Below are 95,402 nucleotides of genomic sequence, written 5' to 3'. Positions count from 1 at the left end.
TTTCCTTATTTAAGTTACGTATATTAGCTTGAACATCTATATCGTAACGGAAAGGTGTTTTTCTTGGTATAACCCTTGAACTCCACCCGCATAGCGGGTGGTTTTATGTTTAAGAAGCTAACGCATCTTAAACTGGCTAAAGCCATAATAAAAGCGCAAACCTCGTTATTTTTAACGAGGTTTGTCAGTATCCTGAAAGATCACAATAAAATATTTTTCGATAGATCTTTAATTTAACCTACCTTCATAACGAGCATAGTAAGCGTTACTTTTTCCTTTATATAAACAAGCGTTATCACGTGATTTAAATTTTAAATACCATGTAATCTTTTTACCATTATATTTTTGCTCAAATACATTGGAAAAATTATTTTTAGGATTAACAACATATCTTTCCCACTTCTGGTTAGATCCGGAAGGAGGTTGGGGTGTTTCAGAAGGACAACTTGCCGCTAATGCACTCCCAATTCCTCCGAACAATACTGTTGTTAACGCCCCAGCTGTTAATAAATTCTTGAACATAAACATTCTCCTGTAATATTTTTAGAAATTACTATACTTATCAAATTTTATTTGATGACGCATGCTAAATCTAAATCATCACCTGACAAAGTTGCAATTTCAAAATTTAAAAACTAATTATATTTTTATATTCTGGATTAGAAATATGATCTCTATTATCATTATTTGTAATCAACAATTATTTTACTACTATTTTCATAAGGGAAATAAATTATTGGTAATTGCAATGTCATGCACAATAACAATATTGATTTAATGCAATCTAATTATCCGCTTATTAATTAAGTTGAAAATTGGATCTATTTTATAAAGATAGATATTAAAGCAAGGGGATATTATAAAAATAATGGATACTATAAATTCGATTTATCCCACAATACCAATATCACCGGTTATCAGCATGCAACGGTTAACCCGTGTTTATCAACAGGGTGAAGTCCCGATTCTAAAAAATATAACGGCACAAATTTATGCTGGTCAAAGCTGTGCTATTGTCGGAACATCAGGTTCAGGTAAAAGCACCTTATTGAATATCCTTGGCTTACTGGATAAGCCCACCTCAGGTGAGTATTTTCTTTGTGGTGTTGATATGTCAACAGCAGATACTGACCTCAGAGCCAGAATGCGCAATAAAGAAATTGGTTTTGTTTTTCAAAGTTTTCATTTGTTAGCCGGAATGACAGCCACAGAAAACGTTGCTCTGCCACTTCTTTACCGCGGTATTTCTGCTTCACAAGCACATAAAATTGCCAGAGAAAAACTACATTTGGTTGGCCTATCACATCGTGCAGCTCATTATCCGGCAGATCTATCCGGCGGGCAGCGACAACGAGTGGCTCTTGCCAGAGCGTTGGCTGGAGAACCTTCGTTACTGCTGGCTGATGAACCTACCGGTAATCTGGATCGCCAAACCGCAGAAGAAATTTTATTGCTACTTTCTTCCCTTCATACAGACAAGGCGATGACGCTGGTCGTAATAACCCATGATGCTATGGTTGCGAACCATATGCAGCGCGAATTACGCATTATTGACGGTCAGTTGCATGAAACCAGAGGGATGACAATACATGCATGATCATCGTCAGTCTGACAACTATGGCATGTCGATACTAATGATATGGAGAGAAGCCTGGCGTAACTTAATGGCAACGGGAAGAAGTACTCTGCTTGCTTTATCGGGTATTGCTATTGGTTGCGCTTCGGTTGTGGCATTTGTTAATACCGGACATAACGCTACACTTGCTGCGTTGAAAATGTTCAGCGGGCTTGATATCAATGTCATTACAGCAAATCTAAACACTTATAATCATGGTATTGATAACCAGTCAATTAAAATGGCCGACCTGACAACAGCTATTCCGGGTCTATCTTCCGCAGCCCCTTGGATCTATTACCCTTCGCCTGGACGCTATAATGGGAAAACAGAAACATTTACCATAATAGGCTCTTCTGCGGAACTTGAGGAAGTCATGCAATTACGACTTCGCTATGGCCGATTTATCACTGCTTATGATCAGCTCTCTCCCTATGTAGTCATTGGTAATGAAGTTGCCGTTACCCTTGGTGATGGAGACCCATCCCGTATACTTGGCAAACAGATTCAGTTTGGTAACTATTTATATACCGTCATTGGTATTTTCGCTATAAAAGGGCAAAACCCTATCTTTCCTTTTTCGCTGGATTCGGTGGTGATTGCGCCTATCAATGCCATGCGAAAAATCTCACCTAATACCGATCTGAATGGCATCATTGCTCGCACTATAACAACCGCAACCACAGAAACTGATGCGAAGGATTTATTGGCATTGCTCAAGCACAGGTTTCCGGCGGTTGATATTGATGTTCGGGTAGCCCAGCAACTACTGAAAGGGCAGACAGAACAAAGCAAAACCTTTTCTTTTATGTTGATCGGATTGGCGGGTATTTCGCTGCTCACCGGTGGTATCGCAATTTCCAATGTGATGCTGATGAACGTTTCGGCTCGACGAAAAGAGATCGGGTTACGTATGGCTTTAGGCGCAAGAACTCAGGATATCCGACGCCTTTTTTTGTATGAAGCTGCTGCATTGACTTTAGCCGGCGCAATCCTTGGAACACTGGCAGGTGTTATCGTCTCTTTTCTTTTTGTCCTCTATTCTGGTTGGTCATTTTCTTTAGCCCCTTTATCTATTCCTTTAGGAATAGGTAGTTCAATCATGGCGGGACTTATCTCCGGTTTTTATCCCGCACATAAAGCCTCTCAAATGGAACCCGTACAGGCATTACGTGATGATTAAAAAATATTTTCTTTATGGATCTCTGACCTTGTTTTTCCTTTTTCCTCAAACAGGGTTGCCTGCATCTGAACAGGAACGAAAACCTGATTACAGTTTGCGACGGCAAGACTCTGGAGAGGCTATAGGCTTGTCGTTGAGTGATGCAATATCACTTGGTTTAAGAAATAACTACGCTATACGTAGTGTTTATCTGGATCGTATCGCCCAGAAATTTGATTTACGGGTGGCAGAAGATCGATTTACACCAAAGCTACAACTAAGTGGGCGTTACATTGCGGGTAAAAATCAGGATGCAACTTTCAGGAAAACTAACCTTTCTCCGAATGCCACACTGCTTACGCCTTTGGGAACGCGTTTTACTCTTTCCTGGACGCGTGAAAGCACGAGATCAGGGGTAAACAATTTTCACAATGATGGCGCAAGCATTACTGTGGTACAGCCTCTTTTACGGGGAGCAGGAACCGATGTCAATAATGCTCCGATCTTATTGGCTAAACTCCAGGAACAAACCAATAGGTTGAATTTAAAAGCGACTATTTCTGATTCAATCACACAAATTATTTTCGCATACCATGCATTACTTCGTGCTCAGGAGCAACAATCATTATCAGTCGCTTCTCTTAAGCGTATGCAGAAATTAGTCGAGATTAACAAAGAGTTGATTGATGCAGGCAGGATGGCCCAGACAGATATCATACAAACGCAGGCTGATCTGGCCATGCAGGAACTTTCGGCAAAGGAGGCGGAAAACAATGTGCATTCCACGAAGCTGGCGTTGCTTAAGTTACTTGCTCTAAACCACAAAACTCCCATCTATGCTACAGATACGCTAAAAGGAACGCATGTAAGTCTGCATATTGAACAATCAATTGCAAAGGCACAAGCACAGCAGCCTGATTACCTTATTCAATTACTTTCTGCAAAAATAGCAGATATTCAATTATTACAGGCCAGAAATAACCGGCTGTGGGATTTATCGCTGGTTGGTGGTGCATCCCAGCATCGTTCATCATCTTCTGAAGCCCGAAACTGGGAAAGTTTTGTGGGTATACAACTGGATGTTCCAATTGGAGATCTAACTCAGAAACAAGCAGAAGTTCAAGCTAAAGTAAATGTCCAGAAGCAAGCTTTACACCTGGAAGAAGTAAAAACAAATCTGGAACAAAAAACAATCAATGCTATCCGTGATACAGAGTCACGCTGGCAAGAATATCAATTAGCGATAAAAGCCAGTTCACTTTCTCAGAAAAAACTCGAAATTGAACAGGAAAAATTACAGGCTGGTCTATCCAGTAACTTTCAGGTTTTGAGTTTTGAAACTGACCTAAGAAATGCTGAAAATGCCCGCCTGAACACACTTATTCAGTATCTCAATGCTCAGGCTGAACTCGATCAAATTCTTGGTACTACACTGGAAAGCTGGGAGATAACACTCAATGATTAAACGTTATCGATGGGCCATCGCTGGCATACTTGTTGTGGCGGCTTGTTTTTTTACCTTTTTATCCTTAAAACAACCACCAACTCAGGAGTCAGTACAATGGATTGAGGTAAAACAAGCTGTTATAGAAAAACGACTTGGATTGGTCGGCCATCTACAATCTGCACGTCTTGAGACTATACCCGCTCCATTTGATGCAATTATCAAACAAGTTTTGGTTAAAGAAGGACAGTGGGTAAAATCTGGTCAGACATTAGTGACGCTTGATACCCGAAAGATTGATATTGATCTTCGGCAAGCGCAAGTTGAAATGATCAAAGCCTCATCAGTCGTTGACCAATTACATGACTGGGAGAACAGCCAGGAGGTCATCCGAGCCAGAAGAAATGTCGAAAATGCAAACCACATGGTTATAGAACTAAAAAATAATCTCGCCAAAACACAAGCTCTGTTTTCACGGGGTATCGTGCCAAAAATGGAAGTGGAAAACCTCCAGCAGCAACTTCGTAGACAACTAACGGAATTCGCTTCAATACAGGATGATCTTGCATCCATTCGACAAAAGGGAAGCATTAATAACGTACGCGTTGCAGAGATGGAGCTTCAAAATGCAACAAGCCGTTATCAGGCGCTACAAGAACAATACTTACATAAAGAAATCAAAGCGCCATTTTCGGGTGTCATGCTTAGGGCTACACAGGGAGAAAGTAAGAAACTCTTAACGATGCAGACAGGGGTTAGAGTGAGTGAAGGGATGCCCTTACTGGAAATTATGGACACAACCCAATATCAGGTACTGGCACAAGTAGAAGAAACCGATCTTGCCAAACTCAAAGAAGGGCAGGCAGTAAAAATCAGTGGCGAAGGGTTTTCTGAGCACTCTTTGGATGGAGAAATTGAAACCATTGCGATGCAAAGCGTGAGTACAGATAAACCAGGAGCTGCAATTTATTATGATGTTGTGATTAAAGTGATTTCATCTATGAATCAAAATCATCCCATCAGACCCGGAATGAGTGCCAAAGTCAATATTGTTATTTATCGCAATGAACAAGGAATTGTTGTACCAGAAGCAGCGTTAACTCGCTCTATCAATGGACAATTAACAATAAATTGGCGCCCAGATTTAAAACGTCAGGCTATACCCCGCCAGATAATTGTCGGGGAAGCAATGCCGGAAGGTATAGAGATCCATGGGCTAGAAGAGGGATTTATTGCACTGCCGCGATAGTAAAGATGCCAATTCATAAATATAGAGAAAATACAAACACATACCAGAATAAAATTCTAGTAATAGATAGAGTATTTTTTGTCAAAACCTTTCTACTTATTAAAAGATACATTTGAAAAAGTAAGATTTATTTAATAAGATGATATGGGTGATTGATTAGCCGTAATTTTTACAGAGCTCAACTATTAAAGCGCAGCTAATTTGCACAAAAAAAACCATCTATCAAGTCAAGAATAGGAAAATGGAAATGTCTGTTCCGTTCAACCATGGAAATAGCAGTGATGAAAAATCACTGATTGTGCCGATCAATTCTCAACAAGAACAGGATATGCCGATCTCAGTATCAGGAAGACAGATATATGACAATCCCGCAATTGCATATCTTGTCAGCCTTGGTTCAAGACGCAGTCGCCAAACCATGAAATCCTTTCTGGATATCGTGGCAAAAATGTTGGGATACCAAAATGTACAAGACTGTACTTGGCATGCACTTCGTCGTCACCATGTTCAAGCAATTATGGAAATGCTTTCAGATTCGGGTAGAGCTCCTGCAACAATTAATACTTATCTTTCTGCCTTGAAAGGAGTTGCATTGGAAGCATGGACAATGAAACAACTCGACACTGACAATTTTCAACATATAAAACAAGTACGATCTGTCAGGGGTAATCGGTTGCCAAAAGGCAGGGCACTTGAGCGTTATGAAATAAAAACTTTATTTTTTACCTGCGAAAATGATATCAGCACAAAAGGATTACGTGATGCAGCTATCATTGGGGTGCTTGTGGGGTGTGGACTTCGTCGTTCAGAAATTGTTTCACTCGATATAAAGCACATTATTCGTCGCGAACAAGCATTAAGAGTGATGGGGAAAGGAAACAAAGAACGGTTATCCTATATGCCGGAAGGAACATGGGAACGTTTAAACAGTTGGATAGATGAAGTGCGTGGGGATCATCCTGGTCCACTTTTTACCCGGATTCGCCGTCATGATGATGTAACCGATAGCCGTTTATCAGATCAAGCCATCTATCACATCCTTGAAACCCGTAGAATAGAAAGCGGATTAGAAAAATTTGCTCCACATGATCTGCGCAGGACTTTTGCATCAGTTATGCTGGACAATGGCGAAGATATTGTAACTATCAAAGATGCAATGGGGCATTCAAGCATCACTACAACCCAAAAATATGATCGACGTGGAGATGAACGTCTAAGAAACGCAGCCAGAAATCTGAATTTTTGACAGGAAAGATGGCCGTTATCCTGCCCTATTTTTGCGTTCAAATATTGTTCGACAAATTGCTTCATTCAGTGTTAATTATTAACCTTTCATTAATACTATGACAGGTGTATTTATATGACCTCAAAAACAACACTTTGGAGTGCTTACGGTTCAACTTCCCTTTTCGTTTTATTATGGAGTAGTGGTGCAATTTTTTCTCGATGGGGACTAGATCACAGTTCTTCTTTTGCCATTTTGACAGTGCGGTTTACGATTGCATTTCTATTTTTGTTAACACTCTGCATTTTCAAAAAACGTTTCCTTCCAGCTTCTGGAAGTAGGAATAAAGTTGCTGCGGTGGGATTATTGATCATCGGAGGATATTCGATTTTTTATTTTATGGCATTAGAAAATGGAATAACCCCTGGTATCTTGGCTACAGTAATGGGAATTCAGCCAATTATTACACTGTGGGTGATAGAAAGAAATTTCACTGCTCGCCGTTTAATAGGATTGTTTCTATCCTTCATTGGATTAGTGCTCGTTGTATTCCAAGGGTTGGTTTTGACGAAATTTTCCTTTTCAGGAACTTTTTTCGCTTTAGCTGCACTGGCCTGTATAAGCATCGGAGCCATCTTTCAGAAACAAATCCAGCAAGCTCCCTCCGAAGTGTTACCATTACAATATGGTGTAAGTTTATTGCTTTGCCTGTTATTTATACCTTTCAAACCCTTCCATATTGAACCAGCTATAGGTTTTATCTTGCCTGCATTATGGCTTGGCTTAGTGATCTCTGTAGCAGCTCAATTATTACTTTATAGACTTATCAGAGCAGGTAATTTAGTTAATGTCACTAGTTTGTTTTACCTTGTCCCAGGGGTAACAGCAATAATGGATTACTTATTTCTAGGTAATGCATTATCTATTTTAAGTATCATTGGGATGTTCGCAATAATAATCGGTCTAGCTCTGGTTTTTCGTGAAAAAAAGACAAAGGAAATTAAGAGATTAAAATAAATTCAAATAATTAACGTCATTATAATTTATATATATTATTATATTGTGGATTATGGATAAAGCGGTTGCAGCTTCAATCTCGGCAGGCGATTTCAACGGTTGAACGAGAGACTGCCCGAAATAAAGTTCGGGCAATCTATCAACGAGTAAGTATGTTATTCTACATCTATCTTGATTGGGCAAACAAATCCATCAGGCTTTATAGCCAACAAATCACATCTGAGTCGATCGACAACATGTTCTGCAGTATTGCCAAGAAACGCAGCTGATAACCCAGTTCGGCCAAGGATGCCTAAAACAACCACACCAGCATTTAGTTCATCACATATTTCAGGGATGACTTTTTCCGGTATACCTTCATGGACGTGAGTTTGCTGCTCATCAATATAGAATTTCTGTCTCAATTCTTTCATTGCAATCAAATGCTGGCCACGCAATGCCTGGTTATACACATTAGGGTCAAAGTCAGGCAATTCAGTTGCAATATTTAAAGGTGCTACTGGATAAGCACTAATGAGATGGATCAGAGGGTCTTTTACAATTCGATTAGCAAGTTCTTGTGTCTCACGCACCAATTTCAAATTCAATTCATTATGGTAAGGTTCTTCATTAGATAAATTGACAGCCACAACGGCAGAACCATTTTCTGGCCATACTTGATTTTTTACCATCCAAACTGGGCAAGGGCACTTACGTAGCAGATGCCAGTCAAGTGGAGTAAAAATCATTGATTCCAATCGGGAATGTTGATGAGCCATTTTCAATAATAAATCGTGATTTCCAGTAACAACTTCTTGAATGATGGCTTCATAAGGACGATTATGCCAAACCACTTTGATCTCAATATTAATGCCTGATTCAAGGTAGTAATGGGCTTGTTGTTTTATCCAAGCGACTCGTTGGCCTATGACACCTTTTCGCATAGCATTTCTTTCTTCTGGAGAAAGTAAGGTGGTCATTTCATATGAAAGATCATAAATAGGTAAAAACGCTTTAATCTGCCCACCGTTGCGTTGCACGATATAAACTGCACGCCTTAATGCGGGCTGATCATCCTGATTAGGGTCAATTGCAACCAAAAGGTTTTGGTAATTTGCCATATTGAGTTCCTCGTAGAGTCTGAATAGCTCTTTCATGCAGAAGATAAACCAATATAGACAACTATAACAGGGTAAGAATAAGCCAAATCAGCAAAATATAGTGATCTGGCCTAAAATTTAACTAATGTCAGGACACATTAGCTGGAGACTTGCCAACCAATTCTGATAATTTATTCATATCTTCGATCGCAATATACTTACCTTTGACAGCTAAGATGCCATTTTTCTGGAAGCGGCCAAGTAGGCGACTAATTGTCTCAACAGTCAGGCCTAAGTAATTACCAATGTCACCACGTGTCATGGTAAGGCGAAATTCACGGGGTGAAAAACCTCGCTGTGAAAAGCGACGTGACAGGTTGTAAACAAAAGCCGCCAATCTCTCTTCTGCGTTCTTTTTGGAAAGCAACAGGATCATTTCTTGGTCACCTTTGATTTCTCCACTCATCAAACGCATCATTTGCTGGCGGAGATTAGGCATTTTTCCAGAAAGATCATCCAGTGTTTCAAATGGGATTTCACATACCATTGAAGTTTCCAAAGCCTGAGCAAAACTTGGATGTTCAGTATTAATGATGGCATCAAATCCAACTAAATCACCAGCAAGGTGGAAACCTGTGATTTGTTCATCACCTTCTTCGGTAATAGTATAGCTTTTGATGGTTCCAGAGCGGATGGCATAGAGTGATTTTAGTGTATCACCGGCCTTAAATAATGTTTGCCCTTTTTGGATAGGTTTCTTACGTTCGATGATGTTATCAAGCTGATCAAGTTCATGTTCATTTAAAGTGAAAGGAATGCAAAGCTGGCTAATGCTACAATCCTGACAGTGGATTGCACAACCACCAGATTGAATCCGATGAATAATACGTTTTTCCGGGATCATAGGGGATGCTCATTAGAAGTGATTGATATGTGTAAACTTAACATATTTAAGTTGCTCTGATAAGAGTAAGATACTGTCATTAATCGCAGTATTTATCATCACTAGTGGAAAAAATAAAATTTTTTTGTATTAACGTCAGGCTTGCGTAAAATTTTATCTATTCAATATAATATATCAATCGAACTGAAATTGAATTAATAATATATGGATATAATACGCGTCGATGATGTTATTCGGTTACAAATAGATGGAATAGGGTTGTGACATGAGTGAATGGTCATTAATTGCATTTACAATGATAGTACAGAGCTCGGTTGGGCTTGTATTGATGAGCGGGATTTATACTTACTGGATTAAGCATGAGTTAAACACATGGCAACATTCAGTGACCATTTTCGTGCAAAAAATATTACTAAGAACATTATTAGTTAGTAGCGTATTGGCAGGAATAGGATTGGTTTCTTCTTTGAACATTATAGAATACCCATTTAGTGTTTATCGCATATTGCAGAACGTAATACAGGAATGGGTAAACATAGAAAAAATTTTTGCTGTCACTTACTTTGTTTTGCTGGTCTTATATACATTTTTATTTGTGATTACAAAGCGCACATATATTTATATTATGCTGGTAATTGGAGTTATTGGTTTAATTGACCTCTACTATATGGCAATGATTTACGTTAATAGCGCCATGATCACTTGGGCAAACATTAACACCTATTTTTTATTTTATAGTGCAGTATTTACATTAGGGCCTGCATTGGCACTGTCATTTATTTTCTATCCGTTAGGAAAATATCTTCGAGGAAGATTACCTATCAAATTAGTGATGGCGGCTTTGCTGGTTGTTTTCATAAGTGTCACCATGCGACTGATTGAGCAACCTGCTTATATGGAGTGGTTATCGGAAATTACAATAGTTAATGATAATGTTATTTTTCCACATCGAGCTGAATTTAATATCAAAAGTGCCTTTGTATTAAGAATGTTTTCATGGTGTTTGTATATTATTGCAATGGCAATCTGGACTTTTTCCCTATGGAAGGAAAAATGTAATCCATTGATTAATAACAATTATTATATTATTGTCGGGGCAGCTATCATGTTTGTTGCTGAAGCAGTCAATCAATATACATTTTTTATTATGTGAAACATATGATAGATAATTCATACTATCTCAATTGATTATCTTATTCTTTTCAATCTTCTTTCGACATAGCGGAAACAGTGACAACATCACGGTTTCTGTTATGCAAGAAATTCATTATGTTTATAATTTCAGTAGAAACATTTTCATTGAAATATCACTGGTGGTATTTTCATTTATTTATAATAGTGAACAAAATAAAAGTTAATTATTAATTTATCATTAATCACCCATAAATTATGTTTTATATCTATCTAAAATAAATTTATTTGGCATAATCATAATATTGCAGAATTTTTTTTATGCAATACTGAGATTGAAAATCAAACAAATTATTTTCAACTAGTTACTATGTGGTTTTATTCTCAACAAGATGTTTTCCATTAAAAAAGAAAATAAAAAATCTATTAATAATTTTATAACTATTTAATTTAAAACAAGATAAAAAACAATCAATTAAAAGGTTACTTAATCATGACTAAACCATTTCAACCTAATTTAAATATAGATGCATTGTTTTTGGGGCCAAAATCAGAAAATGCTGTTTTTTTTAGAGAGATGATGGATTATGCAGTGAGCGAACATTTGCATTGGCGTTCAGGTTTTCACCCCGAAGATTCGACCTTGATCACATCCGTTGATCGCTATGAACATAACTATAGAGAAACTCTTTATCGTACAGAAGGGATCTTAAATCAGCTGTCTGCAAAACTGAAAAACACGTCTATTCCGTTCTTTTCTCCTCGTTACCTTGGTCATATCAATAGTGATACCTTAATGGTTTCTAATCTTGCCTACGTTATGGCCATGATGTACAACCCGAATAACTGTAGTTATGAAGCATCCCCGACAACAACAGAATTAGAACTTGAATCAGGATTAGATCTTTGCCGCATGTTTGGTTATGACCCGCAGAAATCCTGGGGACATATTACTTCTGGTGGCACAGTAGCTAATTATGAAGGTCTATGGGTAGCCAGGAATTTAAAAACATTGTCTTTTGCCATATCTCAACATCCTAAAGCAAAAGATCTAACCGAACATAAAACGTCCCGGCAGTTGAAAAATATGCCAACCGCTGAACTTTTGGATCTTATTACTCAACTGCAAGAACGTGGGTTGTTTGAAGAAATTCGTGATATAACATGTCGTGGCACGGGAGTTAAAGCAGAAATCCTAGGCAAATTACTGGTTCCACAATCCAAGCACTATTCTTGGATGAAAGCCGCAGATATTTTTGGTATTGGTCAAGAAAACATTATTCCATTACCTGTAAATGAGAGCTATCAAACTGACATTGCCCAAATGCGGAAAATCACCTTTGAATTAATTGAACAAGGTGAACCAATCCTGGCAATGATTGCCGTGGTGGGAACGACTGAAGTTGGAGCTATTGATCGGATTGATGAAATCATTGCGTTAAGGAAAGAATGTGAGGAACGTTATGGCGAGTCATTCTATATTCACGTTGATGCTGCCTATGCAGGATATGCCTGTTCCATGCTCCTGAATGAACAAGGAGAATTTATAGAGTATGATAAGCTGACCAAGTATCACCGTTCGGTGGAGATTATGCCAGAAAATATCAGTTGGCCAAAGCCAGAAGTTTACCAAAGCTTCAAAGCATTGAAAGAAGTTGACTCGATTACCGTAGATCCGCATAAAGTTGGCTTCATTCAATATGCAGCGGGTGCTATCTGCATGAAAGACAAGCGCATTCTCAAATTGATCTCTTCGCATGCAGCATATGTATTTGAAGACCGTGATGATAAAGCAAATACCATCAATCGGGGAATTCTTGGTTCATCCATCATGGAAGGTTCAAAATCGGGAGCAACAGCAGCGGCACTTTGGGCTGCTCATCGTTTATTACCTTTGAATATTAATGGATATGGAAAAATAATTGCTGCGGGCATCGTCACAGCACAAAGGTTGTTGAATAAATTGGCAAGCTTACCGTCAATAGAAATCGGTAAACATCGATTTGAAGTGCATACCTTTCCATCCCCTGATTTCCATATGATCAACTTTACTTTCAAAGAAATCGGTAGCGAAAGCCTGAGCAATCATAATTCACTTAACAAACGCTTATACGAGCTTTGCTCATACTCCACAGGGCGTGCTTATACTAACGATTTTCTCACATCATCAACCATATTAGATTATAAAGAATACGGTGATACACCATGGCGCTATGCGGAGAAATGTGGTTTTAGCCGTAGTGAATGGGAGAAAGTTCGCAATATCTATGTACTGCGAGCAGCGGTAATGACTTATTGCTTACGCAATGAAGAGCATTTTGAAGAGTTTTGGCAGCAGCTTAAAGCTATCTTTGTTAAGAAACTGAACCAAATTGTTGATGAAGAAGAGAAAAAGTCTCGTTCTAAATTAGAACTAGAAGTACCATTTATTGGTTAACAAATACAAGCTTGAATATTAAGCGATATTGTTTAACTAATTGAAAATTAATTTCTTAACTCAAAAAAGAGCTTACATTTACCTAAGCTCTTTTTTATTTCAAATATTTTTATTTTATTCTCTATAAGATATCAGATTGGTTATTTATTTTTCTAATAAAATCAAATGATAAGAAATAATTACCTTGTAATTATATGAAAACTCAACAACCACCTACTAAAGTAGGTGGGTTAGTAATTAACGGACTGAAAGTCCGGATACGCATCGGCTGAACGATGTGTCAATTATCTATCCTGAAGTTATCATCTGGGTTTGGTTCAAAATGATGCTCCAGATAAGCCTTAATCATCTCTTCTGTTAACTGACCCACTGTGGCACAAAAATAGCCTCTGCCCCAAAAATGCTGCCCCCAGTAGCGCTTCTTCAGATGAGCAAACTCTTCAAACAACTTGCTCGCTGTCCTTCCCTTCAGTCGCCTCATGATCTCTGAAGGCGCTAATGTCGGGGGGCAACTCACCAGTATGTGAACATGATCTTGGCTCACTACACCACTGACTATCCTAATCTCAAACGCTTCACATGTTTGACGGACTAATTCACGCACCCGCATACCGACTTCACCTGTCAGCACTTTGTACCTGTATTTTGTTACCCACACAAAATGATATTCAATCTGGAATACCGTGGGGCTGCCATATCTGTAATCCATATTGCACCTCTCGTGCAACACAGTATCGCAGCTAAAGCTGACCGACTAAAGTCGGTGGTTTTAACCTTTCATATGGAAAAATAAATGACTCACAAGAGGATTTGGCACGGTTAAAAGATCTGGTAGATAAAGACATATTTATTATCAAGTTAAAGTACTTAAATGAAGTTAGTGATATCAATGGAATAACTTTGAGTCCCTCAGACAAGATGCCATATTTTGCCAAGGCACTTACCGAAGCAGGTTTTCAGTGCATATCAGATAAAAGTGATGGCACAGAAATTTTCGGGGGTTGCGGGCAACTAAAATCTCAGGTTAGAGATATTCGCAATAAATATCGAATCATGTAATGTGTCACTATTACGTCATAAATCTGTATTAATTTGAGTTCATAAGATGGACGCTCCACATCAAGTATCAATTTTGCCTAAAATGGCGATATTTGTTAATGAAAAGAGCGTCCGTCGCAGATCTTTTCTATTATCTATCTATCTATCTGTTTGTTTATTTTATATATTCCGTCTTTGCTTTATTTTATCCCTGTCCATATCGTCCAAAAATCTTTCTCAACAATATCCGTCTCAGCACCCAGCGATTTTTCAATATGCCTGATTAGATGAGCTATTTCTTCATCACTTAATTCATGTAAAATAGATCGACCCTTGCGCGCCTGAAAATCTGCGGCTAACTGTAAAAAATTTTTATAAGTAGTGCGTTTTTCCAAAAGAGAAAATACCTTCACTTGTTTAAAACCAACGGATTGTAATCCATCGATCACTTCAATATTGTCGTCTGGCCTGCGTTGATTTTCAAAATATTGCAGGTGAGGATAAATATCAAAGATATAACCACGAATATGTTCAGGTGATCCCGGGCGTTGGATATCTTGCAACGTTCTGTCTTGCAAAATATATACTCCGCCAGAACGCAATAAGCGATGGGCTTCAGCAAAACAAGAGTTCCTATTTTCTTGACTGATATGGTGGATAAGCGCTCTTTCAAAGACAATATCCTGGCAGCTATCAGGTAAACCAGTGCAAAGAGCATTACCTTGTTTGATAATGATATTTGGCAAACTTTGGGTATTTTCCGCTGCATCAGCCAGCATCTGCTGAGAAAAATCAACGCAAGTGACTTTTTTAGCTCCCATTTTTTGCCATGCCAGAGAATAAATACCTCCACCACAACCAATATCTGCGATCTCCTTATCGTGTGGATCCACCAGCTTCTGCATTAAATCGAACCATTCTTGTTGAACTTCACGACCAAGGTAAGTATGCCTATTTTCTGGCGCATTAAAGTTGATTGGCATAACAGTTTACTCCTTATGGTTGTTTTTATTGCATTTTATAACTTATTAATTGGTAATAGGGATTACACCTAAAGAAACGCCTAATCCCATTAAAATGATGCCAATGATACGATTGAATATGGCTTGCTTTTCTAACATTATGGTTCTAAGTTTATGGTGAGAAAAGAAGGTTGCTACTCCAATAAACCAGATAAGATGCATAAGAGACATAAAGAGCCCATAACCAATTTGTAATTCAATATCAGTGAATGGTGAAACAATTTGAGTAAATATACTGACAACAAAAAGTGTGGTTTTTGGATTTAATACATTAGTTAGGAAACCCGTTCTAAAAGAAGCTATTGAGGTAGCTTTGCTCGAATTAATATCAACATCAACTTCAGTTTTTGATGTGAGCGTTTTGTAGCCAATATAGATCAAGTAAGCCGCTCCTGCAAAAAGCATTCCATGAAACCCAAACTCGACTTGTGGACGGAAAAAGCCGAAGAGCCCGTACTTGAAATTATACAGGCACGCCGCTGGATAGAAGCACGTATGCGAGAAGGGGAGATATTAGATTCACCTACACAGTGTATTTAGCTAAGTCTTTAGGGGTTATTTTCTCAGATACATGGTCTTTATTAATAGATAGAACTATCTTTCCGTGTAATCCATCTAATGAATTATCACTTATTTTTTCTATTGTCAAAATCGCAGCTCTATTTTTAACACCAGAAAAGATGGAATCATCTTCATTTTTAAGTCTATTAACATCCCTTGGAGAATACATATCATTACTCATTATTTCTTTGGATATATCCTCAGGAAAATATAGTTGGCCTACAAAATAGAATTTATCTTCCTGTCTTTTTTGTACGTTCGAATTCCTTGCTGATAAATGAATATGTATGGCTCTTCCAGCATAAAAACCGGGGAAAATTGTGGTGAATCTGACTATGCCTTCTTTGTCTGTCCTTTGTGCCCCACGAAGAAATGTGCTTTCATCAGTTCTTGAAATCGTCCCTATATTATCAGATGGAGCTTCAAGATCTGGGTTTATGTATTTCCAGCCTGAATACTTTCCCATTGCATTACAATGCCATATATCAATAAAAATATCATGTAAAGGTTGACAGGTGACAGAATCAATTACTTTCATTGTCAATAAAAGAGGTATTCCTGGTTCATCCTCTGTTATATTCCTTCTCAGTAATTTGTTATTTATAAAATATGGACCTGACATTTCCTCTGGAGTCATCTCACAAACTCCTATATCAATACCATCTCCTTCCTTTGGTTGGCTATGTGAAGAGGCGAAAACTCCTGTTTGCATCAGAGGTAATAATGAAAATACTGCACCAGTAACACTTGCCTGTTTCAGAAAAAGTCTTCTTTCATTTTTCATACAGTGGTTCCTTATATGTCATTTAATTATTATATAGTGAATTGATAAACTATAATTTAATCTGTGGATTAAGATGGTGTCTAAATATATATAATTCCATCTTATTTAAATAGAATTAAATTATGTATCACATTAATATTAAATGAAATACATTTAATTGAGCGTTATTTAATCACATGAGAAGGCGCCAACGTAATAAACCATTAGTTGCCATAAAAGAATGTAGTACAAGTATAGTTCAAAAGAATAGTTAGTAGCTTTAATTAGATGACAGCGTCACCAATAAATCTTTCAGCGTTAGCCCAATTGCTACGATAAAACAGCTTCCCAGTATCATCATCGTTACCACAGTGCCGTATTGTGACAACAACATAGTAACTATTGGAAGTAAACTCAGAATGGTTAGATTGTTCAAACTTTCTGAGATAGCTAATATTTGGCCTTTATACTGCTTTGCCCGATTTGCCAGAATTGAAGTGCTTATCGGAGCAGCAAGGCCGAGTGTATATCCCCATAACATCAGACAAGCCAAACTAAAAAGCAAAGACAAGGGCAATAGCATAAATGAAGAACAAGTAATGAAAAGTAAGACTATTGCCAACAAAAGTGCACATTCATCTCTGATATTCAGGTATTTCACAATACTTACGGATAGATTACCAAAACCAAGCCCGATACCAAATGCAGAAACAGAGATACCAACTGCCCCTGTTCCCAAATCGTAATGATGTCTTAAAACCTCTCCGGCTAATATAAAAGCAGATACTGCTGTACCATTCCAAAATCCTTTTGCCATAAGAGGGCGTATTAAGTTTCCTTGGTATCCAAATTGAAATATCGATTGAAATGTTACCGTTTGATGAACTGTTTTTCGGGTATTAATCTGGTTTGAAAAGTATTTTTTGCTTAAAATATAGAGCAAAAAACAACCTGATGCACTCACTAAAAATGGCACCTGCCAGTAAAATAATTCAGTCAAAACACCGGCAAAAATAGGTCCTCCTGCAATTCCGGCTGTCATACCAAGCATGATAATTCCCATCGCTGACGCCTGCTTATCGGGTGGAAAAAGTTCTGCAACCAGCGCAAAAATGGTCGGAATCAAAGCGGCAGAAGCAATACCACCAAAAATACGTAAGCTAATTGCAATCTCCAAGTTGGGGGCTACCGTTAATGCTAATCCATCAAGGGACAGAAACAGCAAGGATACCAGCAATAATTTGCGTCGATTGATCCGATCGGACAACCAACCAAAAATCGGTGCTGCAAGTGCATAGGCGAGGGCATAACCAGAGACCAGCCAAGTAGCCTTGTCTGTTGTCGTTCTAAATGCCTCAGCCAAAGGCTTGAGCATGGGTGATAACATAAATTCCGTCGCACCAATGAAAAATACAATAAGTGAAAATATAAGTAGCATCATAGATAGAACAATATGTGGTGGCATATTTAAGCCTCCTCAGACTCAGATATAAGAAATGAGATTGGTATTTGATAAAATTTTTGGGGTGATGCTTAATGTTAAAGGAGAGGCAATGGCATGAAGAAAGAACAATAAACAGGGGGGAGAAATCAGCATAATGATACTAAGGATTATTAGATATGGCAATTGATCGACTCTATCAGGACAGCAACTTAGCTCAGTTTTATGATTTCGATAACGAATGGGTACCAGATTACGACTATTATATCGGACTTGCCAAAAATGCACATGCTATTTTAGATTTAGGCTGTGGCACGGGAACACTCACTAATAAAATCGCTCTAACCTATCCCGATAAGGTGGTATTTGGCTGTGATATTGCCGACTCTATGCTGGATATTGCTAAAACCAAACCAGCAGGATCACAAGTCACTTGGGTACAATCCGATGCTAAGCAGTTGGCATTATTTCAGAAATTCGACTTAATCATTTTATCCGGCCACGTTTTTCAAGTGTTCCTAACTCATCAAGATCGAGTTGCAGTACTTAAACGGATTTATGAACACTTGGCTGAAGGGGGGCAGTGTATTTTTGACAGTCGTAACCCTTTAGCAAAAGAGTGGTTGAGTTGGACAAAAGCAGATTCTAAACGTGAGTTTATCCATCCAATATTAGGCCCTATCTTGGCATGGAATGATTTTCGAGTTCACAATAGGACTGTTACTTACGGCACTTACTATCAAGTTTTAAACAACAAGCAGGAATACCAGGCATTTTCAGCAATTGCATTTGCCAGTTTTACTGAGATCCAGCAAGCACTAGCTGACGCGAATTTAATTGCGACAAATGTATTCGGTAACTGGCAAGGAGAAACTTATCATGATCAGTCAGAAGAAATGATTTTTATCGTAAGCAAGAATAAATGAAAATATAAAGGAAAACTCACTGCCAGCATTTACTAACAGTGAGTTCATTTACTTTTTACTTAGTTGTGGTTGCTTCAATATCAAGTATGTTAATCGGGCCAGCATTTCCTGCCATATCTTCACCGTATGCGCAAACACGCCATGGTGCTTCAGATTTTGCCAACATTGTTAACCTCCAAGGATAGCTATAACCTGTTTTGTCATCACAATTCGTTGTTGCTTTAGGCCCATATTTAATTTGTATACTTGAGATCTCATATGGACGAACGTTGGCTGTTATACGCCAAACATCCCCATAATCATCCTTATTTAACATGGGTTTAATTGACGGTGGAGTATTATCAACTTCTCGCAACATAACAGAGGCATCTTTTGTTTTTTGCCATTGGCCATCATTATTCTGGTGAATAACACAGAGTTTATAGATGCCTTCTTTGTTAGGAACCAGCATGTTTTGCAGCGGACTTTGACTTGCAGGAATAGAAGCACTGTATCCTGCTTCAGCAGAACAATTGACATCACTGATTAATCCTGTTTTATATCGAATATTCTTAACGTTAGCATTTTCCTTGATAACGATGTCCCATTTTGCTTTCTCACCACCAACAGGATTAACACTCTGAGTTGTCCAGAGTGACCAAAGTGGACTTCTTTCCAGAATATTACCGCTGTTATTTTCCAGTTTAGATAGATCTAACTTGCTATCCTTTGTCAATGCATTGGCAATACTATCGACAGGGATAAAATAGCTAGCTCCTTCTGTCGGAACGCCTTTATTGTTTTCGATAGTACAAGGTCTGCCAAGTCCACAGCCAGTCATTCCTGATGTTACTGTTGTATTCAGTACACCAATCACGCCTGTTTTATCTTTCTCAAAAACAGGGGAACCTGACGTTCCACCAGCTACACCATCGCAATTCACAGAGAAAACCGGAGCCCAAATCCACGGAGAACCACCCTCATATAAAACGGGTGATTTTCCAGTGATATTACACTCAGATTTTCTGATATAAGCGTAATTGTAATCAACGTTATCGACAGGAATATGAGTCAACACAATAGGTTGATGTTTCATATCAAGGTCTTTCTTCAACTTCAAAGGATAATAGCCTTTTTTCGCTAAGTCACCATAAGTTTCATCCAATTGTAATACCGCAATATCTTCATATTTCATCGTTGAATATAAAATACGGTTGACTTTTATTGGTGATAACTCATCTTTCTTATCAATGAAATAATCCGGGGTATATCGCCAATATTCAGGTGCAGGCTGATCAACGATGACATCATTTGTGCCTACATTGCTATCTACACAATGCCCTGCGGTAAGTATTAATGCCGGTGTATCCTTATTCGGTACATTTTCACCAGAAATCAGGGTTGCTGTACAGTGTGAGGTTCCATTTAATTTACCAACGGTTCTAAATTTTTCAGCGTCAGGATCGGTTGATTTTATCAACGGAGCACCATTATTATTTGGAGCTAAAAAATTAGTTAAATCCAAGGCACTTGAACTTGCTGAAAAACCCAACAAACTAATTAATAAAGCTTTGCTATAAGTCACAATTTTCCTCCTTTGGATCTGTTTAATGACTTAAATTAATTATCTAATTTAATCATTATTCAATTCTACCAAGGTGATTTGTGCCAAAGTGAGTACAAAAACCTAAAAATCTCATGCCCTAAAAAAACTCACTGCCAGTCATTGCCAACAGTGAGTTTTTGTTATCAAAACATATGCAATTTTGATTAACTAGAATTTCCAATTGGCATTCAGGAATACACCATTATCCTTATGACTGCTTGATAAAACACCATTATACCCCAGTGACAGTTTAGTATTTTTATTAATTTCAAATTCCGTACCTGCCTTAACGACAGCAGAATCCCGTGCGGCTGAAACACTGTTGACAGTAAACGGGGTATCGCTATTGCTAAAACTTAATTTAGAGTCACGCTCTACATTGCCAAACTGATGTTGCCAACCCAATTCACCATATGCTCCTACAGTGATTTCGTTTTCGGTCTGCCATTTTTGATCGACACGTAAACCTAATGTGGAGAAGGTTACATTTTTCGATTGTTTATTACCGTTTAATGCAGCGGCACCACCATGTTCATTAATGCCTTCATTACGGAAATTAACATAAGACAGGTTAGCGAATGGTTCCAGATTTAGCCAAGAGGTATTTATTCCGTAAGCTGTCTCAGTAAATAATTGACCGGTCTGAGCACCATATTTCGCTTTCAGATTGTCGGATTGACGACCAAAAGCAACCGAACGTTTGGTATCAAAACGATGCCAACTGTAAGTAGCGCCGGCACGCAATGCCAAAGCATCAATCTGTTTGCTACCGTATAGAGCCAAATGAAAATTGTTACTATGTGCTGAAGTGTTATATCCACCATTCAAAGAAGAGCGGGTATATCCGGTAGCGACACCGAGCCGCCAATCATCGCCAAACTCTTTATCCGCTCCTAATAACACACCATAGTTGGATACACGATAACCATTGACTTCACTGTTACCATTAGCGCGTTGCCAATTACCTATTATTTGCCCCCAAGCACCGTTTTTATCAGTTTTAATATCCTGTTCGATGGTTCTACCATGAGCCTGACGCAAACGGGTATTCAGGGTATCGCGTATATAGCGGCTATTATTGATTTGTGCCGCAGCAATATCAGCATGGATCTGCCCAGAAGAAAGTTGCTGAAATGCTTGGCGGGCTTGCGCCGTTGTATCAAACATCAAGATACTCTCATAAACCGGATGACCCAAACTCAGTTTATCAGCAGCATTAGCTACAGCACGTTCATTAGCAGTCATTCCTAAACTGGCAAATGTGGTGGAATTACGTTTTATATCTAACATCACTCGGTTAGTTTGGTAACTAAGTTCAGTACCAACGAATAAATAATTTGGCACTACAGTTGCAAACTTGCCGTTGATACCAAGGTTTGCTTGCAGAATATTATATTGCTGTCCAAGCAAACTACGGACTTCTTGCTTCGATAACAAGTTACTACTATTTTCCAGAGTGACTTGCACTTCACCGCCTTTCAACGTTGCTAACCCATTGCTGATAATACGATCACTATGACCCAGGCTATTTGGTACAACTTCTACCAGATAATGTGAACCAGTTAGGAAAGTAACATCACGATCAACTTTCAGAGTACCACCAGAACTTAGGACAGAGTTAGTACTTAAGTTACCGGGTGCAATATTGGCGCCGGAATTGGCTAAGAGTGAACCGACTGTACCATCCCCTCCAAAAATAGCACCATTTTGCACAGTAACATCTGAAGTTATGGAGCCGCTAACCAGTAAACGACCTTGTTCTACTAAAGTTGGCCCTTTATAGATGTTATTTTTACCGGCAAGTTCGAGTGTACCGTTACCGATTTTCGTTAATCCACCGTGACCGGATATATCATTACCCCAACTGTCATATGCACACTCAATACTATTACAGACTCGTTCTACAGTAGTGTCTTTCTCAACTATGCCGCCAATACCTGGAATTTTTTGTACCTGGTGCGGACAAACAGTAACTGGCAGTATAATCACAACTCGTTGATGAAACGTTAATTGCGTTTTCCCTAGTCAGATTGGCAACGCTGAGGTAGTTTTTCAATGCGTCAGGGAAGAAATAGGGCATACCCGCATGTAACCAAGTGACGTTATAGTTATTTGCATTTCCCGCGGCAAAAACAACTAATTTCCCATGACGTGCTGCGCGCAATAGGCCCGCAGTTCTTGTTGTATAGTCATCGAGTTCTGGAATTGGAGTGCGGCTTAACCGATCCAAATCATCCTTAATTGGTGTGACATAATTAGTAAGATCTTGCAATGTGACTGGATAATACTTGATTGTCCCATTTTCCCATCGTTTAGGTTTACCGTGTTCATCAGTTTCATAGGAGGGGCGAACACCCCAACTGTTATTAATGACACGTGCGTTGCTTTGGATCATGGCTTCTGTACGGTTATAGGGGTTTTGCAAATATTTCCCTGTAATCAAACCCGCATCAAATGCTACACCATGCATTTCCTTGCCGTCCCTGTTTGCTGCAATAATCCCAGAAACATGGTTCCCATGAGCTCCAAAACTGATAATCCCAGTGTCGGGATTTTTATCGTAATTCCAGGTATCGTCTGGGCTTAAAATTTTTAGTTTGCCTGCAAATTCAAAATGGTTGGTAACGGCTTCATCCAATACACCAACATTAATGCCTTTTCCTGTGTAACCACGAGCATAGGCATAATGAGCACCAATAGCAGCTAATCCCCACTGATGATTAAATTCATCTGATAACCAACTATCTGGTGAGTTTTTTTTACCCTGTTCCTGATATTCAGAAGCAGCCATTGAGGTACTAATAGGTAATAATCCAAAAAATAATGTCATCCACAGAAAAATCGGTCGTGCCGAATTGTTTTTTTTCATAATAGAGGTTCCCTTTTTCAAAAAGTGGAAACTTTCAATTCGCTGTTTTGCAAATCGCTCCTTGAAAAGTTCTTATTAATAAAATCGATGACGATAATTGAGATGTAACAAGTAGGCTATGGTGAGATTCACCTATATTTGGATTAGCTACAGAACAATGCAGACCATAGATATTCTCTGCCTACAAGTTGCTATAGCATAATAATTGAACTCAAAGTGCAAGGAAAATATTTAACTTTATTATAACCATTTTATAACAATGCAAGAATAATATACATAACATCACCCTTTTTAAAGTTCCTTTTAAATGGCATGATTTTGGCGTTTCGTGAATTAACTGAACGCCAATTGTTATTAATTTGTGATTTTTTGTAGTTGGTTACTATTTATAATGTTTACTTGGATGATGGTTTATTCGATGATTGTTTCTATCATTCCTTGGCTATGGTCAAGGTTTTGTCATGACACCATTGCTTAATATAGTTTTGACTTTTGTTAGCGTGAGATTCGCAGGTATGGCATCAGGGGTAATTGCAACTTTGCAACAAATTGGAGCCGCTTTTGGTGTTGCTGTGGTTAGCATAATAATCCAATGGCACTTTAATAAAATAGAGACATTGTTTTTTGTTACATACCAAAAAATCTTTGTTTTCAGTACGTTTTATAACGTCATAGCTGCTTTTATCGCATTTTACTTATTGAAAAGATTACATCGGAAAAAGTAGAGTAAATCACGAGGATATCAAAAGTGATCAGACCATTTACAGAAGCAGATATGGATGCGGTTCTATCTATTTGGTTGGAAGCTTCTATCAAAGCTCACAATTTTGTGGCGGCTGAATTTTGGCAATCGCAAGTAAAAAACATGAGAAATATCTATATTCCGGCTTCAGAAGTTTATGTCTATGTACAGAGTTCTAACGTTGTCGGTTTTTATGCGCTTCACGAAAATAGTTTGGCTGCGGTTTTTGTATCACCAGATAAACAGGGGCAAGGAATTGGCAAGGCATTGGTGAATAATGCCAAAAAACGAAGAACTGAACTCACGCTATCGGTTTATCAGCAAAACCAAGCAAGTTATGAGTTCTATTTATCGCAAGGGTTTCATGTTGTTAGCGAAGAAGTCGATGAACATACTGGATGCCAAGAGTATTTTATGTGCTTAAAGAAACTCTCCTAGAGGCTTAACAATAGCTTGCATTAGTAATGTGATGATTTTTCAATCCAATTGATTGCAAATAGAGCTGCTATTGTGTTGTTATTAAACAAAAATGCCAAAAACACGGTGTACTGTGTTTTTATCCAGCCTTATTAATAACGAGTAACTTATTCTTGAGATTACTCAATAAAAAAGGAAAAATAGATTTAAATGGGAGGAACTCTACTCTCGGCTCAAACTTTTGAGCCGAGCTTTATGCATAATGAACTGAATATTGTTTATTTACATACCATACAAATAATTTTCGCTTTCTTCACCAACATCTTCACGAACTTGCTCCAGTGCCTTAGCATAAGATTTAAGTAGTTTCAGTGTATAGTTAACACGGTTTTCAAATATATCATCGTTACAAATCAGATCGTTTGAAATCAAACTTTCACCCTGGCGGAAGATTAAATGGTCAGGTAAAAAACAAACATGATTATTTTTAAAACCTGTCATTCGTAATTCGCAAAGAGGATAAACACCATTAATTCCACTTGATACGCTCGCCAATAATGCTGGTTTATGGCCTAATTCTGCTATAGAACAATGTAACAGAAGGTTTTTCAACGCCGGAGTTGACATTCCATGCCATTCTGGAGTAACAAAGATAAATGCTTTACTCTTTCTTAAATGTTGTGCAATTGGCTGCCAAGGATGAGATTCCGCTGATATATCTGTTGTATAACCATCATGTAATGGCAATTCTACACTGGAGAGATCCAGAAGCTCTATTTCAGTAAATCCATATTCACTACTTAATTTTTGCAAATAACGAGCTACACGTTGGCTGAGCGAGTCTGGGCGTTGACTGCCTGAAATTATAGTAAGCTTCATTGATTTTCCTGTTATTTTTTAATAGATAATTAAACTGTAGGGTTATTAGTTTTTTCTGTCTGATTTCGGGGAATAGAAAGCCAAACAGCGATAATGATCGTGCATGCCCCGAACATTTGTAGTAAGGAAAATGTTTGTTTTAGAAATAAATATCCTAAAATACAAGCAGATAATGCGCTGAGAAATCCCAAAAAAGAGATTGTCACAACAGGTAATTTTTCAATTCCTCGAAACCAAATAATATAAGAAAACACTGCACCGATTATGCATAAATAGCCGTAGCCAAGCATATTGGTTACGGTAAGATGCTGTGGTAAACCTTCTATGAAAATAGCGACAGGCAATAACATTAATCCTCCAAGAATTAATTGCCAGCCGGTAAAACTGAGTAATGATAAATTGGCGGGACGGTTCCAATATTTCGTCAGTACAACCCCTAAAGCCATACAACCGCATCCTGCGAAACCCGCAACAACGCCTTGCCAATTTAGACTAGTGGTTGAATTCAATACTAATAAACTGATCCCAATAACACCCAATATCGCCGAAATAATGTGTTTTATTGTAAGGGAAGTTTTCAATATACAAGTGCTTAACAATATAACAATTATGGGTTGGCAAGCCATGATTAATGATGCTGTTCCACCTGGAAGATATCCTGCCGCAACAAAGAGAAAATAGAAGAAAGCACCGATATTGAGTAAGCTCAATATCATAATACGTAACCACCAAATTCCTTTTGGCATGGTACGGCAAATCAACAATAATAATATACCAGCAGGTAACGCTCTAACGGTAGAAGCTAGCAAAGGCATATTGGGCGGCAATACTTCTGTCGTAATAATGTAAGTGCTTCCCCAAACAATTGGGGCTAGCGCAGTTAGTAACATATTGTGGATAGATCTAATTTCTGACATGTTGCTGTCCTTCTGATTTGTTTGTTTTTCATCCTACTCATCACTTTTAGTAATTATCAACTTTAAAATACCATCAACAGAAGTATCTTTTCATAAAGATAAATTAAAATAATAGCCTAATTGATTTTTATCAAGTATCTTTTTGTCGAAATAAATTGACAGGGAAAAAGCATGAAATACGATCACGTTGACCGATTATTAATACAGTGGGAACAGCAGCGCCCAGACCTTGACCCATCGTCGATAGGCGTCATTGGGCGGTTATGTCGCATAAACAAAATTATTGAACAACGTTTGCAACATGCTTTCAAAGAACACGGCCTAAGCGCTATAGAATTTGATATCCTTGCGACATTGCGTCGTAATAACATACCCATTACACCTACTGAGCTATATCAATCCGTTATGTTAACTTCTGGAGCAATGAGTACTCGTATTGAACATATGGTACAGAGAGGACTGATTGGGCGTATTGCTAACGAAGAAGACCGACGTAGTTGCAAGATTTTTCTGACTACAGAAGGAAGGGCATTGATAGACAAAGCAGTGGAAAGCCATTTGGAGAACCAAAAAGCGATTCTCAAGCCATTGACAGAAACTCAACAAGAACAACTTACAATACTGCTACGGCATTGGTTGCTAGATAATGAGTCAGCCCAAAAAGATTCGCCCTGACGTAAATCAGGGCGAGATAGGTCTAGGAATAAAGAATATTAAAACTTAACATTAACTCTTGCCCAATAAGTACGCCCAGGCTCGTTTACTGCTGTATTGCCGGAATAACCAAAGCCCTGACTTCCCGCTAGGTTAAGGTGTTCGCTATAGGCTTTATCAAAAATGTTGTCAACACCAGCACTGACTTGAACGTTTTTGGTCACCTGATAGGTTGTATTTGCAGATAGAATGGCGAATCCTTTGCTGCGATCAAAGTCTTTTCCTACAACGTTACCTTCATTGATTGCCACTCGATGTTGGCTATTTACCAGGCGCAGCAAACCACTGCTAGTCCAGTCGCCATGTTCCCAAGTCAAGCCGAAACGAGCTTCCAAAGGAGGGATCTGCGGCAATGGACGATGATTAGTGGTATTTTGCGCCCAGGAATACGCCAGGCTGGCATCAGTTTTCCAATTTTCGTTAAACTTATAAGCAACCCCCGTTTCTCCACCCATAATGGTGGCATCCACGTTACCGGCCACCGGATCCTTGTTGATATAATCGAACAGGATAAAGTCATTCACCTTACCCACATACGCTGATATCCAACCTTTCAGGCTGTTATCGTTATATTGCGCACCGATATCTAACTGTGTCGTTTTTTCTGGCTTTATATCAGTGAAAGCATTTTCACCCGATTTATTTGAAAACAGCTCCCAATAATCAGGAAAACGTTCGGTATAACCAATACCGGCATACAGCATCACGGGGGTATCTTTCAGGTTATGTTCAAACCGAATAAAGCCCGCAGGCAAAGTCTCTTTACGTTCTTGTTGGGTGGAATATTTATATACCATCGCACGATCCAAACGCGCACCACCGATAACTTTACTTTGCTCAGTTGTATCCCATGTTAATTCACCAAAAATACCGTAATCACGGAAACGTGCATTTTTCATCCACCCATTTCTTTGAGCTTCAGCCATTTTACGATCGGTATTGGTACGGTGAATATTGGTTTGCATATCCACGCCGCTCTGTAACTTGAAATCTTCCCACATCCAAGTTCCCATCATACGGCCACCCATTGTCGAGCGATCAGGTTCTGAAGCCCTTTTTATTTCTGAATGACGCATGGAATAGTTATCCATAACATGGTCGGTATAATTGTAATAAAAATTGGATTCGAATTTATCAAACACCTCACCAATGTTAGTTTTTTCAAAACGCACACCAAGACTTTTGCGCTTGAATTGAGAGCCATCCATGCCTCGTGTGGCGTAACGTGCTTCACCATCACCCTGTCCAGCGCTTAGCTCAAGTAACGTATTTTCATCAGGTGTCCAACCTAGGGCGACATCGGTGTTCCATTTATCCCAGCGGGAAGGAACGTGATTGCCATCACCATCTTTATAATCATTGGAGCGAGATTTATTTCCGATCAAACGGATATAACCCAGTTCATTGCCAATACTGAGATCAGCATTACCATCCCAACGACTATTAGAGCCAACAACTGTGCTGACATTACCTTGAGCGCCAAATTGTTCAAATTGGGGGCGAATACGCTCGAAACGAATAGTTCCCGCTGAATTACCCGGCCCCCAGAGTACGGTTTGTGGGCCTTTGACTAAACTCAAAACGTCGTAATTTTCTGGTGAAATATAAGAACTTGGCGCATCCATACGCCCACCACAAGAGCCCAGTATTTCACTGTCATCAATTAACATTCTCAGACGAGAACCAAACATACCACGGAATACAGGATCGCCATTAGTACCACCGTTGCGGATCTGTGAAAAACCCGGAATGGTTTTCAGGTAATCAGAACCATCACTAGCAGGCACTGGTTGGCGAGGTGCTTTTAGTGAAGAAATTACCTCAAGTGGTGAAATTGCCGGGGCAGTTACAGTGATCACAGTTTCATTATCGTGATCATGGGCAATGCGTGTTTCTTTAGTATGTTGTTCCATATTGGCAGCCCAAGCAATGGTTGGCATAGTGAGTGCGATAGCTAAAGCTGCTGTCAGAGGTGATATACGAAATAGTTGTGTAGCAGACATAAAAAATCCCTTAATTAGCAACAAATTCGGTTTTGGAATTTGTTTGAAAAATTACCAAATTGCCGTACAAACTGTGTAAGGCAAAGAAAATAGAATGGTTTATTTCAAGCAGACTAATTAAGGGGTGGGGCACGTGGTTGTGATTCGCCGTAAAACAGTCGAATAATTGGGCCAAAGAAGCGCGATGCTGGTGGCGCCCTAGACACAATTAGTGTCAGTAGAATGAAAGGAACAAAGCCACCAGCTAATAATGGCAGATTAATCAAAAGCTGGCAGTAACCACAAGCGATATCATCCATCAATCCCATATGAATATGATCCACACCATGATGATTCATAGTGTGTGTCGATTGCATATTGGACACAGACATACAGTGATTTATTTCGCTTCTTATTCCTTCACGGTGGTGCTCCAGTGTTTTTGATACCACTGGTGCAATGAACAACATAAAAATCGCCAGTAAAGCGATGATGGTGGGTGTTCGGCTTTGTGAGAGGCGAAAAAGCGATAACAAGCTAATAATCCGGATCAATTTCTACGATTGAGGGCTAATCTTACTGCATTTTTGGTGAGGATTGTTAAAGTATTTTTTGGGTAAACATTAAAATTTGTTGGTTTCATCTACGTAAGTAAACTCATCGAATTTATGACAGCTTTCATTATTAACTTGTTCTATGGGTGATATCCTAACCGCCCAAACTCACATAAAGAGCATCTGCAAGATAATATGAAAACAAATCATTGCGGCTTTAAATAATTTTTTCCGCGATGTTCTCAAGTTTTAGCTATATAGCTGATTACCTAGCAAAAATCACTCAGTTTAATAAGAATTCTATCGGTATAATTTTAATACTATTTGGTATTTGTGGATTTATAGGCAACTTTATTTTTAGCGGCTTGCTGCAAAAAAATGTTGTGATGACAATTTATGCCTATCCTATTTTATTAATTATTCTCTATCTCCAAATTTTCTGGGGTGGACTGCATTCTGCTGGGCTGGTGGTCAGTCAGACATGGCTTCTACGGGAAGCAAATGAAGCACCTGAATTTGCTAACAGCTTTTATATTTCTTTTTCGAATTTAGGCATTACTATTGGATATGTGGTTGGAGGGTGGTTTCTTGCACAATTTGGAGTACACGCGATTTTTCTGAGCAGCATCCTCTTTTCTTTAATAGCTTTTTTCAGTATTTACCTTAAAAATTAATTTAACAAACCACTTTCCGCCATTTCAACCAGAGTATCTACGACATAGCGTCAAATGACGGTTTTGTGGCCATAATGCGTTAATTGGGATTTCTATACCTGAATATTCTTGCAATACTTCTTTGAGTTCTCCACTTTCAAGGTATTTTCCCACCATCCATAATGGAAGTTGTGCAAAACCACACCCTGCCAGAACAGCCTCCAACATTGCATCTCCATCAGCAAATTCGTAAGTCGCTGGTGGAGTGTAACGTTTTACTTTACCGTTCTTTTCCTTCAATAACCAAGATACTGGTTGGTTCCTACGAAATCCCACTATACAACGATGTTGGCTTAATTCTTCGGGAATTTTAGGTTCATTGTTAAGAGATAAATACTCTGGCGCTACACAAATAACGAGTTTTTGGGTTGTTAATCTACGGGCAACCAGACCGCTACTGTCAGAAAGTTCACCAATACGTACAGCAAGATCAATGCCTTCTTCAATCAAATCAACAAAGCGCTCACTGAACGAAACAGTAAGTGATAATTCAGGATAATCATGGGCAATTTTCAAAAGCGCAGGAAGTATCCTCTGACGACCAAAAGCAGCGGGGAAATCAATGCGGAGCCGTCCTGAAGGATGGACAATATGTGAAGTCAGTATAGATTCAGCCTGTTCAAGAATATCAATAGCGCTTTAGCAATTTATCAGGAAGGCTTCTCCATCAGGTGTCAAACTCAAACTTCGTGTTGAACGTTGAAAAAGCTTAATTCCTAAGCGATTTTCAAGTCGCCCAACACTTTTACCTACAGCAGATTTTGTCAAACCAAGGCGTTCTGCCGCAGCAGTAAAACTCCCTAGTTGTGCTGTTGTGACAAACGCTGTTATCCCGCTAAAATGATCCATTCTACGCATGATTAAGAATATCTATATCAACTAATGTATTAAAATATTCAGCCTATATTAACCATAATTGGAGTAAAATGGTGCAATTTTCGCAGAGATATCAAGCAAAGCACGCTTTTCTCTTTACCTTGCAAACTTCCGTGAACCAGCCACACAAAAAATTATCCCGACAGTTACAACCACCATAAATAAGCTCACAGATTCACCAAGTAGACTAGCGGATAGAACGAGGCCAAAAAAAGGTTGTAGTAATTGAAGTTGGCCAACAGCAGCAATACCTCCTTGAGCCAATCCTCGATACCAAAAAATAAAACCAATCAACATACTAAATAGGGATACATAGATCAGGCTAATCCATGCAGAAATACCGACATTTGCAAATGAGTTTGGCATAAATAGAAATGTCATAGTGAGCATTATTGGTAATGATATAAGCAACGCCCAACAGATAACTTGCCATCCTCCCAATACACGAGAAAGTTTTGCGCCTTCAGCATAGCCAAGCCCACAAACAAGCACAGCAGCAAGCATTAACGCATCTCCAATCAGCGAAGCTGATAAATCTTGCAAAGATGCAAATCCAATCACCAATAAACTTCCAACGACAGAGAATATCCAAAAAGCAGGGCGAGGGCGTTCTCCACATCTCCATACACCAAAAATGGCCGTGGTGAGGGGTAATAATCCAAGAAATACAATTGAGTGTGCTGAAGTAACATGCTGAAGAGCCAATGCAGTTAAGAGCGGAAATCCAACAACAACACCTATGGCAACAATCAATAATGAAACTAGTTGACTGGATACAGGGCGTTTTTCTTTAAAAACAAAAAGAATAATAATTGCTAATAATCCTGCAAGGGAAGCACGGGCAACAGTTAAAAAGACGGGATCAAAATCCATGACAGCTACTTTTGTTGCAGGTAGTGACCCGCTAAATATTAGTACACCTAAAAAACCGTTTAACCATCCACTTGTTGTATTACTTTTAAGTTTGTGCTGCATGATCATTATTCCTAATTTATTTTTGCGAATTAGCATGGTATGGCTCAATATCATGACAATCAAATTATTGTCATGGATACATTTTTAATATGACATGCAATCCGTTTAGCTATCGGTTCTGTAGAATTAGAAACTCTGCGTAAGGTTCTGGAAAAAGTGAGACATGTCATTGAATTTCACTCATACTTATAGATTACTGATAAATTCCCTTACTTGTAATATGTAACCTAATTTTTCAAGGGCAGGGATGTAGTCTGTTTCTTGTGTAGGATCGGAAACGATTAAATCGATATCAATAACGGGCTTTGCAGATAAACCAGGCACAGCCGTATAACTAATATGTTTAATATTAATAATTTTAATATGAAATTGTTTCTGGATTTTATTTTTTTCTTCATTGTAAATATTATTCCATTCAGTATCGTAGGGAATAATAATAGGTTACAGTATCTGATTAATACCGTTAACCCACGGGTTTTCATTCGGATCTCCTTCACAAAAAGACATAATAAGCGATTTAATGGAAATTAATTTTTTTGACATATACTGTTTCAGTTATAATTTCACAAAGTTATAAATTTGTGTATTGGTCGAACCATTATATCAATATAAAAAATAGGAAATATTATGATCGATAATAGTATTAGAACCGATCTTTTCTCACCTACCAAATTAGGAGAAATTGAACTTTCCAACCGTATTGTTATGGCACCTTTAACACGTGGTCGCACGAATGAGGATGGGATCCCAAATGAACTTAATGCTACATATTATGTTCAGCGTGTGAGTGCAGGTTTAATCATTTCAGAAGCAGCCAATATTTCAGCACAGGGACGCGGTTATGCCATGACTCCTGGAATCTGGACAGAAGATCAGGTAGCAGGGTGGAAAAAAGTCACAGATGCTATTCATGTTGCTGGTGGTAAGATTGTAATGCAATTGTGGCATGTCGGTCGTTTCTCACACGTTGATCTTCAACCAAATAGAGAAGCACCTGTAGCTCCATCTGTTATGGAAACAGACGGGAATGTTTTTACCAATCGTGGCATAGAAAGAGCTTCCATACCGCGTGCACTTGGAACCAACGAAATCCCCTATATTATCGAGCAGTATAGACATGCGGCAAAATGTGCTAAACGCGCAGGGTTTGATGGTGTAGAAGTTCATGCTGCTAACAATTATCTCCTAGAACAGTTTCTACGTGATTCAACTAACCATCGCACCGATCAATACGGTGGTTCAATTGAAAACCGAGCCAGATTGATCCTCGAAGTTGTTGATGCTGTAGCCCATATTTGGGGCGATGGTCGAGTTGGTATTAGATTGTCTCCAGTGACAACAGAAGTAGGAGACACTCCACTTGATAGTAATGTGATGACGACATATAGCTACCTGATTCAGCAACTCAATAAATTCAAACTGGCTTATCTCCATTTTGTTGAAGGAACAACGGGAAAAAATCGTGATATTCCTGAGGGTATTGATCTCGATGCACTCAGATCGTTGTTCGACGGAGCTTATATCGGTAACAACAATTATGACCTTGAAATGGCGATTTCCCGTCGCGCGGAAGGTAAGGTGGATGCAATTGCATTTGGACGTCCGTTTATTCCTAATCCCGATTTGGTAGAACGTCTACGCTATGGTATTGAACTGGTTGATGCAAATAATGACGCCTATTACGGTAATGGAGCAAAAGGATATACCGACTGGTTGAAGGCTAATTATTAATTTTATAGGCGGCTAAGCCGGATAGCTTCAGTGAAGCCGCTGTTATTTGCCAAAGCTGTTATGGTCCTCTATCTATTTTGGTAATTCTGCTGCTAAAAATGGAGTAGCGATATTTGAAGGGGGAAAGCACCGCATGGTCTCTGCAATTATTTTGGCTATCGATCTCGATCACAGAGATAAAACTAACGACTAGGTAAAAGTAGTTATTTGTCAGCGTGTTTCTGATATAGACCATGAAACACACGATCTACAAGCTGATTTACGAATGAAGAGTCAGGATGTGTGAAAGAGATGATCATACGGTAATATAGTGCACCATAGAGCATGTCCAGAATCAGTTCAGGGTCAGAAGATGAATGCAACTCCCCACGATTGATCGCTTGGTTAAGGACTTTTATTCCGAGCTGTCGGCGGGGTTCGATCCATTGTTGAATAAACGCCTTCTGTAGTTCTTCATTGCGCTGCGCCACGCCAATTAAATAGCGCAAAAGCTTCCCTCTTTTTCCAGATAACGCATTGATTAATGATTGAATTGTTTGTTTAACTGTTTCCGGAGTAGAGGTGGTTGGTTGGTAAATTATAGATGACTCAATATCTTGTAAAAAAGCATCCATAACAACCGCTGATGCGTTCGGCCATCTGCGATATATGGTCGATTTTGCAACGTTGGCATGTTGTGCAATGCGTTCAATTGTTACGTGCTGAATTCCTCCTATATGTGCTAACTCCAGAGCAGTGGTCAATACGGCTTTTGTTGCTGCGGCGCTTCTTGGTCGGCCAGATCGAGTTGGGGATAACAAAATATGCTCCTCATACTGTGTCTTTTATTCGTTGACATCAATTATGACGTGTTGCAGCATAGCACATATTCGATATGAGCCGTATTGAATATTGAGCCATTCACACAAAATGATAGGCAGGCTCCACTGAACTTAGGCTGAAACAGCGTGCTGGTCGCAGTTAAAGCATGTAGTAAGTAAGGAGCAGAATCAATTCTATCTTTTCTTTAAATTTTTTACCTCAATTTGGATGCGATGCGATGCGAATCGTATCTATTGTAAGTACTTCTTGGTGTTATTGACAACGAAGAGGATGCCTATGTTGGCATATAAGGATAAGGAGTGTTTTGTGGTTGAATATGATGTTGCAATTATTGGTGCCGGTCCTGCTGGGCTGGCTGCGGCACAACGTCTTAAAGGTAATGGCCTTCATTCAATTCTGATTGATCAAGGAAGAGCTATTCAGAAACGTGACAAAGATATTGAAGAAGAGCTTACCCAAGGTCATGGTGGTGCAGGTTTATATTCTGATGGAAAATTCTCATTTTTCCCATCGGCAAGTCATCTTTGGGATCTGCCGCAGCAGGATGCTTTGCATGCAGCTTATGACTGGACTTGCAATTTGCTTACTTCTTATGGACTGGATACCCCCCCATTTCCAGACCATCCTAAAGCCTATACGGTAGGAAGCGGAGAATGGATGCTCAAAGATTACCCTTCTGACTATTTATCTCTACAAGCGAGACTGGAACTTATCACCCAATTGGTTCAGAGTACCGAGTCCGATATTTTGACCGATACACAGGTGTCTCACTATCGCTATTTGCCCGAGCATGATTATTTTGAGTTTACTTTAACTGATGGTAAAGACTCATTTAAAACTCTCCATGTTCGACGTGTCATTGTAGCCAGCGGCCGTTTTGGTCCACTAGGAATCCCAGATAAGTCACGGCAATCTTTCCGGAGGCTTGAAGTTGGATTTCGCATTGAACAGCCTCATGATTTATCATTCTTTGGTAATATGTCTCAACTTGATCCAAAACTTAAATTCCAGCTGGGGTCAGGGGAGGTGGAGTGGAGAACATTCTGCGCATGCCGTGGTGGAGAAACGGTACTAACACAGACTTTGGGATTGTGGACTGTATCTGGTCACTCCGACGGACCATATTCCGGTCGATCAAATGTTGGCTTCAATACTCGGGTTCTCGATGAAGGTATTGCAAAGGAAGCTCTTCCAGCAGTACTTGAGGCGTTATCAAAATCTGAATCTCATTTCAGAGTAAAGCTTCAGGATGTATTGAACATGGATTCAGAATCGGCAACCAGACTTAAAAATATTTATGGTGAAAAACTCATGAATTTGATGCTTGATGGCATTAAGAGTCTGATGAAGAAGTTTCCAATAATCGACCATCCTGAAACCAGATTGATTGGGCCCACCCTGGAAGGAATAGGTTGGTATCCTGAAGTTAACGGAGAGTTGCGTATGCCTGACTCACCAGTATGGGTGGCAGGTGATGCCTGTGGCTTATTCAGGGGAATTGTCGCTGCATTTATCAGTGGACATTATGCAGCATCTTCGGTGTTAGCTGATTTGAAAAGGGGTTAAATTGTGAGTAAAAACGGGAAACCTGTAATCGGTGTGGGAACCATTGTTATTCGACCGGATGGTGCAGTATTGCTTGGATACAGAATCAAACCAGGCGAAGTGCCATGCTGGTGTTTACCTGGAGGCCATGTCGAGTCAGGAGAATCGTTTGAAGCTGCGGCGGTACGTGAAGTCGCCGAAGAGGCGGGTATTACGGATTTGAATGATGTGCGCATATTAGCGATAACACAGCAGCTTGATTCACCTGTATCCACAATTACAGGTGCTGTGCTGGCATCGATAAGTACAGATGTTGAGGCATTGGTATTGGAGCCGGAAGTATTTTCTTCCTGGCACTGGTTTAGTCCCGATGTTATTCCCGTTCCATTGTACCCAGCCAGCAATGCTGTTCTAGCATGCTGGCTGGGTACTGACTCACCAGATAATTGGCGGATTTACTTTGTTAATCAGACCGGAGAACGAATGTGAGTCTACTACATGTCTTTGATATGGATGGCACCCTGTTAAGAGGAACTACCGCTAGTATTGAAATTGCTCGTGAACTTGGATGTCTGGGGGAATTGATGGAGCTTGAGCATAATTTCAGTACAGGTCAGATTGATACCCATCAATTTGCAACACAAGTACACAGACTTTGGGGGGCATTAACTCTCAGTGACGTAACTCGAATTGTGGAAAAGGCACCATGGATTTCTGGTTTAAAAGAAGTACTAGAAGACATTCGTTTTCGCCATGAGTATTCTTTGGTTGTAACCTTGTCTCCTGACTTTTTTGCTGAGCATCTGCGTTCCATGGGGGCGGATATCGTAGTTGCATCGCGTTTTCCTGCTTTACCATTCAAAGAAAAGCTGGATGTAGCAGGTATATTGAGTCCTACCGATAAAGTAACGATTGTCGAACAAAAACTATCTGAATATGGTCTGGATAGATTGCGTTGCATCGCCTATGGTGATTCTTCATCTGATATTCCACTTTTTCAAGCTATCCCGCATACAGTCTCAGTAAACGGGGATAAATATATCAATCCTTGGTCCCGCCTGAGATATGCCGGAAATGATTTGCGGGATGCTTACTCGCTGGCACGCAATAATTTTTTTACCAACTAATAAATAATGCAAATATCTTAGATATAACTAAGAACATGAAGTTGAGAGGAATTTGTTATGCCTATATGGGTAGATGCTGATGCATGTCCTAAAGTTATAAAAGAAGTATTATATCGTGCAGCACAACGTGAAAAAGTACGGATTACATTTGTGGCAAATCAACAACTAAGTGTACCTGTATCCGTTTTTTTACGAACGTTACAAGTCCCAGCAGGGTTTGATGTCGCTGACAATGAAATTGTTTGCCGTTTAAAAATCGGTGATTTAGTAATCACAGCAGATATTCCTCTTGCTGCTGAAGCGATCAAAAAAGGTGCAATAGCACTCAATCCGCGTGGTGAACGTTATAGTGAAGCGACAATACGTGAACGCCTGGTTATGCGTGATTTTATGGATACGATGAGAGCGAGTGGAATCCAAACGGGAGGGCCTGCTACATTAAGCCAGCGTGATCGCCAGAGGTTTGCAAATGAACTGGATAACTGGTTATTGCAACAAAAAAAAGTATCTTGAAATAAAATATGATTATTCTATAAACACCATTTCCGTTGTGTTGTCCAGAGAACATATTTTTGATGATAAAGCAGGGCAGAGATTTACCTTGAATGTACATTAGATTGTATTTAACATAATATAGATTATGCGAACCTAAGATGTAATGGCAAAGTTGTAATGTCCGCTCTGGGCTAAGGGGGTTAAGATGTCCGTCACGTAGGCTCACCATTAAGAGGTTCACATGACGGCTTATAGAGCGGAGTTTTTTACATTGGAAGATGTTAAACGGCTAAAATTGGTTCAGGATAAGCACGATAATAACCGTTCACAGAGTATTCCAGTCGGAAACGGTTCATCACGTAAACGCAAAAAGCCAACAGAAAAGAAATCCCAAGGCTCGTTGGATACTGGCGATATGCTTGGAGCACTGAAAACTTTACAGACTCGCTCAAGTGAACTATTTGGAACAAGAAAAACCAGTAACACTGAGTAACCATAGCTAAAACCAAGTTATTCATAATGAGATCAGGCAAACATTTAAAGACAATATGTTAAATTTTTTGCCTTAGCACAGCATTTTCGTGCTCAATTAGCCATTTTTTGCGAGCTACACTACCTGGGGTATCAAGTAGAAGATCGAACTGCTGACGAGTTCCAGCAAAATATTCGCCAATTTCTTTTACTGCTTGCTTAGTGTGATTATTTTCTCCCGATATTATTTTAGATTTTAGTAAACGTTGGAGATCACTAAATTCAGTCTCTAACATCCGGCGGTCAGTAAATTCTAACAAACAAATTCCGCGTTCGGTTGCACAAACAAACATAGGACCAAGGGGGGTAGTAAAACGGTGGATCATAATCACTTCACTCTTTTCTGTTGGAGAAACACCAGTGAGCTGTTTGTAGGTATAACCAAAACCGCTTAATGATTCGTAACCACTATCAAAGGCAACATCGATAGCTGCTCGTCCACCTTTAAGCTCCTGAAGTGCAATATTCACACGCTGCATCCGTTGAAATGCGTGAAAGGTAATTCCATGATTTTGTAAAAACCAACGTCGTACACGTTCAGGACTGATGTTATATTTTCGGAGATCTATATCACGTATTCGTGTTTTGGGGTTAGTTCTAACAAGATCAAGAGCTTTCTCGATAAAAAGTGGTGCACTATGTGCATTTTCTGTTGGTCGGCATACTTTGCAAGGACGAAATCCTGCATCTAATGCAGATTTAATATCTGTATAAAATTCAACATTTTCTCTTTTCGGTTTTCGTGCTCGGCATATCGAGATACAAAATACCTTTGTAGTTTTTACACCAACAAAAAATACACCAGTATACTCAGTGTCACGTTCAAGTAATGCCTGATACCAGATATTGCACTGATTTTTATCGATAACTTTCATGAGTAAAAACACCTGAAAAAGACTGCTGCGACTTGATATTTAACATTAAATCTTTAAGCTTTGATTGAATTGCTGAATGAATAAAATTCCCCATAGAGATACGATTTACACCGAGTTCACCCAGTTTGTCGAAAAGTTGTCTGATACCGTTAATCACCTTACTATATTCAAGGTTAATCCCAACAACCCCAAGCTGAGAGAGACGTTTAAGATTAGTGGTTATCTCGTTAGCTGTTCTTCCAAAACCCGCTTCAACATCAACACTTAATGGTAGGTCACTGATGGATTTGATACGACTGACGATATATAACAATTCATCAAAAGACATTGCTTCACCATCTTCGTAACCTAATGTAGCGGCAATCGCTGCGCTCGACGTACCCAACGCTTGATAACCTACTTGCTGAGCTATCATCGCACTATCCGCATCCCAGACATTTGCTATGAGTAATGGTTTATTTTGATAATGAAGTTTAGTGAAGTTCATGACTATCTCCTGTTATGTATCGAATAAATGTAAACATCCGACGAGATGGTCACAACCGAAAATCAGACGAGCATTTTTATGCTATCACTCGATAAATATAATGCTGTTTGATTATATAAATGCAGGACATTTCTACTTAGCCTTGACACATGATATCTTATAGTTTCCTGTCAACATGTCGTAAGCAACTTGCAAAGCAGTTTTGTGGTCAATGCCAGCTTTTAGAGTTCATCCTCTTAGCATTTGGCGTTGCCAGTAAGACCATCAATGGCCATGCTGATTCCCCTCTCTTATGACCAAGAGAGGGATAATTTAGGAGTGATAGACGAAAAATCGGCGTGGGAGCGGTTGTATAGAGCCCATAGCATGTTATAGCAGCCTCTCGGCTAATGGAAATCGCCACTCAGAACGAAACTATATTCGCCGGATTAAGTGTACTTATTATCCCAAGAGCACCTTTAATTAATGGGATAGCCATCGGAGAGAGATAGGAACCTAGCGGAATTCCCGTGTGGTCAATGCTGGTAAGCATAGTAAGGTCTTGGTTTCGTCCGATGAAATCGTCGCTGATGGCTTTGCCAATGCGTACCGTCTGTGCCACTCCATGCCCACTCCAGCCATGCACCATATATATAGGGATGTTGTCACCGCTTTTACGGGCATCGGTAGCACCGTTCAAGGTCAAATCACTGATCCCACTCCAGGAATATTCCAGTTCGGGGTTCTCCAGATGCGGGAACACGGTTCTAATACGATCAAGCAAGTAGTTATTCACATCACGCGGTGACCAGGAGTTGCCTGTTCCTTGTCCACCGAACAGCAGACGGTTGTCACGCACCGCACGATAATAGTCTATCTGTAACTGTGTATCGTAGACCGGCAGATCTGATGGGATCAATTCTTTAATATCCATCGGCAACGGCGGAGTTACCGCTACATAGGTAAAAAAAGGTATTGTCGTGGAAGGGCCTGAGATAAACTCATCGGTGGAGCCATGTACTCCCAATACCACGGCCTTACTCGCTCTGATAACTCCCCGTTCAGTTTCTATCACTGTGCTACTACCATCTTGCTTGATACCCTTCACTCTTGTACTGTCATAGACACGTCCCCCCAGTCTAACAAAGCCATAAACTAGGCCTCTCAGCAGCGCCAGAGGTTGAACCTGTCCACCAATGTTGTCGATATTGGCACCATAATAGATACTCGAACGCACATATTCTTCCTGCAATTCGTGTGACCCAATAACCTTCACCGCCCTATCTCCCAACTGGCGACGGGCATCAGCATTAGCTACTAATGACCCCATATGACCTGGATGTATCGCTGCAGTAATATGACCGTATTTGCGGTCACATTCAAAGCCGTAACGCTCGCGGAGCTCATCCACAAGATTCATCGCTTCAATCGATGCAAAACGCCATAAACGTTTGGCCTCATCGAGTGAAAATTTTTCTAGTATGGTTTCAGCTTCCCAGCGGGCGATTCCAGGGGTCATCTGTCCCCCATTACGACCAGAAGCTCCTGAACCAATGTTATCCTTTTCAACCAGAATCACATCCACGCCCGCTTCAGCAAGATGCAGTGCAGTGGAAGCACCCAATAACCCACCGCCAATAACCGCAACCTCACAGCTCTGGTCTCTGGAAAAGCTGCCAAAATCCAGCCAGTCAGCCAGGGAAGCCTCATAGTAGTTAGCTGGTATGGCATTGGCAACCACGTCTCTATGCCAATTCCAAATCCGCGGATCCAACCCCAACCGGCTGGTTTTGTATTGTGCATCTTGCAACAGCATTGGCCGGAGTTGGTTAATATTGATAGCTGGGGCATCAATCGCAGTTAAGGTCCGAGCTAGCAAAGATGTAGTAGGAAGCATGGATGAAAGCACTCCCGCCCCTACGAAGGTCGCGGCAGTAGAGATAAAATCTCTTCTGTTCATTTCCATTTCAGCACTCCTTTATGACCGGAAATTACCCGTTAGCCTGGCTTGGGTTATTTACTTTCGCTTGTGAGTGAATCCGATCTTTTGAACTGTGTTTATTGTTATCAGACCGCCCTTTCAGAGAGGCGAGAATCAATAAAATAATAGTGCCAATAAACGGAATAAGATGTAACAGTAACCACCAAGCACGATAGTTGATATCGTGCAGACGGCGAGCATTTACCGCTAGCATTGGCAAAAATGTAATCAGTAGATAGATAGCACTGAACCATCCCATATAAATTTCGGGGTTAGCAACAGCAAACAACCTTTCTAGGAAAGAAATGATGAGAACAGCAACGATCTGAAATAGAAAAAAATACCAGAATTCCTTACGCTGAGCTCGCCCTCGAAAACAGGTATAATTCTTTAATGCATTTAAATACCAGTGCATTGTTTTCCTCTCTTATGAACCAATACAGGCTCCTTCCTGCCGCTACAAATGTATTCTTCCTTAGATATCTCCAGTTAAGCGGCAGAATGGCCCATATTATTTACAGTTCAGATCGAGCAATACAGATTTCAGAACGTTGAGAGCCTCGTCAAAAACATCATCTTGTATAGTCAGTGGAGGAAGGAAACGGACCACGTTGCCATGTACACCACACGTTAACAAAATTAGACCACGCTCTATCGCCTTCTGACGCACTGCGTTGGTAAAATCGGCATCAGGTTCCTGACTGTCCGCACGGTTAAACTCCACTGCAATCATCAGCCCAAGCCCACGAATATCAGCAATCTGTGGAACATGAGGTCGCAGTTCATGCAAACATTGTTTTAGTCGTTCTCCCAATTGCATTGCACGCTCAGTCAGATTCTCTTCTTCGATCACATCCAGCACCGCATGGCCAGCCGCAATTGCCACTGGGTTACCTCCATAAGTTCCTCCCAAGCCACCTGGTACCACTGCATCCATTAGTTCTGCTCGTCCCGTTACAGCTGCCAGAGGGAATCCCCCTGCCAAACCTTTTGCCATCGTGGTCAGATCGGCTGAAACCTCATAATGTTCCATGGCAAACAGTTTACCCGTACGTGCGAAACCTGTCTGAATCTCATCGGCAATGAGTACAATGCCGTAGCGATCGGCAATTTCACGTAAGGATTTGAGTAGCTCGGAAGGTGCAGGATAGAAACCGCCCTCGCCCTGTACCGGTTCTATGATAATGGCAGCGACGCGTGTAGGCTCAATATCGGTTTTGAAGAGATTCTCCAGTGCATTCAGTGTCTGTTCTACGCTGATACCGTGCAGTTCTACCGGAAAGGGAACACGGTAAACATCGTTAACAAGCTGGCCAAATCCCATTTTGTACGGTGCAACTTTACCTGTTAATGACATACCTAGGAAGGTACGGCCATGAAAAGCGCCACTGAAAGCCACTACACCGCTGCGTCCGGTAGCAGCACGCGCGATTTTTACGGCATTTTCTACTGCCTCAGCTCCGGTAGTAACAAAGACTGTTTTTTTCACAAAATTACCCGGCACCAGACAGTTCAGTCGTTCAGCTAGCGCTACATAATTTTCATAAGGCACTACTTGATGACAGGTATGAGTAAATTGTTCCAACTGCTTTCTGGCTGCGGTAATGATGCGCGGATGGCGGTGGCCAGTATTCACTACAGCAATACCAGCGGCAAAATCAATATAACGTTGCCCCTGAGCATCCCAGATTTCAGCGTTTTCCGCACGTTCAACATAGACTTGTGTGGTCACTCCTACGCCTTTTGCGATAGCCGCGCTGCGCCTTTTAGCTAACATAGATTCAACCATAAGTAAAAGCTCCTGAGTAATCTGAATAAGTGGGATTCAGCAGACAAATGCCCTGAGTGATTCAGTATGTAATGACGGTAGGATAACCAAACGCAGTGAAGGCGTTTCACCATCGGTCGACCAATTAACGTCTTGATTCTTCAATAGTGAGCCTGAACGTACTCCTGGCACTGTTGAAGTCACGACACGCGCATCGTCATTAATAATTAATGCTGGCTTACCGATAGCACCTAGAATCGGCAGAAGTAGCCGATCCAGTGTCGAAACCAGAATATCCACCGCCGCAACACCGGCAAACTCCTCACCGATAAGCACCGGATGGGCTATCGTAATCGTGTAAGCGCCATTACAGACATAATCCACATAGGGACCATCAATGACGGGACGACGGCGAGTGGCCGGCTGCCGAAACCACTCAAACAAGCGGAAATCTAGACGCCTGCGCTGCTCCTGATTTTGTTCCAACTGCGCATATTGAATGGTATTTCCTTCCTGACGCCACCACTCCAGCGTCCAGTAATCACTCTCCTCCTCAACCGTCTTCGTTACCGCATAGCTGGCAAATCCCGCCCCGTTACACCAGACGTTGTGATGCAGTACATCATGAATATGTTTTTGCAATGCGTTGCGCTGATCTTGCTCCAAGCGGACACCTTCCGTACGATATAACGGCAGCTCTAATAAAATACGCGCTGTCTTATCCGCTAAAGTTGCAGTAGCTCGCTGCGCTGCGACCAAGATATCGTCCAGGATGCTCCTGGCTCGTTCTACGTATATGTCGTTGTGCATATGTTCCCCAGTGATGAATGCAGCCCATTACTCGCTATAAGATCTCTGCAAGAACGGCGCATCAGTATCCATACGCAATTTGCATTCAAGCAGGTGGTCAGTAATTCGAGTAATCATCTTCTGTGCCAGCTGGTGGCAGGCAAAGCAATCCCCTTTATACAGAGCGGCCAAAAGTGTATACCAGGCGGCGGCAACCTCACTATGAATGGCATCCTCTCGGTACAAAAGTACCATTAAAGGCACCCATTCGGCTTGAATCTCCAACTCTTTATTGGCAAGCCTAGCCGACTGTGACTGAGATGCCAGGGTTAACAGACAACGCATATCTGTTTGTATACGGACATCCGGTTGCGTCGCGGCAGCAAAGTTTTCAATCAGTTGTTCAAGCTTTTTCAGTTCACCTGGCGTTGAACGTTGAGCCGCAAGCCTCGCACTGTGGCCAATCACTGCACAGTGAAATTCGCTGAAATCCGCCAGTTCTCCTGAAGCCATCAGCCGCAACGGGTGATATTTCTGCATTGTCTCAACGGAAACCTGGCACACAAAACTACCGCCATGACGTCCGCGCCGAGTATCGATCAACTGCCTGGCACGCAGTGTGTTCAGGGCGTCACGAACAGTTACCGGCGACACACCCAACAGCCGCGACAGTTCGTTTTCATTAGGTAACTGCTCATCGGTCTGTAATATCCCTGAAATGATCGCGTTACTTAAACGTTCCACAACCTGTTCGGTTCTGGTAGCCTGATCGAGCGGTGCGTAAATAATGGAATATGCCGTCATTCTCTAATTCCTGATTGAAATAATGCGGGATTTCAGCATGTCTGCAAATAACACTAAAAAATACCGTGGCGATGCAGTGCTTGCGCGTCCTCTGGTACTGGTGAGATAGCATCCCAAAGCTCAGCCACTTTGCCGTTCTCGACGCGCCATAGCTCAAAGTAGCTATGACGTGCTCCGGCAATACTTCCTTCTGAATGAGTCAGAACAAATTGACCGTCAGCTACTGTACGATGGATTTTTGTATAATGCAGTCCCCTTCCTTCATCTTTAAGTTGCTTAAGAAACGCAACAACTGCAGCCGTGCCATCGGGAATATCGGGGCTGTGCTGGCGAAACTCCTCACCATTGGTATAGTTGCCGAATTCATCATAGTGCCCTTCGATCAAGGTTCGCGTGAAAAAATTAACTACTAATTCGCGATTCTTCTCCCTATCACTGCTATAGCCCGTTTCAATCGGGCCATCTAACTGAGTTCGGCCACTGGCGTTGGGCACGGACTGCGGTACTAAACCATCCCAGTGCTCCACGATTAAGCCATCAGCAACTCGGTACAGATCGAAACCAACCAACGGCTGATCGTCTAACCCCGTAAAACGACCGTGGATAGCAACAAAATCACCATCCTGTAGTACGCGAGATGTTTCATGATGCAGTTCAGGATGTGACTGTACCAACTCACTCAGCCCGGCAAGACCATCTTTAATCAATGGGGAATGCTCGATGAAATTCGGTGCAAAATAACGCTCAAGCGCTCCCACATCACGGTCAGTAAACAGCTCGTAGTGCGCACGTAATACCAGGTCGCGCGAAGATCTATTTTGATTCATTGTGGGTGTCCTTGTATCAATCGTTGGAACTCATCACGTGTTTAATACGTGTATATTCTTCAAAACCATAAGCCGACAAATCTTTACCGTACCCAGAGTTCTTGAAGCCACCATGTGGTGCTTCTGCTGTAAGAGGAATATGGGTGTTAATCCAGACAGTTCCAAAATCAAGCTCGCGAGACAGGCGCAACGCACGACCATGGTCACGGGTCCAGACACTGGAGGCTAACCCGTATTTCACATCATTGGCTTTCTCGATAGCTTCCTGTTCTGTTAAGAACTTCTGCACTGTGATGACAGGGCCAAAAATCTCGGTTTGAATCACTTCATCGTATTGCTCCAGACCGGTAATCACCGTAGGTTCAAAATAATATCCCGATCGATTGGCCTGACGACCTCCTGTTTCGATACGGGCATGAGCGGGCAGGCGCGCAATAAACCCTTTGACCTGCTCTAGCTGGCGAACATTATTAAGCGGCCCATACAGCGCTTCTTTATCTTCTGGATCGCCAAAACGGGTAGCTTTAGCAGCTGCTACCAATTTAGTAACGAAGATATCGTGAATAGATTCATGCACCAGTACACGTGAAGCCGCCGTACAGTCCTGACCAGCGTTAAAGTACCCCGCAATAGCAATAGTTTCCACCGCCTTGTCTACATCCGCATCGGCAAAAATAATCACCGGCGCTTTGCCACCCAGTTCCAGATGTGCTCTGGTGAGATTAGCCGCCGCCGAAGAGGCAACCTGAACACCTGCACGTGTAGAACCAGTAATAGAAACCATAGCAGGTGTTTTGTGTGAAACTACCAGGACGCCCGCGCTAGCATTACCCAACACTACGTTGAAAGTACCGGTAGGGAAGAATGGAGCGGCAAGTTCAGCTAGCAACAGAGTGCTCTCTGGCGTGGTATCACTCGGTTTAAGCACTACGGTATTACCTGCTGCCAGAGCAGGCGCTATCTTCCACACTGCCATCATCAACGGATAGTTCCATGGAGTAACTTGTCCCACCACACCCAGCGGTTCACGCCGAATACTGGTAGTCATATCAGGGAGATATTCAGCAGTAGCCTTTCCTTCTAAAAAACGAGCTGCACCGGCGAAGAAGCGAATATGATCCACAGACGTTGCAACTTCTTCGGAGGCAATCAGGTGCTTGAGCTGCCCTGTATTACGGCTTTGCAATTCAATCAACCGTTCGGCGTTTTTTTCTATCGCATCAGCTAGCGCTAACAACGCGCGCTGACGTGCCGACGGTATGCTACGCCCCCATGTTTTAAATGCCTTTTTAGCTGATGCATAAGCATCATCAACATCCGCCGCGGTCGCGTTAGGAGAACGCGCATAAGATTCACCAGTGACCGGACTCACTAGCTCAAAATATTCGGAACCTTTAGATTCAATATACTGACCATCAATGAAGTGCCTGAGCGTTGGTATCGACATGGTTACTTCCTCTCCTTATGGATTGAATGGGATAAAATATAACCTATGATTTAATATATTTAACGGTTGCATTTTAGTCAAATTTGTAGCAAAAATGTAAAAACAAGAGAAAAACTAGATACATACATGTAACTTTTAATGTTTTCATCAGAAAAAAAATACAAATCTGTGAGAAGGATCGAAGATTTCTATGGTTTATGTAATTTCAACTGATTATAAAATTTAGGGTTGTTGTCATATATTTTTTCGATATCACTTTTAATTTTTGCATATATTTGCAAAATATCTGAATTCTTACGCAAATAATTTCTGGATATTGGTAAAGCAAATAAAATATGCCATGAAAATGTAATTAATTTGTTGTTTTTGTGTAATTACTTAAAGTACAGGTATTCAAGTATTAAATTCTGCATTTCTTTCAATTGACTTGTAACGTTATATCAGCTCATAAAAATCCTCCCTATTCCAATTGTAAGAGTAGATCAAAAATTGACCTTTTAATTTCATTTATCTCAATTTTAATTAAATATTTTCTTACATTTGTGATAAATATCACTGACAGATATATATAATATACTACCTTACTATCCATAATTTATATCACAAATGTATTTATATTTAATTGGTTATATATATCAATCTAGATAACTTAGGTGAAATTGTGTTTATTGACAAACAAAAAATAAATATCCCCTCAAATAAAATAAAATTGAATAATTAATAATAGGTTGTAGCATATCTCGCTGTAAATGTTTGCATGATGTTGTTTTTTCTCTGTTTCATGTTCTAGTTGACGAACATTTTTAGAGGTAATAATGAATAGCAAAATGAACGAAGCCATTAAATCGATATTTAATGGGCTACCTGATCTTCCACCTGAAACTTATTTTCAGGAAGGCTTTTTCAGGGATCCAGCGAGAACAATCAATACGGATGATAGATATTTTCTATCTCCTGCTGATGGGTTCGTTATCTATAGTGGAATATTAAACCCAGATGAAGCGATCACTGAAGTAAAAGGAAAAAAATATAGCATTCAGGATATCATCAGAGATAGAAACTATAATAAGCGATCGCTTGTCATTGGTATCTTTATGACATGTTATGACGTGCATATTAATAGAGTTCCTTACGATGGTATCCTTAGTTACGCAGAACATGAACCTCTGGAAACCAACAATCTACCAATGATTGATGTAGAGAATAATATTTTTTATAAAGAGAATATTGAATTAATTTATGACGACTATTTATATCTAAACCAACGAGTTGTCAATAAAGTCTACTCTCCTGGCATTAATAGAGAATATTATATGGTTCAAGTCGGTGATTATGATGTTGATACGATAACACCGTTCCATATACAACAAAATACTGCTGTATATCAGGGTGATAGGTTTTCAATGATTCGGTATGGTTCACAAGTAGACTTAGTGATCCCTGTCGCTAATGATGATGAATTAACTTCATTGGTAACTGCAAAAGAACATGTTACTGGTGGTATGACTAAGATAGTTAGAATTAACGATGACTCTCTATAAACAAATAATATAAACTAAAATTGAGGTTTAAAAATGTTAAAGAATTCTCCTAATATCATTTCTGACCTGAAAATGCCAGTGTTTTTGTTATCTCCTCCATTTTCATTAAATACCAATGTAAGAAATAACATTTGGATGGAGGAACTGGATGAGTCCGCTATCAATGTTAACAGTAAAGTGGCTTTAAGGCAGTTCTATAAACTATATAGCTTTATGTCATCACAATCGTTAGTTTATTTGCTGCCATCTGATACTCACCAGGAACTACAAGATCAAGTATATGTTGCTAACTTGGGAATTATTATTGGTGATGAAGATCCAACCGCAATAGTTGCCAATTTTGCATCAGAAATCAGAAGATCAGAAACACCTATTGGGGTAAATTTCTTTGAATCATTGGGCTATAAAACTGAAGTTTCACCCTACTATTTTGAAGGTGAAGCTGAGTTAAAATATCTACATGACAATGTATTAGTCGGTGGTTATGGAATAAGAAGTGATATTAAAACTTATGACTGGATGGAAGAGAAATTCGGCCTAAAAATCGTGAAAGTGGAAGAAAGAGATCCTTATCTTTACCATTTAGATTGCAGCATCTTCTCTTTGGATAAAGAAAATACACTTGTTTATACCGACGGATTTAACAGCGAAGAGCTGAAAGAACTAGAAAAAGTAACCAACATCATCAGTATTAGCAAAGATGTTGCATACAGTGGAATTTGTAACTCTGTCAGAGTTAATCAACATATTCTCTGTTCATCTAATATTAATGATCTGAAAGCAGGTACGGAGGAGTATATCTATGAAATGAACAAAAACCATGAGTTGGAAAAAATTTGCTCTAAATTGGCATTAACGCCAAAACTTTTCAATTTATCTGAATATATGAAGAGCGGTGCCCTGCTATCCTGCATGGTTATGCATTTAAATAGATACTCTTATAAAATACAGGTAATCTAAAGGTTGCAATAAATTATTCAATAATATTAATCACATGATTTCATGCGAAATTATTGAGTTAATTGCAATATAAATTGCATTTTATTGACACAGGATAAATATACTCCAAGGACGGAGTTGGTCGCTTTTTTATAGGATGGTAAGTTTTAACATATTATCTATAATAGTTAGATTGATAACTTAACAGTGATCAGTATATGAAATATATTATATTCCTTTATTCTTTTATACGTAAACAAAAAACAGCATTGGTGCTGGCTATTGTTTTTACAATAGTGGCAGCTTTAGCGGAGGTTTTATTTCCATTTCTGGTTCAAGAATTAGTCAACATTTTATTAAAGGATAAGTTAATTCTTTCCTTTTCATTTAATGAATTAATTGCTTCTCTAATCGCAGTGTCATTATTAATTGTCATAAGCCATGCCATTATTATTTGGATGCAAACAATTAATGCATCAGAATTGAGTTATAACATGAGGAAATCGTTGGTCGATTCTTTCCTCTCTTTTCCTTATCATATCACTCGAAAATTTCACTCAGCGAATCTGGCGTTCAGAATAAAAAACGATACTTACCTTGTAGCAGATAGAGTTAGAGATTTATATAGCGAATTTCTCTATGACACGCTATCAATAATTGGTCCATTTATTGCTATGGCTCTGATTGATATTAAATTGGCTATTTTGGCATTTATGATGGTTTGTCTGACAACTGTAATTAGCAAGCCAATCACGAATAGAGTGGCCGTTTATGAAAGAATTCTGCAAATTTATAACTCACGATTAACTGGTGTTATCCAAGAATCTCTTTCTTGGATCAAATCTGTTAAGATTTTCAATTCTGAGGAATCGGAGAAGAAGAGAATTAATGATGCTAATACTAAAGTGAAAAATGTCGAGAGGATCACAGGACTGTTTATGTCCCTATCCATTCCTCTTGGCTTTTTTGCACAGTTAGCATCGACAATTGCCGTGCTTTGGTATGGTGGTTTGCTATTGATGGATGGAACAATTAATCCAGGTAACTTTGTTGCTGCATTTACCTATGAGCAATTAATGTCTGATTCTATTAAGAGATATAGTAATCACCTAAATAAGTTTGCTTCACTCAAATCTTTGCTGGACAGGGTTTTAGAATTGTTGGGAGCTTATCAGCCAAATAATCGCAAACAAAGCCAACCAGTAGAAAATTGTAGTACTAATACTATTGATATCAGCATTAAGAAATTCTCCTATAACGACAGAGATACTTTGTTCAGAGATATGAATATCTCTATACAAAAAGGAGAACGAGTTCTTATCGTCGGTGATAACGGCCAAGGCAAAAGTACAATATTTGATATCGTGACTGGCTTAACACCATTAAACGAAGGCCATGTTTCAATTTTTGGCGAAGTTCTGGACAATCCCGATTCTCAGCGTTGGTTGCAAAAATTCGGTGTAATGTCACAACAGACTCAGATTATAAAAGGCACATTATACGATAATCTGCATATTGCCAATACAGAATCAACCAGAGAAGATATGATTTCTGCGTTGATTAAAGCCGGCGGTGATGAACTGTTTGGTAAATTGAAAGATGGTTTGGATTCATATATTGACGAAAAAGGTTCTTCCTTGTCGGGTGGTGAAAGGCAAGTTATTGGGTTAGCGCGTTTGTACCTCAAGACACCAGAAATACTGCTATTTGATGAACCTACTACCTATCTGGACAATAGTAAAATAAATAGCTTTGCAGAATCATTGAACAATATCGTTCGTGGTAAAACTGTGCTGATGATAAGCCATGATCCGCGTGTATTTAGACTGGCTGAGCGAGTAATCCGAATCGACAAAGGGAAAATTGCATTTGATGGCTCTCTACATGAATATATGGAACAGGCAAGAGCAAACTAATTACTGACCTTTCCAGGCCCGCATTTAACGGGCCATTGTGTTTATCTTAAGATATTCATTCGAAGTAAATTCCCCGATTTCAATTCTAACGCTTTTAAATCACAGTTAAATAATTTTTTAAAAAAACAATGAATTGGCAATAAAACTATAATTCCACCTTGACTAATGAGGAACAACTTTTTCTACTAATATGGATATTACGATAATAAATTGCAGATAAGAGGATAGTTATGATTGTTTTTGTGACAGGAGCAACTTCTGGTTTCGGTGAGGCAATTGCAAGAAAATTTATCAAACATGGTTCCATCATCATTGCAACAGGACGCCGTAAGGATAAATTGAAGCAGTTGAAAAATGAATTGGGTGAGAACTTCCACCCCATCCAATTTGATGTGAGAGATCGCACAGCAATCGTGCAAACAGTTCAACAACTGCCAGATAGCCTACGTAATGTAGACGTTCTTGTGAATAATGCAGGGCTTGCGTTAGGGTTAGAACCTGCTCACCAATCTAACCCTGATGACTGGGAAACAATGATCGATACCAATATTAAAGGACTAGTGAACATGACGCGGGCTTTGCTGCCTAATATGGTACAAGCCAATCATGGGCACATTATCAATATTGGTTCCACCGCAGCAAATTGGCCTTATGCTGGCGGTAACGTATATGGTGCCACCAAAGCCTTTGTCAAGCAGTTTAGTCTAGGCTTGAGAGCCGATTTGCATGGAAAGAATATTCGAGTCACCGATATTGAACCTGGTTTGGTTGGAGGAACCGAATTTTCTCATATTCGTTTTAAAGGCAATAAGGAAAAAGTTGATAAAACTTATGCGGGCGCCGATGCATTGACAACGAACGATATTGCAGAAGCGGTATTTTGGGTTGCTAACCTACCTTCTCACGTCAATATTAATACATTGGAAATGATGCCAGTCTGTCAATCATTCGCAGGATTAAGCGTACATAGGGATTAATAGTTACCAACATTCTCTATGCCTTGTGCGTGAGAAAGTGGACAACTGTAAAGAGAAAGAGTTTGATAAGTATGAAATGGAAGTTGATAATCGTGAAGTCTGTATGAAAAGTTCCGATATTAATGCTTACTGGGAACCAAGCACGAAACGTTGTCTGGATATCAATACAGGTACCTTAATAAAATCAACACTGACATCAAGATAAGGAGATGATGGTGAAAAAGATCCTACTGACTGGAGCTTTGTTTTTTGCGCTTTCTCCCTTTGTGGTGCAAGCTCAAGATTCACAAAAGGTAACATGTGAAAGCTTGAAAGAAGAAATTGCACAGAAAATTATCAAAAATGGTGTTTCACAAACAGATTTTAGCCTTGACTTAGTCCCTAGTGATAAAGTTACTGAAAACAATACTACAAATGGAAAAATTGTTGGTTATTGTGATCACGGCAAACAAAAAATAGTCTACGTCCGTCTTTCTCACACTGACACGGCTCCAACCGAAATACAAAGTGATAAGAAAGGCCAAGAGTAATATTCCTTCTGACTTTCGGAAAAGGGAGCGTAATTAGCTCCCTTTTTATTTCTCTTTTTAATCATCAAGGGGTAAATTATCAAATGCCAATATCGCAGGAACATCCAGATAACAAGATAAATCACGCTCTTCTGGTCTTAAAAGATAAGGTATTTCTCCCAATTGTGGAGCTGGTATGTGACGCCGTAACCTTTCCAATACCTTGGCGTAATGCGCTAGTCCTGGATTGATGCGATTTGCAATCCAACCAATCAGGGGTAGACCATCATTCATGATGGATTGCGCAGTTAGAATGGCATGGTTAACACAACCTTCCTGAATACCAACGACCAAAATGACGGGAATTTTTTCTTGCACAACCCAATCAGAATAAAACGTTTCATCTTCCAGTAACATACGCCAGCCACCGTTACCTTCAATAATGACACGATCTGCTTTATAGCCTAAATTTCTTAAACTTTTTGTCATTTGAGTAAAATCAGCACGATTTTCTTCTTCATAATTGTTTTCCCAAATAACAGGATTGATTTCTTCATAATCCACTTGTACCGGTGAAGATCTATGTATGACTAAGGCATCACGATTACGTATTCCCTCCGGAGTTTCATGTTTTTCTATCGCAATAGGTTTATATCCTACTACGGTTGTTCCTTCACGATTAAAGACTTGCAATAATGCGCGGGTAACAACTGTTTTACCGATGTTGGTATCCGTGCCTGTAACAAATAAGCGCGTTAACATAAATTCATTTTTCCGTTTTCTGTAATAACAGAGCAGATCGATCGGTTATTACTCTCTTTAACGAGTAAGATTAGAGTGTAGGGGATGTATATGAGATAGGGGTTGCGTTAGCTCAATGTTTTGCCTGATGGGTGTTACCCTTGCATAAGTTCGAGCAATAATTCACCATTATACAATGCTTGTTTAATTAAGGCTGCCGCAGGTAGTGTGCCTATATTGTCAAATTGGGTAGCCACAATATCAACTTGTTTGCTATAATCGGGAAGTGAACGCTGCGCTATCTGTCGTTGAATGGCAGGATAGAGAATATGTTTAACACTGTTCAGCGGTGAACCAATCAAGATTTTTTCAGGGTTAAAGATGTTGACCATAATCGCCATGATACTCCCTATTCGTTCTCCTACATCATAAATAATTTTTGTTACCAATGGATTACCTTCTATACTCACCTCGCCTCCTGCATTTCATTCACGCTACTAAAAAATTAATAATGACGATTATGTCTCCGTTTAAATGAGAAGATATTCGTTTGAGGTAGAAATGTGATCTTTCACACGAACTTATCGTGATTATTACTTTTTATGAACGATTTTAGCTATTAGCTTCATCCACAATGTTTGAAATCAGAAGATGTGTTAACCGATCTGCCGCGGCACTGTTATTGTAATTTTTATGTTTAACCAACCAAACTTCGGAGTAAGCAGGATTGTTTGCTAAAGGTAGATATTGAACTCCATCCAGTTTCATTCGGATAAACGACTCTGTAATAATGCTTACCCCTAATCCCGCAGCAACTAATCCTAATATTGTCATTGCTTCCCCTGCTTCCTGAGAAATTGTCGGAACCACTCCTACATTAGCTAATAAGGAAATAATTTCATCATACAGTGCTGTCCCTACATCACGTTCAAAAAATACCAGTGGATAATCAGATAGCATTTCCAAATTCACACCTTCATTAGCGTATTTCAGCAGAGGATGATCATCATATACTGCCAACATAAAACGCTCGCGAAAGAGTAATTGATGTTCCAGATTATCGGGCAATGATGTATTACGCATAATTCCTATATCAATTCTGCCTGTCTGCAAAGGCGCTATTTGCTGTTTAGTATTCATTTGATGCATATGAATGGCGACATCAGGATAACGTTCTCGGAATTGACGTAAACTCAGAGTTACTTTTTGCATAAAAGGTGCGGTGGATGTAAAGCCAATAGATATCTCCCCTAACTCTCCTTGCTGCATTCTAGCTGCTTTGGTTGCCGCAGCATCAACCTGGGAAATGATTTGATATGCTTCCTGAAGGAACATATGTCCAGCAGGTGTTAAATTGACATTTCTGTTATTACGCACCAGTAACTGGGCGTTTATATTTGCTTCCAGCGCCTGGATTTGCTGACTTAATGGTGGTTGTGAAATATTCAATCGTTCTGCTGCGCGTCCAAAATGCAACTCTTCTGCCACAGCAATAAAGTAACGTAAGTGTCTGAGCTCAATATTAGTAGTCATTATTTATCACCCTATTGATACTTTTAAAGTATCATTTTTAATGATTAATATATTAGACAATATATTTATGAATTCCTATCCTTGATCTACATCAAGTAGTTAACGTTTGTTTTACATAGATAAGGAAGTAGCGTGAGTACAATCCAAAGCGTCAGTGAAAAATCAGCAGCTTCTGGCGTCGAAAGAGATGTTGAAAACACGATCAATCAAGGATACAAAAGTAAACAACATTACATTCAGCGTGAAGATGTTGTATACCTGAGAGTCACTCTCTCATTCTTTGCTGTTGGGCTGGCAACTTTTGCATTGCTTTATTTTTTTCAACCCATTTTACCGATTTTATCAGATGAATTTAATATCTCGCCAGCCAATAGTAGTTTGGCTCTATCACTTTCCACAGGGATGTTATCCCTCGGTCTATTAATAACAGGCTCTTTATCCGATGCACTTGGCCGTAAAAATGTTATGGTCGTATCACTTATTGCCGCCGCCGTTTTTACTATTTTAAGTTCTGTTGTAACAAGCTGGCACGGAATTTTGTTTATGCGCGCACTAGCAGGTTTATCATTAAGTGGTGTTGTTGCCGTTGCGATGACTTATTTAAGTGAAGAGATCCATCCCAGTCATGTAGCCTTATCTATCGGCCTCTATATTAGTGGTAATTCAATAGGAGGGATGAGTGGACGTTTAATTACTGGTGTGATTGCTGATCACCATTCATGGCGGATCGCCGTTATCTTATTAGGTACATTTTCCTTAATCTCCGCCATTGCGTTTTGGAAGATGTTACCGGAATCCAGGAATTTTAAATCCAGTTCATTAAAGCCTAAATCATTACTTATCAATTTGAAGCTACACTTCCGTGATCAAGGTCTTCCCTTGCTATTTGCTGAAGCTTTTTTGCTTATGGGAAGTTTCGTCACCATGTTTAACTACATTGGTTATCGATTATTAGAAGCACCTTATCATTTAAGCCAGACTATTGTTGGTTTGTTATCTATTATCTACTTAACAGGAACTTACAGTGCAACTAAAGCTGGAGGACTAACAAGCAAGCATGGGAGAGGAAAAGTATTATTAGCAGCTATTGGTATAATGCTGATTGGTTGCATAATCACTCTATTTTCCCCTATCTGGGCAGTAATATTGGGTGTGATGATACTGACAACAGGTTTCTTTGCCGCCCATGCAGTTGCTAGTGGGTGGATAGGACAGAGAGCCAAGCGAGCAAAAGCGCAAGCATCATCACTCTACTTATTTTGTTATTACTCTGGTTCCAGTATTGCAGGGACATTAGGTGGAGTATTTTGGTTCTATTTTGCATGGAACGGCGTTGCCGTATTTATTTCATTACTAACACTTATTGCTCTTTATTTAGGCTTAAAACTCAATAAATTACAAAAATAATAAAACAAGGTTGTGCCGACATCATATTAATCCATGTAATAGATGTCGGCTTTTTTTATCAATACATTTAAAATAATATAAATTAATCATTGCTTATCTGATACCTGCAATATCTTATTTTTAATAATAGGACTCATTCGGTAACACTAAAACCTTTGTTAAATACCCATCAATAATTTCAATACATCCTTCCTTTTTTAGAGCGAGTAACACTCGCTGTATACAGCTGCGTGAAAGTGTGCATCTTTGCTCTATGTATTTAATTACCGTAATATTTTCTCTGAATTCTTCAGGTAAGGTGATCAGGCGAGATAACAAACTACATACGACTTCTTTATTGCTATGACGAAAGAGGCTAATATCTCTGGCATATAAGAAAGATATTTTATAGGAAATTATTCTCATCCACTCCCTATAGAGATCATGCTTCTTTATGGCATTTAAGGCGCTAATTCGAGGAATTTGGTAAATTTTACAATTTTCCCCTATTTCAATGGAATAATAGATTTCTGCTCCAGAATAGAAAGACAAACCGATAACATAGGGTGAAAAAAGCGTAGCAAAGATTAAGTTGTCGCCAATTCTGCGAATATTAACATATCCTTGCTCTAATAAAAAAAACTTAGCAAACTCACTCTCTATTTTAATTAGTTTTCCTTGTGTTGATAAATCGGTCGTGATTAATTCAGAGTATGGCAATAACGCATCCATTACTTTACCAAATGAATTCAATGGTTTAACTAATTTTTTCATATTTAACGACCTTGGTGTATGACCCACTCTATCAATCAGATAATCATCTGATTTTTGATTAATGCGTTATTAATTTTTTATCACAATGCTAAATTATTTCGCAATAGGTACTTTTTTTTGATTGGTTTTTGTAGTGGGATATTGTAGATGTTTTTTTGTTTTTATAATAAAATTATGTTGTAACTAAATAAGGATTCGTATTTGAGAATAATTATGAAAAAATATATTTCAGTAGAATCACTTACAACTTGCTTTAAAGAACAAGAAGAAAAACTATCTGAACTGGTTAGGTTGTTAATGAATTATCAACTTATTGATGCACGGGTATTTGAATTACCAAAAATAGAAAAAGGTAAAGAACATGAACAAATAACGGAAATCATAGTCAATCCGCTACTAGGAAATGAAGCGCTCAGTGTAGGTTTATGCTTCTATCAGAAGCTATTCATATACCATAACAATCCTAATGTCAGCAGTAAAGCTGCAAGCCGACTGCCAGGCGCTTTATGTTTTACTGTCGACCACCAGCAATATCAAAAAGCAATAGAAATCATTAATGACGTAAACCAATTAAAAATAGAATTGGAAAATATTGTTACCAAAGAATCAGGTGTCAGCAAGGAACAACGATTTGAATTTGTTCATGATCATTTACGAGGCCTCATTACCTTGAATGCCTATCGTACTATCACTCCTCTACTAAATCCTGACACCATTAATTTTGGGTGGGCCAATAAGAACATCATTAATAAGGTCACTAAGCAACAAATTCTGGAAAAACTGGAGAAAAGCTATAATGCAGGGAGAGTAGTTCCACCTTACTCCAGAGATCAATGGGCAGCATTAGTGGCATTGGAGATTACTGATATTAAAAAATTACCCGATGATGTGATATTAAAAATCAAACGACCAGTAAAAGTGCAACCTATTACCCGTGTATGGTATTCAGAAATACAAAAACAAGTTCAATATGCCTGTCCGGTTCCTTTAATTGTTTTCTATACAGAAGATAGTGAAACCAAGCCTAAAATCGGCACCTTGCCCAATTACAATGTCAACACAATAAAACATAAGCATAAACCCAAAGCGAAGCCACTTGAGTTAGTCATTCCTCGCTTACATCTTTACAAAGAAATCTAAGGTGTAAAAACCGGAGAACACTACTCCGGCTTTTGCATTTTTGCTTATATAACAAACATTACTTCATACTGCCAACCATATCGTCAGGGCGAACCCACTCATCAAATTCAACTTCAGTCAAATACCCTAGCTGAAGAGCTGATTGTTTCAGAGTCAGGCCCTCTTTATGTGCTTTTTTAGCAATTTCAGCAGCCTTATCGTAACCAATATGAGTATTCAATGCCGTTACCAGCATTAGTGATTCATTCAGCAACTGGGTAATGCGTTCACGGTTAGGTTCAATGCCAATAGCACAATGCTCATTGAAACTACGCATACCATCCGCCAGCAATCGAACGGATTGCAGGAAGTTATGAATAACCATAGGACGGAATACGTTTAGTTCAAAGTTACCAGACGAACCACCAATATTGATCGCCACATCGTTACCCATGACTTGGGCACATAACATGGTCATCGCTTCACACTGAGTTGGGTTCACTTTGCCTGGCATGATGGAGCTGCCTGGCTCATTTTCAGGAATGGAAATTTCACCAATACCGCAACGAGGGCCAGAAGCCAACCAACGAACATCGTTAGCAATCTTCATTAATGATGCAGCCAAACCTTTCAATGCACCGTGTGAGTGCACTAGTGCGTCGCAAGTTGCCAGGGCTTCAAATTTATTCGGCGAAGTAACAAAAGGATGGCCTGATAATTCAGCAATTTTTTGCGCAACACGAACAGCATACTCAGGATGAGTATTCAGACCAGTTCCTACCGCAGTACCACCCAGTGCCAGTTCACACACATGAGGAATGCTATATTCAATGTGTTTCAAGTTATACGTTAACATGGCTGCCCAGCCAGAAATCTCCTGGCCTAAGGTCAATGGAGTTGCATCTTGTAAGTGAGTACGGCCAATTTTTACGATGTCTCTAAATGCTTCTGCTTTATCTGCCAGAGTTTTTTGTAATACTTTTAACTCTGGTAACAGATGTTCACGTAATGCAGTAACTGCTGCAACATGCATGGCAGTTGGAAAAACATCATTAGAGCTTTGACTCTTATTAACGTCATCATTAGGATGAATCAGACGTTCGTTACCCCTTTTACCACCAAGGATCTCACTACCACGGTTCGCTAACACTTCATTCATGTTCATGTTGCTTTGGGTTCCCGAACCGGTCTGCCAGATAGCAAGAGGGAATTCTGTTGAATGTTTGCCTTCCAACACCTCTTTCGCCGCAGCGATAATTGCTTCGCCACGTTCTTGAGGCAGAAGACCAAGCTCCATATTAACGCTGGCCGCAGCTTGTTTAGTCAATGCAAGAGCATGAATCAATGCAACGGGCATTTTTTCCTGAGAAATGCGGAAATGCTCCAGTGAACGCTGAGTTTGCGCCCCCCATAATTGGTCAGCAGGTACTTCGATAGGCCCCATTGAGTCTTTTTCAATGCGAGTGGCTGCCATTACTATCTCCTTAGCACACAGAATAATTGAATACGCCAGAACAAACTTTGCAGATATATTAGTCGGCACTATTTATCATGCCATAAATTCATTATCGATAATGCGACCTGACCGTGTTTATTGTATTGTTGTCATATAAATAATTTATTTCTTATTATAGGAAATTTTGCCATGCTGAAAATGACCAACAAAGTCCAACATTATGACTGGGGAAGTAAAACCGCTCTGACGGATATTTATGGTATCGAGAACCCTGATAATCAGCCAATGGCAGAACTATGGATGGGAGCACATCCAAAATGTAGTTCACTGGTCACGGATCCTCAAACGGGTGAAACTATTGCCTTGAATTCCTTGATCGATAAAGAACCAGAGAAATACCTTGGGGAAAAAGTGACCCAACAATTCCAGCGGTTACCTTTCTTGTTCAAAGTATTGTGTGCAGCTCAGCCATTATCTATTCAAGTGCATCCTGATAAGACATCAGCAGAAATAGGTTTTGCCAAAGAAAATGCTCAAGGGATACCGTTAGATTCAGCACAACGCAACTATAAAGACGATAACCACAAACCTGAATTGGTCTATGCACTGACACCGTTCAAGGCCATGAATGCTTTTAGGCCCTTATCTGAGATCGCGCAATTATTGGATTATGTTTCTGCCGCACATCCAGATATTCAAACATTCCTCCAGCAACCGACCGAGCAAAATCTGTCGCTCTTGTTTTCACAGTTATTGAATATGCAAGGAGAACAAAAGCATTTGGCGATGGCAGTCTTAAAGTCAGCATTAAACTGTCATCAGGGCGAACCGTGGGATACCATCAAAAGAATGACCTCGTTCTATCCCGATGATAATGGACTATTCGCCCCACTCTTACTCAATATCGTTGAACTAGAACCCGGTCAGGCAATGTTTTTATATGCCCGCACTCCCCATGCCTATCTTGATGGCGTCGCCCTGGAAGTTATGGCCAATTCTGACAATGTTTTGCGTGCCGGTTTAACCAGCAAGCATATTGATGTTTCTGAATTAATGGCTAATCTGGATTTTATTCCAAAAGCTGCCGATACTTTGCTAACCATGCCAAGACAAGAGAAAGATGCGCTGAATTACCCTGTTCCTGTTAATGATTTTTGTTTTTCTGTTTATTCTGTTTCAGAACAACCAATTTCATTGGAAAATCATTCAGCATCGGTTCTATTTTGTGTTGAAGGACAAGCAGTTATCAACACTGATAAGCAGCAGTTGAGATTACTTTCAGGCGAATCAATTTTCTTGCCTGCTATCGAAGATACCATAACTTTTTATGGCAAGGGGAGAATAGCCAAGGTGTCCAGTTAATTTTATTATATTCATATGGTTATGATTATTTTATTGGTTGTTAATCATATTTTCAGTGAATTTTGACATAAATACAAAACGCATAATACGCCCATGTATATGCGTTAAAAGGATGGGATTTCTACATGAAAAAATCGTTAGTTGCAGTAAGCATTGTGGTCGCTCTGGGTGCTGTATGGACAGGAGCATCATGGTATACAGGTAAGAAACTTGAAGATCGTTTAGATAGCTTCGTAAAAAAGGCAAACACTGAACTGGAAAAATCGTTTCCTGAAAGTGGCATAGAATGGCAAGCAAAAGATTTCAAACGAGGTATTTTCAGCTCCGATGTCCGTTTTATCCTACACATCAAAAATGGTGTAAAAAATGCCGACATTCCGCCAAATGAAGAAATCATTTTAAAATCGACGATCGATCATGGGCCATTTCCCATGAATAACCTAAAGGCATTCAATTTGATACCTCAAATGGCCTCTATCCACGCAGAACTTGAAAAAAATGATGCATTGAAAACGCTATTTAATATCACAAACGGAAAATCACTGTTTAGCTTAGATGCTAAAGTCAGTTATAGCCGCTCACTCTCAGCTAACATTGAACTGATCCCTATTAATCATACGGAAACTAAAGAAGGTGACCAACGGGTTCTGTCATTCTCAGGGGCAAAAATCAATGCCAGCGCTAATCATGATTTGAGTGAATTTTCATTCACTGTCAAAAGTGATGAACTCTCTTTCAGTGATCCTATCAAAAAAGAAAAAATTGCATTTAAAAGCATTGATTTTAAATCGGATAATAAGAAAGGTAAATTCGATATCTATACCGGAGATCAAAGCTACAGCATTGGTGAATTCAGCATGAATGGAATTCCTAATGAGCCAAATATCGCTCTTAAGGGAATGAAAGTGACATCCAATTTAGGTGAGGATAAAGACAATCTGAACATCAAAATCGTTTATAGCATTGATGGTGTAAAGATTAAGGATATAGAGTTTGGCTCTGGTAAGTTAGCTCTGGGTATGGAAAAACTCGATGGCCAGTCTGTACGTAAATTTACCCAAGCCTATAATGATGCGGCAGAAGCAGCCTTGACTACGGATAAAGTATCTTATGATACGACTTCCCTAGCGATTCTCAGTAACTTACATCTCCTTCTGAATAACAATCCGCAATTCAGTATTTCTCCTTTTAGTTGGAAAAATAGCAAAGGCGAGAGTTCAGTAGATTTCAAACTATCCTTACAAAATATTCCGGAAGATAAAAGTGCATTGCAACTTATGGAGCCGGAAGAAATGGTTCGTACTCTGATTCAAGAATTATCCTTGCATATTAATTTACCGAAAGCCATGCTGATAGAATCTATTGCGCAGTCAACGATGCTAGATGGTAAGGATAAAGCTGTCGCAGAAGCGCAAGCAGAACAACAAGTTCAGATGATTACTCAACAAGGAGTTAAATACAAAATACTTACTGATAAAGACGGCGTCATTGGCCTTAATTTCCATTACGCCAATGATAAAGTCAACTTAAACGACAAAGAGTCCAACTTACATCAATTCCTACTTGATAATGGTCTTGCCGGAACCTATGATGATGCCGATGCTGAGCTTCCTGTCGTTGAATAAGCGTCCAGTTACATAATAAATAACCAGAACCCGGATTTCGGGTTCTCCTATAAGAAAGTATATGCTTTAGGTTAAAAAAGCCTAATCATCTAGAACATCGCTAAGATTAAGATACCGATAATGCTTTCACTTTCTTGCCAGTCAACACGTTGGCTGGCTTTTTTGTATATATAAAATTTGATAAGAAGGATAAGAAAATGATTGACATACAGCTTCCACTGACTGATTTACATCGTCACCTTGACGGTAATATCCGTCCTGAAACTATTTTGGATCTTGCTCGTCAACATAATATCCCACTCCCAGCTTATGAGCTGGAAGCATTACGTCCTCATGTCCAGATCATTGAAAATGAACCTAACCTTGTCAGCTTCCTGCAAAAATTGGATTGGGGTGTGACTGTACTTGCCGATTTGGAGGCTTGCCGCAGAGTCGCCATTGAAAACGTTGAAGATGCAGTCAATGCGGGTCTTGATTATGCTGAACTACGCTTCTCCCCACATTACATGGCTATGAAGCACCAACTTCCCATTGAAGGCGTCGTGGAAGCAGTGATCGATGGTATTCATTCAGCAATCCAGCAACATGATATTCAGGTCCGTTTGATTGGTATCCTCAGTAGAACATTTGGAGAAAAAGCTTGCACCGAAGAACTCGCCGGACTTCTTGCCCATAAACAACATATCACCGCATTAGATCTGGCTGGTGATGAGTTAGGTTTCCCTGGGCATCTCTTTGAACAACACTTTATCCGAGCGCGCGATGCGGGTTGGAATATTAGTGTACATGCCGGCGAAGCCGCAGGTGCGGAAAGCATCTGGCACGCTATTCGTGAATTGGGCGCAACACGTATTGGACATGGCGTTAAAGCAATTACTGATCCATTCTTAATGGATTATTTGGCTAAACACGGCATAGGTATTGAATCCTGCCTAACATCAAACCTGCAAACTAGCACAGTCAGTTCCTTGCAAGCTCACCCGCTGAAAAAATTCCTTGAGCACGGTATCTTGGCATCAATCAATACAGACGATCCTGCAGTAGAAGGTATTGAAATTCGCCATGAGTATAACGTTGCTGCACCAGCAGCAGGACTGTCTCCAGCGCAGATCCGACAGGCGCAGATCAATGGATTGGCAACAGCATTCCTTAGTGAAGCGGAAAAACAGGCGCTGAAAGAAAAAGTTGCCAACTGCTAAAAAACACTGTTTATTCCAAGTTATGCCAAAAAGGCAGAAAGTCACTCTGCCTTTTCGATTTTTAGGCGCTGCGCATAACGCTGAGCAAGGACAGCACAAACCATTAGTTGGATTTGGTGGAAAATCATCAACGGTAACAGCATCACACCTACCATTGGCGCGGGAAATAATACATTCGCCATTGGCACGCCATTAGCCAGACTTTTCTTCGAACCACAAAACACAATAGTGATTTCGTCATCTTTACCAAAACCCAGCAAACGCGAGCTATGTACGTTAATTATTAATACAATAGCTAATAAAACACAGCAGACGATCCCAATCATGAAAAGTGAATAAGCATCTATTTTATGCCAGATACCTTCCACCACCGCCTCACTAAATGCAACATAAACCACCAGCAAGATAGAAGAACGATCCGTCATATTGACCAATTTTTTATGTTTTTCCACCCAACTGGCAATCAGAGGACGAGATAAGTGTCCAACAATAAAAGGCACCATCAGCTGCAAGATAATATCTTTTATCGCCTTCCAGGTATCAGTTTGAGTCCCCCCCTCATGAGCTTGGAGCAAGAAACCAACCAATAATGGCGATAGGAATACGCCTAATAGACTTGAAGCAGAAGCACTGCATATCGCCGCAGCAACATTTCCTCCTGCAACGGAAGTAAAGGCAATAGCCGATTGCACTGTGGCAGGTAAAGCACAAAGATAAAGAAAGCCCATATAAACTGTTGGTGACATCCATTCCGGCACGATGAAACTTAATCCCATACCCAGTATGGGAAACAAAATAAAAGTGCTAGTGAAAATCACCAAATGTAATCGCCAATGCCCTATCCCTGCCAAAATGGCATTACGGGATAACTTCGCTCCATGCATAAAAAATAATAATGCAATAGCAGCCGTTGTTAAGTATTGAAACCACTTTTTAGCTTCACCTTCACAAGGAAAAAATGATGCAATGATGACCACCGTAATCAATGTAACTAAAAAAGGATCAATTCTTAATTTTTGCAATACGTTCATCGATACAAGCTCCCCTTGCCCTACCTGCCACCGTTTAATTAGTCAATAAAGATTGTGCGCTGTTCTTTTGCCGATTTTTCACCTGATTCAATAAGTTTCATAACCAAAATAGCCTCGCTGGCAGTCACCGGATTCGGTTTTCCAAACAAAATCGCATCACGAATAGCTGCATAATAAGCGCCATAGTTGCCAGGCACAGTAGGAAAAACTTTCGTAACCCAGTTATCATCTTGTGACAATGTCATATAACCATCCCGGGCATCATATCCCCAGTCTGCTCGTGGCGGCCTTTCCCCTGCCTTTAAACGCTCTTCCTGAGGATCCAGCCCATACTTGGTATAACTGCCAGCCATACCATGTAATGTATAGATAGGTGATTCTGCCGCTGCAAGCATGGTTGCATGTAATACAACTTTCAAATCAGAATATGTGAGCTGTGCATGAAAATAATCCGCAGTCTCTGCATTCGGACGCACCATGCTAAAATCCGCTGTGATGGCTTGTGGTTTACCAAAAAGTTGGACTGCCTGATCCAGTAAATGAGGAGCTAAATCATACCAGATGCCACTACCAGCTCCGGCAGCTTCACGCCAGCGCTGACGAACAACGGGGCGATAACGATCAAAATGGGATTCATAATATTTCAGAGCCCCCAATTTATTTTCTTTGATGATTGATTTCACCGTTAGAAAGCCAGAATCCCAACGACGATTATGGAACACAGACAACAATAAATTGGCTTCTTCCGCTTGCTTTTTCAGTAATTGAGCCTGTTCTACCGTAATAGTAAAAGGCTTATCAACGACTACATGTTTACCTGCTGCCAATGCCTTTTGTGCTAATGGATAGTGAGTATCATTGGGTGTTGGGATCACAATAAGGTCAATGTTGGGATCAATGAAGAGTTCTTCTGGAGAGGAAACGACTGATATTGTTGGCCAGTCTTTTTTAACCTTATCTGCATCACTGCTGGAAATGGCAACCAATTCAATATTGGGTGTTCCTGCAATCAATGGAGCATGGAAAGTTTTACTTGCATAACCATAACCTACCAAACCAACTTTTAAAAAATCACTCATAACTGCCTCTAAAAAATGATCATAATATCGTAAACGAGTAATCAGGCATCAGAAAGTATCACCACCTCTCACACGTTAGCAAATAATCTTAATTCCAGTACTACTATCTTTTTCCTATAATCATTTTCCTAATATCAAAGACACTCATGATGGAGTGAAAACTTTTTATGTATCAGTCCAATGATTATTATCGTATTAATGGCTGGTTATTAGCGCCTGCCGCATATCTGCTCATGACATTAATCGCTGCCAGTTTGATGTTATTGCTATATATAATGACGTTTATTCATAAAAACGAGGCTATTAATCAAATTGGTGGCAATTTTACCGCCTTGTGGTATATCTCAGTATTAACCACGATAATGATGTGGTGTTTTACTGTATGGGTATTGACGCTACTTTTTATTCGCTCGAAACGATTCCCTCGTATTTTTATTATTTGGCTGATGGTTTCCGTGTTGATAGCGATAAAAACTTTCGCCTTTTCTCCCATTTCTGATGAAATAGCAATACGTTCCCTATTATGGTCATTACTGGCCGCCACCGTTTTCATTCCTTATATTAAACGCTCCCATCGGGTGAAAATGACTTTCACACAAGATCGATAACATACCCCAAAATTGATTGTTATCATTGCCCCACTTCCCCACATTCAAGTGGGGAATTTCTACTCAAACTACGTAAGCAGTGTTCCATTTTCCAATATCTTATTTTCAGGTATAGCAATGATCGAATACCTTTTGTTATTTATTGGCACAGTCTTGGTCAATAACTTTGTTTTAGTAAAATTCTTGGGTCTATGCCCATTTATGGGGGTATCCAAAAAACTCGAAACCGCCATCGGTATGGGTCTGGCAACAACTTTTGTCCTTACCTTGGCCTCTATCTGCGCATGGCTGGTAAACACATTTATTCTTGTTCCGCTTGATTTGGTTTATTTGCGAACTCTGAGCTTTATTCTCGTTATTGCGGTTGTCGTTCAGTTTACTGAATTGGTTGTCCGCAAAACCAGTCCGACACTTTATCGCTTGTTAGGAATATTCTTGCCTCTGATTACAACCAACTGTGCTGTACTTGGTGTCGCGTTGTTGAATGTCAATCAATCCCACGATTTTTTACAATCTGCTGTATATGGATTCAGCGCTGCCGCAGGTTTTTCCCTTGTCATGGTGCTATTTGCCGGCATTCGGGAACGCCTGACTGTTGCCAACATTCCTGTCCCTTTTCGTGGTTCATCGATAGGGCTTATTACTGCAGGGTTAATGTCCCTCGCATTTATGGGCTTTAGTGGTTTGGTAAAATTCTAATGATGTCATTATGGATTGCTATCGGCGTGTTAAGCATACTCGGATTAGCCTTTGGCTTAATTCTTGGTTTTGCTGCCCGTCGTTTTAAAGTAGAAGAAGACCCAATTGTTGAAAATATCGACAACCTATTACCCCAAAGTCAATGTGGACAGTGCGGTTATCCTGGTTGTCGCCCCTACGCGGAAGCGGTTGCCAATAATGGTGAGATGATCAATAAATGCGCCCCTGGTGGAGAGCAAGTTATGCTCAAACTCTCTGGATTACTGGGTGTTGATCCACAACCGTTAGATGGCGACGATAGCGTTCAAAATCCAGCCAGAAAAGTGGCTTTCATTGACGAAGAAAATTGCATAGGCTGCACAAAATGCATCCAGGCTTGCCCTGTAGACGCCATTATTGGTGCAAACCGTGCCATGCACACCGTTGTTGAAGATCTCTGCACAGGTTGCGACCTATGTGTTGCACCTTGCCCAACAGATTGCATTACGATGATTCCCGTTGCTACTACTACCTCAAATTGGAAATGGGATTTAAACACCATTCCAGTAAAAAATATTCCCGTAACACCAGAACCTACTTTGTTCTCCCCTGCTAAGCCTGTTGAGGTTAAAACCTATGTTTAATCTGTTCAACTTGCTTAACAAAAATAAAATCTGGGATTTTGATGGTGGTATCCATCCACCAGAAATGAAGCTGCAATCTAGCTGTACCCCATTACGCCATGCTCCATTGCCGAATGAATTAATCATCCCTCTACAGCAACATTTGGGGCCAGAAGGCGAATTACTAGTTAAAGTGGGTGATAATGTATTGAAAGGTCAGGCTTTAACGCTTGGAATGGGAAGAACAGTACCTGTTCATGCTTCCACATCAGGAACAATTATCGCAATTGAACCTTGCGTTACGGCACACCCTTCTGGGTTAAAAGAATTGTGTGTCAGATTACACCCTGATGGTAAAGATCAATGGGAAGAACGCAACAAGGTCGCTGATTATACGACACTGGATGCCAATGAAATATTGCAACGCATTCAACAAGCAGGTATTGCTGGCTTAGGCGGTGCTGGCTTTCCTACTGAAACAAAACTTAAAGGTGGACGACACAATCTCAACACTCTGATTATCAATGCGGCTGAGTGTGAGCCCTATATCACTGCTGATGACCGTTTAATGCAGGAACATGCGAAAGAAGTTATTGAAGGTATCCGTATTTTGGTACACCTGCTTAATCCAAAGCAGGTGTTGATCGGTATTGAAGATAACAAACTCGAAGCAATTAATGCCTTAAACGCAGCCCTTAATGGTGATAAATCCATCATTGTGCGCGTCATTCCAACAAAATATCCTTCTGGTGGTGCCAAACAACTGACCAAGATCCTGACCGGAAAAGAAGTACCTTCTGGCGGTCGTTCTTCTGACATCGGTGTTCTTATGCAAAACGTGGGGACAGTAGTGGCGATAAAACGAGCCATTATTGATGGCGAACCGTTAATCGAACGTGTAGTTACGCTAACAGGTGAAGCTGTCACTTATCCCGGTAATTTCTGGACTCGCCTCGGCACACCCGTTCACTTCCTGTTACAACAAGCCGGATTTAACCCAGGATCAGAACAAATGGTCATTATGGGTGGGCCATTAATGGGATTCACTTTACCTGATTTGAATGTCCCTATCGTCAAAATAAGTAACTGTATTCTTGCACCTTCGGTACAAGAGATGGAACCCAAAGTCATTGAAGAAGCGTGTATTCGCTGCGGCTTATGCGTTGAAGCATGCCCTGCCGGATTGTTACCACAACAACTGTACTGGTTCAGTCGAGGGCAAGAACATGAAAAGGCCAAAAATCATCATTTATTCGACTGTATTGAGTGTGGTGCTTGTGCTTATGTCTGCCCAAGTAACATTCCCCTAGTTCAATACTACCGACAGGAAAAAGCTGAAATATGGGCGATAGAATCAGAAGCACGCCGCTCTACCGAAGCTAAGGTACGTTTTGAAGCCAAACAGGCACGTCTGGAACGGGAAAAATTGGCGCGTGAAGAACGCCATAAGAAAGCGGCTGTTCAAGTAAATAGCAGTGATAAAAGTGCTGTACAAGCCGCTCTTGCCCGCGTGAAGGAAAAACAGGAGAATGCAGGTGAATCTATCATTGTGCAATCAGGCCAATTACCTGACAATACAGCAGCAATTGCGACACGTAAGGCCAGAAAAGAACAGTTGCGTGCTCATCAGGCAGAAAAACAAATTACTACAAGCCCAGAAGCAGATATAGATATATCAACACCGGTTGAAGACAATGATCCACGTAAAGCCGCCTTAGCTGCTGCGATAGCCAGAGCAAAAGCGAAAAAAGCAGCACAAAGCGTGGAGGTGACAACGTCACTAGAAGATCCTCAACAAAATAGCGTGGATGATAAACAAGATCCACGCAAGGCAGCTGTTGCGGCTGCTATCGCTCGCGCCAAGGCTAAGAAAGCCGCTCAAAACCAACCGGAATCGACTCCACCGCAGGCTGTTTCCAAAGAGCCAGAAAAAACAGATCCTCGTAAAGCGGCTGTTGCGGCTGCTATCGCTCGAGTCAAAGCCAAAAAAGCCGCTCAAGCTCAAGAAGAACAAATAATTACAACAGAATAGTGAAATTTATCGATGAAATTTAGGCCAGTAAAAACTGACAACAACCAACTAAAAGTCGCAAGTTCGCCTTTTACGCACAATCAAAAAAGCACTAGCCAGATCATGCTTTGGGTGGTTTTAGCTGCCATACCCGGTATTGCTGCCCAGACCTATTTCTTTGGCTATGGAACATTATTCCAGATTTTGCTAGCTGTCATTACCGCGTTTTTAGCTGAATCTGCTGCTATCGCATTGAAAAAACAACTAATACTTCCCTATCTCAAAGATAACTCTGCTTTAGTCACAGGATTACTTTTAGGTATTAGCCTGCCACCATTAGCACCATGGTGGCTAATCGTGCTCGGTACATTTTTTGCTGTCATTATTGCTAAACATCTGTATGGCGGACTTGGGCAAAATCCGTTTAACCCTGCCATGATTGGCTATGTCGTTCTGTTGATCTCATTTCCTATACAAATGACCAGTTGGATGCCCCCAGAATCTTTACAGACATTCACGTTAACACCGTGGGATAGCCTGATGGTCATTTTCACAGGACACACACCAGATGGCTCCACTTTGTTACAACTGCAACAAGGTATTGATGGATTGAGTCAAGCAACACCGCTGGATAGTTTCAAAACTGGTAGGTTGACTCACGATATTGATGAAGTATTGCAACAACCTATATTACAAGGAGTTTTAGCAGGTATTGGCTGGCAATGGGTTAACATTGCTTATTTGGTTGGTGGCCTGATTATGCTCAACCGAAAAATCATTAATTGGCAAATCCCAACTGCATTTATTTTGTCACTGGGTATTTGTGCATTGATTAGTTGGCTCCTTGATCCTACTCGTTATTCACCTCCTTTATTGCAACTCTTTTCCGGTGCAACCATGTTAGGTGCATTTTTTATTGCGACTGATCCAGTTAGCGCAGCAACAACACCAAGAGGCCGCTTGATTTACGGAGCCATTATTGGTGGGCTTATTTGGATAATTCGTGTTTATGGTGGTTATCCTGATGCTGTTGCATTTGCGGTATTACTGGCAAACATATGTGTACCACTTATTGACCATTACACCCAGCCTCGTGTTTACGGCCATAAATAGGAAAAGAGAAAGTGCTATGTTAGAAACTATGCGTCGTCACGGTATTACCCTCGCAATCTTCGCGGCATTTACGACAGGGTTAACAGCAATTGTTTATTCGTTAACAAAAGATCGGATCGCTGAACAGTCAGCTTTACAGCATAAGGTGTTATTAGATCAAGTTGTTCCTCCTGCTTTATACGATAATGATATGCAAAATGAATGTTATCTAGTAACAAACAATGCATTAGGCACTGAACAACCTCACCGCCTTTACCTCGCCCGTAAAAAAGGCGTTCCGGTCGCTGCTGCATTAGAAAGTACAGCCCCTGATGGTTATTCTGGTGCAATCCAGTTACTGGTTGGGGCTGATTTTTCTGGCAAAGTACTTGGTGTTCGTGTAACTGAACACCATGAAACACCCGGTTTAGGAGATAAAATAGATACCAGAATTTCCAATTGGATCTATGCTTTCTCTGGTAAAAAAATAATGTCAAAGGATGATCACAATTGGGCGGTCAAAAAAGATGGAGGAGAATTTGATCAATTTACTGGTGCAACCATTACACCACGTGCTGTTGTCAATGCCGTTAAACGAACCGCTCTTTATCTGGAAACAGTACCGACACAACTTTCTTCCATGCCAACTTGTGAAGAGAAATAATTATGAATGAAACTAAGAATTTATTTATTCAGGGGCTATGGAAAAATAACTCCGCATTGGTACAGCTTTTAGGGCTTTGCCCTTTATTGGCCGTTTCCTCTACAGCAACCAATGCCCTGGGATTAGGATTAGCGACAACGCTGGTTTTGATGAGTACCAATATGGCAGTGTCTGCCCTACGTCGTTGGGTACCCCATGAAATCCGTATCCCAATCTATGTGATGATAATTGCGTCTGTCGTCAGTGCCGTCCAGATGTTAATCAACGCTTTTGCTTTCGGCCTTTATGAGTCACTGGGAATTTTTATTCCCTTGATTGTGACTAACTGTATCGTTATTGGTCGCGCCGAAGCCTATGCATCAAAGAATTCAGTTTACCACTCGACGATTGATGGCCTTTCAATGGGGCTGGGGGCAACTTTCGCCCTATTTGTATTGGGTACTATACGAGAAATTTTGGGAAACGGGACTATTTTTGATGGTGCGGATTTATTGCTGGGTAGTTGGGCTAAATCACTACGTATTGAAATAATTCATCTGGACTCCCCTTTCCTGCTCGCCATCCTACCACCGGGTGCTTTTATTGGGTTAGGTTTGATGCTGGCAGGAAAATATATCATTGATGAACGCATCAGGCATCGGGCAGAAAATAAAGAACGCCAGTATAACGTAGAAAAAGGCTGTGGAAGCCATATTACAAGAAGCTGAAGAGTAACCAGATATGAATCAAAAAAAACGGATTGAGATACTCACCCGTTTACGGGATAACAATCCACATCCAACTACCGAGCTGGTGTTTAATTCTCCATTTGAATTACTGATTTCCGTATTACTATCTGCGCAGGCTACAGATGTTAGCGTGAATAAGGCAACGGCAAAACTATATCCCGTTGCCAATACCCCGCAAGCGATCCTTAATTTAGGTGTTGATGGTTTAAAGGAGTATATAAAAACCATTGGGTTATATAATACTAAAGCTGAAAATGTAATCAAAACCTGCCGGATATTGCTGGAAAAACACCAAGGAGAAGTACCGGAGAACCGCGCAGCACTAGAAGCATTACCAGGTGTCGGTCGAAAAACTGCTAATGTTGTTTTAAATACTGCTTTTGGTTGGCCAACCATTGCCGTTGATACGCATATTTTTCGTGTCAGCAATCGAACCCAATTTGCACCAGGGAAGAATGTTGATGAAGTCGAAAAGAATTTATTGAAAGTTGTACCGTCTGAATTCAAAGTTGATTGTCATCATTGGCTGATTTTGCATGGTCGTTATACCTGTATTGCTCGTAAGCCGCGTTGTAGCTCCTGTATTATTGAGGATCTTTGTGAATATACGGATAAAAACGAATAGTAAAAAATCTTAAATCTCCATTAGTCTGTCTCCTATTTAATTTTTACAGGGGGCAGACCGAAAAAATACCAAAACTGTTATTTTCCTACTGAAATTTATAGTTTTTTGTCAGTATTTATAGTTTTTTTAAAAATAATTAAAAGTATGTTGTAACTAAATATTTATTTTTCAAACGTTACCTAATACGGATTAGACTTTAATATAACTTAACAACACTACCGTATCAGTAGATGGGTAAATAATTATTCCCCGTTTCGGAAAACGACTGATTTGTGGTCTTACATCGCAATTTTTCCTGTTTTGATAAGATGTTACTTGCTCCATACTCTCGATTCGCGTAAAACTGTTGTCCAAAATTATCGATAATAACTCCATATTCCCCAGATATTATGTTTCAAAATAATCCGCTGCTTGCGCAGCTAAAACAGCAACTTCACGCCCAGACCCTACGTGTAGAAGGTTTAGTCAAAGGAACTGAGAAAGGTTTTGGATTTTTAGAAGTCGACGGCCAAAAAAGTTATTTTATTCCACCTCCTCACATGAAGAAAGTAATGCACGGTGATCGGATTACCGCTGCTATCCACACAGACAAAGAGAAGGAAATTGCCGAACCTGAGTCTCTGATTGAACCCTTCCTAACCCGTTTTGTAGGAAAGGTCCAGAAGAAAGAGAATGACAACCGACTATGGATTATTCCTGATCACCCATTATTAAAAGACACTATCCCTTGCCGTCCCGCGAACCACGTCAACCATACCTTTGAAAATGGCGACTGGGCAGTAGCTGAAATGCGCCGACATCCTCTGAAAGGTGATCGTGGTTTTCATGCTGAAATCACTGGCTATATTACGCAAGGTGATGACCACTACGCACCGTGGTGGGTGACATTAACTCGCCATGAACTGGAACGTGAAGCGCCAGTGATGATGGATTGCCAGTTGGACGATAATACTATCGAACGCACCGATCTGACCGCTCTTGATTTTGTCACTATTGACAGTGCAACAACCGAAGATATGGATGATGCCCTGCATATCACCAAAAATGATGACGGCAGCCTGAAACTTTCTATTGCAATTGCAGATCCTACTGCTTATATCAAAGCGGACAGCGAACTGGATAAAATTGCCTATCAGCGCAGTTTCACCAATTACCTGCCAGGTTTCAATATTCCAATGCTCCCCCGTGAGCTATCGGATAACCTATGCTCTCTGCGCCCTAATGTACGCCGCCCTGCCCTGGTTTGTCAGGTTTCAATTCTCGAAGATGGTCAATTGGGCGATGATATTCAATTCTTCTCTGCTTGGGTTGAGTCTAAATTTAAGCTGGTTTATGACGAAGTCTCAGACTGGTTAGAAGGCCAAGAAGGTTGGAAACCAGAATCAGCCGCCGTGACTAGCCAACTCACTATCCTAAAAGAGATGTGTGAACGTCGCAATAACTGGCGTCTGCAAAACGCGCTGGTTTTCAAGGAACGTCCGGATTATCGATTTATTCTTGATGAAAATGGCAATGTTGTTGATATCGTTATTGAACAACGCCGTTCAGCCAACCGCATTGTTGAAGAAGCCATGATCACAGCGAACTTATGTGCAGCTAAAATTCTGCACAATAAGTTAGGCTTTGGTATTTATAATGTCCATACTGGCTTTGAACCTACCCAGATTGAGCAGGTTATCGAAGTTCTCAAGGAACATAGCATTGAAGCTAACGCTGAAGCGCTACTGAAACTAGAGGGGTTCTGTGAACTGCGCCGTGAGCTGGATAGACAACCAACCCAATTCTTGGACAGCCGTATCCGCCGTTTCCAAACTTTTGCTGAAATCAAAACAGATCCAGGCCCACACTTTGGTTTAGGATTTGATGCTTACGCTACCTGGACATCCCCTATCCGTAAATACGGCGATATTATCAACCACCGTTTATTAAAAGTAATTATCCATCAAGTGGAGGTAGAAAGACCAACCGAAGATCTTTGCCTGCAATTAACCGAACGCCGCCGGGCTAACCGCATGGCAGAGCGTGATGTTGGTGATTGGCTCTATGCCCGTTTCTTGCAACCTCATGCTGGCACAGATAAAAAATTCCCAGCAGAAATTATCGATATCACCCGCGGTGGCCTGCGAGTTCGATTGGTAGATAACGGTGCCATCGCTTTCGTCCCTGGGCCATTTTTGCATGCAATTCGTGATGAACTTCAATGTAGTCAAGAAACAGGTTCCGTGTTGATTAAAGGTGAAACCGTTCACCGTTTGAATGATATTATCCATGTCCGTATTGAAGATGTCAGAATGGAAACCCGCAATATTGTGGCACGCCCTGTATAGACACATCTTACAAGTCATTTCTATAAAATATCTCTGCCGCCATAAATGGTGGCAGCTTTTGTATTTTGTAATAACAATAAGATGATAATCCATATAAGGACTTCCACATGTTATTTTCTTCGGTGAACCGAATAGGTTTCACAACCACCTTTGCTTCCTTACTTGGTGTTTTATTTACTTTTCCAGCCAGTGCAACCATTCATAACAATCAAATTTCTTACCAAAATGAAATATCGCCTGCAAGAGATCTCCGCAAGATAAATGAGATCACCCACCGACTTTCCATCTTAGAGAAAAATGCCAATGGCCGGCTTGGTGTGGTATTAATAGACACAGCTGATCATTCCACCATATCTTACCGTGCAAACGAGCGTTTTCCCCTATGCAGCACTAGTAAGTTAATGGCAGTATCCGCCATTCTGAAACAAAGCGAAACAAATGTTCACCTATTAAATCAACGAGTTCACTACCAACAATCAAATCTTGTTGAATACAGCCCAATTACGGAAAAATATCTCAACGATGGTATGACCTTAAGAGAGTTGAGCGCAGCAACACTACAATACAGCGATAATACGGCTATGAATTTGCTTCTTAACCAACTGAATAGTCCAAGTGAAGTGACACGGTTTGCCCGTACTATCGGTGACAATTCTTTTCGCCTCGATCGTCATGAACCCGAATTAAATACCGCTATTCCAGGTGATAAACGTGATACTTCTACTCCACAAGCTATGGCAAAGAGTCTATATAATTTAGTGTTAGGCAATGCCCTGGCTACAACACAACGTGAACAATTAACCGAGTGGATAAAAGGCAATACAACTGGTGGAGCCAGTATTCGTGCGGGAGTACCCAAGGATTGGATTGTGGGAGATAAAACAGGTCGTTGTGACTATGGTACAACAAATGATATCGCGGTAATTTGGCCCGTATCCAACAGAGCACCGTTGGTTCTGGTGACTTATTTTACTCAGCCAGATAACAAAGAAGCCAGCGCCCGTCCTGACGTATTGGCAGCAGCTACAAGCATTGTGACCAATAACAGGGGAAACGAAACAAGCAAGAAGTGAGCATTCATAGCCCTTTCCATGTTGACTGATATGGTAAATATTTATTCGATTAATTTAGTTTAATTAACAAGCTATGCAATTTATTGACTGCATAGCTTATATATAACGAGCCAGGCTTAACCTCCAGCCAATTTTACCTTCATTCCTTTTGCTTCCAGCAATTGCTTCAGTAAGTCACGTTTATCGCCTTGAATCTCAATTTCACCATTTTTGACAGCCCCTCCACAACCACATTTTTTCTTCAATTCGGCTGCCAAATTAGCCAAGGTTTGGTCATCAGCATCTATGCCAGTAATCACACAAACACCTTTTCCTTTACGGCCACTGGATTGACGCTGAATACGTACAATACCATCACCTTTCGGACGAGAAGGTTTTACTTTTTCCTCATAAATACGGCCACCATCCGTTGAATAAACTAAGCGAGAGTTATTATCCATGAATAATTCCAATAGATTGGTTAATCTGCTGTAGCGCTAATGCTGGATTTTCTGCTCTGGCAATTGGACGCCCGATCACCATATAATCCACCCCAGCCTGAACCGCCTGAGAAGGTGTCATGATCCGGCGCTGATCCCCCGCTTCTGTACCTTCAGGACGAATACCTGGGGTAATAAGTTGGAACGCTTGTCCACATACTGTTTTCAATTGCTGTGCTTCATGAGCTGAACAAACTACGCCATCTAAACCACACCGTTTTGCCAATAATGCCAAGCGCTCCGCATGTTGCACTGGAGTCATATCAACGCCTATACCCAAGAGATCAGATTGTTCCATACTGGTCAGCACTGTCACAGCAATCAACAGAGGTGCATCCTTACCATAGGGCAATAACACTTCTTTTGCTGCTGTCATCATTCTCGCACCACCACTTGCATGAACATTAACCATCCACACGCCTAGTTCAGCCGCAGCTGCTACTGCTCTCGCCGTTGTATTGGGAATATCATGAAATTTAAGATCCAAAAAAACATCAAAGCCACGCTGATGCAGCACCTGAACAAATTGCGGGCCATATAGTGTAAACATTTCTTTACCCACTTTCAGACGACAGGATTGTGGATCAATCTTATCGACAAATGCCAGAGCTGCATCCTGATTGTTATAATCCAATGCAACAATAACAGGCGAATCAATCTGTTTATCTAAAGTTTGAACTGTGTGGGAGGTCATTTCTAGGCCCTTTGATTTACTAATTAACTTGAATTGGTTATAAAAACTTTAATCACTAATGAATAGCAGCATAATAGTGACTGTCACTGGCCATCCAATCCTCGGATCGGTTTAATAGAGTCCCAAGAACGACATGATGGACAATGCCAATATAATGATCGGGAAGTAAAACCACATTTATAGCATCGATAATCAGGTTTTGTACGAATTTGCTCACCTACCATATTACGCAAAAGAATCAGGCTTTCTTTAGCCCGACCTTCTTCCGCTTCCGTCAAATGATAATCCATCAGACGATAAAACAACCTCATTGTTGGATGACGTTCCAATTGGAGGTTAATGAAATTTTGGGCGACATCACGTCCTTCCCTCCTTTCAAGGATATCGGCCATATGAAGTTCGGCGATAGCACCACAATTTTCTTCTACACAGCGTTGTAAAAAAGATTGCCATTCATCCTGTTGGGATAAATACTGGTAACATTCTTGCAACATTGACAAAGATTCACTAACCAATTGTTTATCCTGATCGAGAATACGTTTCAACGCATTGGTTGCTTTAAGATATTCCCCTTGAGCCATATAAATACGACCAAACATAATAGAAGCACGAGCGCAGTTTCTATCCGCCTGAGACGCTTTGTTCAAATAGCCGATCGCATCAGTAAAATCGTCACTGCCCATACATTGCAATGCCAACTCACAATAGAAATGGGCAATCTCTTCCCGAAAATGGTGCTTACCCAGTTTTACGAGTTTTTCGGCGATATCAACAGCTTTATTCCAATCACTAATTGACTGATAAATGGTTAGCAAGGAATTAAAGGCATTTTCACGGAAGTCAGTTTCGTCAACTAGCTGAATGAACATATTCTCAGCACGATCATAGACTCCCGCAGCCATATAATCTTGCCCAAGCTGTTGGATCGCAAGCAAACGCTGTTCAAACGTCAGGGAAGCACTTTCCATCAGGGACTGATGAATACGGATGGCTCTTTCAACTTCACCACGGGAACGGAATAGATTTCCTAGTGTTAGGTGGGTTTCAAATGCGGAACTATCCTCTTTCAGCATATCAAGAAATAAATCTACCGCCTTATCTTGCTGATTAGAAAGTAAAAAATTAACACCATCAACATATTCACGTGAAAGACGGTCAGCAGATTGTTGCTTATCTTGTTGAGCACTTCTGCGCCCCATATACCAGCCATAGGCAGCAGCAATGGGAAGCAACAGAAACAACAGCTCTAACATGGAGAATTATTCCTTGTTTAATACTACAGTAGATACGACTTTTTTGGATGATTCAGATGGTTGCCCCACTTGAGTTTCCAGTCGCTTGATTTTGCGTTTTGCATGTCGCAAAGAAATACTGGCGCGTAAGTAAAAAAACCCACAAATGCCCCAACCGAGGATAAAACCAACAGCAAACAATGCACCCAGTAGTGTAGATACAGAGTAATCACCCTTAGCAATCAAATAATTAAACGTCACTATCTGATTGTTATTTGCACCCAGTGTCACTGAGATAACAAAAACAACCAATGCCAGTAATAAGATCAGAAAATATTTCACATTTCTTCCTGTTATCTATTGTTGCTGATTGGTTATGCCAAATAACAGACATAGTGGCGTGTTAAATTAGCATTTCTCGTCTACATACGTCTACGTAAAGGAAGCAATTTATTGCAACAAATGCTGATTTCCTTCTTTTTGTGATAAATATATCTATAAAAATCTGCCTATAGTTTAGCATGTTAATATGTTTATCATTAAAGAACCTGATACTTTATATTCATCTATATTAAATAACTTCTGTTACAATGCATCGGCGTGCATGCGTTGTAATCAGAGAGAATTTCTTGCGTAGTTTTAGCTGATTTCTCAACCGGTATTGTCTTAAGTACCGCAATATTTATAACGAGTTAAATCAACATATGAATACAAAAATACAGCTAAAACGAGTAGCTGAAGCAAAATTACCTACGCCATGGGGCGAGTTTTTAATGATTGGATTCGAAGAAATCAAAACAGGCCGCGATCATGTCGCTCTTGTTTTTGGTGATATTTCTGGTGATGAACCTGTATTATCGCGGATCCACTCAGAATGTCTCACTGGAGATGCTTTATTCAGCCTGAGATGCGACTGTGGTTTTCAATTAGAAGCTGCGCTTTCGCAAATTAGTCAAGAAGGTCGTGGCGTTTTACTCTACCACCGTCAGGAAGGCCGAAATATTGGTTTGCTGAATAAAATTCGTGCCTATGCTTTACAGGATCAAGGTATTGATACTGTTGAGGCTAACCATCAATTAGGTTTTGCTGCCGATGAAAGAGATTTCACCCTGTGCTCAGATATGTATAAGTTGTTGCATATTAATGCAATTCGCCTTCTTACTAACAACCCTAAAAAAGTTGAAATGATGATAGAAGCGGGCATTAATATCACCGAACGTGTCCCACTGATTGTAGGGCGTAATCCCAAAAATGCTCATTATTTGGATACCAAAGCCAGCCGAATGGGTCATTTATTGTTCAAATCAAGCTAAAAGTTTTCCAATTAATTTCTAAAAATATAAGAAAACTGCGTCGGTGTGGGCGCAGTTTTTATTTCTAATAATGTTACTGAATTGGGGTGGTGCACCGACTGTCAAGCGGTGCCACTGACACCGCTACAATCTATACAAAACTTACTATTTCTTGTCTGCTGCGATACGATCACGAATGTGTTGAGCACGCTCCTGTGAAGGCGGGTGTGAATCAAACATACTGGTTTTACCACTACCCAATTTAGCCAGTTTCTCGAAGCTAGTTGCTAAACCTTCTGTTTTGATATTGCGTTTTTTCAGCAGATCATAAGAGAAATCATCAGCCTGACTTTCCTGATGCTGTGAGAACTGCGAATTGATCAGTTTTTCACCCAGCGCTGCAAGCTGAGAATCACTCAGCTGTGCGGCTACACCACCGGCTGATGCAGCTGCGGTACGTGCAGCAACTGTAGCATAAGCAACCTGCATTGCTTTACGGGTGTGGCCCAGTGCTACGTGACCCATTTCATGGCCTAGAACGCCTTCGACTTCATTATCGTTCATCATGTCCATCAAGCCGCTGTATACACGCACACAACCGTTAGCCATTGCCCATGCGTTCACATCATCAGTCAAATAAACTTTATAATTAACCGGTGTACCATTAATTTCGTTACCTAATGCTTTGGCAATTTTATTCAGGCGTTTAGTGTATTGGCTGGATGCCGATGCAATTTTATTCTGTGCATCCATATCATTACATGCTTGGTCAGATAACCGTTTGACATCAGAATCACCTAATGTCGCCGCCTGGAATAATTGCATTCCGGAGTGAGCCAGCATTCCCTGATCAAGATTCTTACAACCTGTCAGAATTACAGCAGAAACAGCTACTGCAACAAGAGCTTTCATTTTCATAATGTTGTTTTTCCTTTGCAATACATGCAACTATAGTATTTTCAGAGCATTGAAAGACTATGAATTTTGCTAAAAATCACAATAGGAATAAAAGCCAATATTTATGATTATGTGAAACTGATAGCATTTTTAAAAAATAATCAAATTATAAGTAGAATAATTTAGTTTAAATTTTTAAAAAAAATAGCTTTTCATTTATTTAAATGAGTTCTTAAAATGCCAGATCACTCTTTTATCGATTCTTTACAGAAAATTTCAACTAATTTGTCTATAGCCTGTTCCTTTTTAGATCGATTTTTTATTGGCTTAAAATTCTGATTTTGGAACAGGCTTTAGTTCAATTTATTATCCAATTATTATCCAAAATTCGAGTTATTTATGACAATTTTGTCATTTCAGCATATTACGAATCACATAATGTAAAATGCCATCATGATAGAAGTAAGCCAGTTCTGTTCCCGTATCAATGCGGCAACGGGCATCAATCACAATTTCCCGTCCATTGGTATAGGTAACTTTCACTGCAATTGTCTGCCCAGGCTGAATGTTAGATAATTCTGTAATATCAATTTTCTCTTCTCCCGTCAGGTTTAACGTTTTGCGATTAATACCTTTAGGAAACTCCAATGGCAAAACCCCCATACCAATCAAGTTAGAACGATGAATACGTTCAAAAGATTCTGCAATCACAACCCTAACCCCTAGTAATCTTGTTCCTTTTGCAGCCCAGTCACGGCTTGATCCTGAACCATATTCTTTCCCCGCAATAACGGCTAATGGTATTTTTTCCTCCTGATAACGCATAGCAGCATCATAAATAGCAAGTTGGGATTGTGAAGGAATATGACGGGTATATCCTCCTTCAACTCCTGATACCATCTCATTGCGAATACGAATATTGGCAAACGTCCCTCGCATCATGACTTCATGGTTGCCACGTCTTGAGCCATAAGAGTTAAAATCTTTTGGAGCAACACCATGTTCTTGTAAGTAACGTCCGGCAGGACTATCAGCCTTGATGTTTCCCGCAGGGGAAATATGATCTGTCGTAACTGAATCCCCCAAGATCGCCAAAATGTGAGCCTGATGAATGTCTGTAACAGGTTTAGGTTCAGCCGTCATATCACTGAAGAAAGGGGGATGCCGTATATAGGTGGAATCCGGCTGCCAAGCATAAGTCGCTGAACTTTCGACACGCAGGGATTGCCAATCTTCGTCACCATCAAACACAGAATCGTATTCTTTATGGAACATTTCGGTTCTGACTTTTTCAATCGCTTCTGCAACTTCTGTACTATCAGGCCAAATATCCTTCAAGTAAACATCATTACCTTGTTGATCTTTCCCAATAGGCTCTCGTGTCAGATCCTTTTTCATATTGCCAGAAAGCGCATAAGCTACCACCAGCGGCGGTGATGCCAACCAGTTAGTTTTCACCAAAGGATGAATGCGCCCTTCAAAATTTCGATTACCGGAAAGCACAGCTCCAACGGTTAAATCAGCTTGCTTAATCGCAGCTTCAATAGGATCAGGCAATGGCCCAGAGTTACCAATACAGGTAGTGCAACCATATCCCACTAAATTAAAACCAAGTTTTTCCAGATATGGCATGAAACCTGCCAATTCTAAATAACTTGTCACAACTTTCGAACCAGGAGCCAGTGAAGTTTTAACCCATGGTTGACGCTGCAAACCTTTTTCAACCGCTTTTTTGGCAAGTAATCCCGCTGTCATCAATACACTGGGATTAGAGGTGTTTGTGCAAGAGGTAATGGCAGCAATCACCACAGCACCATCTTGCAATGAAAAAGTTTGGTTATCTAAAGTCACTGATACCGCTGATGAGTGCTCTTGAGTTTTATGGATATCCAATTGCGTAGCAGACTGAAAAGCTTGCGGTACATTTCCCAATGCCACCCTGTCTTGAGGACGTTTCGGCCCAGCTAAACTTGCTTCAACCGTCGACATATCCAACTCTAAGGCACTAGTAAAGATAGGTTCATCCCCAGCATTACGCCATAGACCCTGAGTTTTGCAATAAGCTTCAACCAAAGCTATTTCTTCTTCATGACGCCCCGTTAAGCGCATATAATATAATGTAATGTCATCAACAGGGAAGAAACCACAAGTTGCACCATATTCAGGAGACATATTGGCAATAGTTGCCCGATCTGCCAGCGGCAAATCAGATAATCCATCACCATAAAACTCAACAAATTTACCCACAACACCGTGCTTACGCAACATCTGCGTCACAGTCAGTACAAGGTCAGTTGCTGTTATCCCTTCTTGCAATTTTCCGGTCAGTTTAAAGCCAACAACATCTGGGATCAGCATGGAAACTGGCTGCCCCAGCATTGCTGCCTCGGCTTCAATTCCTCCTACGCCCCATCCCAAAACACCCAACCCATTAATCATGGTTGTGTGAGAATCTGTTCCGACCAACGTATCAGGATAAGCAAAATCCTCACCATCCTGATTTTCATACCAGACGGCTTTCCCCAAATATTCCAGGTTAACCTGATGGCAAATCCCCGTTCCAGGAGGGACAACGCGGAAACGATTAAAGGCCTTCTGCCCCCAACGCAAGAACAGATAACGTTCATAGTTACGTGCCATCTCTATCTGGACGTTTTCTGAAAATGCCTGTTCAGTGCCAAATTTATCAACCATCACCGAATGATCAATCACCAAATCAACAGGGGATAATGGATTAACCTGTTCTACATTTCCACCGAGTTTCAACACAGCTTCCCGCATTGCAGCAAGATCTACGACAGCCGGCACGCCTGTAAAATCCTGCATAAGTACGCGGGCGGGGCGATAAGCAATTTCCCTGTCTGCATGACCGGTTTTTTGCCATTCCACCAGCGCCCGCAAATCATCTTCCACCACTGATTCACCATCAACATTGCGCAAGAGATTTTCGAGCAAAACTTTCAGTGACTTTGGCAGGCGGGATATATCGCCCAATTGTTCAGATAACAGAGGTAAGCTGTAATAGTGATAGGTTTTACTGCCAGTGGATTTGCTTCCAATCGAGAGCATTGAAGCACAGTTCGTTTTCAATTTAAACGACATAACTCCTCCTTTCTTATTATTGATGATTAGCTACCATTAAACATAACATATAAGAAAATATTTGTTATTCCGTGACCGCATATTTTACTAATTAGCTGTAAATCCTCATTTATTGATAAATTTTAATGATGACACCTCCAAAGTAGATATGTTTTATTCACGCCATGATAGTTTTATTGAATTAGCTCTAAATTTTCTACACATTTCTGGCTAATAGGTTTTAAATTGAAAAATGAAGGTATATTCAGAGTGCTCAATGAGTTTATTAGAAATTGGAGGAAAAATTATGGATACAGAAAAAAATAAAGAATACCAATATTATCTAAGCCGTATACAACAAGCAGACCAATTTTTTTCGGCTGGCATTGGCATTAGAGATAAATTTTCCTTGTCGGATTATAAAGTTAGTGATACAGATAGCCTTGTCCAATTTATTATTACTTCGAATATTGTTGATAAAACCAGTGTTATACAGAAAATGAATGAAATCAAAAAAATGCAGATCACCCTTTCTTCAATAGCCGTCGACTATATCACCAAATATACCAATATCCATGGCAAAGAATATAAGACTGACATTCAATTTTGGGGAGATATCATGGCAAAACTGCCATTAATGAGCATCATGAATATCGAAAACCAAACTTATCAGCATGAAATGAAAGGAATTTCTATTGCAACAAATTTACTCCAACTCATCATGGATATTATTTTAAATGCAAACTCCCCGAACCTGAAAAGCTTTTCCGATTTCTTGCAAAAACAAGGTGATGCTATAAGGCTAGGTTTAAAACGGAATGGAGATCATTATTCCACTCTCACATTATCCAGTGTTGTTGAAGCAATTGGAATTGAAGATCGGATCATGTATGTCCCTAAAATAAAACTCTATAAAATAGATTTTGACAGAACCAACTCAGAAGTAACGTCAAACTGTGCTTCTAACGAGAACGTTAATGTTGAATTTACTTATTCTTCTTGTATTTCCTTATTTAATTATCAAGCGTTAGAAAATCATGAAGTTAAAACAGCTTTCGATAATTTCATCCTTAAAAATCAAAAATCTTCAATTGAAGATTCTGACAATTTTTTCAGTGGTGAATTTAAGACAATGCTCCCCAAGGGGATATAAAATAAAAGATCAACCACCTCCCTGTTGCTTGGAGGTGGCCTAATCTTCTTGACACTATCTATCTTCTTTATATCTATCTTACTGACATTAAATATCTTTTTATATTATCGGCAATTCGATATCTTTGAACATTTCTTCGATTTCTTCATTGGAACGTAATGCAATAGCTTTATCCACAACATCACGCGTCAAATGTGGTGCAAAACGCCAAATAAAATCATACATATAACTGCGCAGGAAACTACTACGCCGGAATCCTATCTTGGTAGTGCTGTAACCGAATTGATCACGCATATCAATACGTACTAAATCACCGTCCTGAACGGGTTCTACGGCCATACTGGCAATCACACCAACGCCCAGCCCTAACCGCACATAAGTTTTAATCACATCAGCATCTGTTGCTGTAAATACGATTTTAGGTTTCAAACCAACCCGATCAAAAGCAACATCCAACTCAGAACGCCCAGTAAAACCAAACGTATAGGTTACAATCGGATATTCAGCCAGTTCTTCAATTGTCACATTCTGTCTACTAGCAAGAGGGTGATCTTTCGTCACCACAACAGAACGGTTCCAATGATAACAAGGTAACATAATCAGATCGCTATAGAGATGCAGTGCTTCTGTTGCTATCGCAAAATCACTATTTCCTTTGCATACCTCTTCCGCAATTTGCGTTGGAGAACCTTGATGCATATGCAGTGATACATTGGGATAACGTTCAATAAAGCCTTTAATAACTGGAGGTAAAGCATATCTTGCTTGTGTATGGGTGGTTGCTATATATAAAGAACCACGATCGGGATAAGTGTGTTCACTAGCAACAGAACGAATTGAATCAATTTTTGACAGAACCTCACGTGAAATACGGACAATTTCTTCACCAGCCGGAGTCACGTGCGTCAAATGTTTACCACTACGAGCAAATATCTGAATCCCCAGCTCATCTTCGAGCATCCTGACTTGTTTGCTGATCCCCGGTTGAGAGGTATACAACCCTTCTGCTGTAGAAGATACATTTAGATTGTGGTTAACCACTTCTACAATATAACGCAATTGCTGTAATTTCATATCAGCACTGTCCCTAATAATCAAAAGTATGAACGTTTTGTAGTTTAACCAATTTCTATATTGCTAATGGTTACTCACTTATAACTATATAGAATATATATTTGTAAGAATATAACCACTATAACACCTGCTATATATTTATATAACAAATAATTAAGTTGAGTAACTATTATCAAGCACCTGTTGCAGATATATTGTGTTTTAATTTTGTTGAAATATAAAAAAAGCCAGTCCATAGAACTGGCTTTTTAGAAAGAAAAGTTACATTTCTTATAAAAAAAGAAATATCTCTCTAAATATATTTCTATGAATTATACCCAATAAATGAGGATATAATGCACAAATTCATCTTAAAGATCGATTACTTTTCTTTCACAACCCAAGTCCCTTCAACAAAAAATGCAGCCCATCCGGTAGCTTTGCCATTTTTCTCTGACGAAACGTACTGCTGTTTAGTTTTACGGCTAAAACGAACAACTGTTTTATTCCCTTCAGGATCAGCAACAGGTGCTTCCGCTAAGTAACACAATTTTTCCGGTAAACGATCTTTGAACCGAACAAGCTCTTCAACCAATGGTGCTCGCGTTTCGCGAGATTTAGGGAAAGTGTTGGCTGCTAAAAATACTCCGGCTGCACCATCACGCAAAACAAAGTAGGCATCCGATTTTTCACATGCCAGCTCAGGTAACGGAACAGGATCTTCTTTCGGTGGTGCCACTTCCCCATTACGCAAAATTTTACGGGTATTTTTACATCCTTCGTTTGTACAACCCATGTATTTACCAAAACGTCCCATTTTCAGGTGCATTTCTGAACCGCACTTATCACATTCAACTATCGGACCATCATAGCCCTTAATGCGGAATTCACCTTCTTCAACTTCATAACCATCACACTCTGGGTTACTACCACATACGTGCAATTTACGCTGGTTATCAATCAAATAACTGTCCATCGCTGTACCACAATTTTTACAGCGACGACGAGCACGCAATGCATTGGTTTCAGCATCATCCCCTTCCAGGATATTTAGGATTTCATTTTCCGGGATAAGGTTAATCGTCTGTTTGCATCGCTCCTTAGGGGATAACGCATAACCAGAGCAGCCAAGAAATACCCCTGTTGTTGCAGTACGAATTCCCATTGGGCGGCTACAGGTCGGACACTCAATTGAGGTAATCACCATCGGGTTCGGACGCATTCCACCTTCATCTGGTTCTTTACTGGCTACATCAAGCTGCTCACTGAAATTAGAGAAAAACTCGTCCAGAACGCTTTTCCAATTCGCATCATTATTGGCTACATGATCGAGCTGGTCTTCCATTCTTGCCGTAAAATCATAGTTCATTAATTCGTTGAAGTTTTCTTCCAAACGATCGTTAACGATTTCACCCATTTTCTCTGCGTAGAACCGCCGATTCTCAACGCGAACATAACCACGCTCTTGAATAGTTGAGATAATTGATGCATAAGTCGATGGACGACCAATCCCGCGTTTTTCCAACTCTTTGACCAAGGACGCTTCACTGAAACGCGCAGGTGGTTTTGTAAAGTGCTGGCTTGGTATCAACTGTTGCAAATCAAGCTCTGTGCCCACTTCCACCATCGGCAAAGTATTATCTTCATCTCCTTTGCGCAACGTCGGCATGACTTTTGTCCAACCATCAAAACGCAGAGTACGGCCTTTGGCGCGTAACTCAAAATCGCCAGCCTGAACGATCAATGTCGTGGAATCATATTTCGCAGGGGTCATCTGACAAGCAATGAATTGACGCCAGATAAGCTGATACAATTTTTGTGCATCAGTTTCCATATCTTTCAACTCTTCTGCCATGACATTAACATCAGAAGGGCGAATCGCCTCATGGGCTTCCTGAGAATTTTCCTTACTGCTATAAACATTAACACTTCTTGGCAAGTATTTATCACCAAAATGGTTGCTGATATAATCACGAACCATTTCCAACGCATCCTGACTCAAGTTAGTTGAGTCAGTACGCATATAAGTGATATACCCAGCCTCATATAAGCGTTGTGCCATCATCATAGTTTTCTTAACCCCAAACCCAAGCCGTGTACTTGCAGCCTGTTGTAATGTTGAAGTAATGAATGGTGCACTCGGCTTACTGGATGTCGGACGATCTTCACGCTCAATGACTTTGTATCTCGCTTTCTCAAGCAAAGATACTGCTGACTGCGTTTGTTGCGCATTTACGGGCTTAAATAGTTTTCCCTTCTCATGGCTCACTTCCATATGGAGGGCAGTATTATCCTTCGCCATTAAATCTGCGTGCAGTTGCCAATATTCCTCCGGCACAAATGCCTTAATTTCTCTTTCCCGCTCAACCACAAGGCGAACTGCGACAGATTGCACCCGACCAGCGGACAAACCTCTGGCAACTTTTTTCCACAATAGCGGGGAAACCATGTAACCTACAACGCGATCCATAAAACGGCGAGCCTGCTGGGCATTCACACGGTCAATATTCAATTCACCAGGATTATCAAAAGCCTGTGTAATTGCATTTTTGGTAATTTCATTGAATACAACCCGACTGAAACGGGAATCATCCCCACCAATCACTTCCCGCAGGTGCCAGGCAATAGCCTCCCCTTCGCGGTCAAGGTCCGTTGCAAGATAGATATGATCAGCTTTTTCAGCCAGCGTTTTCAGCTCTGAAACAACTTTTTCTTTACCTGGCAAAATTTGATAGTTCGCTTCCCAACCATGATAAGGATCGACGCCCATACGAATTATCAGCGCCGTTTTCTCATCTTTTTTTACTTTCTTTTTGTTCTTATCGGTAGATGAGCTTGAACTCTTTTGACTCACTGTCCCACTCGTCGGCAAATCACGGATATGACCTACACTGGATTTTACAACATAGTCATTCCCCAGATATTTATTGATTGTTTTGGCTTTTGCCGGGGACTCTACTATAACAAGAGCTTTAGCCATAGTTACCTTTACCTAATTATCTTCTTTTCAGATGGCGAAAATCACGGCGTTATGTTGCGATATATAAAATAAAACCTCTTTTTATATTGCGATAGATTTGCAAGATATCAACTAATTTTTATCTTGTACTTTTGTTTAAGCGCAAAACCCTTTGAAATATTTAGGGTATTTTATATACCTACACAAACCATGCAATTGTATGTTTTAACAGTTGTAAACAAAATCTTCCATCTGCATGACGAAAAGCCCACACTCTACCTGATAAAAAACGATGCGCAACAACTTATTTCTTGAAGGAGCACAATAAATGAAAACTGAAATTATGCCCATTAAGCGAGAATAGTCACCGGAAAAAGCAAATGAAATCATTAACACACATGAAATTTTTGTCAAAAAATATGCAGGCAATAAAGGTTATATAAATCTCCTCTATTTACCCGCATATATCTGCGACAGTTCTTGATAATTGATTTTTCCGTTACAGCAAAGGTTTTTCTCCCCTTTGCCACCAACGCATAAACAATTTGTCAACGTTCTCCATTGCACTCCCCATCAAACGGTCTATGGCACGTTTGCGGCGATAATAATTGACGCCGATTACTTCACAATGTTCAATTTTTTCAATCAGAAAATCATCACTGACATCCACATCATCAATCAACCCATTTTCTTTTGCTTGTGTACCGTACCAATACTCACCAGTAGCTACGTTTTCCACATCCAAAGACGGACGATATTGATGGATAAATGATTTGAATAATTTATGCGTTTCGTTTAAATCTTCCTGAAATTTTTTGCGACCCTGCTCAGTATTTTCTCCCAGAACAGTTAGAGTACGTTTATATTCACCAGCAGTATGCAATTCAACATCAATATCGTTTTTCTTCAATAACCTATGAATATTTGGTACTTGAGCCACAACGCCAATGGAACCAATAATTGCAAATGGTGCAGCAATAATACGATCCGCCACACAAGCCATCATGTATCCACCACTTGCAGCTACTTTATCCACGGCGATTGTCAAGCGTATCCCTTTCTGCCGCAAACGAACCAATTGAGATGCTGCCAGTCCATATCCATGAACCACACCACCAGGGCTTTCCAGACGCAGCAAAACTTCATCTTTTTTATCGGCCACGGCCAGTATTGCACTGATCTCTTCGCGGAGTGAATCCACTTCACGGGCATCCATACTACCTTTAAAGTCCAAAACATAAAGATTTGACTTCTGTATACCTTTCTGACCCGTTTTGGCTTCCATTTTTTTCTGTTTAGCGTCACTTTTTTGCTGTTTTTTAAATGTTTTTTGCCAAATTTTTTGTTCTGCTTCACTCATTCGAGCCTGCTGCATCTGGCGCTGTCTTTCCTTATATGACTTACCAAGATTAGTCAGCTTCAATTCCCCTTTGTGCATTGTCTTACGTACACCTAATCCGATACAAACGACCGCCAGAATGATGATTGCTAAGACCACCGTGAGCACTTTGGCTAAGAACAATCCGTATAGAGACAAATATTCCACAGCTCCACCTTTATTAATTGATGAACAATATGTTTGTTCCATTCTAACTAAAAACCGAATGCCTTGCTCTAACAGTTTGTTCAATCTGGTCTCAATTGGAATTCTACTTTTTGCTAATTTTTTGCCAACTAGTGCAAATTTGACGGGAACCATCCTAAAATGGCAAATCATAAATTCACAAGTAATGCAGGAAGATTGCCCGATGTTTGATTACCAACCCAATAATCATCTGCTACAACAAAAAATCATTTTAATAACCGGTGCTGGCGATGGCATTGGGCGCGAAGCCGCGCTGACTTATGCTCGCCACGGCGCACAAGTTATTTTGCTGGGACGTACTACCGCAAAACTGGACGCAGTCAGGCAAAAAATTGCAAACGATGGTGGTTTACCTCCTGACATTTATACGATGGATCTGCTGACAGTGACTGCAGAAGAATGCCAAACTTTCGCCAACGATCTGGTACAGCGCTACTCACATTTGGATGGTGTTTTGCACAACGCAGGACTTCTTGGCGCTATTTCCCCTATCGTCGAACAGCCTGTTCAACTTTGGCATGAAGTGATTCAGGTAAATGTCAATGCCACTTTTATGCTGACTCAGGCATTACTTCCTCTATTATTAAAATCCACCAGCGGTTCTTTGGTTTTCACCAGCTCCAGTGTCGGCCGTGAAGGCAGAAGTGGTTGGGGAGCATATGCTGTTTCCAAATTTGCTACAGAAGGCCTAATGCAAGTTTTAGCACAAGAATATCGGGAGACTTCCCTGCGAATTAACTGCATCAATCCCGGCGGAACACGTACCAACATGCGAGCAAGTGCCTTTCCTGATGAAAACTCCGCTAAGTTAAAAACACCAGCGGATATTATGCCCGTCTATCTTTATGTAATGGGAGATGACAGCCGAAATGATTCCGGCATCAGTTTTGATGCTCAACCCGGACGCAAAGCGGGACCAGCCGAATAATGACCAGAGATAACAGCCAGTACCAGAAAAGGCAACAACGCCTGAAAGAAAAAGTCGATGCCCGTATTGAAGCAGCACAGCAAGAACGGGGGATTGTCATTGTGTTCACAGGAAACGGTAAAGGAAAAACTACCGCTGCATTTGGCACAGTTATTCGTGCAATCGGACATGGACAACGTGCTGGCGTTATCCAATTCATTAAAGGGACATGGGAAAGCGGTGAAAGAAACTTACTGATACAACAAGGTGTTGAATTCCATGTGATGGCAACAGGTTTCACATGGGAGACTCAAAATCGCGAATCAGACACAGCAGCCTGCCAGACAGCCTGGAAACAGGCTGTAGTAATGTTATCTGATCCTTCATTGCGCCTGGTGGTACTGGATGAATTAACCTATATGGTCAGTTACGGTTATTTAGAACTGACCGATGTTCTGACTGCCCTCAAACAGCGTCCTGCTCATCAAAGTGTAATTATCACTGGCAGAGGATGCCATCGAGAATTACTGGAATATGCCGATACGATTACGGAAATGCGTCCAGTAAGACATGCGTTTAATGCCGGAATCAAGGCACAAAAAGGCGTTGATTGGTAAATGAATCCGCTGTTTCAGTATCAACTTAGATAAATGCTGATATGGGCTGAAACAGCGGCTTGCTTGAGTGTATTAACGACCTTTAGATGTCGTTTTCTTCCCTGCATTCTGACGAGAACTGCTTGCAGGACGTTTCCCCGCTGGACGGGATGCAACCTGACTATGTCGTCTTACCGCACGGCGGATCTGATTAGCCTTAACGCGGCGTTGATCGCGCCCAACAGCGACTTTAGTCACAATCTCTTCATCCAACTCAACCAACTGACGTAAATAGTTAGTCTGTTCCAATCCCAACTCAGCCCAACCACCACGCGGCAAACCTTTTGGCAGATCAATATCACCATAACGCACACGGATCAGGCGGCTGACTTGAACACCAACCGCTTCCCACAACCGCCTGACTTCGCGATTACGGCCTTCTGTCAGAGTGACGTTGTACCATTGATTAATACCTTCTCCACCTTTAAACGCAATGGTCTTAAACGAGGCAGGGCCATCTTCCAGTTGTACACCTTGTGTCAATTGACGAAGTTTTGCATTATCTACTTCACCGAACACACGAACTGCATATTCACGCTCAACTTCACGGCTTGGGTGCATTAAACGGTTAGCCAATTCCCCATCTGTAGTAAACAGCAATAACCCGCTAGTATTAATATCCAGACGCCCTACCGCAATCCAGCGTGCGCCTTGCATTTTTGGCAGACGATCAAACACAGTCGGACGGCCTTCAGGATCATGGCGGGTACACAATTCACCTTCCGGTTTATAATAAGCCAAAACACGGCAAACTGTTTTCTGTGGCTCTTTGATATTTAAGATCCGTCCATCCAGACGAATTTTTATTGCGGGATTAACTTCGATTCGATCACCCAACGTTGCGATCTTACCATCAACGCTAATGCGCCCTTGTTGGATATACCCCTCGATTTCGCGACGGGAACCATGACCAGAACGCGCGAGAACTTTTTGTAACTTTTCTGTTTTATCGCTCATTGAGCAACCTCTATTGTCGCCTTCACAGGCGTCGTAATACTAAATAAAAATTGAATCGTATACTTTATAAAAATCGTACACTTTATAAAAAAGGCGTTACATCACCTTCGCCTTCACGAAGAATTACTGGTGAATCCCCAGTTAAATCTACTACCGTCGTCGGTTGCTGCCCAAGATAACCACCGTGAATGATTAAATCAACTTGTTTGCCCAAAGTATCCTTGATCTCTTCAGGATCAGATTCAGCAAAATCATTTCCGGGCAAAATCAAGCTACATGACATCAGTGGTTCACGCATCTCTTTCAGCAGTGCCAACGCAATAGGATTTGAAGGAACACGCAAGCCAATGGTCTTGCGTTTTTCGTTCATCAAGCGACGAGGTACTTCTTTTGTCGCCTGTAAAATAAAAGTGTAATTGCCTGGCGTGTTATTTTTGATCAACCTGAACGCCTGGTTATCTACATGAGCATAAATGGCAATTTCAGACAAATCACGGCACATCAACGTAAAATTGTGGCGTCCTTCCAATTGGCGAATACGACATATACGGGTCATAGCATCCTTATTTTCAAGGCAACAACCGATGGCGTAACCTGAATCAGTAGGATAGATGACAACTCCCCCCTTTTTCAGTACGTCCACACTCTGGTCAATAAGACGAGATTGTGGATTGTCAGGGTGGATATAAAAAAACTGGCTCATACAATAACCTCTATACTTCTATGCAGTCCCAAGCCGTGACCAGTCGTGCCATATCGGTACAACATCACCGGGTAACCACAAATTACGCCCAAGTTCTATCCATGAACAAGGTTGGTGAAAATCCGATCCTAATGATACTTTCAACCCATATTCTCTTGCCAGTTGACCAAGTTGTTGTCTTTCATTAGGGGCTTGCTGGCACTGTGCAACTTCCATTGCATCACCACCATGTTGCTTAAACCAAACTATTAACCGTTTTAACCATTTCATCGACAAATTATACCTGCCAGGATGGGCAATCACGGCCTGTCCCCCTGCCTGGTGAATGGTTTCAATAGCCTGTTCAATTGTACACCATTGCGGTGGGACATAACCGGTTTTTCCCCTTACGAGATATTTTTTGAACACTTTCGGAATAGTCGGTTCAACTCCCGCGTCTACCAAATAACGGGCAAAATGGCCGCGAGTGACTTGTCCACCATTGGCTAATCTAGATGCACCTTCCCATGCATCGGCAATGCCTGCTTTGGCCAACCGTTGCCCCATTTCAATACCACGCTGTTGCCTTAAATCAACTTGATGCGCTAAAAACTTTATATGGACACCGACTCAATGCAAGTGGGCAACCTATTTTTCTTTTTTGACAACAGTAGTCGCAAACATATATTCGGCTTCAAAGAGCCCTGATGAAAA

General features: G+C 40.3%; 88 protein-coding genes and 5 pseudogenes. 46 read left to right on the top strand and 47 right to left on the bottom strand.

Annotated features, from left to right (window positions below; genetic code table 11):
• Nucleotides 1–228: 228 nt before the first annotated feature.
• On the bottom strand, nt 229–522 hold the full coding sequence (locus tag Xentx_RS03620) for a hypothetical protein (protein ID WP_074018911.1): 294 nt from the start codon (nt 520–522) through the stop codon (nt 229–231).
• 346 nt (nt 523–868) lie between these two features.
• Between Xentx_RS03620 and Xentx_RS03615 the strand changes: the two genes are divergently transcribed.
• The 6 genes from Xentx_RS03615 to Xentx_RS03590 all read left to right on the top strand — a co-directional run bounded on the left by Xentx_RS03615 (nt 869) and on the right by Xentx_RS03590 (nt 7,712).
• Entirely contained in the window at nt 869–1,597 is a 729-nt protein-coding gene (locus Xentx_RS03615) for an ABC transporter ATP-binding protein (RefSeq protein ID WP_074018910.1), read from the top strand.
• On the top strand, nt 1,590–2,798 hold the full coding sequence (locus Xentx_RS03610) for an ABC transporter permease (protein ID WP_074018909.1): 1,209 nt from the start codon (nt 1,590–1,592) through the stop codon (nt 2,796–2,798). Before Xentx_RS03615 ends, Xentx_RS03610 begins: the two co-directional genes overlap by 8 nt.
• Complete coding sequence (locus Xentx_RS03605) at nt 2,791–4,242, top strand: TolC family protein (protein WP_074018908.1); 1,452 nt, start codon at nt 2,791–2,793, stop codon at nt 4,240–4,242. Before Xentx_RS03610 ends, Xentx_RS03605 begins: the two co-directional genes overlap by 8 nt.
• On the top strand, nt 4,235–5,470 hold the full coding sequence (locus tag Xentx_RS03600) for an HlyD family secretion protein (RefSeq protein ID WP_074018907.1): 1,236 nt from the start codon (nt 4,235–4,237) through the stop codon (nt 5,468–5,470). The genes Xentx_RS03605 and Xentx_RS03600 overlap by 8 nt, the downstream gene beginning before the upstream one ends.
• Nucleotides 5,471–5,798: 328 nt before the next feature.
• Complete coding sequence (locus tag Xentx_RS03595; RefSeq protein WP_244149818.1) at nt 5,799–6,716, top strand: tyrosine-type recombinase/integrase; 918 nt, start codon at nt 5,799–5,801, stop codon at nt 6,714–6,716.
• A 114-nt stretch (nt 6,717–6,830) separates the two neighbouring features.
• Nucleotides 6,831–7,712 (top strand): DMT family transporter, encoded by an 882-nt coding sequence (locus Xentx_RS03590; protein ID WP_074018905.1) that lies wholly within the window; start codon nt 6,831–6,833, stop codon nt 7,710–7,712.
• A gap of 155 nt (nt 7,713–7,867) precedes the next feature.
• On the opposite strand, the gene uspE is transcribed toward Xentx_RS03590, so the two are convergent.
• Together uspE and Xentx_RS03580 are read right to left on the bottom strand one after the other, a co-directional pair.
• Nucleotides 7,868–8,812: a universal stress protein UspE gene (uspE, locus tag Xentx_RS03585; RefSeq protein WP_074018904.1), complete on the bottom strand. Its 945-nt coding sequence runs from the start codon at nt 8,810–8,812 to the stop codon at nt 7,868–7,870.
• 127 nt (nt 8,813–8,939) lie between these two features.
• Entirely contained in the window at nt 8,940–9,695 is a 756-nt protein-coding gene (locus Xentx_RS03580) for an FNR family transcription factor (protein ID WP_074018903.1), read from the bottom strand.
• Between the two features lie 265 nt (nt 9,696–9,960).
• Between Xentx_RS03580 and Xentx_RS03575 the strand changes: the two genes are divergently transcribed.
• Together Xentx_RS03575 and Xentx_RS03570 are read left to right on the top strand one after the other, a co-directional pair.
• The gene (locus Xentx_RS03575) at nt 9,961–10,848 is read left to right on the top strand and encodes a dimethyl sulfoxide reductase anchor subunit family protein (RefSeq protein WP_074018902.1); all 888 of its coding nucleotides are present in this window, start codon (nt 9,961–9,963) and stop codon (nt 10,846–10,848) included.
• A gap of 471 nt (nt 10,849–11,319) precedes the next feature.
• Nucleotides 11,320–13,263, top strand: a complete 1,944-nt coding sequence (locus tag Xentx_RS03570; protein WP_074018901.1) for a pyridoxal phosphate-dependent decarboxylase family protein — start codon at nt 11,320–11,322, stop codon at nt 13,261–13,263.
• 280 nt (nt 13,264–13,543) lie between these two features.
• On the opposite strand, the gene tnpA is transcribed toward Xentx_RS03570, so the two are convergent.
• Complete coding sequence (tnpA, locus tag Xentx_RS03565; protein WP_074018900.1) at nt 13,544–13,972, bottom strand: IS200/IS605 family transposase; 429 nt, start codon at nt 13,970–13,972, stop codon at nt 13,544–13,546.
• Nucleotides 13,973–14,073: 101 nt separating this feature from the next.
• Between tnpA and Xentx_RS03560 the strand changes: the two genes are divergently transcribed.
• Nucleotides 14,074–14,322, top strand: a complete 249-nt coding sequence (locus tag Xentx_RS03560; protein ID WP_074018899.1) for a hypothetical protein — start codon at nt 14,074–14,076, stop codon at nt 14,320–14,322.
• A gap of 179 nt (nt 14,323–14,501) precedes the next feature.
• Here the strand turns inward: Xentx_RS03560 and Xentx_RS03555 are convergent, their stop codons facing one another.
• Nucleotides 14,502–15,284, bottom strand: a complete 783-nt coding sequence (locus tag Xentx_RS03555; RefSeq protein ID WP_074018898.1) for a class I SAM-dependent methyltransferase — start codon at nt 15,282–15,284, stop codon at nt 14,502–14,504.
• Between the two features lie 45 nt (nt 15,285–15,329).
• Complete coding sequence (locus Xentx_RS03550; RefSeq protein WP_074018897.1) at nt 15,330–15,728, bottom strand: LysE family translocator; 399 nt, start codon at nt 15,726–15,728, stop codon at nt 15,330–15,332.
• Nucleotides 15,729–15,743: 15 nt separating this feature from the next.
• Here Xentx_RS03550 and Xentx_RS19515 point away from each other — a divergent pair.
• Nucleotides 15,744–15,863 (top strand): annotated as a pseudogene (locus tag Xentx_RS19515) (hypothetical protein); the annotation flags it as partial.
• Here the strand turns inward: Xentx_RS19515 and Xentx_RS03545 are convergent.
• Both Xentx_RS03545 and Xentx_RS03540 read right to left on the bottom strand, forming a co-directional pair.
• Nucleotides 15,847–16,668: an intradiol ring-cleavage dioxygenase gene (locus tag Xentx_RS03545; protein WP_074018896.1), complete on the bottom strand. Its 822-nt coding sequence runs from the start codon at nt 16,666–16,668 to the stop codon at nt 15,847–15,849. The pseudogene Xentx_RS19515 and the gene Xentx_RS03545 sit on opposite strands and share 17 nt — an antisense overlap.
• 259 nt (nt 16,669–16,927) lie before the next feature.
• Nucleotides 16,928–18,112, bottom strand: a complete 1,185-nt coding sequence (locus Xentx_RS03540; RefSeq protein WP_074018895.1) for an MFS transporter — start codon at nt 18,110–18,112, stop codon at nt 16,928–16,930.
• Nucleotides 18,113–18,267: 155 nt separating this feature from the next.
• On the opposite strand from Xentx_RS03540, the gene Xentx_RS03535 reads away from it, so the two are divergent.
• Nucleotides 18,268–19,014, top strand: a complete 747-nt coding sequence (locus tag Xentx_RS03535; RefSeq protein ID WP_074018894.1) for a class I SAM-dependent methyltransferase — start codon at nt 18,268–18,270, stop codon at nt 19,012–19,014.
• A gap of 55 nt (nt 19,015–19,069) precedes the next feature.
• On the opposite strand, the gene Xentx_RS03530 is transcribed toward Xentx_RS03535, so the two are convergent.
• The 3 genes from Xentx_RS03530 to Xentx_RS19925 all read right to left on the bottom strand — a co-directional run bounded on the left by Xentx_RS03530 (nt 19,070) and on the right by Xentx_RS19925 (nt 23,468).
• Nucleotides 19,070–20,578, bottom strand: coding sequence for a trypsin-like serine peptidase (locus Xentx_RS03530; protein ID WP_074018893.1), 1,509 nt, complete (start codon nt 20,576–20,578; stop codon nt 19,070–19,072).
• A 189-nt stretch (nt 20,579–20,767) separates the two neighbouring features.
• The gene (locus Xentx_RS03525; protein ID WP_339373696.1) at nt 20,768–22,588 is read right to left on the bottom strand and encodes an autotransporter outer membrane beta-barrel domain-containing protein; all 1,821 of its coding nucleotides are present in this window, start codon (nt 22,586–22,588) and stop codon (nt 20,768–20,770) included.
• On the bottom strand, nt 22,518–23,468 hold the full coding sequence (locus Xentx_RS19925; RefSeq protein WP_339373695.1) for a S8 family peptidase: 951 nt from the start codon (nt 23,466–23,468) through the stop codon (nt 22,518–22,520). The genes Xentx_RS03525 and Xentx_RS19925 overlap by 71 nt, the downstream gene beginning before the upstream one ends.
• Nucleotides 23,469–23,929: 461 nt before the next feature.
• On the opposite strand from Xentx_RS19925, the gene Xentx_RS19920 reads away from it, so the two are divergent.
• Together Xentx_RS19920 and Xentx_RS03515 are read left to right on the top strand one after the other, a co-directional pair.
• Nucleotides 23,930–24,193 carry a hypothetical protein gene (locus tag Xentx_RS19920; protein WP_074018892.1) on the top strand — a complete coding sequence of 88 codons (264 nt, stop codon included), beginning with the start codon at nt 23,930–23,932 and terminating at the stop codon, nt 24,191–24,193.
• Between the two features lie 23 nt (nt 24,194–24,216).
• A complete protein-coding gene (locus Xentx_RS03515) occupies nt 24,217–24,648 on the top strand; it encodes an N-acetyltransferase (RefSeq protein ID WP_074018891.1) in 432 nt (143 codons plus the stop codon).
• A gap of 261 nt (nt 24,649–24,909) precedes the next feature.
• On the opposite strand, the gene Xentx_RS03510 is transcribed toward Xentx_RS03515, so the two are convergent.
• Both Xentx_RS03510 and Xentx_RS03505 read right to left on the bottom strand, forming a co-directional pair.
• Nucleotides 24,910–25,506, bottom strand: a complete 597-nt coding sequence (locus Xentx_RS03510; protein WP_074018890.1) for an NADPH-dependent FMN reductase — start codon at nt 25,504–25,506, stop codon at nt 24,910–24,912.
• Between the two features lie 29 nt (nt 25,507–25,535).
• Nucleotides 25,536–26,423 (bottom strand): EamA family transporter, encoded by an 888-nt coding sequence (locus tag Xentx_RS03505; protein ID WP_074018889.1) that lies wholly within the window; start codon nt 26,421–26,423, stop codon nt 25,536–25,538.
• Nucleotides 26,424–26,594: 171 nt separating this feature from the next.
• Between Xentx_RS03505 and Xentx_RS03500 the strand changes: the two genes are divergently transcribed.
• Nucleotides 26,595–27,098, top strand: a complete 504-nt coding sequence (locus tag Xentx_RS03500; RefSeq protein ID WP_074018888.1) for a MarR family winged helix-turn-helix transcriptional regulator — start codon at nt 26,595–26,597, stop codon at nt 27,096–27,098.
• Nucleotides 27,099–27,136: 38 nt separating this feature from the next.
• On the opposite strand, the gene Xentx_RS03495 is transcribed toward Xentx_RS03500, so the two are convergent.
• Both Xentx_RS03495 and Xentx_RS03490 read right to left on the bottom strand, forming a co-directional pair.
• Nucleotides 27,137–29,140 carry a TonB-dependent copper receptor gene (locus Xentx_RS03495; RefSeq protein WP_074018887.1) on the bottom strand — a complete coding sequence of 668 codons (2,004 nt, stop codon included), beginning with the start codon at nt 29,138–29,140 and terminating at the stop codon, nt 27,137–27,139.
• A gap of 113 nt (nt 29,141–29,253) precedes the next feature.
• Nucleotides 29,254–29,655 (bottom strand): DUF2946 domain-containing protein, encoded by a 402-nt coding sequence (locus Xentx_RS03490; protein WP_074018886.1) that lies wholly within the window; start codon nt 29,653–29,655, stop codon nt 29,254–29,256.
• A gap of 254 nt (nt 29,656–29,909) precedes the next feature.
• Here Xentx_RS03490 and Xentx_RS03485 point away from each other — a divergent pair, with 254 nt between their 5' ends.
• Nucleotides 29,910–30,347 (top strand): MFS transporter, encoded by a 438-nt coding sequence (locus tag Xentx_RS03485; RefSeq protein ID WP_074018885.1) that lies wholly within the window; start codon nt 29,910–29,912, stop codon nt 30,345–30,347.
• Here Xentx_RS03485 and Xentx_RS03480 read toward each other — a convergent pair.
• The 3 genes and pseudogenes from Xentx_RS03480 to Xentx_RS20060 all read right to left on the bottom strand — a co-directional run bounded on the left by Xentx_RS03480 (nt 30,344) and on the right by Xentx_RS20060 (nt 32,669).
• A pseudogene (locus Xentx_RS03480) lies at nt 30,344–31,244 on the bottom strand (LysR family transcriptional regulator). The gene Xentx_RS03485 and the pseudogene Xentx_RS03480 sit on opposite strands and share 4 nt — an antisense overlap.
• Before the next feature lie 114 nt (nt 31,245–31,358).
• Entirely contained in the window at nt 31,359–32,243 is an 885-nt protein-coding gene (locus tag Xentx_RS03475; RefSeq protein WP_074018949.1) for a DMT family transporter, read from the bottom strand.
• Nucleotides 32,244–32,423: 180 nt separating this feature from the next.
• The gene (locus Xentx_RS20060; RefSeq protein ID WP_422645859.1) at nt 32,424–32,669 is read right to left on the bottom strand and encodes a GrpB family protein; all 246 of its coding nucleotides are present in this window, start codon (nt 32,667–32,669) and stop codon (nt 32,424–32,426) included.
• A gap of 195 nt (nt 32,670–32,864) precedes the next feature.
• On the opposite strand from Xentx_RS20060, the gene Xentx_RS03465 reads away from it, so the two are divergent.
• A complete protein-coding gene (locus Xentx_RS03465) occupies nt 32,865–33,968 on the top strand; it encodes an alkene reductase (RefSeq protein ID WP_074018884.1) in 1,104 nt (367 codons plus the stop codon).
• Nucleotides 33,969–34,171: 203 nt separating this feature from the next.
• Here the strand turns inward: Xentx_RS03465 and Xentx_RS03460 are convergent, their stop codons facing one another.
• Nucleotides 34,172–34,768, bottom strand: coding sequence for a TetR/AcrR family transcriptional regulator (locus Xentx_RS03460; RefSeq protein ID WP_083600862.1), 597 nt, complete (start codon nt 34,766–34,768; stop codon nt 34,172–34,174).
• Between the two features lie 328 nt (nt 34,769–35,096).
• Here Xentx_RS03460 and Xentx_RS03455 point away from each other — a divergent pair, with 328 nt between their 5' ends.
• From Xentx_RS03455 to Xentx_RS03435, 5 genes and pseudogenes are all read left to right on the top strand, one after another.
• Nucleotides 35,097–36,356 carry an FAD-dependent monooxygenase gene (locus Xentx_RS03455; protein WP_074018882.1) on the top strand — a complete coding sequence of 420 codons (1,260 nt, stop codon included), beginning with the start codon at nt 35,097–35,099 and terminating at the stop codon, nt 36,354–36,356.
• A 3-nt stretch (nt 36,357–36,359) separates the two neighbouring features.
• Nucleotides 36,360–36,824, top strand: coding sequence for a nucleotide triphosphate diphosphatase NUDT15 (locus tag Xentx_RS03450; RefSeq protein ID WP_074018881.1), 465 nt, complete (start codon nt 36,360–36,362; stop codon nt 36,822–36,824).
• Nucleotides 36,821–37,462: an HAD family hydrolase gene (locus Xentx_RS03445; protein ID WP_074018880.1), complete on the top strand. Its 642-nt coding sequence runs from the start codon at nt 36,821–36,823 to the stop codon at nt 37,460–37,462. Before Xentx_RS03450 ends, Xentx_RS03445 begins: the two co-directional genes overlap by 4 nt.
• Nucleotides 37,463–37,519: 57 nt before the next feature.
• A complete protein-coding gene (locus Xentx_RS03440; RefSeq protein WP_074018879.1) occupies nt 37,520–37,975 on the top strand; it encodes a YaiI/YqxD family protein in 456 nt (151 codons plus the stop codon).
• 274 nt (nt 37,976–38,249) lie between these two features.
• Nucleotides 38,250–38,450 (top strand): annotated as a pseudogene (locus Xentx_RS03435) (ISNCY family transposase); the annotation flags it as partial.
• A gap of 118 nt (nt 38,451–38,568) precedes the next feature.
• On the opposite strand, the pseudogene Xentx_RS03430 reads toward Xentx_RS03435, so the two are convergent.
• The 9 genes and pseudogenes from Xentx_RS03430 to Xentx_RS03390 all read right to left on the bottom strand — a co-directional run.
• Nucleotides 38,569–39,363 (bottom strand): annotated as a pseudogene (locus Xentx_RS03430) (bifunctional transcriptional activator/DNA repair enzyme AdaA); the annotation flags it as partial.
• Nucleotides 39,347–39,850, bottom strand: coding sequence for an isocitrate lyase/phosphoenolpyruvate mutase family protein (locus Xentx_RS03425; RefSeq protein ID WP_074018878.1), 504 nt, complete (start codon nt 39,848–39,850; stop codon nt 39,347–39,349). The pseudogene Xentx_RS03430 and the gene Xentx_RS03425, both read right to left, overlap by 17 nt.
• A gap of 403 nt (nt 39,851–40,253) precedes the next feature.
• The gene (locus Xentx_RS03420) at nt 40,254–41,795 is read right to left on the bottom strand and encodes an NAD(P)/FAD-dependent oxidoreductase (protein WP_074018877.1); all 1,542 of its coding nucleotides are present in this window, start codon (nt 41,793–41,795) and stop codon (nt 40,254–40,256) included.
• 25 nt (nt 41,796–41,820) lie between these two features.
• Entirely contained in the window at nt 41,821–42,225 is a 405-nt protein-coding gene (locus Xentx_RS03415) for a DUF805 domain-containing protein (protein ID WP_074018876.1), read from the bottom strand.
• Nucleotides 42,226–42,321: 96 nt separating this feature from the next.
• Nucleotides 42,322–43,599 (bottom strand): 4-aminobutyrate--2-oxoglutarate transaminase, encoded by a 1,278-nt coding sequence (locus Xentx_RS03410; RefSeq protein ID WP_074018875.1) that lies wholly within the window; start codon nt 43,597–43,599, stop codon nt 42,322–42,324.
• 36 nt (nt 43,600–43,635) lie between these two features.
• On the bottom strand, nt 43,636–44,388 hold the full coding sequence (locus Xentx_RS03405; protein ID WP_074018874.1) for a cache domain-containing protein: 753 nt from the start codon (nt 44,386–44,388) through the stop codon (nt 43,636–43,638).
• A gap of 27 nt (nt 44,389–44,415) precedes the next feature.
• Entirely contained in the window at nt 44,416–45,171 is a 756-nt protein-coding gene (locus Xentx_RS03400; protein WP_074018873.1) for a FadR/GntR family transcriptional regulator, read from the bottom strand.
• Between the two features lie 53 nt (nt 45,172–45,224).
• A complete protein-coding gene (locus Xentx_RS03395; protein WP_074018872.1) occupies nt 45,225–45,998 on the bottom strand; it encodes a nuclear transport factor 2 family protein in 774 nt (257 codons plus the stop codon).
• A 16-nt stretch (nt 45,999–46,014) separates the two neighbouring features.
• Nucleotides 46,015–47,445 (bottom strand): gamma-aminobutyraldehyde dehydrogenase, encoded by a 1,431-nt coding sequence (locus Xentx_RS03390; RefSeq protein WP_074018871.1) that lies wholly within the window; start codon nt 47,443–47,445, stop codon nt 46,015–46,017.
• Nucleotides 47,446–48,272: 827 nt separating this feature from the next.
• Between Xentx_RS03390 and Xentx_RS03385 the strand changes: the two genes are divergently transcribed.
• The 6 genes from Xentx_RS03385 (at nt 48,273) to Xentx_RS03360 (ending at nt 53,348) form a co-directional block, all read left to right on the top strand.
• Nucleotides 48,273–48,986 (top strand): phosphatidylserine decarboxylase, encoded by a 714-nt coding sequence (locus Xentx_RS03385; RefSeq protein ID WP_167366742.1) that lies wholly within the window; start codon nt 48,273–48,275, stop codon nt 48,984–48,986.
• Between the two features lie 33 nt (nt 48,987–49,019).
• Nucleotides 49,020–49,946 (top strand): dimethylarginine dimethylaminohydrolase family protein, encoded by a 927-nt coding sequence (locus tag Xentx_RS03380; RefSeq protein ID WP_074018869.1) that lies wholly within the window; start codon nt 49,020–49,022, stop codon nt 49,944–49,946.
• 197 nt (nt 49,947–50,143) lie between these two features.
• Nucleotides 50,144–51,841 carry an ABC transporter ATP-binding protein gene (locus Xentx_RS03375; RefSeq protein WP_074018868.1) on the top strand — a complete coding sequence of 566 codons (1,698 nt, stop codon included), beginning with the start codon at nt 50,144–50,146 and terminating at the stop codon, nt 51,839–51,841.
• A 230-nt stretch (nt 51,842–52,071) separates the two neighbouring features.
• On the top strand, nt 52,072–52,818 hold the full coding sequence (gene ydfG, locus Xentx_RS03370; protein ID WP_074018867.1) for a bifunctional NADP-dependent 3-hydroxy acid dehydrogenase/3-hydroxypropionate dehydrogenase YdfG: 747 nt from the start codon (nt 52,072–52,074) through the stop codon (nt 52,816–52,818).
• 25 nt (nt 52,819–52,843) lie between these two features.
• Nucleotides 52,844–53,023: a DUF1283 domain-containing protein gene (locus tag Xentx_RS19510; RefSeq protein ID WP_074018866.1), complete on the top strand. Its 180-nt coding sequence runs from the start codon at nt 52,844–52,846 to the stop codon at nt 53,021–53,023.
• 4 nt (nt 53,024–53,027) lie between these two features.
• Nucleotides 53,028–53,348 carry a DUF1161 domain-containing protein gene (locus tag Xentx_RS03360; protein ID WP_244149813.1) on the top strand — a complete coding sequence of 107 codons (321 nt, stop codon included), beginning with the start codon at nt 53,028–53,030 and terminating at the stop codon, nt 53,346–53,348.
• A 57-nt stretch (nt 53,349–53,405) separates the two neighbouring features.
• Here the strand turns inward: Xentx_RS03360 and bioD are convergent, their stop codons facing one another.
• The 3 genes from bioD to Xentx_RS03345 form a co-directional block, all read right to left on the bottom strand.
• Nucleotides 53,406–54,089, bottom strand: a complete 684-nt coding sequence (gene bioD, locus Xentx_RS03355) for a dethiobiotin synthase (protein ID WP_074018865.1) — start codon at nt 54,087–54,089, stop codon at nt 53,406–53,408.
• 134 nt (nt 54,090–54,223) lie between these two features.
• A complete protein-coding gene (locus Xentx_RS03350) occupies nt 54,224–54,538 on the bottom strand; it encodes an ROK family protein (RefSeq protein WP_074018864.1) in 315 nt (104 codons plus the stop codon).
• 142 nt (nt 54,539–54,680) lie between these two features.
• Nucleotides 54,681–55,601, bottom strand: a complete 921-nt coding sequence (locus tag Xentx_RS03345; protein WP_074018863.1) for a LysR family transcriptional regulator — start codon at nt 55,599–55,601, stop codon at nt 54,681–54,683.
• A 132-nt stretch (nt 55,602–55,733) separates the two neighbouring features.
• Here Xentx_RS03345 and Xentx_RS03340 point away from each other — a divergent pair, with 132 nt between their 5' ends.
• Nucleotides 55,734–57,008: an MFS transporter gene (locus tag Xentx_RS03340; protein ID WP_208607532.1), complete on the top strand. Its 1,275-nt coding sequence runs from the start codon at nt 55,734–55,736 to the stop codon at nt 57,006–57,008.
• Nucleotides 57,009–57,128: 120 nt separating this feature from the next.
• Here Xentx_RS03340 and Xentx_RS03335 read toward each other — a convergent pair whose 3' ends face one another.
• Entirely contained in the window at nt 57,129–57,761 is a 633-nt protein-coding gene (locus tag Xentx_RS03335; protein WP_074018862.1) for a helix-turn-helix domain-containing protein, read from the bottom strand.
• A 213-nt stretch (nt 57,762–57,974) separates the two neighbouring features.
• On the opposite strand from Xentx_RS03335, the gene tus reads away from it, so the two are divergent.
• Nucleotides 57,975–58,901: a DNA replication terminus site-binding protein gene (gene tus / locus Xentx_RS03330; RefSeq protein WP_074018861.1), complete on the top strand. Its 927-nt coding sequence runs from the start codon at nt 57,975–57,977 to the stop codon at nt 58,899–58,901.
• A 58-nt stretch (nt 58,902–58,959) separates the two neighbouring features.
• Here tus and fumC read toward each other — a convergent pair whose 3' ends face one another.
• The gene (fumC, locus tag Xentx_RS03325; RefSeq protein WP_074018860.1) at nt 58,960–60,354 is read right to left on the bottom strand and encodes a class II fumarate hydratase; all 1,395 of its coding nucleotides are present in this window, start codon (nt 60,352–60,354) and stop codon (nt 58,960–58,962) included.
• Between the two features lie 171 nt (nt 60,355–60,525).
• Between fumC and manA the strand changes: the two genes are divergently transcribed.
• The 3 genes from manA to add all read left to right on the top strand — a co-directional run bounded on the left by manA (nt 60,526) and on the right by add (nt 64,522).
• Nucleotides 60,526–61,698, top strand: a complete 1,173-nt coding sequence (gene manA / locus Xentx_RS03320) for a mannose-6-phosphate isomerase (protein WP_074018859.1) — start codon at nt 60,526–60,528, stop codon at nt 61,696–61,698.
• 125 nt (nt 61,699–61,823) lie between these two features.
• Nucleotides 61,824–63,323, top strand: a complete 1,500-nt coding sequence (locus Xentx_RS03315; protein ID WP_074018858.1) for a YdgA family protein — start codon at nt 61,824–61,826, stop codon at nt 63,321–63,323.
• A 197-nt stretch (nt 63,324–63,520) separates the two neighbouring features.
• Nucleotides 63,521–64,522, top strand: coding sequence for an adenosine deaminase (add, locus tag Xentx_RS03310; RefSeq protein WP_074018857.1), 1,002 nt, complete (start codon nt 63,521–63,523; stop codon nt 64,520–64,522).
• A 41-nt stretch (nt 64,523–64,563) separates the two neighbouring features.
• On the opposite strand, the gene Xentx_RS03305 is transcribed toward add, so the two are convergent.
• Both Xentx_RS03305 and Xentx_RS03300 read right to left on the bottom strand, forming a co-directional pair.
• Nucleotides 64,564–65,553, bottom strand: a complete 990-nt coding sequence (locus Xentx_RS03305; protein ID WP_074018856.1) for a bile acid:sodium symporter family protein — start codon at nt 65,551–65,553, stop codon at nt 64,564–64,566.
• Nucleotides 65,554–65,591: 38 nt separating this feature from the next.
• Complete coding sequence (locus Xentx_RS03300) at nt 65,592–66,632, bottom strand: oxidoreductase (protein WP_074018855.1); 1,041 nt, start codon at nt 66,630–66,632, stop codon at nt 65,592–65,594.
• Between the two features lie 167 nt (nt 66,633–66,799).
• Here Xentx_RS03300 and Xentx_RS03295 point away from each other — a divergent pair, with 167 nt between their 5' ends.
• The 10 genes from Xentx_RS03295 to bla all read left to right on the top strand — a co-directional run bounded on the left by Xentx_RS03295 (nt 66,800) and on the right by bla (nt 77,061).
• Nucleotides 66,800–67,240, top strand: a complete 441-nt coding sequence (locus Xentx_RS03295) for a DUF2569 domain-containing protein (RefSeq protein ID WP_074018854.1) — start codon at nt 66,800–66,802, stop codon at nt 67,238–67,240.
• A 117-nt stretch (nt 67,241–67,357) separates the two neighbouring features.
• Nucleotides 67,358–67,939 (top strand): electron transport complex subunit RsxA, encoded by a 582-nt coding sequence (gene rsxA, locus Xentx_RS03290; protein ID WP_074018853.1) that lies wholly within the window; start codon nt 67,358–67,360, stop codon nt 67,937–67,939.
• Nucleotides 67,939–68,562, top strand: coding sequence for an electron transport complex subunit RsxB (gene rsxB, locus Xentx_RS03285; protein WP_074018852.1), 624 nt, complete (start codon nt 67,939–67,941; stop codon nt 68,560–68,562). The genes rsxA and rsxB overlap by 1 nt, the downstream gene beginning before the upstream one ends.
• Nucleotides 68,555–70,573, top strand: coding sequence for an electron transport complex subunit RsxC (gene rsxC / locus Xentx_RS18445; RefSeq protein WP_083600859.1), 2,019 nt, complete (start codon nt 68,555–68,557; stop codon nt 70,571–70,573). Before rsxB ends, rsxC begins: the two co-directional genes overlap by 8 nt.
• A 12-nt stretch (nt 70,574–70,585) precedes the next feature.
• Nucleotides 70,586–71,665: an electron transport complex subunit RsxD gene (rsxD, locus tag Xentx_RS18440; RefSeq protein WP_083600858.1), complete on the top strand. Its 1,080-nt coding sequence runs from the start codon at nt 70,586–70,588 to the stop codon at nt 71,663–71,665.
• Nucleotides 71,666–71,681: 16 nt separating this feature from the next.
• Nucleotides 71,682–72,308, top strand: coding sequence for an electron transport complex subunit RsxG (rsxG, locus tag Xentx_RS03275; RefSeq protein WP_074018851.1), 627 nt, complete (start codon nt 71,682–71,684; stop codon nt 72,306–72,308).
• 2 nt (nt 72,309–72,310) lie between these two features.
• Nucleotides 72,311–73,015, top strand: a complete 705-nt coding sequence (locus tag Xentx_RS03270; RefSeq protein WP_074018850.1) for an electron transport complex subunit E — start codon at nt 72,311–72,313, stop codon at nt 73,013–73,015.
• Nucleotides 73,016–73,028: 13 nt separating this feature from the next.
• Nucleotides 73,029–73,661, top strand: a complete 633-nt coding sequence (gene nth, locus Xentx_RS03265; RefSeq protein ID WP_074018849.1) for an endonuclease III — start codon at nt 73,029–73,031, stop codon at nt 73,659–73,661.
• 389 nt (nt 73,662–74,050) lie between these two features.
• Nucleotides 74,051–75,988 (top strand): exoribonuclease II, encoded by a 1,938-nt coding sequence (locus tag Xentx_RS03260; RefSeq protein ID WP_074018848.1) that lies wholly within the window; start codon nt 74,051–74,053, stop codon nt 75,986–75,988.
• Between the two features lie 107 nt (nt 75,989–76,095).
• Entirely contained in the window at nt 76,096–77,061 is a 966-nt protein-coding gene (gene bla / locus Xentx_RS03255; protein WP_074018847.1) for a class A beta-lactamase, read from the top strand.
• 116 nt (nt 77,062–77,177) lie between these two features.
• On the opposite strand, the gene yciH is transcribed toward bla, so the two are convergent.
• From yciH to Xentx_RS03235, 4 genes are all read right to left on the bottom strand, one after another.
• On the bottom strand, nt 77,178–77,501 hold the full coding sequence (gene yciH / locus Xentx_RS03250) for a stress response translation initiation inhibitor YciH (protein ID WP_074018846.1): 324 nt from the start codon (nt 77,499–77,501) through the stop codon (nt 77,178–77,180).
• Nucleotides 77,494–78,234, bottom strand: a complete 741-nt coding sequence (gene pyrF, locus Xentx_RS03245) for an orotidine-5'-phosphate decarboxylase (RefSeq protein WP_074018845.1) — start codon at nt 78,232–78,234, stop codon at nt 77,494–77,496. Before pyrF ends, yciH begins: the two co-directional genes overlap by 8 nt.
• A gap of 83 nt (nt 78,235–78,317) precedes the next feature.
• Nucleotides 78,318–79,487, bottom strand: coding sequence for a lipopolysaccharide assembly protein LapB (gene lapB / locus Xentx_RS03240; protein WP_074018844.1), 1,170 nt, complete (start codon nt 79,485–79,487; stop codon nt 78,318–78,320).
• Between the two features lie 6 nt (nt 79,488–79,493).
• Entirely contained in the window at nt 79,494–79,808 is a 315-nt protein-coding gene (locus tag Xentx_RS03235) for a LapA family protein (RefSeq protein ID WP_074018843.1), read from the bottom strand.
• 362 nt (nt 79,809–80,170) lie between these two features.
• Between Xentx_RS03235 and ribA the strand changes: the two genes are divergently transcribed.
• Complete coding sequence (gene ribA, locus Xentx_RS03230; RefSeq protein WP_074018842.1) at nt 80,171–80,779, top strand: GTP cyclohydrolase II; 609 nt, start codon at nt 80,171–80,173, stop codon at nt 80,777–80,779.
• 144 nt (nt 80,780–80,923) lie between these two features.
• Here ribA and loiP read toward each other — a convergent pair whose 3' ends face one another.
• Together loiP and acnA are read right to left on the bottom strand one after the other, a co-directional pair.
• Nucleotides 80,924–81,676 (bottom strand): metalloprotease LoiP, encoded by a 753-nt coding sequence (gene loiP / locus Xentx_RS03225; RefSeq protein ID WP_074018841.1) that lies wholly within the window; start codon nt 81,674–81,676, stop codon nt 80,924–80,926.
• A 390-nt stretch (nt 81,677–82,066) separates the two neighbouring features.
• Nucleotides 82,067–84,757, bottom strand: a complete 2,691-nt coding sequence (acnA, locus tag Xentx_RS03220; RefSeq protein WP_074018840.1) for an aconitate hydratase AcnA — start codon at nt 84,755–84,757, stop codon at nt 82,067–82,069.
• A gap of 256 nt (nt 84,758–85,013) precedes the next feature.
• On the opposite strand from acnA, the gene Xentx_RS03215 reads away from it, so the two are divergent.
• Nucleotides 85,014–85,889, top strand: coding sequence for a hypothetical protein (locus tag Xentx_RS03215; protein WP_244149812.1), 876 nt, complete (start codon nt 85,014–85,016; stop codon nt 85,887–85,889).
• 99 nt (nt 85,890–85,988) lie between these two features.
• Here the strand turns inward: Xentx_RS03215 and cysB are convergent, their stop codons facing one another.
• The 3 genes from cysB to sohB form a co-directional block, all read right to left on the bottom strand.
• Nucleotides 85,989–86,963 (bottom strand): HTH-type transcriptional regulator CysB, encoded by a 975-nt coding sequence (gene cysB / locus Xentx_RS03210; protein WP_074018839.1) that lies wholly within the window; start codon nt 86,961–86,963, stop codon nt 85,989–85,991.
• 361 nt (nt 86,964–87,324) lie between these two features.
• A complete protein-coding gene (topA, locus tag Xentx_RS03205; protein ID WP_074018838.1) occupies nt 87,325–89,922 on the bottom strand; it encodes a type I DNA topoisomerase in 2,598 nt (865 codons plus the stop codon).
• A gap of 478 nt (nt 89,923–90,400) precedes the next feature.
• On the bottom strand, nt 90,401–91,447 hold the full coding sequence (gene sohB, locus Xentx_RS03200) for a protease SohB (protein WP_074018945.1): 1,047 nt from the start codon (nt 91,445–91,447) through the stop codon (nt 90,401–90,403).
• Between the two features lie 202 nt (nt 91,448–91,649).
• Here sohB and Xentx_RS03195 point away from each other — a divergent pair, with 202 nt between their 5' ends.
• Both Xentx_RS03195 and cobO read left to right on the top strand, forming a co-directional pair.
• Nucleotides 91,650–92,414, top strand: a complete 765-nt coding sequence (locus Xentx_RS03195) for a YciK family oxidoreductase (RefSeq protein ID WP_074018837.1) — start codon at nt 91,650–91,652, stop codon at nt 92,412–92,414.
• Nucleotides 92,414–93,010 (top strand): cob(I)yrinic acid a,c-diamide adenosyltransferase, encoded by a 597-nt coding sequence (cobO, locus tag Xentx_RS03190; protein WP_074018836.1) that lies wholly within the window; start codon nt 92,414–92,416, stop codon nt 93,008–93,010. The genes Xentx_RS03195 and cobO overlap by 1 nt, the downstream gene beginning before the upstream one ends.
• Nucleotides 93,011–93,082: 72 nt before the next feature.
• On the opposite strand, the gene rluB is transcribed toward cobO, so the two are convergent.
• From rluB to Xentx_RS03175, 3 genes and pseudogenes are all read right to left on the bottom strand, one after another.
• On the bottom strand, nt 93,083–94,006 hold the full coding sequence (gene rluB, locus Xentx_RS03185) for a 23S rRNA pseudouridine(2605) synthase RluB (protein ID WP_074018835.1): 924 nt from the start codon (nt 94,004–94,006) through the stop codon (nt 93,083–93,085).
• Between the two features lie 82 nt (nt 94,007–94,088).
• Entirely contained in the window at nt 94,089–94,709 is a 621-nt protein-coding gene (locus Xentx_RS03180) for an L-threonylcarbamoyladenylate synthase (protein WP_074018834.1), read from the bottom strand.
• 18 nt (nt 94,710–94,727) lie between these two features.
• A pseudogene (locus tag Xentx_RS03175) lies at nt 94,728–95,297 on the bottom strand (PHP domain-containing protein); the annotation flags it as partial.
• Nucleotides 95,298–95,402: the final 105 nt, after the last annotated feature.

Source organism: Xenorhabdus thuongxuanensis (genome assembly GCF_001908095.1).
GTDB lineage: Bacteria > Pseudomonadota > Gammaproteobacteria > Enterobacterales > Enterobacteriaceae > Xenorhabdus > Xenorhabdus thuongxuanensis.
The sequence above is the reverse complement of the archived record's forward strand: the minus strand, read 5'-3'. Positions and strand labels throughout refer to the sequence as shown.

Excerpts from the sequence above, each read along its gene's own strand:
- Xentx_RS03420 (WP_074018877.1), bottom strand. The coding sequence starts at position 41,795 with ATGGAAATGAACAGAAGAGATTTTATCTCTACTGCCGCGACCTTCGTA.
- Xentx_RS03570 (WP_074018901.1), top strand. The coding sequence starts at position 11,320 with ATGACTAAACCATTTCAACCTAATTTAAATATAGATGCATTGTTTTTG.
- ribA (WP_074018842.1), top strand. The coding sequence starts at position 80,171 with ATGAATACAAAAATACAGCTAAAACGAGTAGCTGAAGCAAAATTACCT.
- Xentx_RS03405 (WP_074018874.1), bottom strand. The coding sequence starts at position 44,388 with ATGCACAACGACATATACGTAGAACGAGCCAGGAGCATCCTGGACGAT.
- Xentx_RS03620 (WP_074018911.1), bottom strand. The coding sequence starts at position 522 with ATGTTCAAGAATTTATTAACAGCTGGGGCGTTAACAACAGTATTGTTC.
- Xentx_RS03425 (WP_074018878.1), bottom strand. The coding sequence starts at position 39,850 with ATGAACTTCACTAAACTTCATTATCAAAATAAACCATTACTCATAGCA.
- fumC (WP_074018860.1), bottom strand. The coding sequence starts at position 60,354 with ATGGCAGCCACTCGCATTGAAAAAGACTCAATGGGGCCTATCGAAGTA.
- Xentx_RS03395 (WP_074018872.1), bottom strand. The coding sequence starts at position 45,998 with ATGAATCAAAATAGATCTTCGCGCGACCTGGTATTACGTGCGCACTAC.
- Xentx_RS03535 (WP_074018894.1), top strand. The coding sequence starts at position 18,268 with ATGGCAATTGATCGACTCTATCAGGACAGCAACTTAGCTCAGTTTTAT.
- bioD (WP_074018865.1), bottom strand. The coding sequence starts at position 54,089 with ATGTTAACGCGCTTATTTGTTACAGGCACGGATACCAACATCGGTAAA.
- Xentx_RS03400 (WP_074018873.1), bottom strand. The coding sequence starts at position 45,171 with ATGACGGCATATTCCATTATTTACGCACCGCTCGATCAGGCTACCAGA.
- Xentx_RS03375 (WP_074018868.1), top strand. The coding sequence starts at position 50,144 with ATGAAATATATTATATTCCTTTATTCTTTTATACGTAAACAAAAAACA.
- tus (WP_074018861.1), top strand. The coding sequence starts at position 57,975 with ATGAAAAAATATATTTCAGTAGAATCACTTACAACTTGCTTTAAAGAA.
- Xentx_RS03540 (WP_074018895.1), bottom strand. The coding sequence starts at position 18,112 with ATGCCACCACATATTGTTCTATCTATGATGCTACTTATATTTTCACTT.
- bla (WP_074018847.1), top strand. The coding sequence starts at position 76,096 with ATGTTATTTTCTTCGGTGAACCGAATAGGTTTCACAACCACCTTTGCT.
- Xentx_RS03615 (WP_074018910.1), top strand. The coding sequence starts at position 869 with ATGGATACTATAAATTCGATTTATCCCACAATACCAATATCACCGGTT.
- Xentx_RS19925 (WP_339373695.1), bottom strand. The coding sequence starts at position 23,468 with ATGAAAAAAAACAATTCGGCACGACCGATTTTTCTGTGGATGACATTA.
- acnA (WP_074018840.1), bottom strand. The coding sequence starts at position 84,757 with ATGTCGTTTAAATTGAAAACGAACTGTGCTTCAATGCTCTCGATTGGA.
- tnpA (WP_074018900.1), bottom strand. The coding sequence starts at position 13,972 with ATGGATTACAGATATGGCAGCCCCACGGTATTCCAGATTGAATATCAT.
- Xentx_RS03510 (WP_074018890.1), bottom strand. The coding sequence starts at position 25,506 with ATGAAGCTTACTATAATTTCAGGCAGTCAACGCCCAGACTCGCTCAGC.
- Xentx_RS03550 (WP_074018897.1), bottom strand. The coding sequence starts at position 15,728 with ATGCTTTTTGCAGGAGCGGCTTACTTGATCTATATTGGCTACAAAACG.
- Xentx_RS03295 (WP_074018854.1), top strand. The coding sequence starts at position 66,800 with ATGTATCAGTCCAATGATTATTATCGTATTAATGGCTGGTTATTAGCG.
- Xentx_RS03545 (WP_074018896.1), bottom strand. The coding sequence starts at position 16,668 with ATGAAAAATGAAAGAAGACTTTTTCTGAAACAGGCAAGTGTTACTGGT.
- Xentx_RS19920 (WP_074018892.1), top strand. The coding sequence starts at position 23,930 with ATGACACCATTGCTTAATATAGTTTTGACTTTTGTTAGCGTGAGATTC.
- Xentx_RS03260 (WP_074018848.1), top strand. The coding sequence starts at position 74,051 with ATGTTTCAAAATAATCCGCTGCTTGCGCAGCTAAAACAGCAACTTCAC.
- cobO (WP_074018836.1), top strand. The coding sequence starts at position 92,414 with ATGACCAGAGATAACAGCCAGTACCAGAAAAGGCAACAACGCCTGAAA.
- Xentx_RS03390 (WP_074018871.1), bottom strand. The coding sequence starts at position 47,445 with ATGTCGATACCAACGCTCAGGCACTTCATTGATGGTCAGTATATTGAA.
- nth (WP_074018849.1), top strand. The coding sequence starts at position 73,029 with ATGAATCAAAAAAAACGGATTGAGATACTCACCCGTTTACGGGATAAC.
- manA (WP_074018859.1), top strand. The coding sequence starts at position 60,526 with ATGCTGAAAATGACCAACAAAGTCCAACATTATGACTGGGGAAGTAAA.
- Xentx_RS03315 (WP_074018858.1), top strand. The coding sequence starts at position 61,824 with ATGAAAAAATCGTTAGTTGCAGTAAGCATTGTGGTCGCTCTGGGTGCT.
- Xentx_RS03380 (WP_074018869.1), top strand. The coding sequence starts at position 49,020 with ATGTTAAAGAATTCTCCTAATATCATTTCTGACCTGAAAATGCCAGTG.
- rsxB (WP_074018852.1), top strand. The coding sequence starts at position 67,939 with ATGATGTCATTATGGATTGCTATCGGCGTGTTAAGCATACTCGGATTA.
- uspE (WP_074018904.1), bottom strand. The coding sequence starts at position 8,812 with ATGGCAAATTACCAAAACCTTTTGGTTGCAATTGACCCTAATCAGGAT.
- rsxC (WP_083600859.1), top strand. The coding sequence starts at position 68,555 with ATGTTTAATCTGTTCAACTTGCTTAACAAAAATAAAATCTGGGATTTT.
- rsxA (WP_074018853.1), top strand. The coding sequence starts at position 67,358 with ATGATCGAATACCTTTTGTTATTTATTGGCACAGTCTTGGTCAATAAC.
- Xentx_RS03465 (WP_074018884.1), top strand. The coding sequence starts at position 32,865 with ATGATCGATAATAGTATTAGAACCGATCTTTTCTCACCTACCAAATTA.
- Xentx_RS03345 (WP_074018863.1), bottom strand. The coding sequence starts at position 55,601 with ATGACTACTAATATTGAGCTCAGACACTTACGTTACTTTATTGCTGTG.
- Xentx_RS03335 (WP_074018862.1), bottom strand. The coding sequence starts at position 57,761 with ATGAAAAAATTAGTTAAACCATTGAATTCATTTGGTAAAGTAATGGAT.
- lapB (WP_074018844.1), bottom strand. The coding sequence starts at position 79,487 with ATGTTAGAGCTGTTGTTTCTGTTGCTTCCCATTGCTGCTGCCTATGGC.
- Xentx_RS03555 (WP_074018898.1), bottom strand. The coding sequence starts at position 15,284 with ATGCCAATCAACTTTAATGCGCCAGAAAATAGGCATACTTACCTTGGT.
- Xentx_RS03500 (WP_074018888.1), top strand. The coding sequence starts at position 26,595 with ATGAAATACGATCACGTTGACCGATTATTAATACAGTGGGAACAGCAG.
- rsxD (WP_083600858.1), top strand. The coding sequence starts at position 70,586 with ATGAAATTTAGGCCAGTAAAAACTGACAACAACCAACTAAAAGTCGCA.
- Xentx_RS03415 (WP_074018876.1), bottom strand. The coding sequence starts at position 42,225 with ATGCACTGGTATTTAAATGCATTAAAGAATTATACCTGTTTTCGAGGG.
- Xentx_RS03270 (WP_074018850.1), top strand. The coding sequence starts at position 72,311 with ATGAATGAAACTAAGAATTTATTTATTCAGGGGCTATGGAAAAATAAC.
- Xentx_RS03385 (WP_167366742.1), top strand. The coding sequence starts at position 48,273 with ATGAACGAAGCCATTAAATCGATATTTAATGGGCTACCTGATCTTCCA.
- Xentx_RS03475 (WP_074018949.1), bottom strand. The coding sequence starts at position 32,243 with ATGATCATGCAGCACAAACTTAAAAGTAATACAACAAGTGGATGGTTA.
- ydfG (WP_074018867.1), top strand. The coding sequence starts at position 52,072 with ATGATTGTTTTTGTGACAGGAGCAACTTCTGGTTTCGGTGAGGCAATT.
- yciH (WP_074018846.1), bottom strand. The coding sequence starts at position 77,501 with ATGGATAATAACTCTCGCTTAGTTTATTCAACGGATGGTGGCCGTATT.
- Xentx_RS03440 (WP_074018879.1), top strand. The coding sequence starts at position 37,520 with ATGCCTATATGGGTAGATGCTGATGCATGTCCTAAAGTTATAAAAGAA.
- Xentx_RS03495 (WP_074018887.1), bottom strand. The coding sequence starts at position 29,140 with ATGTCTGCTACACAACTATTTCGTATATCACCTCTGACAGCAGCTTTA.
- Xentx_RS03300 (WP_074018855.1), bottom strand. The coding sequence starts at position 66,632 with ATGAGTGATTTTTTAAAAGTTGGTTTGGTAGGTTATGGTTATGCAAGT.
- Xentx_RS03610 (WP_074018909.1), top strand. The coding sequence starts at position 1,590 with ATGCATGATCATCGTCAGTCTGACAACTATGGCATGTCGATACTAATG.
- Xentx_RS03605 (WP_074018908.1), top strand. The coding sequence starts at position 2,791 with ATGATTAAAAAATATTTTCTTTATGGATCTCTGACCTTGTTTTTCCTT.
- pyrF (WP_074018845.1), bottom strand. The coding sequence starts at position 78,234 with ATGACCTCCCACACAGTTCAAACTTTAGATAAACAGATTGATTCGCCT.
- Xentx_RS03305 (WP_074018856.1), bottom strand. The coding sequence starts at position 65,553 with ATGAACGTATTGCAAAAATTAAGAATTGATCCTTTTTTAGTTACATTG.
- Xentx_RS03600 (WP_074018907.1), top strand. The coding sequence starts at position 4,235 with ATGATTAAACGTTATCGATGGGCCATCGCTGGCATACTTGTTGTGGCG.
- rsxG (WP_074018851.1), top strand. The coding sequence starts at position 71,682 with ATGTTAGAAACTATGCGTCGTCACGGTATTACCCTCGCAATCTTCGCG.
- add (WP_074018857.1), top strand. The coding sequence starts at position 63,521 with ATGATTGACATACAGCTTCCACTGACTGATTTACATCGTCACCTTGAC.
- rluB (WP_074018835.1), bottom strand. The coding sequence starts at position 94,006 with ATGAGCGATAAAACAGAAAAGTTACAAAAAGTTCTCGCGCGTTCTGGT.
- Xentx_RS03595 (WP_244149818.1), top strand. The coding sequence starts at position 5,799 with ATGCCGATCTCAGTATCAGGAAGACAGATATATGACAATCCCGCAATT.
- topA (WP_074018838.1), bottom strand. The coding sequence starts at position 89,922 with ATGGCTAAAGCTCTTGTTATAGTAGAGTCCCCGGCAAAAGCCAAAACA.
- Xentx_RS03485 (WP_074018885.1), top strand. The coding sequence starts at position 29,910 with ATGTTCTCAAGTTTTAGCTATATAGCTGATTACCTAGCAAAAATCACT.
- Xentx_RS03575 (WP_074018902.1), top strand. The coding sequence starts at position 9,961 with ATGAGTGAATGGTCATTAATTGCATTTACAATGATAGTACAGAGCTCG.
- Xentx_RS03590 (WP_074018905.1), top strand. The coding sequence starts at position 6,831 with ATGACCTCAAAAACAACACTTTGGAGTGCTTACGGTTCAACTTCCCTT.
- Xentx_RS03215 (WP_244149812.1), top strand. The coding sequence starts at position 85,014 with ATGAGTTTATTAGAAATTGGAGGAAAAATTATGGATACAGAAAAAAAT.
- Xentx_RS03505 (WP_074018889.1), bottom strand. The coding sequence starts at position 26,423 with ATGTCAGAAATTAGATCTATCCACAATATGTTACTAACTGCGCTAGCC.
- cysB (WP_074018839.1), bottom strand. The coding sequence starts at position 86,963 with ATGAAATTACAGCAATTGCGTTATATTGTAGAAGTGGTTAACCACAAT.
- Xentx_RS03195 (WP_074018837.1), top strand. The coding sequence starts at position 91,650 with ATGTTTGATTACCAACCCAATAATCATCTGCTACAACAAAAAATCATT.
- Xentx_RS03180 (WP_074018834.1), bottom strand. The coding sequence starts at position 94,709 with ATGAGCCAGTTTTTTTATATCCACCCTGACAATCCACAATCTCGTCTT.
- Xentx_RS03580 (WP_074018903.1), bottom strand. The coding sequence starts at position 9,695 with ATGATCCCGGAAAAACGTATTATTCATCGGATTCAATCTGGTGGTTGT.
- Xentx_RS03360 (WP_244149813.1), top strand. The coding sequence starts at position 53,028 with ATGATGGTGAAAAAGATCCTACTGACTGGAGCTTTGTTTTTTGCGCTT.
- Xentx_RS03410 (WP_074018875.1), bottom strand. The coding sequence starts at position 43,599 with ATGGTTGAATCTATGTTAGCTAAAAGGCGCAGCGCGGCTATCGCAAAA.
- loiP (WP_074018841.1), bottom strand. The coding sequence starts at position 81,676 with ATGAAAATGAAAGCTCTTGTTGCAGTAGCTGTTTCTGCTGTAATTCTG.